Source organism: Mycobacterium sp. IDUB_3 (assembly GCF_055419585.1).
In genome coordinates, this window is sequence record NZ_JBVAXZ010000001.1 from 2,973,474 (window position 1) to 3,088,816 (window position 115,343).

General features: G+C 67.9%; 100 protein-coding genes, 1 tRNA gene and 1 pseudogene (2 of these 102 cut by a window edge). 57 read left to right on the plus strand and 45 right to left on the minus strand.

What is annotated here, in order from left to right; genetic code table 11:
- The 3 genes in view from lipE to ACZYVJ_RS13750 are tightly spaced (at most 37 nt apart) and all read left to right on the plus strand, a layout consistent with a single transcriptional unit that may run on beyond the window.
- Positions 1 to 1,146, plus strand: the 3' portion of a protein-coding gene (gene lipE / locus ACZYVJ_RS13740) for a lipase LipE (protein WP_463831492.1). Its footprint begins 93 nt before the window's first position; only the last 1,146 of its 1,239 coding nucleotides appear in the window; the start codon falls outside the window, past its left edge; it ends in the stop codon at positions 1,144 to 1,146.
- A gap of 29 nt (positions 1,147 to 1,175) precedes the next feature.
- Positions 1,176 to 1,364 (plus strand): hypothetical protein, encoded by a 189-nt coding sequence (locus ACZYVJ_RS13745; protein WP_007771958.1) that lies wholly within the window; start codon positions 1,176 to 1,178, stop codon positions 1,362 to 1,364.
- A gap of 37 nt (positions 1,365 to 1,401) precedes the next feature.
- Positions 1,402 to 2,523 (plus strand): Rv2629 family ribosome hibernation factor, encoded by a 1,122-nt coding sequence (locus ACZYVJ_RS13750; protein WP_463831494.1) that lies wholly within the window; start codon positions 1,402 to 1,404, stop codon positions 2,521 to 2,523.
- Between the two features lie 3 nt (positions 2,524 to 2,526).
- On the opposite strand, the gene ACZYVJ_RS13755 is transcribed toward ACZYVJ_RS13750, so the two are convergent.
- Positions 2,527 to 2,613 (minus strand) — tRNA-Ser (locus tag ACZYVJ_RS13755).
- Between the two features lie 37 nt (positions 2,614 to 2,650).
- On the opposite strand from ACZYVJ_RS13755, the gene ACZYVJ_RS13760 reads away from it, so the two are divergent.
- Positions 2,651 to 3,619, plus strand: a complete 969-nt coding sequence (locus ACZYVJ_RS13760) for an NAD(P)H-quinone oxidoreductase (protein WP_463831495.1) — start codon at positions 2,651 to 2,653, stop codon at positions 3,617 to 3,619.
- Here the strand turns inward: ACZYVJ_RS13760 and ACZYVJ_RS13765 are convergent.
- On the minus strand, positions 3,616 to 4,812 hold the full coding sequence (locus ACZYVJ_RS13765) for a cysteine desulfurase-like protein (protein WP_463831497.1): 1,197 nt from the start codon (positions 4,810 to 4,812) through the stop codon (positions 3,616 to 3,618). The two genes, ACZYVJ_RS13760 and ACZYVJ_RS13765, sit on opposite strands and share 4 nt — an antisense overlap.
- A 117-nt stretch (positions 4,813 to 4,929) precedes the next feature.
- On the opposite strand from ACZYVJ_RS13765, the gene ACZYVJ_RS13770 reads away from it, so the two are divergent.
- The 21 genes from ACZYVJ_RS13770 (at position 4,930) to ACZYVJ_RS13870 (ending at position 31,582) form a co-directional block, all read left to right on the plus strand.
- Positions 4,930 to 6,927 (plus strand): DUF6541 family protein, encoded by a 1,998-nt coding sequence (locus tag ACZYVJ_RS13770; RefSeq protein WP_463831498.1) that lies wholly within the window; start codon positions 4,930 to 4,932, stop codon positions 6,925 to 6,927.
- A gap of 78 nt (positions 6,928 to 7,005) precedes the next feature.
- Positions 7,006 to 7,458: a bacterial proteasome activator family protein gene (locus ACZYVJ_RS13775; protein ID WP_440342309.1), complete on the plus strand. Its 453-nt coding sequence runs from the start codon at positions 7,006 to 7,008 to the stop codon at positions 7,456 to 7,458.
- 19 nt (positions 7,459 to 7,477) lie between these two features.
- Entirely contained in the window at positions 7,478 to 8,317 is an 840-nt protein-coding gene (wzt, locus tag ACZYVJ_RS13780) for a galactan export ABC transporter ATP-binding subunit Wzt/RfbE (RefSeq protein ID WP_463831499.1), read from the plus strand.
- Complete coding sequence (glfT1, locus tag ACZYVJ_RS13785) at positions 8,310 to 9,242, plus strand: galactofuranosyltransferase GlfT1 (RefSeq protein WP_463831501.1); 933 nt, start codon at positions 8,310 to 8,312, stop codon at positions 9,240 to 9,242. The genes wzt and glfT1 overlap by 8 nt, the downstream gene beginning before the upstream one ends.
- Positions 9,239 to 10,069, plus strand: a complete 831-nt coding sequence (gene wzm / locus ACZYVJ_RS13790) for a galactan export ABC transporter permease subunit Wzm/RfbD (protein ID WP_463831502.1) — start codon at positions 9,239 to 9,241, stop codon at positions 10,067 to 10,069. Before glfT1 ends, wzm begins: the two co-directional genes overlap by 4 nt.
- Positions 10,070 to 10,168: 99 nt before the next feature.
- The gene (locus ACZYVJ_RS13795; protein ID WP_463831503.1) at positions 10,169 to 11,047 is read left to right on the plus strand and encodes a TauD/TfdA dioxygenase family protein; all 879 of its coding nucleotides are present in this window, start codon (positions 10,169 to 10,171) and stop codon (positions 11,045 to 11,047) included.
- Positions 11,048 to 11,150: 103 nt separating this feature from the next.
- Positions 11,151 to 11,630 (plus strand): GreA/GreB family elongation factor, encoded by a 480-nt coding sequence (locus ACZYVJ_RS13800; RefSeq protein ID WP_463831504.1) that lies wholly within the window; start codon positions 11,151 to 11,153, stop codon positions 11,628 to 11,630.
- A 43-nt stretch (positions 11,631 to 11,673) separates the two neighbouring features.
- Positions 11,674 to 12,108 carry a GtrA family protein gene (locus tag ACZYVJ_RS13805; RefSeq protein WP_463831505.1) on the plus strand — a complete coding sequence of 145 codons (435 nt, stop codon included), beginning with the start codon at positions 11,674 to 11,676 and terminating at the stop codon, positions 12,106 to 12,108.
- 91 nt (positions 12,109 to 12,199) lie between these two features.
- Entirely contained in the window at positions 12,200 to 13,591 is a 1,392-nt protein-coding gene (locus ACZYVJ_RS13810) for an FAD-binding oxidoreductase (RefSeq protein WP_463831506.1), read from the plus strand.
- Positions 13,592 to 14,356 carry a decaprenylphospho-beta-D-erythro-pentofuranosid-2-ulose 2-reductase gene (locus ACZYVJ_RS13815; RefSeq protein ID WP_463831507.1) on the plus strand — a complete coding sequence of 255 codons (765 nt, stop codon included), beginning with the start codon at positions 13,592 to 13,594 and terminating at the stop codon, positions 14,354 to 14,356.
- Positions 14,357 to 14,358: 2 nt separating this feature from the next.
- Positions 14,359 to 16,293, plus strand: a complete 1,935-nt coding sequence (locus tag ACZYVJ_RS13820; protein ID WP_463831508.1) for a galactan 5-O-arabinofuranosyltransferase — start codon at positions 14,359 to 14,361, stop codon at positions 16,291 to 16,293.
- A 6-nt stretch (positions 16,294 to 16,299) separates the two neighbouring features.
- Positions 16,300 to 19,563 carry an arabinosyltransferase domain-containing protein gene (locus tag ACZYVJ_RS13825; RefSeq protein WP_463831509.1) on the plus strand — a complete coding sequence of 1,088 codons (3,264 nt, stop codon included), beginning with the start codon at positions 16,300 to 16,302 and terminating at the stop codon, positions 19,561 to 19,563.
- Positions 19,564 to 19,670: 107 nt separating this feature from the next.
- Positions 19,671 to 19,994, plus strand: coding sequence for an ArsR/SmtB family transcription factor (locus ACZYVJ_RS13830; RefSeq protein ID WP_463831510.1), 324 nt, complete (start codon positions 19,671 to 19,673; stop codon positions 19,992 to 19,994).
- A complete protein-coding gene (locus ACZYVJ_RS13835; protein ID WP_463831511.1) occupies positions 19,991 to 20,476 on the plus strand; it encodes an SRPBCC family protein in 486 nt (161 codons plus the stop codon). The genes ACZYVJ_RS13830 and ACZYVJ_RS13835 overlap by 4 nt, the downstream gene beginning before the upstream one ends.
- Positions 20,473 to 21,096: a maleylpyruvate isomerase family mycothiol-dependent enzyme gene (locus ACZYVJ_RS13840; protein WP_463831512.1), complete on the plus strand. Its 624-nt coding sequence runs from the start codon at positions 20,473 to 20,475 to the stop codon at positions 21,094 to 21,096. Before ACZYVJ_RS13835 ends, ACZYVJ_RS13840 begins: the two co-directional genes overlap by 4 nt.
- A gap of 202 nt (positions 21,097 to 21,298) precedes the next feature.
- Entirely contained in the window at positions 21,299 to 24,625 is a 3,327-nt protein-coding gene (locus ACZYVJ_RS13845) for an arabinosyltransferase domain-containing protein (RefSeq protein ID WP_463831513.1), read from the plus strand.
- On the plus strand, positions 24,622 to 27,849 hold the full coding sequence (locus ACZYVJ_RS13850; RefSeq protein WP_463831514.1) for an arabinosyltransferase domain-containing protein: 3,228 nt from the start codon (positions 24,622 to 24,624) through the stop codon (positions 27,847 to 27,849). Before ACZYVJ_RS13845 ends, ACZYVJ_RS13850 begins: the two co-directional genes overlap by 4 nt.
- A 172-nt stretch (positions 27,850 to 28,021) precedes the next feature.
- Entirely contained in the window at positions 28,022 to 28,537 is a 516-nt protein-coding gene (locus ACZYVJ_RS13855; protein WP_463831515.1) for a hypothetical protein, read from the plus strand.
- 98 nt (positions 28,538 to 28,635) lie between these two features.
- Complete coding sequence (locus ACZYVJ_RS13860; protein ID WP_463831516.1) at positions 28,636 to 29,082, plus strand: FHA domain-containing protein; 447 nt, start codon at positions 28,636 to 28,638, stop codon at positions 29,080 to 29,082.
- A gap of 19 nt (positions 29,083 to 29,101) precedes the next feature.
- Complete coding sequence (locus tag ACZYVJ_RS13865; RefSeq protein WP_463831517.1) at positions 29,102 to 29,710, plus strand: Crp/Fnr family transcriptional regulator; 609 nt, start codon at positions 29,102 to 29,104, stop codon at positions 29,708 to 29,710.
- 84 nt (positions 29,711 to 29,794) lie between these two features.
- Positions 29,795 to 31,582 (plus strand): acyl-CoA dehydrogenase family protein, encoded by a 1,788-nt coding sequence (locus tag ACZYVJ_RS13870; protein WP_463831518.1) that lies wholly within the window; start codon positions 29,795 to 29,797, stop codon positions 31,580 to 31,582.
- Positions 31,583 to 31,632: 50 nt separating this feature from the next.
- Here the strand turns inward: ACZYVJ_RS13870 and ACZYVJ_RS13875 are convergent, their stop codons facing one another.
- From ACZYVJ_RS13875 to glf, 11 genes are all read right to left on the minus strand, one after another.
- Positions 31,633 to 33,207, minus strand: a complete 1,575-nt coding sequence (locus ACZYVJ_RS13875) for an acyl-CoA carboxylase subunit beta (RefSeq protein ID WP_463832987.1) — start codon at positions 33,205 to 33,207, stop codon at positions 31,633 to 31,635.
- A gap of 11 nt (positions 33,208 to 33,218) precedes the next feature.
- Positions 33,219 to 38,510 carry a polyketide synthase Pks13 gene (gene pks13, locus ACZYVJ_RS13880; RefSeq protein ID WP_463832988.1) on the minus strand — a complete coding sequence of 1,764 codons (5,292 nt, stop codon included), beginning with the start codon at positions 38,508 to 38,510 and terminating at the stop codon, positions 33,219 to 33,221.
- 85 nt (positions 38,511 to 38,595) lie between these two features.
- Positions 38,596 to 40,494, minus strand: coding sequence for a long-chain-fatty-acid--AMP ligase FadD32 (gene fadD32, locus ACZYVJ_RS13885; protein ID WP_463831520.1), 1,899 nt, complete (start codon positions 40,492 to 40,494; stop codon positions 38,596 to 38,598).
- A gap of 324 nt (positions 40,495 to 40,818) precedes the next feature.
- Complete coding sequence (gene culp6 / locus ACZYVJ_RS13890) at positions 40,819 to 41,829, minus strand: carboxylesterase Culp6 (protein WP_463831521.1); 1,011 nt, start codon at positions 41,827 to 41,829, stop codon at positions 40,819 to 40,821.
- Positions 41,830 to 41,949: 120 nt separating this feature from the next.
- Entirely contained in the window at positions 41,950 to 42,852 is a 903-nt protein-coding gene (locus ACZYVJ_RS13895; protein ID WP_463832989.1) for an esterase family protein, read from the minus strand.
- Between the two features lie 162 nt (positions 42,853 to 43,014).
- A complete protein-coding gene (ag85A, locus tag ACZYVJ_RS13900) occupies positions 43,015 to 44,058 on the minus strand; it encodes a diacylglycerol acyltransferase/mycolyltransferase Ag85A (RefSeq protein ID WP_463831522.1) in 1,044 nt (347 codons plus the stop codon).
- Between the two features lie 337 nt (positions 44,059 to 44,395).
- Positions 44,396 to 46,369 carry a terminal beta-(1->2)-arabinofuranosyltransferase gene (aftB, locus tag ACZYVJ_RS13905; protein ID WP_463831524.1) on the minus strand — a complete coding sequence of 658 codons (1,974 nt, stop codon included), beginning with the start codon at positions 46,367 to 46,369 and terminating at the stop codon, positions 44,396 to 44,398.
- Positions 46,356 to 47,264 (minus strand): decaprenyl-phosphate phosphoribosyltransferase, encoded by a 909-nt coding sequence (locus ACZYVJ_RS13910; RefSeq protein ID WP_463831525.1) that lies wholly within the window; start codon positions 47,262 to 47,264, stop codon positions 46,356 to 46,358. The genes aftB and ACZYVJ_RS13910 overlap by 14 nt, the downstream gene beginning before the upstream one ends.
- Positions 47,257 to 47,793 (minus strand): phosphatase PAP2 family protein, encoded by a 537-nt coding sequence (locus tag ACZYVJ_RS13915; RefSeq protein ID WP_463831526.1) that lies wholly within the window; start codon positions 47,791 to 47,793, stop codon positions 47,257 to 47,259. Before ACZYVJ_RS13915 ends, ACZYVJ_RS13910 begins: the two co-directional genes overlap by 8 nt.
- The gene (locus ACZYVJ_RS13920) at positions 47,786 to 49,672 is read right to left on the minus strand and encodes a glycosyltransferase (RefSeq protein WP_463831527.1); all 1,887 of its coding nucleotides are present in this window, start codon (positions 49,670 to 49,672) and stop codon (positions 47,786 to 47,788) included. The genes ACZYVJ_RS13915 and ACZYVJ_RS13920 overlap by 8 nt, the downstream gene beginning before the upstream one ends.
- Positions 49,669 to 50,880: a UDP-galactopyranose mutase gene (gene glf, locus ACZYVJ_RS13925; RefSeq protein ID WP_463831528.1), complete on the minus strand. Its 1,212-nt coding sequence runs from the start codon at positions 50,878 to 50,880 to the stop codon at positions 49,669 to 49,671. The genes ACZYVJ_RS13920 and glf overlap by 4 nt, the downstream gene beginning before the upstream one ends.
- A gap of 253 nt (positions 50,881 to 51,133) precedes the next feature.
- On the opposite strand from glf, the gene ACZYVJ_RS13930 reads away from it, so the two are divergent.
- Positions 51,134 to 52,192 (plus strand): PirG, encoded by a 1,059-nt coding sequence (locus ACZYVJ_RS13930; RefSeq protein WP_463831529.1) that lies wholly within the window; start codon positions 51,134 to 51,136, stop codon positions 52,190 to 52,192.
- Between the two features lie 129 nt (positions 52,193 to 52,321).
- Entirely contained in the window at positions 52,322 to 53,959 is a 1,638-nt protein-coding gene (locus ACZYVJ_RS13935; protein WP_463831530.1) for an N-acetylmuramoyl-L-alanine amidase, read from the plus strand.
- Between the two features lie 7 nt (positions 53,960 to 53,966).
- Here the strand turns inward: ACZYVJ_RS13935 and ACZYVJ_RS13940 are convergent, their stop codons facing one another.
- Genes ACZYVJ_RS13940 through ACZYVJ_RS13955 form a run of 4 tightly spaced genes read right to left on the minus strand, consistent with a single transcriptional unit; the run spans position 53,967 to position 57,146 of the window.
- Positions 53,967 to 54,782 carry an HAD family hydrolase gene (locus tag ACZYVJ_RS13940; protein WP_463831531.1) on the minus strand — a complete coding sequence of 272 codons (816 nt, stop codon included), beginning with the start codon at positions 54,780 to 54,782 and terminating at the stop codon, positions 53,967 to 53,969.
- 34 nt (positions 54,783 to 54,816) lie between these two features.
- Positions 54,817 to 55,602, minus strand: coding sequence for a lysophospholipid acyltransferase family protein (locus ACZYVJ_RS13945; RefSeq protein WP_463831533.1), 786 nt, complete (start codon positions 55,600 to 55,602; stop codon positions 54,817 to 54,819).
- Positions 55,603 to 55,616: 14 nt separating this feature from the next.
- Entirely contained in the window at positions 55,617 to 56,372 is a 756-nt protein-coding gene (locus tag ACZYVJ_RS13950; RefSeq protein ID WP_463831534.1) for a lysophospholipid acyltransferase family protein, read from the minus strand.
- A 6-nt stretch (positions 56,373 to 56,378) separates the two neighbouring features.
- Complete coding sequence (locus tag ACZYVJ_RS13955) at positions 56,379 to 57,146, minus strand: lysophospholipid acyltransferase family protein (protein WP_463831536.1); 768 nt, start codon at positions 57,144 to 57,146, stop codon at positions 56,379 to 56,381.
- Between the two features lie 200 nt (positions 57,147 to 57,346).
- Here ACZYVJ_RS13955 and ACZYVJ_RS13960 point away from each other — a divergent pair, with 200 nt between their 5' ends.
- Both ACZYVJ_RS13960 and ACZYVJ_RS13965 read left to right on the plus strand, forming a co-directional pair.
- Complete coding sequence (locus ACZYVJ_RS13960; RefSeq protein ID WP_463831537.1) at positions 57,347 to 58,897, plus strand: Rieske 2Fe-2S domain-containing protein; 1,551 nt, start codon at positions 57,347 to 57,349, stop codon at positions 58,895 to 58,897.
- Positions 58,894 to 59,226: a hypothetical protein gene (locus ACZYVJ_RS13965; protein ID WP_463831538.1), complete on the plus strand. Its 333-nt coding sequence runs from the start codon at positions 58,894 to 58,896 to the stop codon at positions 59,224 to 59,226. Before ACZYVJ_RS13960 ends, ACZYVJ_RS13965 begins: the two co-directional genes overlap by 4 nt.
- Before the next feature lie 52 nt (positions 59,227 to 59,278).
- Here the strand turns inward: ACZYVJ_RS13965 and ACZYVJ_RS13970 are convergent, their stop codons facing one another.
- Together ACZYVJ_RS13970 and ACZYVJ_RS13975 are read right to left on the minus strand one after the other, a co-directional pair.
- Positions 59,279 to 60,844 (minus strand): phytoene desaturase family protein, encoded by a 1,566-nt coding sequence (locus ACZYVJ_RS13970; protein WP_463831539.1) that lies wholly within the window; start codon positions 60,842 to 60,844, stop codon positions 59,279 to 59,281.
- A gap of 48 nt (positions 60,845 to 60,892) precedes the next feature.
- Positions 60,893 to 61,540 (minus strand): TetR/AcrR family transcriptional regulator, encoded by a 648-nt coding sequence (locus ACZYVJ_RS13975; RefSeq protein ID WP_463831540.1) that lies wholly within the window; start codon positions 61,538 to 61,540, stop codon positions 60,893 to 60,895.
- 87 nt (positions 61,541 to 61,627) lie between these two features.
- Here ACZYVJ_RS13975 and ACZYVJ_RS13980 point away from each other — a divergent pair, with 87 nt between their 5' ends.
- Positions 61,628 to 62,113, plus strand: a complete 486-nt coding sequence (locus ACZYVJ_RS13980; RefSeq protein WP_463831541.1) for a DUF2834 domain-containing protein — start codon at positions 61,628 to 61,630, stop codon at positions 62,111 to 62,113.
- On the opposite strand, the gene ACZYVJ_RS13985 is transcribed toward ACZYVJ_RS13980, so the two are convergent.
- On the minus strand, positions 62,110 to 62,682 hold the full coding sequence (locus tag ACZYVJ_RS13985) for a class I SAM-dependent methyltransferase (protein ID WP_463831542.1): 573 nt from the start codon (positions 62,680 to 62,682) through the stop codon (positions 62,110 to 62,112). The two genes, ACZYVJ_RS13980 and ACZYVJ_RS13985, sit on opposite strands and share 4 nt — an antisense overlap.
- A gap of 79 nt (positions 62,683 to 62,761) precedes the next feature.
- On the opposite strand from ACZYVJ_RS13985, the gene ACZYVJ_RS13990 reads away from it, so the two are divergent.
- The gene (locus ACZYVJ_RS13990; RefSeq protein ID WP_463831543.1) at positions 62,762 to 63,511 is read left to right on the plus strand and encodes an AraC family ligand binding domain-containing protein; all 750 of its coding nucleotides are present in this window, start codon (positions 62,762 to 62,764) and stop codon (positions 63,509 to 63,511) included.
- Here the strand turns inward: ACZYVJ_RS13990 and serS are convergent.
- Positions 63,508 to 64,776, minus strand: a complete 1,269-nt coding sequence (gene serS / locus ACZYVJ_RS13995) for a serine--tRNA ligase (RefSeq protein WP_463831544.1) — start codon at positions 64,774 to 64,776, stop codon at positions 63,508 to 63,510. The genes ACZYVJ_RS13990 and serS overlap by 4 nt on opposite strands.
- Before the next feature lie 112 nt (positions 64,777 to 64,888).
- Between serS and ACZYVJ_RS14000 the strand changes: the two genes are divergently transcribed.
- The 3 genes and pseudogenes from ACZYVJ_RS14000 (at position 64,889) to ACZYVJ_RS14010 (ending at position 66,917) form a co-directional block, all read left to right on the plus strand.
- Complete coding sequence (locus ACZYVJ_RS14000; protein ID WP_463831545.1) at positions 64,889 to 66,298, plus strand: septum formation family protein; 1,410 nt, start codon at positions 64,889 to 64,891, stop codon at positions 66,296 to 66,298.
- Positions 66,299 to 66,301: 3 nt separating this feature from the next.
- Positions 66,302 to 66,719: pseudogene (locus tag ACZYVJ_RS14005) on the plus strand (metallopeptidase family protein); the annotation flags it as partial.
- Between the two features lie 6 nt (positions 66,720 to 66,725).
- Positions 66,726 to 66,917, plus strand: a complete 192-nt coding sequence (locus tag ACZYVJ_RS14010) for a hypothetical protein (protein ID WP_463832990.1) — start codon at positions 66,726 to 66,728, stop codon at positions 66,915 to 66,917.
- Between the two features lie 8 nt (positions 66,918 to 66,925).
- Here ACZYVJ_RS14010 and ACZYVJ_RS14015 read toward each other — a convergent pair whose 3' ends face one another.
- Together ACZYVJ_RS14015 and pheA are read right to left on the minus strand one after the other, a co-directional pair.
- Positions 66,926 to 67,612, minus strand: coding sequence for a histidine phosphatase family protein (locus ACZYVJ_RS14015; protein ID WP_463831546.1), 687 nt, complete (start codon positions 67,610 to 67,612; stop codon positions 66,926 to 66,928).
- Positions 67,609 to 68,553, minus strand: a complete 945-nt coding sequence (gene pheA / locus ACZYVJ_RS14020; RefSeq protein WP_463831547.1) for a prephenate dehydratase — start codon at positions 68,551 to 68,553, stop codon at positions 67,609 to 67,611. Before pheA ends, ACZYVJ_RS14015 begins: the two co-directional genes overlap by 4 nt.
- Before the next feature lie 89 nt (positions 68,554 to 68,642).
- Here pheA and ACZYVJ_RS14025 point away from each other — a divergent pair, with 89 nt between their 5' ends.
- Together ACZYVJ_RS14025 and ACZYVJ_RS14030 are read left to right on the plus strand one after the other, a co-directional pair.
- Positions 68,643 to 69,437, plus strand: a complete 795-nt coding sequence (locus tag ACZYVJ_RS14025) for a DUF2470 domain-containing protein (RefSeq protein WP_463831548.1) — start codon at positions 68,643 to 68,645, stop codon at positions 69,435 to 69,437.
- A 135-nt stretch (positions 69,438 to 69,572) separates the two neighbouring features.
- Entirely contained in the window at positions 69,573 to 70,793 is a 1,221-nt protein-coding gene (locus ACZYVJ_RS14030; protein WP_463831550.1) for an LCP family protein, read from the plus strand.
- A gap of 11 nt (positions 70,794 to 70,804) precedes the next feature.
- Here ACZYVJ_RS14030 and ACZYVJ_RS14035 read toward each other — a convergent pair whose 3' ends face one another.
- Together ACZYVJ_RS14035 and ACZYVJ_RS14040 are read right to left on the minus strand one after the other, a co-directional pair.
- Positions 70,805 to 71,626: a glycerophosphodiester phosphodiesterase gene (locus tag ACZYVJ_RS14035; protein ID WP_463831551.1), complete on the minus strand. Its 822-nt coding sequence runs from the start codon at positions 71,624 to 71,626 to the stop codon at positions 70,805 to 70,807.
- Between the two features lie 4 nt (positions 71,627 to 71,630).
- Positions 71,631 to 72,677: a DUF4328 domain-containing protein gene (locus ACZYVJ_RS14040; protein ID WP_463831552.1), complete on the minus strand. Its 1,047-nt coding sequence runs from the start codon at positions 72,675 to 72,677 to the stop codon at positions 71,631 to 71,633.
- 455 nt (positions 72,678 to 73,132) lie between these two features.
- On the opposite strand from ACZYVJ_RS14040, the gene ACZYVJ_RS14045 reads away from it, so the two are divergent.
- From ACZYVJ_RS14045 to rraA, 10 genes are all read left to right on the plus strand, one after another.
- Positions 73,133 to 73,288 carry a hypothetical protein gene (locus ACZYVJ_RS14045; RefSeq protein WP_196772057.1) on the plus strand — a complete coding sequence of 52 codons (156 nt, stop codon included), beginning with the start codon at positions 73,133 to 73,135 and terminating at the stop codon, positions 73,286 to 73,288.
- 148 nt (positions 73,289 to 73,436) lie between these two features.
- Complete coding sequence (locus ACZYVJ_RS14050; RefSeq protein ID WP_463831553.1) at positions 73,437 to 74,060, plus strand: superoxide dismutase; 624 nt, start codon at positions 73,437 to 73,439, stop codon at positions 74,058 to 74,060.
- Between the two features lie 196 nt (positions 74,061 to 74,256).
- Positions 74,257 to 74,790, plus strand: coding sequence for a peptidase (locus ACZYVJ_RS14055; RefSeq protein ID WP_463831555.1), 534 nt, complete (start codon positions 74,257 to 74,259; stop codon positions 74,788 to 74,790).
- Between the two features lie 286 nt (positions 74,791 to 75,076).
- On the plus strand, positions 75,077 to 75,748 hold the full coding sequence (locus ACZYVJ_RS14060; RefSeq protein ID WP_463831556.1) for a TMEM165/GDT1 family protein: 672 nt from the start codon (positions 75,077 to 75,079) through the stop codon (positions 75,746 to 75,748).
- A gap of 414 nt (positions 75,749 to 76,162) precedes the next feature.
- A complete protein-coding gene (locus ACZYVJ_RS14065; RefSeq protein ID WP_007771864.1) occupies positions 76,163 to 76,561 on the plus strand; it encodes a hypothetical protein in 399 nt (132 codons plus the stop codon).
- 132 nt (positions 76,562 to 76,693) lie between these two features.
- Positions 76,694 to 77,350 carry a DUF6474 family protein gene (locus ACZYVJ_RS14070; protein ID WP_463831558.1) on the plus strand — a complete coding sequence of 219 codons (657 nt, stop codon included), beginning with the start codon at positions 76,694 to 76,696 and terminating at the stop codon, positions 77,348 to 77,350.
- 28 nt (positions 77,351 to 77,378) lie between these two features.
- Positions 77,379 to 78,047 carry a YcnI family copper-binding membrane protein gene (locus ACZYVJ_RS14075; protein WP_463831559.1) on the plus strand — a complete coding sequence of 223 codons (669 nt, stop codon included), beginning with the start codon at positions 77,379 to 77,381 and terminating at the stop codon, positions 78,045 to 78,047.
- Entirely contained in the window at positions 78,044 to 78,544 is a 501-nt protein-coding gene (locus tag ACZYVJ_RS14080; protein ID WP_463831560.1) for a copper resistance CopC family protein, read from the plus strand. The genes ACZYVJ_RS14075 and ACZYVJ_RS14080 overlap by 4 nt, the downstream gene beginning before the upstream one ends.
- Before the next feature lie 112 nt (positions 78,545 to 78,656).
- Positions 78,657 to 79,109 carry an Rv3852 family protein gene (locus ACZYVJ_RS14085; protein WP_463831561.1) on the plus strand — a complete coding sequence of 151 codons (453 nt, stop codon included), beginning with the start codon at positions 78,657 to 78,659 and terminating at the stop codon, positions 79,107 to 79,109.
- Between the two features lie 25 nt (positions 79,110 to 79,134).
- Positions 79,135 to 79,620 carry a ribonuclease E activity regulator RraA gene (gene rraA, locus ACZYVJ_RS14090; RefSeq protein ID WP_463831562.1) on the plus strand — a complete coding sequence of 162 codons (486 nt, stop codon included), beginning with the start codon at positions 79,135 to 79,137 and terminating at the stop codon, positions 79,618 to 79,620.
- 4 nt (positions 79,621 to 79,624) lie between these two features.
- On the opposite strand, the gene ACZYVJ_RS14095 is transcribed toward rraA, so the two are convergent.
- Complete coding sequence (locus ACZYVJ_RS14095) at positions 79,625 to 81,094, minus strand: flavin-containing monooxygenase (protein ID WP_463831563.1); 1,470 nt, start codon at positions 81,092 to 81,094, stop codon at positions 79,625 to 79,627.
- Positions 81,095 to 81,171: 77 nt separating this feature from the next.
- Here ACZYVJ_RS14095 and ACZYVJ_RS14100 point away from each other — a divergent pair, with 77 nt between their 5' ends.
- Positions 81,172 to 81,810, plus strand: a complete 639-nt coding sequence (locus ACZYVJ_RS14100; RefSeq protein ID WP_463831564.1) for a TetR/AcrR family transcriptional regulator — start codon at positions 81,172 to 81,174, stop codon at positions 81,808 to 81,810.
- A 30-nt stretch (positions 81,811 to 81,840) separates the two neighbouring features.
- Positions 81,841 to 83,055 (plus strand): DNA polymerase IV, encoded by a 1,215-nt coding sequence (gene dinB / locus ACZYVJ_RS14105; RefSeq protein ID WP_463831565.1) that lies wholly within the window; start codon positions 81,841 to 81,843, stop codon positions 83,053 to 83,055.
- On the opposite strand, the gene ACZYVJ_RS14110 is transcribed toward dinB, so the two are convergent.
- Both ACZYVJ_RS14110 and ACZYVJ_RS14115 read right to left on the minus strand, forming a co-directional pair.
- Positions 83,052 to 84,059, minus strand: a complete 1,008-nt coding sequence (locus ACZYVJ_RS14110) for a PHP domain-containing protein (RefSeq protein ID WP_463831566.1) — start codon at positions 84,057 to 84,059, stop codon at positions 83,052 to 83,054. The genes dinB and ACZYVJ_RS14110 overlap by 4 nt on opposite strands.
- A gap of 22 nt (positions 84,060 to 84,081) precedes the next feature.
- Entirely contained in the window at positions 84,082 to 84,522 is a 441-nt protein-coding gene (locus ACZYVJ_RS14115) for a hypothetical protein (protein ID WP_463831567.1), read from the minus strand.
- 51 nt (positions 84,523 to 84,573) lie between these two features.
- On the opposite strand from ACZYVJ_RS14115, the gene ACZYVJ_RS14120 reads away from it, so the two are divergent.
- Complete coding sequence (locus ACZYVJ_RS14120) at positions 84,574 to 85,416, plus strand: LLM class F420-dependent oxidoreductase (RefSeq protein WP_463831568.1); 843 nt, start codon at positions 84,574 to 84,576, stop codon at positions 85,414 to 85,416.
- Positions 85,417 to 85,820: 404 nt separating this feature from the next.
- Here the strand turns inward: ACZYVJ_RS14120 and ACZYVJ_RS14125 are convergent, their stop codons facing one another.
- Together ACZYVJ_RS14125 and gltB are read right to left on the minus strand one after the other, a co-directional pair.
- Positions 85,821 to 87,287, minus strand: coding sequence for a glutamate synthase subunit beta (locus ACZYVJ_RS14125; protein WP_463831569.1), 1,467 nt, complete (start codon positions 87,285 to 87,287; stop codon positions 85,821 to 85,823).
- Positions 87,280 to 91,863 carry a glutamate synthase large subunit gene (gene gltB, locus ACZYVJ_RS14130; protein WP_463831570.1) on the minus strand — a complete coding sequence of 1,528 codons (4,584 nt, stop codon included), beginning with the start codon at positions 91,861 to 91,863 and terminating at the stop codon, positions 87,280 to 87,282. Before gltB ends, ACZYVJ_RS14125 begins: the two co-directional genes overlap by 8 nt.
- A gap of 642 nt (positions 91,864 to 92,505) precedes the next feature.
- Between gltB and ACZYVJ_RS14135 the strand changes: the two genes are divergently transcribed.
- Positions 92,506 to 93,759 (plus strand): MinD/ParA family ATP-binding protein, encoded by a 1,254-nt coding sequence (locus tag ACZYVJ_RS14135; protein ID WP_463831572.1) that lies wholly within the window; start codon positions 92,506 to 92,508, stop codon positions 93,757 to 93,759.
- A 3-nt stretch (positions 93,760 to 93,762) separates the two neighbouring features.
- Here ACZYVJ_RS14135 and sigI read toward each other — a convergent pair whose 3' ends face one another.
- Positions 93,763 to 94,620 (minus strand): RNA polymerase sigma factor SigI, encoded by an 858-nt coding sequence (sigI, locus tag ACZYVJ_RS14140; protein ID WP_463831573.1) that lies wholly within the window; start codon positions 94,618 to 94,620, stop codon positions 93,763 to 93,765.
- Positions 94,621 to 94,731: 111 nt separating this feature from the next.
- On the opposite strand from sigI, the gene ACZYVJ_RS14145 reads away from it, so the two are divergent.
- Both ACZYVJ_RS14145 and ACZYVJ_RS14150 read left to right on the plus strand, forming a co-directional pair.
- Positions 94,732 to 95,583 carry an NAD(P)H-binding protein gene (locus tag ACZYVJ_RS14145; RefSeq protein WP_463831574.1) on the plus strand — a complete coding sequence of 284 codons (852 nt, stop codon included), beginning with the start codon at positions 94,732 to 94,734 and terminating at the stop codon, positions 95,581 to 95,583.
- 1 nt (position 95,584) lies between these two features.
- Positions 95,585 to 96,025, plus strand: coding sequence for a nitroreductase family deazaflavin-dependent oxidoreductase (locus tag ACZYVJ_RS14150; RefSeq protein WP_463831575.1), 441 nt, complete (start codon positions 95,585 to 95,587; stop codon positions 96,023 to 96,025).
- A 3-nt stretch (positions 96,026 to 96,028) separates the two neighbouring features.
- On the opposite strand, the gene eccA2 is transcribed toward ACZYVJ_RS14150, so the two are convergent.
- The 12 genes from eccA2 to ACZYVJ_RS14210 all read right to left on the minus strand — a co-directional run bounded on the left by eccA2 (position 96,029) and on the right by ACZYVJ_RS14210 (position 109,192).
- Positions 96,029 to 97,870 carry a type VII secretion system ESX-2 AAA family ATPase EccA2 gene (gene eccA2 / locus ACZYVJ_RS14155; RefSeq protein WP_463832991.1) on the minus strand — a complete coding sequence of 614 codons (1,842 nt, stop codon included), beginning with the start codon at positions 97,868 to 97,870 and terminating at the stop codon, positions 96,029 to 96,031.
- A 130-nt stretch (positions 97,871 to 98,000) separates the two neighbouring features.
- On the minus strand, positions 98,001 to 99,611 hold the full coding sequence (gene eccE / locus ACZYVJ_RS14160; RefSeq protein ID WP_463831576.1) for a type VII secretion protein EccE: 1,611 nt from the start codon (positions 99,609 to 99,611) through the stop codon (positions 98,001 to 98,003).
- Positions 99,608 to 101,272 carry a type VII secretion-associated serine protease mycosin gene (gene mycP / locus ACZYVJ_RS14165; RefSeq protein ID WP_463831578.1) on the minus strand — a complete coding sequence of 555 codons (1,665 nt, stop codon included), beginning with the start codon at positions 101,270 to 101,272 and terminating at the stop codon, positions 99,608 to 99,610. The genes eccE and mycP overlap by 4 nt, the downstream gene beginning before the upstream one ends.
- Complete coding sequence (gene eccD / locus ACZYVJ_RS14170) at positions 101,257 to 102,786, minus strand: type VII secretion integral membrane protein EccD (protein WP_463831579.1); 1,530 nt, start codon at positions 102,784 to 102,786, stop codon at positions 101,257 to 101,259. Before eccD ends, mycP begins: the two co-directional genes overlap by 16 nt.
- A complete protein-coding gene (locus ACZYVJ_RS14175; protein WP_463831580.1) occupies positions 102,783 to 103,808 on the minus strand; it encodes a MinD/ParA family ATP-binding protein in 1,026 nt (341 codons plus the stop codon). The genes eccD and ACZYVJ_RS14175 overlap by 4 nt, the downstream gene beginning before the upstream one ends.
- A 128-nt stretch (positions 103,809 to 103,936) precedes the next feature.
- Entirely contained in the window at positions 103,937 to 104,767 is an 831-nt protein-coding gene (locus tag ACZYVJ_RS14180; RefSeq protein WP_463831581.1) for an ESX secretion-associated protein EspG, read from the minus strand.
- A 115-nt stretch (positions 104,768 to 104,882) separates the two neighbouring features.
- Positions 104,883 to 105,170, minus strand: a complete 288-nt coding sequence (locus ACZYVJ_RS14185) for a WXG100 family type VII secretion target (RefSeq protein WP_007771836.1) — start codon at positions 105,168 to 105,170, stop codon at positions 104,883 to 104,885.
- 51 nt (positions 105,171 to 105,221) lie between these two features.
- Positions 105,222 to 105,536 carry a WXG100 family type VII secretion target gene (locus ACZYVJ_RS14190; RefSeq protein ID WP_064878596.1) on the minus strand — a complete coding sequence of 105 codons (315 nt, stop codon included), beginning with the start codon at positions 105,534 to 105,536 and terminating at the stop codon, positions 105,222 to 105,224.
- 97 nt (positions 105,537 to 105,633) lie between these two features.
- Positions 105,634 to 106,815: a PPE domain-containing protein gene (locus ACZYVJ_RS14195; protein WP_463831582.1), complete on the minus strand. Its 1,182-nt coding sequence runs from the start codon at positions 106,813 to 106,815 to the stop codon at positions 105,634 to 105,636.
- A 30-nt stretch (positions 106,816 to 106,845) separates the two neighbouring features.
- Positions 106,846 to 107,151 (minus strand): PE domain-containing protein, encoded by a 306-nt coding sequence (locus ACZYVJ_RS14200; protein ID WP_463831583.1) that lies wholly within the window; start codon positions 107,149 to 107,151, stop codon positions 106,846 to 106,848.
- A 248-nt stretch (positions 107,152 to 107,399) separates the two neighbouring features.
- Positions 107,400 to 107,798 (minus strand): VOC family protein, encoded by a 399-nt coding sequence (locus ACZYVJ_RS14205; protein WP_463831585.1) that lies wholly within the window; start codon positions 107,796 to 107,798, stop codon positions 107,400 to 107,402.
- A gap of 65 nt (positions 107,799 to 107,863) precedes the next feature.
- Positions 107,864 to 109,192 (minus strand): sensor histidine kinase, encoded by a 1,329-nt coding sequence (locus ACZYVJ_RS14210; RefSeq protein ID WP_463831587.1) that lies wholly within the window; start codon positions 109,190 to 109,192, stop codon positions 107,864 to 107,866.
- Positions 109,193 to 109,417: 225 nt separating this feature from the next.
- Between ACZYVJ_RS14210 and ACZYVJ_RS14215 the strand changes: the two genes are divergently transcribed.
- From ACZYVJ_RS14215 to ACZYVJ_RS14230, 4 genes are all read left to right on the plus strand, one after another.
- Positions 109,418 to 110,020 carry a TetR/AcrR family transcriptional regulator gene (locus tag ACZYVJ_RS14215; RefSeq protein WP_463831588.1) on the plus strand — a complete coding sequence of 201 codons (603 nt, stop codon included), beginning with the start codon at positions 109,418 to 109,420 and terminating at the stop codon, positions 110,018 to 110,020.
- Between the two features lie 27 nt (positions 110,021 to 110,047).
- On the plus strand, positions 110,048 to 111,259 hold the full coding sequence (locus ACZYVJ_RS14220) for an acyl-CoA dehydrogenase family protein (RefSeq protein WP_463831590.1): 1,212 nt from the start codon (positions 110,048 to 110,050) through the stop codon (positions 111,257 to 111,259).
- A 61-nt stretch (positions 111,260 to 111,320) separates the two neighbouring features.
- Positions 111,321 to 111,740 carry a DUF6636 domain-containing protein gene (locus tag ACZYVJ_RS14225; RefSeq protein ID WP_463831592.1) on the plus strand — a complete coding sequence of 140 codons (420 nt, stop codon included), beginning with the start codon at positions 111,321 to 111,323 and terminating at the stop codon, positions 111,738 to 111,740.
- 30 nt (positions 111,741 to 111,770) lie between these two features.
- A complete protein-coding gene (locus ACZYVJ_RS14230) occupies positions 111,771 to 112,988 on the plus strand; it encodes a GNAT family N-acetyltransferase (protein WP_463831593.1) in 1,218 nt (405 codons plus the stop codon).
- Between the two features lie 37 nt (positions 112,989 to 113,025).
- On the opposite strand, the gene ACZYVJ_RS14235 is transcribed toward ACZYVJ_RS14230, so the two are convergent.
- Entirely contained in the window at positions 113,026 to 114,003 is a 978-nt protein-coding gene (locus tag ACZYVJ_RS14235; RefSeq protein ID WP_463831594.1) for an alpha/beta fold hydrolase, read from the minus strand.
- A gap of 94 nt (positions 114,004 to 114,097) precedes the next feature.
- On the opposite strand from ACZYVJ_RS14235, the gene ACZYVJ_RS14240 reads away from it, so the two are divergent.
- On the plus strand, positions 114,098 to 114,736 hold the full coding sequence (locus ACZYVJ_RS14240; RefSeq protein ID WP_463831595.1) for a DUF998 domain-containing protein: 639 nt from the start codon (positions 114,098 to 114,100) through the stop codon (positions 114,734 to 114,736).
- Here ACZYVJ_RS14240 and ACZYVJ_RS14245 read toward each other — a convergent pair.
- Positions 114,681 to 115,343, minus strand: the 3' portion of a protein-coding gene (locus ACZYVJ_RS14245; RefSeq protein ID WP_463832992.1) for an ABC transporter permease. 39 nt of this gene lie beyond the right edge of the window; only the last 663 of its 702 coding nucleotides appear in the window; its start codon lies off the right edge, out of view — the gene reads right to left on this strand; the stop codon is at positions 114,681 to 114,683. The two genes, ACZYVJ_RS14240 and ACZYVJ_RS14245, sit on opposite strands and share 56 nt — an antisense overlap.

Genomic DNA, 115,343 nt, shown 5'->3' on the forward strand with positions numbered 1-115,343 from the left:
GCCGTCGACCGGATCTGGCAGGCCGCCCGGCATTGGTACAGCGCCGGCTTCCATCCCGCCATCCAGCTCTGCATCCGCCGGCACGGCCGCGTCGTACTGAACCGCGCGATCGGGCACGGCTGGGGCAACGCCCCGAGCGATCCGCCCGACGCGGAGAAGATCGCGGTCACGCCGGACACACCGTTCTGCGTGTACTCGGCGGCCAAGGGCATCGCGGCGACCGTGGTGCACATGCTCGTCGAGCGCGGCGTCTTCTCGCTCGACGACCGGGTGTGCGAATACCTCCCCACGTTCAGCAGTCACGGCAAGGACCGGATCACCATCCGGCACGTGATGACACACAGCGCGGGACTGCCCTTCCCCACCGGCCCAAGGCCGGACGTGACCCGCGCCGACGACCACGAATACGCGCAACAGAAGCTGGGCGAGTTGCGGCCCCTCTACCGTCCCGGGCTGATCCACATGTACCACGCGCTGACCTGGGGCCCCCTGGTCCGCGAGATCGTGTACGCGGCCACCGGCAAGGAGATTCGCGAGATCCTGGCCACCGAGATCCTCGACCCACTCGACTTCCGCTGGACCAACTTCGGCGTCGCGAAGGAGGACGTCCCGCTGGTCGCGCCGAGCCACGCCACCGGGCGGACGCTGCCGCCGGTGGTCGCCCAGATCTTCCGCAAGGCGATCGGCGGAACCGTGCACGAGATGATCCCGTACACCAACTCCCCGGCGTTCCTGACCACCATCATCCCGTCGTCCAACACGGTGTCGACCGCGCAGGAGATGTCGCGGTTCGCCGAGATATGGCGCCGCGGAGGCGAACTCGACGGCGTGCGGGTGATCAGTCCCGAGACCATGTACGGCGCGGTGACCGAATGCCGAAGGCTACGACCGGATTTCGCGGTCGGATTGCAACCGGCCCGCTGGGGCACCGGTTACATCCTGGGTACCAACAGGTGGGGCCCGTTCGGGCGCAACGCGCCGCACGCGTTCGGCAACCTGGGCCTGGTGAACATCGCGATCTGGGCCGACCCGGCGCGCGGACTGTCGGCCGGCGTGGTGAGCAGCGGCAAACCCGGACGGGATCCCGAAGCCCGCCGGTACACGGCCCTGCTGGACACGATCACCGCCGAAATTCCGACCGATTGATCGCGACGACAGTGGGAACACTGCCTGTCATGGCTACCTATCGAGTGCTCGACCCGAAGGGCGAGGTCGTCGCGACCAAGGACATCGAAAGCGCGGACGACGCACACGCATGGTTCGTCGACAACAAGGCCGACAACAGCGAGCTCGGCTGGCGCATGGAAGTCCAGCACGACGGCGAGTGGCATTTCTTCGACGACAGCGAGGGCGATCGAAGCTAGGTGTTTGTCCCCCGGCTCGTGGGGCAACCAACAAAGCATGGACTCGCAACGCTTCCGCAAACTGCTGGACGCACCGGGGCCGTTCGCTTCGGTGTATTTCGACGACTCACACGACACCCATGACGCCGAGGCGCGGCTCGAGCTGAAGTGGCGGGCGATCAAGGAGGAGCTGGAGCGACGGGGCGCCGGCGCGGCGGTCATCGGCCAGATCGAGGACGCGATCATGAATCTGCGCCCGCCGATCGGCCGCAGCGGGCGCGCGGTGATCGCGGGCGCCGACGGCGTGGCGATCAACGAGCACCTTGCCCGGCCCGCCGCCACCGACGTCGTTCGCGTCTCCGAATTACCCTATCTGGTACCGATTCTCGAGCAGAGCTTCGATCACCCGGACTACGTGCTGGCGGTCGTCGACCACAGCGGTGCCGACATCACCACCCACACCGGTGGGACGCTGCGCACCGAGACCGTCAACGGCGGCGGCTATCCCGTGCACAAATCCGCCGGCGCGGAGACCGCCGGCTACGGCGACCCCCAGTTGCGCACCGAGGAGGCCGGCCGCAAAAACGTGCGCGCCGTCGCCGACCGCGTCGCCGAGCTGGCCGACGACAAGGCGATCGAGGTGATCTTTGTGGTGGGTGAGGTGCGCTCGCGCTCCGATCTGCTCGCCGCACTGCCCGAACGCTTGCAGGAGCGTGCGGTGGCACTCGAGATCGGGGCACGGCACAGCGGTCACGACTTCGGCGAGATCGAACACGCCATCGAGGGCGAATTCGTCAAGCGCCAGCTGCGGACGATTGACAATGCGGCGCAGCGCTTTACCGCCGAGATCGGGCGGCAGTCCGGCCTGGCGGCCGAGGGACTCGGCGCGGTCTGCTCGGCGCTACGTCAGGGCGCGGTGGAGACACTGATCATCGGCGACATCGGCGATGCGACCGTCGTCGCGGACGAGGGTCTGACCACGATCGCGCCCGACGAGAACGTGCTGTCCGAGCAGGGCGCCGCTCCCGCCAAGACGCTGCGGGCCGACGAGGCGCTGCCGTTCTCGGCGATCTCGGTCGGCGCCGCCCTGGTGCGCACCGACGAGCGGATCTCCCCGGCCGACGGCGTGGGCGCGGTGCTGCGCTACGCGCCGACGCTGCATCAGAGCGTCGACCGGTAAGAGCGGTGGCGGAGGGATTTGAACCCCCGGACGGTTTTAGCCGTCTCTCGCTTTCAAGGCGAGTGCATTAGGCCGCTCTGCCACGCCACCGCTGATTAGGGTAGCCGGACTCGGTAGCGTGGCCGCCATGCGCGCCATCGTCGCCGAATCCTCCGATCAACTCTCTTGGCAGGAAGTGCCGGACGTTTCCGCCGGGCGGGGTGAGGTCCTGGTCAAAGTCGCCGCCGCGGGCGTGAACCGCGCCGACCTGTTGCAGGCCGCCGGTAAATATCCGCCGCCGCCGGGAGCGAGCGAGATCATCGGCATGGAAGTGTCCGGTGTCATCGCCGATACCGGCTCCGGTGTCGCGGATTGGTCTGTCGGACAAGAGGTTTGCGCGCTACTCGCCGGGGGTGGGTACGCGGAGTACGTCGCCGTTCCCGCCGGCCAGCTGCTGCCGATTCCCGATGGCGTCGATCTGGTGGACGCGGCCGGGTTGCCGGAAGTGGCCTGCACGGTGTGGTCGAACCTGGTCATGACGGCGCATCTCGCCAAGGGGCAGCTGCTGCTGATGCACGGCGGGGCCAGTGGCATCGGCAGCCATGCCGTCCAGGTCGCCCGGGCGCTTGGTGCGCGGGTGGCCGTCACCGCCGGGTCGGCGGAGAAGTTGGAGTTCTGCCGCGAGCTTGGCGCGGAGATCGCCATCAACTACCGCGACGAGGACTTCGTCGCGCGCCTGCAGGAGTTCGGCGGCGCCGACGTGATCTTCGACATCATGGGCGCCTCCTATCTGGACCGCAACATCGACGCCCTGGCTACCGACGGGCAGCTCGTAATCATCGGCATGCAGGGCGGCATCAAGGGCGAGCTCAATATCGGCAAGCTGCTCGCCAAGCGGGCCCGCGTCATCGGCACCACGCTGCGGGGCCGCCCGGTGAGCGGACCGAACAGCAAGAGCGAGGTCGTGCAGGCCGTGACGGCCAAGGTGTGGCCGATGATCGCCGAGGGCCGCGTCCGCCCCATCATCGGCGCCCGCCTGCCCATCCAGCAGGCCGGCGAGGCGCATCAACAGCTGACGTCGAGCAAGGTGACCGGAAAGATCGTCCTGACGGTCTAGCCCAGGGACGCCAGCGCGCGCACCAACTGATCGACTTCGGCCGTCGTCGAGTAGTGCGCCAGCCCGACGGTGACCGCGCCACCGACGTCGTTGACGCCCAATACGTCCAGCGCGCGGGAACTTTCGTTGGTGACGGCCAGAATCCCGTTGTCCGCCAACCGCTGCACGACCCGCTCGGCGGGCACGCCGTTCAAGGCGAAACTGACCACCGGGATCCGCACCTCCGGGCGGCCGATCACCATCACCAACGGCAGCGAGCGCAACGACACCATCAGGTAGTCGTAGATCCGGTTCAAATACGACGTGGCGGATTGCATCGAGACGGCCAGGCGTTCGCGCCGGGTGCCACGTGCGGATTCGTCGAGCGACGCCAGGTACTCGATGCTGGCCACCACCCCGGCGAGCAGACCGAACTGATGCGCACCGATCTCGAGGCGCGCAGGCCCGACGGCCTTGGGATCCGGCGAGATGGAACTGAACGAGTTGAGCAATGCCTGGTCGCGGAACACGATCGCCCCGATCGGGGGGCCGCCCCACGCCGCGGCGTTCACCGCCACCACGTCGGCGTCGGTTTCCTTCATGTCGAGCAGCCGGTAGGGCGCCGCGGCGGAATGGTCGACGACCGCCAGGCCGCCGACATCGTGCACCAGCTTGGTCATCGCCCGCAGGTCGGTGACCGTGCCCAGCGTCCCGGAGGCCGAGGCGACGGCGACCAGCCTGGTCGACTTCCCGATCAACCCCTCCCACTGCCACGTCGGGAGCTCTCCGGTCTCGATGTCGATCTCGGCCCACTTGACCTTGGCGCCGTACCGGTGCGCCGCGCGCAGCCACGGGGCGATGTTGGCCTCGTCGTCCAGGCGGCTGACGATGACCTCATAGCCCAGGCCGGCCCGCGACGACGACGCCTCGGCCAGCGCGGCCAGCAGGATCGCCCGGTCGGCGCCCAGCACCACACCCGCGGGTTCGACGTTGAACAGATCGGCCACCGCGGCCCGCGCCGCCTCCAGAACGGCGGCACTGCGTTGCGCGGACGGGTGTGCGCCCACGGTGGTGGGACCGGACCTGCGGAAGGCCGTCGACACCGTGGTCGCGACGGAATCGGGGACCAGCATCCCGCTCGGGGCGTCGAAGTGTACCCACCCGTCACCCAGGGACGGATGCAGTCCGCGCACCCGGGCGACGTCATATGCCATGTGGGCCACCTTAGAGCTTCCGCTTTTTTGCGAAACTGTGACGGTAGCGGGTGCCACAGACGTTCCGGCCAGTTGGTGGCTCCCGAGCCAGGGCACCCGGCCAGCCATACTAGTCGAGTGGGGCTCTGGTTCGGAACGCTCATTGCATTGTTCTTGCTGTTAGCGCCCGGGGCGATCATCGCACGCATCAGTCAGTTGTCTTGGCCGGTGGCTGTCGCGGTCGGCCCGGCGCTGACCTACGGCGTGGTCGCGCTGGCCATTATTCCGTTTGGTGCCATCGGAATTCCGTGGAACGGCTGGACGGCGCTGGCGGCGCTGGCCGTGGTGTGCGCGCTGATGATCGGGCTACAACTGCTGCTCGCCCGCTACCGCGACCGCGACGCCGAGGCCCGCGGGGTGAGCCGTTGGCCCGCCGTCACGGTGGCGGCGGGCGTGCTGTTGGGCTCCCTGCTCATCATGTGGGCCGCCTACCGCGGCCTGGCCGCCCATTGGCAGACCATCCCGAGCACCTGGGACGCCGTCTGGCATGCCAACGAGGTGCGTTACATCCTGGACACCGGCCAGGCGTCGTCGACGCACATGGGCGAGCTGCGCAACGTCGAGACGCATAAGACGCTGTACTACCCGTCGGTGTTCCATGCCCTGGTCGCGGTGTTCTGCCAGCTGACCGGGGCGGCGCCCACCACCGGCTACACGCTGAGTTCGGTCGCCGCATCGGTGTGGCTGTTCCCCACCAGCGCGGCGATGCTCACCTGGCATCTGCTGCGGCCGCGCACCACCGAATGGCGCTGCGCCGGGGCGGCGGCCACCGCGGCCGCGCTGTCGGCGTCGTTCACCGCGCTGCCTTATGTCGAGTTCGGCGTCGCCGCGATGCCCAACCTGGCGGCCTATGGGGTCGCAGTGCCTGCATTCGTCTTGATCACGTCCACGCTGCGACACCGTGACCGGATCCCGGCGGCCGTGCTGGCGTGGGTGGGCGTGATGTCCGTGCACATCACCGGCGGGGTGATCGTGCTGTTGTTCCTGGTGGCCTGGTGGCTCATGGACGCGCTGTGGCGCCCGGTGCGCGGCAGGCTGACCGATTTCGTCGCCCTGGCCTGCGTTGCGGTGTTCTCCGGACTGATCCTGCTGCCGCAGTTCATCAGCGTCCAGGGGCAGGAAGACATCATTGCCGGGCACTCCTTTCTGACCCACCTGAGCAAGAAGCGGGGACTGTTCGACATGGTCTTTCAGCACTCCCGGCATCTCAACGACTTTCCAGTGCAGTACGGGCTGATCGCGGTGACCGCCATCGGCGGGATCATTTTCCTGGTCAAGAAGATCTGGTGGCCGCTCGCCCTGTGGCTGGTGTTGGTGGTGGTGGGCGTCGACGCCGGAAACCCGCTCGGCGGTCCCGTCGGCGCGGTGGCCGGGATGTTCGGCGAGTTCTTCTACAAGGATCCGCGCCGGATCTCGGCCGCCATCACCCTGCTGCTGGAGCCGATGGCCGGCGTCGCACTGTTCGCGATCGTCGTGGGCGTTGTGGCCGGCGCCAGACGGGTCACCGGCCGTTTCAGACCGTCCCCCGCAAGCGGGAGGCGTCCGCAGCCCGCTCGGGCGTGGATCGCGGCCACTGCGGTCCTGCTGGTGGCGGCCACCGTGCTCACCGGGCGCCACTACCTCTATCGGCACCTGGTGTTGTTCGGCGACAAGTACGACTCGGTGATGATCGATCAGCGCGATCTGATGGCCATGGCGTACCTGGCCAAGCTGCCGGGCGCGCACGCGACGTTGATCGGCAACGCCAACACCGACGGCACCGCGTGGATGTACGCCGTCGCGGATCTGCATCCGTTGTGGACCCATTACGACTACCCGCAGCAGATGGGTCCGGGTCCCAACCGATACATCTTCTGGACCTCGGCCCGCAAGGGCGATTCCGACCCGCGGGTAGTCGAGGCGATCAAAGCGCTCAATATCCGGTACATCTACACCAGCTCGCCGACTGTCCGAGGGTTCGCCGTACCCGAAGGACTAGTGTCACTGGATAAGTCGAAGTCGTGGGCGTTGATCTACGACAATGGCGGTGCCCGAATTTATGAATGGCGCTCAAACGGCACGACGCCACACCCATAGTCCACGAAGGATGGTGAAGAGTTGAGTACCCGCAACGATGACGACGACGTCGAGATCATCGGCGGCGTCGACCCGCGGATGATGGCGCTGGCCGATGACGACGCCGACGAGCGTTCCCTGACCGACCTGGTTGAGCAGCCTGCCAAGGTGATGCGCATCGGGACCATGATCAAGCAACTGCTCGAGGAGGTGCGCGCCGCACCGCTGGACGACGCGAGCCGTAACCGGCTGCGCGAGATCCACGCGACCAGCATCCGGGAACTGGAAGAGGGCCTGGCGCCGGAGCTGCGTGAGGAACTGGACCGCCTCACCCTGCCGTTCAACGAGGACGCCGCGCCGTCGGACGCGGAGTTGCGCATCGCCCAGGCACAGTTGGTCGGCTGGCTCGAAGGACTGTTTCACGGTATTCAGACCGCCCTGTTCGCCCAGCAGATGGCCGCCCGCGCGCAGCTGGAAAAGATGCGCCAAGGCGCCCTCCCTCCGGGCATCGGCAAGCCGGGCGGCGCGCCCGGACACGGTCAGTACCTGTAGCGAACGTGAGTAGTTGACGGTGGCGGGTCCTCACATCGAGACGCACAACGCGTGGGTGGAATTTCCCATCTTCGATGCCAAGTCGCGCTCGCTGAAGAAGGCCTTCTTGGGCAAGGCCGGCGGCACCATCGGCCGCAACAGCTCCAACGTGGTGGTGGTCGAAGCGTTGCGCGACATCACCATGTCCCTCGAGCTTGGCGACCGGGTCGGACTGGTCGGCCACAACGGGGCGGGGAAATCGACTCTGCTGCGCCTACTTTCGGGCATCTACGAACCCACCCGGGGCTGGGCGACGGTCACCGGCCGGGTGGCGCCGGTCTTCGATCTCGGCGTCGGCATGGACCCGGAGATCTCCGGTTACGAGAACATCATCATTCGCGGCCTGTTCCTGGGCCAAACGCGAAAGCAGATGCTGTCCAAGGTCGATGAGATCGCCGAGTTCACCGAACTGGGCGACTACCTGTCGATGCCGCTGCGCACCTATTCCACCGGCATGCGGGTGCGGCTGGCGATGGGCGTGGTCACCAGCATCGACCCCGAGATCCTGCTGCTCGACGAGGGTATCGGCGCGGTGGACGCCGACTTCCTGAAGAAGGCGCAGTCGCGGTTGCAAAGCCTGGTGGAGCGCTCCGGAATCCTGGTGTTCGCCAGCCATTCCAACGAATTCCTGGCCCGGTTGTGCAAGACCGCGATGTGGATCGACCACGGCGTCATCCGCATGTCCGGCGGCATCGAAGACGTGGTGCGCGCCTACGAGGGGGAGGACGCGGCCCGGCACGTCCGCGAGGTGCTGGAAGAGAACCAGCAAGCGAATCGGGTCGAGACGCCCCTGGCCCAAAGAGCATCCGGGGATGAGTGAGACCGTCGTCGCCGTCGTCGTCACCCACCGGCGCCCCGACGAGCTGGCCAAGTCGCTGGATGTGCTGAGCACGCAGACCCGGCAGCCCGATCACCTCATCGTGGTGGACAACGATTTTTCCGGTGAAAGCACAGACTCCGGCCGGATCCGCGAACTGGTTGCCGGCCAACCGATCCCGACCACTTACCTGGGATCGCGCCGAAACCTCGGCGGCGCGGGAGGTTTCGCGCTGGGCATGCTGCACGCGTTGGCTCAGGGCGCCGACTGGGTGTGGCTGGCCGACGACGACGGGCGCCCGCAGGATTCCAACGTCCTGGCCACCCTGCTGTCCTGCGCCGAGAAGCACGGCCTGGCCGAGGTATCGCCGATGGTCTGCAACTCCGACGATCCGCAGCGGCTGGCGTTCCCGCTGCGACGCGGTCTGGTATGGCGCAGGCGCACAAGCGAATTGCGCACCGAGGCGGGTCAAGACCTGCTGCCCGGGATCGCTTCGCTGTTCAACGGTGCCCTGTTCCGGGCGGCCACCCTGGACGCGGTGGGCGTCCCGGATCTGCGGCTGTTCATCCGCGGCGACGAGGTGGAGATGCATCGCCGGCTGGTGCGATCCGGCCTGCCGTTCGGAACCTGTCTGGACACGATCTACTTGCACCCCTGCGGATCTGATGAATTCCGCCCGATTCTGGGTGGTCGCATGCACACCCAGTATCCCGACAACGACAGCAAGCGGTTCTACACCTACCGCAACCGCGGCTACCTGCTGTCGCAGCCCGGCCTGCGCAAGCTGCTGGTGCAGGAGTGGGTGCGGTTTGGCTGGTTCTTCCTGGTGACCCGTCGCGACCCGCGCGGCCTGCTGGAGTGGATCCGGTTGCGGCGCTTGGGACGTCGCGAGCAGTTCGGCAAGCACGATGCGGAAGGTTCCCAATGACGTTCCTCGACGCGGCGGCACAGTCGCGGACCTTCACCCGCGCCCGGGCCGATCTCGTCGACGGCTTCCGTCGCCGCGAGCTCTGGCTGCACCTGGGCTGGCAGGACATCAAGCAGCGCTACCGCCGCTCGGTGCTGGGGCCGTTCTGGATCACCATCGCGACCGGAACCACGGCCGTCGCGATGGGTGGGTTGTATTCCAAACTGTTCCATCTCGAGCTGTCGCTGCACCTGCCGTACGTGACGCTGGGGTTGATCATCTGGAACCTGATCAACGCCGCCATTCTGGAGGGCGCCGACGTCTTCGTCGCCAACGAGGGACTGATCAAGCAGCTGCCGACGCCGCTGAGCGTGCACGTCTACCGACTGGTGTGGCGGCAGATGATCCTGTTCGCGCACAACATCGTCATCTACGTCGTCATCGCGATGATCTTCCCCAAACCCTGGTCGTGGGCCGATCTTTCGGTGATCCCGGCGCTGGCGCTGATCGTGCTCAACTGCATATGGGTGTCGCTGTGTTTCGGCATCCTGGCGACCCGCTACCGCGACATCGGCCCGTTGCTTTTTTCGATCGTGCAGTTGCTGTTCTTCATGACGCCGATCATCTGGAACGACGACACGCTGCGACAGCAGGGCGCCGGCCGGTGGTCGAAGATCGTCGAACTCAACCCGCTGCTGCACTATCTCGATATCGTCCGCGCCCCGCTGCTCGGGTCGCATCAGGAACTGCGGCACTGGGCGGTGGTGCTGGTGTTGACGGCCATCGGCTGGCTGATGGCGGCGTTTGCGATGCGCCAATACCGCGCGCGGGTGCCCTACTGGGTGTAGCCCCCTGGCGGTTGCTCGACGCCCTGGCGGCTTGCTTGCCGGGGACCCGATTCGGGTGGACAGTCGTGCTCAGACCTCGAATGCGATGGAGGGCGCGCGATGGACATCGTGCCGTTGGGCCCTGGCTTTGCCGCGGAATTGCGCGGCGTGACCATCCACGAGGTTGCGGCGGCCGACGCCGCATACGCGGCGGTGCGCGCGGCCTTCGAGGAGCATTCTGTTCTGGTCTTTCGTGACCAGGACGTCACCGATGAGGCACAACTCGCCTTCACGCGCCGGTTCGGCCCACTCGAGGTCACCAAGGCGGGGTCGGTGGGCGCCGGCAGCAACCTGGTGGTCCTCAAGACCCTCGACGAGGAGGGCAAAGTGGTGCCGGAGGATCACCGGCTCACCCTGGAAAACAGGGCGAACCAACTGTGGCACACCGACAGTTCGTTCAAGCGGGTGCCGGCGCTCGCTTCGGTGCTGTCGTCGCGCATCGTTCCGCCACGGGGAGGCGAGACCGAGTACGTCTCGACGCGGCTTGCGTTCGAGCGTCTCGATCCGGCGCTGCAGCGGCAGTTGGAGAATTCCTTCGCCTGGCACGAATACGCCTTTTCGCGCGCCAAGATCGCGCCCGACCTGGTCGGCCCGGTTGAGCGGGCGGCGCTGCCGCCGCAATGTTGGCGTCTCGTTTGGCAGAACCCGGTCAATGGCCGCAAGGCGTTGTACATGGCCTCGCACACGTTCGCGATCGAGGGCATGGCGCGGGTAGCGGCGCAAGAGTTGCTAGCCGAGCTGACTCAGGCGGCGACCGTCCCCGGCGCGAGCTATCTGCACGCGTGGCGCGAGGGTGACGTGGTGATGTGGGACAACCGCGCGATCATGCACCGCGGCCGGCCGTGGCCGGCGCGGGAGCCGCGCCACATGGTGCGGAGCACGATTGCCGCGACGGCGTGGGACGGGCTCGACGCGATGCATGCGCCGACGCGCCAGTGACACGCCACTCCGACGGCCACGCCGCCGATGATGGTGGCGGGGCGCCTCATCGTGGTGTCACACTGGAACGCCATCTGAGCAACCGGGCGAAAGGTCCACCGACGTGAGCAAAAAGGCCCCATCAGCAGCGGACGCCGCGCGGAACAACCTCGAAGCGGAGCTGGACCGGCTACGGCAACGGCGTGAGCGGCTCGAGGCAGAGGTCAAGAACGACCGGGGCATGGTGGGCGATCACGGTGACGCGGCCGAGGCGATCCAGCGCGCCGACGAACTGGTGGTGCTCACCGACCGGATCAGCGAGCTGGACCGGCGCCTGCGGACCGGCCCGTCGGCAACCGACGCGTCGGAGACGCTGCCCGGCGGGACCGAGGTGACCCTGCGGTTCGCCGACGGTGAAGTGGTCACGATGCACGTGATCTCGATCGTCGAGGAGACACCCGTCGGCCGGGAGGCCGAGACGTTGACCGCGCGCAGCCCCCTGGCCCAGGCACTGGCCGGGCGCAAGCCCGGGGACATGGTCACCTACTCGACGCCGCAGGGCGAGAACCAGGTCGAGCTGATCTCGGTCAAGCTGCCCCGCTAACGCTTGCCGGGGAGCGCCCGCCGGCCCCGTTAGACTCCCCTCGATGGTTGCCCCGTTGCCCGATTCCGCATCAGAGGACGTGCGCCCGCACTTGAGCCTGACGACGCAGGTCACCCGATTCGTCGTCACCGGCGGCCTGGCGGGGATCGTGGACTTCGGGCTCTACCTGCTGCTGTGGAAGGTCGTGGGCGTCCAGGTCGACCTGTCCAAGGCCACCAGCTTCATCGTTGGCACCGTCACGGCGTACCTGATCAACCGCCGCTGGACCTTCCAGGCGTCTCCCAGCACCGCCCGGTTCGTCGCGGTCATGGTCCTCTATGCCGTCACGTTCGCCGTGCAGGTCGGGCTCAACCACGTGTGCCTGGCGCTTCTGCACTATCGCGGCTGGGCGCCGCTCGTCGCGTTCGTGATCGCGCAGGGCACCGCGACGGTGATCAACTTCGTCGTGCAGCGGGCCGTAATCTTCCGCATCCGCTGAGCCGCCATCGGCCCAGCCTGGATTGCCCGCCTCCTCAGCGGGACGCCTGCGTCCCGCATCGTCGCCGGAGCAGGCGGTACCCTCTTTGACGATGTCGAGCACCGATCCCCTGACCAAGCCCGTCCGGCTGACGGGCTTCGGGCGCACCGCGCCGTCGGTGGCCCAGGTGCTCTCCACCCGCGATCCCGAGGTGATCGCCAAGGCGGTGGCCCGGGTGGCCGACGCGGGCGATCCCAAGGGCCGGGGCGTGATCGCCCGCGGGCTGGGCCGCTCCTACGGGGACAACGCACAAAACGGCGGCGGCCTGGTGGTCGACATGACCGGGCTGAATCGCATCCACTCGATCAGCGCCGACACCCGGCTGGTCGACGTCGACGCCGGCGTCAGCCTGGACCAGTTGATGAAGGCGGCGCTGCCGTTCGGGCTGTGGGTTCCGGTGCTGCCGGGAACGCGACAGGTCACCGTTGGTGGCGCGATCGCCTGCGACATCCACGGCAAGAACCACCACAGCGCTGGGAGCTTCGGCAACCACGTCCGGTCGATGGACCTGCTCATGGCCGACTGCACCGTCCGCACCATCACCCCCGACGGCGACGACGCCGAGCTGTTCTGGGCCACCGTCGGCGGCAACGGCCTGACCGGGATCGTGCTGCGCGCCACCATCGCGATGACGCCGACGGAGACGGCGTACTTCATCGCCGACGGCGTTGCCACCCACGACCTCGATGAAACGGTCGCTGTTCACCTCGACGGCAGTGAGGCCAACTACACCTACTCCAGCGCGTGGTTCGACCTGATCAGTCCGCCGCCGAAGCTGGGCCGGGCCTCGGTCAGCCGAGGGAGCCTGGCGAAGCTCGATCAGCTGCCGAAGAAGCTGGCCAAGAATCCGTTGAAATTCGATGCGCCGCAGCTGTTGACGGTGCCGGACGTGTTCCCGGTCAGCGCGATGAACAAGCTGTCATTCATGGCGATCGGCGAGGTGTACTACCGGCTGGGCGGGACCTACAGCGGCAAGATTCAGAATCTGTCGCAGTTCTATCACATGCTCGACCTGGTCAGTGGCTGGAATAACGCTTACGGCCCAAGGGGTTTCGCGCAACACCAGTTCCTGGTTCCGCCCGACGCGATGAACGAGTTCAAGTCCATCATCCGCTGGATCCAGACCACCGGCCACTACTCGGCGCTGAACGTGTTCAAGCTTTTCGGGCCGGGCAACCGCGCACCGCTGAGTTTCCCGATGGCGGGCTGGAACGTCGCCATGGACTTCCCCAACAAGCCGGGGATCAACGAGTTCCTCAACGAACTCGACAGGCGCGTGCTGGAATTCGGCGGAAGGGTCTACACCGCCAAGGATTCCCGCGTGAGCGCCGAAACCTTCCACGCCATGTACCCGCGCATCGACGAATGGATCGCCGTGCGACGCAAGGTAGATCCGACAGGGGTGTTTGCCTCCGACATGGCCCGACGTTTGGAGCTGCTGTAAATGGTGCTCGATGCCGTAGGTAACCCGCAGACCATCCTGCTGCTCGGCGGTACCTCCGAGATCGGCCTGGCCATCTGCGAGCGCTACCTGCAGAACGCGCACGCGCGGATTGTGCTGGCCGCCATGCCCAGCGATCCCGGTCGCGACGCCGCGGTGGCGCAGATGCAGGCCGCCGGCGCGCGCTCGGTCGAGCTGATCGATTTCGAAGCCACCGACCCCGACACCCACCCGAAGATGATCGAGGCGGCGTTCGCCAACGGCGACGTCGACGTGGCCATCGTGGCGTTCGGCATCCTGGGGGATGCCGAGGAGCTGTGGCAGAACCAGCACAAGGCGGTCCAGGCCGTCGAAATCAACTACACCGCAGCGGTTTCGGTGGGCGTGCTGCTGGGCGAGAAGATGCGCTCTCAGGGCTTCGGCCAGATCATCGCGATGAGCTCGGCGGCCGGCGAGCGGGTGCGGCGGTCCAACTTCGTCTACGGCTCCACCAAGGCCGGACTGGACGGCTTCTACCTGGGTCTCGGAGAAGCGTTGCGCGAGTATGGGGTTCGCGTCCTGGTGATTCGGCCCGGCCAGGTGCGTACCCGGTTGAGTGCGCACGTCAAGGAAGCCCCGCTGACCGTCGACAAGGAGTACGTCGCCAACCTCGCGGTGACCGCGGCCGCCAAAGGTAAGGAATTGGTTTGGGCACCAGCAGCATTCCGCTATGTGATGATGGTGTTGCGACACGTCCCGCGCCCCATCTTCCGCAAGCTTCCCATCTGACCATGCGTAACGCGCTGGCCACCGTCGGCCAGATGGCTCTGGCGGTGCTGGTCGCGGTTGTCGTCGCGGTGGTCTCGCTGGTCGCGATCTCCCGGGTGCAGTGGCCGGCGTTCCCGTCCTCCAATCAACTGCACGCCCTGACTACCGTCGGGCAGGTGGGTTGCCTGGCCGGGCTGGTCGCCGTCGGCTGGGTGTGGCGGCGCTGCGCGCGCCCCCGCGGGCGCCTGCTGACCCAACTGGCCGGGCTGGTCTTCGTGTCCGCGTTCACCGTCGTGACGCTGGGCATGCCGCTGGGGGCGACCAGGCTGTACCTGTTCGGCATCTCGGTCGACCAGCAGTTCCGCACCGAATACCTGACCCGCCTGGCGGACAGCCCCGCCCTGCGCGACATGACCTATCTCGGGCTGCCGCCGTACTACCCGCCGGGTTGGTTCTGGATCGGCGGGCGCGCCGCGGCGCTCGGCGGGTCGCCGGCCTGGGAGGTATTCAAGCCGTGGGCCATCACCTCGATCACCATCGCCGTCGCGGTCGCGCTGGTGCTGTGGTGGCGGATGGTCCGGTTCGAATACGCGCTGATCGTCACCACCGCGACGGCCGCGGTGACGCTGGCCTACGGCTCTCCCGAGCCCTACTCGGCGATGATCACCGTGTTGTTGCCGCCGATGCTGGTGCTTACCTGGTCGGGTCTGCGCGCCGGTGACCGCCCAGACGCGCCCGGCCGTGCCGGCTGGGGCGCGGTGATCGCCGCCGGGCTGTTTTTGGGCTGGACGGCCACCTGGTACACGCTGTTGTTCGGGTTCAGCGCGTTCACCGTCGGGTTGATGGCCCTCTGGTTGGCCGGCGTGCGCTGGCAGCGCAACCGGAAGAGCGGCGGCGTCAAAGCCGCCCTCGATCCGCTGCGGCGGTTGGCCGTCATCGCCGGCATCGCCGTGGCGATCGCCTGCACCACCTGGTTGCCGTTCGTGTTGCGAGCGGTGCACAGACCGATCAGCAACTCCGGCAGCGCCATGCACTACCTGCCGGCCGACGGCGCCGAGTTGACCTTCCCGATGCTGCAGTTCACGCTGCTGGGCGTCGTCTGCCTGATCGGCACCCTGTGGCTGGTGTTGCGGGCCCGCTCGTCGGTGCGGGCGGGCGCCCTGGCCATCGGCGTGCTGGCGATCTATCTGTGGTCGCTGCTGTCGATGCTCACCACGCTGGCGCGCACCACCCTGTTGTCGTTCCGGCTGCAGCCGACGCTGAGTGTGCTGCTGGTCGCCGCAGGGGCGTTCGGCTTCCTCGAACTCGTCCAGGCGCTGACCGCCGCGGGCCGCGACCGCAGCTGGGGCCGCGGCTTGCAAAGATCGATAGCCCCGGTGGCCGGCGCCGTCGGCCTGGCCGCCGCCATCGCGTTCAGCCAGGACATCCCCGACGTGCTGCGGCCCGACCTCACCATCGCCTACACCGACACCGACGGTCACGGGCAGCGTGGCGACCGCCGGCCGCCCAGCGCCGAAAAGTTCTACGCCACCCTCGATCACGCCATTACGCAGGTGACCGGCAAGCCCCGCGACCAGACCGTCGTGATGACCGCCGACTACAGCTTCTTGTCCTTCTACCCCTACTGGGGGTTCCAGGGCCTCACCTCGCACTACGCCAACCCGCTCGCGCAATTCGACCTGCGGGCCGCCCAGATCAACAAGTGGTCCAACCTCAAGACCGCCGACGAGTTGGTCCACGCCCTGGACACCTGCCCCTGGCCCCCGCCGACGGTTTTCCTGATGCGCCGTGGCGCGGGAGGCAACTACACGCTGCGGCTGGCCGAGGACGTCTACCCCAACCAGCCCAACGTGCGGCGTTATACCGTCGAACTGCGCGGAGCCCTGTTCGACAATCCGCGTTTCGTGGTCCAAAGCGTCGGCCCATTTGTGCTGGCCATCCGCAAGCCCGGGACGTAACTGCTGATGAGCACCGACACCACGCCTCAAACGGCCGAAGAACTAGCATCTAGCTCCGTGCACGACACGGGAGCGAATCACCGGATCGCCCGGCTGGTTGCTTCCGTCGCCGGGTTGCTCGGAGTGCTGCTGGCGATCGCCACCCCGCTGCTCCCGGTCGACCAGACCACCGCCCAACTCAACTGGCCGCAGAACGGCACCTTCGGCAGCGTCGACGCGCCGCTGATCGGCTACGTCGCCACCGACTTGACCATCAGCGTCCCGTGCGAGGCCGCCGCCGGCCTGGCCGGACCGGGCAATGCGGGCAAGACGGTGTTGCTGTCTACGGTGCCCAAGCAGGCGCCGAAGGCCGTCGACCGGGGGCTGCTGATCGTGCGCGCCAACAACGACCTGGTCCTGGTGGTGCGCAACGTTCCGGTGGTGACCGCCCCGCTGAGCCAGGTGCTCAGCCCGGCCTGCCAGCGGCTGACCTTCACCGCGCACGCCGACCGCGTCACCGCCGAGTTCGTCGGCCTCACTCAGGGACCCAACGCCGAGCATCCCGGCTCGCCGCTGCGCGGCGAGAAGAGCGGCTACGATTTCCGGCCGCAGATCGTCGGCGTTTTCACCGACCTGAGCGGACCGGCGCCGTCCGGCCTGAACTTCTCGGCGACCATCGACACCCGCTACAGCAGCAGCCCCACCCCGCTGAAGATGGCCGCGATGATCCTCGGGCTGGTGCTCACGGCCGCCGCCCTGATCGCGCTGCACATCCTCGACACCGCCGACGGGACCCGGCACCGCCGCTTCCTGCCCGCCCGCTGGTGGTCGATCGGCGGGCTGGACGCCCTGGTGATCGGCGTGTTGGTGTGGTGGCATTTCGTCGGCGCCAACACCTCAGACGACGGCTACATCCTGACCATGGCGCGGGTGTCCGAGCACGCCGGCTACATGGCCAACTACTACAGGTGGCTCGGCACGCCCGAGGCGCCGTTCGGCTGGTACTACGACCTGCTGGCGCTGTGGGCCCACGTGAGCACCACCAGCGTCTGGATGCGGTTGCCCACCCTGGCGATGGCGCTGACGTGCTGGTGGGTGATCAGCCGTGAGGTCATGCCCCGGCTGGGCCATGCCGTCAAACAGAACCGGGCCGCGGCCTGGACAGCGGCGGGAATGTTCCTGGCCGTCTGGCTGCCGCTGGACAACGGGCTGCGTCCCGAGCCGATCATCGCCCTGGGCATCCTGCTCACCTGGTGCTCGGTGGAACGCGCCGTCGCCACCAGCCGGCTGCTGCCGGTGGCGATCGCCTGCATCATCGGTGCGCTGACCCTGTTCTCCGGGCCGACGGGCATCGCCTCGATCGGCGCGCTGCTGGTCGCGATCGGGCCGCTGCGGACCATCCTGCACCGCCGCTCCACCCGGTTCGGGGCGCTACCGCTGATCGCTCCCCTACTGGCCGCGGTCACCGTCACCACCATCCTGATCTTCCGCGACCAGACGCTGACCGGTGAGATCCAGGCCACCATGCTCAAACGCGCCGTGGGGCCCAGCCTCAGCTGGTTCGACGAACACCTCCGCTACGAGCGGCTGTTCATGGCCAGCCCCGACGGGTCGGTCGCCCGCCGCTTCGCCGTGCTGGCACTGGTCCTCGCGCTCGGGATCACGGTTGCGATGTCCTTGCGCAAGGGCCGGATTCCGGGCACGGCCACCGGGCCTAGCCGGCGCATCGTCGGGATCACCATCATCTCCTTCGTGGCGATGATGTTCACGCCCACCAAATGGACCCACCACTTCGGGGTGTTCGCCGGACTGGCCGGGCCGCTGGGTGCGTTGGCCGCGGTCGCGGTGACCTCCGTGGCGATGCGATCCCGTCGCAACCGCACCGTGTACGCCGCCGTGGTTCTGTTCCTGGTGGCGTTGTCGTTCGCCAGCGTCAACGGCTGGTGGTACGTCTCGAATTTCGGTGTGCCGTGGTCGAATGAGTTCCCGGCCTGGCACTACGCTTTCGCCACCGCGCTGCTCGGGTTGACCGTGGTGGTGCTGCTGCTGGCGGCGTGGTTCCACTTCGTCGCCTCGGACAACGGGCCACCCAAGACCCGCCTGGGCGCCCGGGCGGCCGGAATTGTTCAGTCCCCCTTGGCAATTGCGACCTGGATGCTGGTGGTTTTCGAGGTGGCGTCGCTGACCCTGGCGATGACCGACCAGTATCCGGCGTGGTCGGTCGGTCGCTCCAACCTGCAGGCTTTGACCGGGAAGTCGTGCGGGCTGGCCGAAGACGTGCTGGTGGAGCAGGACCCCAACGCGGGGATGCTGACGCCGGTAAACACGTCAGTGGCCGACGCCCTGGGTGCGGGTCTGTCGGAAGCCTTCACGCCCAACGGAATTCCCGCCGACGTGCGCGCCGACCCGGTGATGGAACGCCCGGGTGACCGCAGCTTCGTCAACGACGAGGAGAAGACGGGCAGCAACCAGGCCGGCACCGAGGGCGGCACCACCCCCGCGCCGGGGATCAACGGTTCGTCGGCCCAGCTGCCCTTCAACCTCGACCCCGCGCGCACACCGGTGCTGGGCAGCTGGCGCTCGGGCATCCAGGTGCCCGCACACCTGCGGTCCAGCTGGTACCGGCTGCCCGCCCGCGACAAGGCGGGGCCGCTGCTGGTGGTGAGTGCCGCCGGGCGCTTCGACCCCCGCGAGGTCCAGGTGCAGTGGGCCACCGACGACCAGGCGGCCGGCGGGCACCCCGGCGGCTCGTTCCAATTCGCGGATGTGGGCGCGTCGCCGGCCTGGCGCAACCTGCGCCTGCCGATGTCGGCAATTCCGAGCTCCGCCACCCAGATTCGGTTGATCGCCGACGACGAAGACCTGGCACCGCAGCACTGGATCGCACTGACCGCGCCGAGAACTCCGCAGCTACGCACGCTGCAGGACGTGGTGGGGTCGAAGGACCCGGTGTTTTTGGACTGGCTCGTCGGGCTGGCCTTCCCCTGCCAGCGCCCCTTCGGCCATCAGAACGGCGTCGACGAGACTCCGAGATGGCGCATCCTGCCTGACCGGTTCGGCGCCGAGGCCAACTCGCCGGTGATGGACAACAACGGCGGTGGCCCGCTGGGGGTCACCGAGTTGTTGGCCAAGGCGACCACCATGGCCACCTACCTCAAGGACGACTGGTCTCGCGATTGGGGCTCGCTGCAACGGCTGTCGCCCTATTACCCCGACGCCGTACCCGCCCAACTGCTGCTGGGGACGGCCACGCGCAGCGGCCTGTGGGGCCCCGCCCCGCTGAGACACTAAGGCGCACAGCACATCCCGCAAGCCCGGCGTTGCGCGGGTGCATCACGCACGCCCAGCTGGCCGACGACGCTTGAGATTCGTTATCGGTAAGTCTACGCTTACGGTTCGTGGTCACTTACCAAACGAGTGACGTCTGGTTGGCGCTGGCGGACGGGACGCGGCGGGCCATCGTGGAGCGACTCGCCCACGGCCCGTCGGCGGTCGGCGAGCTTGCCCGCGATCTGCCGGTCAGCAGGCCGGCGGTGTCCCAACACCTCAAGGTGCTCAAGTCCGCCGGGCTGGTGCGCGACCGCGCCGCGGGGACCCGTCGGGTCTATCAGCTCGACCCGACCGGTCTGCAGGCATTGCGCGCCGATCTCGACCGGTTCTGGACTCAGGCGCTGGCCGGCTATGCGCAGACCATCGACGAGATGAACGAAGGAGGAACATGACCCAGCGAATGCCCAACATCAACCACCACGTCGTCGTCAACGCCCCCATCGAGCGCGCGTTCGCCGTCTTTACCGAACAGTTCGGCGCATTCAAGCCGCGTGAGCACAATCTGTTGGCGGTCCCGATCGCCGAGACAGTGTTCGAACCCCAAGTGGGCGGCCATATTTACGACCGAGGCGTCGACGGCAGCGTGTGCCGATGGGCGCGAATCCTGGTCTACGAGCCGCCACAGCGCGTGATGTTCAGCTGGGACATCGGTCCGACCTGGCAGGTGGTAACCGACCCGGCCAAGACAAGCGAGGTCGAAGTGCGCTTCACCGCCGAATCCGACGAACGCACCCGAGTCGAATTGCAACACCGCCATCTGGACCGCCACGGGCCGGGCTGGGAGTCCGTCGCCGACGGGGTCGACGGCGATGCGGGTTGGCCGTTGTACCTGGGTCGCTATGCGGAGCTGTTCAGCGGCGGTGACCCGCGATGAGCTCCGACCTGATGACCATGGCTTGCGAGGAGCGGGCCGACCTCGCGGAATTCCTTGCCACCCTGAGGCCCCAAGACTGGGATGCGCCCACCCTCTGCACCCGTTGGAGCGTGAAAGACGTTGTCGCGCATGTGATCAGCTACGAGGAGCTGGGCGCGCTGGGGTTGCTGAAACGGTTCGCCAAAGGCTGGATCGTGCGGGCAAACCAGGTGGGTGTCGACGAATTCGCGGCTCTGACCCCGCACCAGCTGCTCGAATTCCTGCGCAGCCACCTCCAACCACGCGGACTGGCAGCAGGTTTCGGAGGGATGATCGCACTCGTCGACGGCACCATCCATCACCAGGACATCCGGCGCGCGCTCGACCGGCCGCGTGACGTCCCGCCCGATCGGCTCGCGCGAATCCTTCCCCTGGTGCCCGGCAATCCCCGCCTCGGCGCGGGACGCAGGATCCGCGGCCTGCGCCTGCGCGCAACCGATGTCGAGTGGACGCACGGCGACGGGCCCGAGGTGACCGGCCCCGGCGAGGCACTCCTGCTGGCGATGACGGGACGTCCGGCCGCCCTGGCCGACCTAGCCGGGCCCGGGGTTAGCACGCTGGCGGCCCGCGTCCGCGGATAGCGTTCGGTGGCCGGCGTCGCGCGCCGCGGCGCTGCGCGGCCCCGCGTCCTCATCGGACGATAGTGCCGGTCCGACTCTTCGCCGGGGCGCTGCGCGGCCCCGCGTCCTCATCGGACAACAGCAACGGTCCGACTCGTCCCCGGGGCGCTGCGCGGCCCCGCGTCCTCATCGGACAAAGCTGCGTCGCTTACGATCGAGCCTCGTGCCCCACGACGGTAAAGAGCGATCGCAGCGGATCCCCCGGTCGGTGGCCGCCATCGCGGGCATCGTGGGCCTGCTGCTGTGCCTTTCCGTTCCGCTGCTTCCGGTGAAGCAGACCACCGCGACGGTCCTCTGGCCGCAGGGCGACATCGACGGGCACGTCAGCCAGATCACCTCGCCCCTGGTGTCGGGGGCGCCCCGCGCGCTGGACATCTCCATTCCCTGCCCGGACATCGCCACCCTGCCCGCCGCCGGCGGCCTGGTGGTTTCGACCCTGCCGCCCGGCGGCATGGACGCCGGGAAGAACGGGCTGTTCGTGCGCGCCAACACGGACGTCGTCGTCGTCGCGTTCCGGGACACCGTGGCCGCGGTCGCACAACGCTCGGCCGTCGCCGCCGGGGCCTGCAGCGTGCTGCATGTCTGGGCCAACGCCGGCGCCACCGGCGCCGACTTCGTCGGCATCCCCGGCGCCACCGGGATGCTGTCGCCCGAGAAGAAGCCCCAGGTCGGTGGCGTCTTCACCGACATGAAGGTGCCCGCCGGGCCGGGGTTGTCGGCCCGCATCGACATCGACACCCGCTTCATCACCGCGCCCACCATCATCAAGGAAATCGTGATGGTCCTGGGCGCCCTGGCCGTGCTGACGGCCATCATCGCGCTCGCGGTGCTGGACCGCCGCAGCCGGGGCGGCAGCTTGATGCTCAACTGGCGCTCCCCGATCGCCTGGCTGTCCCGGTATCGCCCGGGCACGCCCCTGGCCAACTGGCGGCGGGTGGGAATCGCAACGTGGATCGCCGACGCGGGCGTGATCGCAACCCTGCTGCTGTGGCACGTCGTCGGCGCAACCTCGTCGGATGACGGCTATAACCTGACCATCGCGCGCGTCGCCCCCGGCGCCGGCTACATCGCCGACTACTACCGCTACTTCGGCGCCACGGACGCACCTTTCGACTGGTATCTCGGGTTGCTGGCAAAGATGGCCTCGGTGAGCACGGCCGGCGTGTGGATGCGGCTGCCCGCCACGGTGGCCGCGATCGGGTGCTGGCTGATCATCAGCCATTGGGTGTTGCGCCGGCTCGGGCCGGGCCGCGGCGGCCTGGCGGCCAACCGGGTGGCGGTCTTCACCGCGGGCGCGGTGTTCGTGGCGGCGTGGCTGCCGTTCAACAACGGCCTGCGGCCCGAACCGCTGATCGCGCTGGGCGTGCTGGTCACCTGGATGTTGGTGGAACGCGCGATCGCGCTGCGGCGCTTGGCGCCCGCGGCGGTGGCCATCATCGTGGCGCTGCTCAGCGCGACGCTGGCGCCGCAGGGCCTGATCGCCGTCGCCGCGCTGCTGACCGGGGCGCGGGCCGTCGCCCAGACGATTCGGCGCCGCCGGGCGACCGACGGCCTGCTGGCACCGCTGGCGGTGCTGGCGGCCTCGCTGTCGCTGATCCTGGTGGTGGTGTTCCGCGGCCAGACGCTGGCAACAGTCGGCGAATCGGCCCGCATCAAGTACAAAGTCGGCCCGACCATCGCCTGGTACCAGGACTGGCTGCGCTACTACTTCCTCACGGTGGAATCCAATCCCGACGGATCGATGGCGCGGCGATTCGCCGTGCTGATCCTGTTGCTGTGCATGTTCGGCATGCTGGTCACCCTGCTTCGCCGGGGCCGGATTCCGGGTGTGGCCAGCGGCCCGGCGTGGCGGTTGATCGGCACCACCGCGCTCGCCCTGCTGCTGTTGACGTTCACGCCGACGAAATGGGCGGTCCAGTTCGGCGCGTTCGCCGGGCTGGCCGGGGCGCTGGGTGCGGTCACCGCGTTCGCCCTGGCCCGGATCGGCCTACACAACCGCCGCAACCTGACGCTGTACGTGACGGCGCTGCTGTTCGTCGTGGCGGTGGCGACCTCGGGCGTCAACGGCTGGTTCTACGTCGGCAACTACGGGGTGCCGTGGTACGACATCCAGCCGGTCATCGCCAGCCACCCGGTGACGTCGATGTTCCTGGCGCTGTCGATCGCGACCGGCCTGCTGGCCGCCTGGCAGCACTTCCGGATGGACTACGCCGGGCACACCGAGGTCAAGGACAACCGGCGCAACCGGGTGCTCGCGTCGACCCCGCTGCTGGTGGTCGCGACCATCATGGTGGTCGGCGAAGTCGCCTCGCTGACCAAGGGGGCGGTGTTCCGCTACCCGCTCTACACCACCGGCAAGGCCAACGTCGCCGCGATCAGTTCGGGGCTGTCGCCCGCGAGCTGCGCCATGGCCGACGACGTGATGACCGAGCCCGACCCCAATGCGGGCATGCTGGCGCCGGCGCCCGGGCAGACCTTCGGCCCGGCCGGCCCGCTGGGCGGGGTCAACCCGGTCGGGTTCAAACCCGACGGCGTCGGCGACGACCTGAGGTCGTACCCGGTGGTCACCAAACCGGGCGTGGTGAACTCCGACGCGTCGCCGAATAAGCCCAACGCGGCCATGAGTGACTCCGCGGGCACGGCCGGCGGGAAGGGCCCCGTCGGGGTCAACGGGTCGAACATCGCGCTGCCGTTCGGACTCGACCCGGCCCGCACCCCGGTGATGGGCAGCTACGGCGAGAACACGCTGGCCGCCACCGCCACCTCGGCGTGGTACCAGCTGCCGCCGCGCACCGGCGACCGGCCGATCGTCGTGGTATCGGCATCCGGCGCCATCTGGTCCTATAAGGAGGACGGGACCTTCACCTACGGGCAGTCGCTGAAACTGCAGTGGGGTGTCACCCGCCCCGACGGCACCACCCAGCCGCTCGGTGAAGTCCAGCCCATCGACATCGGGCCCGAGCCGGCGTGGCGCAATCTGCGGTTCCCGCTGACCTGGGCGCCGCCGGAGGCGAACGTGGCGCGCATCGTCGCCTACGACCCGAACCTGAGCTCGGATCAGTGGTTCGCGTTCACCCCGCCGCGGGTGCCGGTGTTGCAGACCCTGCAGCACTTGATCGGATCGCAGACGCCCGTGCTGATGGACATCGCGACCGCCGCGAACTTCCCGTGCCAGCGGCCGTTCTCCGAACACCTTGGCGTGGCGGAACTTCCGCGGTACCGCATCTTGCCCGATCACAAGCAGACGGCGTCGTCGTCGAACGGGTGGCAGGCCAGCGAGACCGGTGGTCCGTTCCTGTTCCTGCAGACAATGCTGCGCACCTCGACGATCTCGACGTATCTGCGTGGCGACTGGTATCGCGACTGGGGATCCGTGGAGCAGTATTTCCGGTTGGTGCCGGCTGATCAGGCGCCGGACGCCGTAATCGAACAGGGTGTGATGACAGTGCACGGCTGGAGCCGGCAGGGACCGATTCGGGCACTGCCATGAGCGTCACGACCATCGACAGCCGCGAAGACCAGGCGGCGCCCGGCCAGAACGTGCGGGTGACCCGGTGGGTCGCGACGATCGCCGGGCTGATCGGTTTCATCCTGTCGATCGCGACGCCGCTGCTGCCCGTCGTGCAGACCACCGCGCAGCTGAACTGGCCGCAGAACGGCCAACTGAACAGCGTTACCGCGCCGCTGATTTCGCTGACACCGGTCGACGTGAACGTGACCGTGCCGTGCTCGGTGGTGCGCGCCCTGCCGCCCGAGGGCGGGGTGGTCCTCAGCACGGCGCCCAAGAAGGGCAAGGACGCCGCACTCAACGCGTTGTTCGTGGTCGTCAACGGCAAGCGCGTCGACGTCACCGACCGCAACGTGGTGATCGCCAGCGCGGTGCGGGATCAGGTCGCGTCTCCGCAATGTCAGCGCATCGAGATCACCTCGACCAAGGCGGGCGCCTTCGCCACCTTCGTCGGGCTGAATGATCCGGCGGGCAAACCGATCAGCGGCGGTTTCCCCGACCCGAACCTGCGGCCGCAGATCGTGGGGGTGTTCACCGACCTCAGCGGGCCGGCCCCGGCGGGTTTGAAGCTCTCGGCGACCATCGATACCCGGTTTTCCACCACTCCAACGACTTTGAAGCTGGCCGCGATGGTGCTGGCCATCGTGTCCACCATCGTGGCGCTGATCGCCTTGTGGCGGCTCGATCAGCTGGACGGTCACCGGATGCGTCGGCTCATTCCGGCGAACTGGCGCACGTTCACCCTGGCCGACGTCACGGTGATCTCCGCCTTCGTGCTGTGGCATGTGATCGGGGCGAACTCCTCGGACGACGGCTACATCCTGGGCATGGCCCGGGTCGCCGACCGCGCCGGCTACATGTCGAACTACTTCCGCTGGTTCGGTAGCCCGGAGGACCCCTTCGGCTGGTACTACAACCTGCTGGCGCTGATGACCCATGTCACCGACGCCAGCCTGTGGATGCGGTTGCCGGACTTGATCGCCGGGATCGTGTGCTGGCTGCTGCTCTCGCGTGAGGTGTTGCCCCGCCTCGGACCCGCGGTGGCCGCGAGCAAGGCGGCGAATTGGGCGGCGGGCATGGTGCTGTTGACGGCCTGGATGCCGTTCAACAACGGCCTGCGCCCCGAGCCGATCATCGCCGTCGGGTCGCTGATCACCTATGTGCTGATCGAGCGCTCGATGCGCTACAGTCGGCTGACTCCCGCGGCGCTGGCGGTCATCACCGCGGCGTTCACCCTCGGCGTCCAGCCGACCGGTTTGATCGCGGTGGCCGCGCTGGTCGCCGGTGGCCGCCCGATCCTGCGTATTCTGGTCCGCCGTCATCGCCTGGTCGGCACGTGGCCACTGGTGGCGCCGATGCTGGCGGCAGGCACGGTCATCCTGACCGTGGTATTCGCCGACCAGACGCTGTCAACGGTGTTGGAAGCCACCAGGATTCGCACCTCGATCGGCCCCAGCCAGGCCTGGTACACCGAGAACCTGCGCTACTACTACCTGATTCTGCCCACCGTCGACGGCTCGCTGTCGCGCCGCTTCGGGTTCCTGGTCGCCGCGCTGTGCCTCTTCACGGCGGTTTTTATCATGTTGCGGCGCAAGCGGGTTCCCGGTGTGGCGCGCGGCCCGGCCTGGCGGCTGATGGGTGTCATCTTCGGCACCATGTTCTTCCTGATGTTCACCCCGACCAAGTGGGTGCACCACTTCGGGCTGTTCGCCGCGGTGGGAGCGGCGATGGCCGCGCTGACGACTGTGCTGGTATCGCACGAGATCTTGCGCTGGTCACGCAACCGCATGGCATTCGTAGCGGCGCTGCTGTTCGTGCTGGCGCTGTGTTTCGCCACCACGAACGGCTGGTGGTATGTCTCGAGCTTCGGCGTGCCGTTCAACAGTGTGATGCCGAGGTTCCACGGAATCAGCGTCAGCACAGTCTTTTTCGCGCTGTTCGTGCTTTCCGTGCTGTACACGGCCTACCTGCACTTCGCGTCCCGGGACCGCGGCGAAGGACGGCTGGCGCGGGCGCTGACGGCCGCGCCCATCCCCATCGCTGCCGGCTTCATGGCGCTGGTGTTCATCGCGTCGATGGTGGCCGGCATCGTGCGTCAGTACCCCACCTACTCCAATGCCTGGGACAACCTGCGCGAATTCAGCGGAGGTTGCGGGCTGGCCGACGACATCCTCGTCGAGCCGGACAGCAATGCCGGCTTCATGGCCGCCCCACCCGGCGATTACGGCCCGCTGGGGCCGTTGGGTGGCGTCAACCCAACGGGATTCACGCCCAACGGCGTACCGGATCGCACCCTGGCCGAGTCGGTCAAGGAAACGTCGGTGCCGCAGCCCGGTACCGACTACGACTGGGATGCACCGCTGAAGCTGACGACGCCGGGCATCAACTCCTCGACGGTGCCGCTGCCGTACGGTCTCGATCCCGCGCGGGTTCCGATGGCCGGCAGCTACACCACCGGCGCGCAGCAGCAGAGCAGGTTGACCTCGGCGTGGTATCAGCTGCCGAAGCTCGACGACGGGCACCCGCTGGTGGTGGTCACGGCCGCGGGCACGATCGCCGGCAACAGCATCCTGCACGGCCACACCAACGGGCAGACCGTGGAGCTGGAATTCGGCAGGCCCGGTCCGGGCGGCGCGGTGCAGCCCGCCGGCCGGCTGGTGCCCTACGACCTGTACGGCGAGCAGCCGAAGGTGTGGCGAAACCTGCGCTTCGCCCGCTCCCAGATGCCCGCCGACACGGTCGCGGTGCGGGTGGTTGCCGAGGACCTGTCCCTGACACCGGATGACTGGATCGCGCTGACCCCGCCGCGGGTGCCGGAGCTGCGTTCGCTGCAGGAGTACATCGGTTCGAAGCGCCCGGTGCTGATGGACTGGGCGGTCGGGCTGGCGTTCCCATGCCAGCACCCGATGCTGCATTCCAACGGCGTCACCGAGATCCCGGAGTTCCGCATCACCCCGGACTACAACGCCAAGAAGCAGGACACCGACACCTGGCAGGACGGCGTCAACGGCGGACTGCTGGGCATCACCGACCTGCTGCTGCGGGCCCACGTCATGTCGACGTACCTGTCGCATGACTGGGGCCGCGACTGGGGATCGCTGCGCAAATTCGACACCATCGCCGACGCGCACCCCGCGCAGCTCGATCTGGGCACCGCCACCCGAACCGGATGGTGGTCGCCCGGACCGATCCGCATCAAGCCGTAGCGAGCGACAAAACACGGCGTTTGCAAATGGCTTTGCGCCGTCGTTATTCACCGGTGTAATAGTGCATTGAATTAACGGCACAGTAATTACTGGTCAAGGGTTTAGTTTCGCCATTTGCTGGTTAACACTAATTCCGCTGTGATCCATTTCACACGACGGAAAAGAGTGGCTTATGCACGCGCTGACACGCCTGGAAACCTGCACGGCCGTGGCCACGCTGCTGATCGCGCCGGCCACGAGTTTGGCCATCGGGACGGCCTCCGCCGAGGGCGGGGGCACGACGGTCGTTTTCGACAACTATCTGCGGCGATGCGATTTCAGCAAGATCAGCATCGCCCCCAAGGTGCCCAGCCCGATGCTCGGCACCGGTTCTGCCATCGTCCGGGCCAGCGGGTCCCGTGCCGTCGCCGAGGTCCATCTGGTCGACGCGCCCGAGCCGGGCATGCATTTCGATGTCGGCCTTATCGAAGAGCCCCGACCGTCCTCGTCGACCTGTGGGCCCGGGGACCCGGGAACCGCCTTTACCGGCATGGACCTCGACGGCGCGGGAATCGGAACGGCCACCGTTGCCGACACCATTCGGCCGGGCACCACCGGAGTGTGGGTGATTGTCGAGCGGGCGAACGCAAACTCGCAGAACCCGGCGGAGTTCTACACGTCCGAGTTCGTGGTGCCGGTGGGGTCCTAGCAACCGCCTTAGAAGAAACAGGGACTTCGGTCCCTATCTTGACGCTCACGTCAAATGCTGCGATGGAGGTACCCACGAGGACCTGGTGAAAGGGAGCGGTGTCGGCGTCATACGGGGAGACAAGCCAGCAACCAATCGTGCCGGACGATGCCACCGGCGACATCGGTTCGGTGCTGCGTGCCGACGTCCGCGACGAAATCGACACATCGTCGGCCGTCGCCGAAGCGGCGGCGACGCTGGCCCGCGGCTCGGCTATGCTCGTGGTGAAGCGGGGCCCCAACGTGGGGGCGAAGTTCCTGTTGAACGAGCCGGTGATGAACGCCGGGCGGCACCCCGCCAGCGACATCTTTCTCGACGACATCACGGTCAGCCGCAGGCATGCCGAATTCCGCAGCGAGAACGGCGAATTCCGCGTCGTCGATCTCGGCAGCCTCAATGGGACCTATCTCAACCGCAGCGCCGTCGACTCCGCGGCGCTGACCAACGGCGACGTGCTGCAGATCGGCAATTTTCGGCTGGTCTTCCTGACCGCCCAGACGGGCTGACACCGACGAGGGGATATGCGTGACCACTGCACCCGGCCACAATGCGGACCACATTCAGGTCCACACCTCCGAATTCAAGCCTGGCCAAACGATTTTCGTTCAGGGCGACCCCGGTGATCGCGTCTATCTGCTCGTCGAAGGCACGGTGAAGATCGACTTTCACGGCCCCGGCGGCCGCAGCAGCGCCCGGGCGATCGTCGGCCCCGCGGACTTCTTCGGCGAGCTGGCGGTGTTCGACCCCGGCCCGCGCGGGTGCACTGCCACGGCGATCACCGACGTGCGCGCGATGTGGATGGACCGCGCCACGCTGCGCGCGTGGATGGCGGAACAGCCCGCGATCGCCGAGCAGCTGCTGCGTGCGCTGACCCGGCGACTGCGGTACAGCGAACGGCAACTCGTCGAGATGGTTTCCAGCGATGTCACCGCGCGTGTCGCCAGCCAGCTGCTGGTGTTGGCCAAGCGTTTCGGCACCGCCGAGGGCGACGCGATGCGGCTAGCCCACGAACTCAACCAGGACGAGCTAGCCCAACTGGTCGGCGCCGACCGGGTTTCGGTGGATCCTGTTGGACGGCAAGACCGTTGTGATCGTCAAGCCCGAAGCGCTGGCTCGCCGCGCCGACGCCGGTGACAGCTCCGGGCCGGACCCGAATCGCCGCCGGCGCCCGCTACGCGCTACTGCCTGACGATCGACTCGGCGCGTAGCGTCTGACGCATGAGCGACTACGCCGTAGAGGCGGTGGACCGGCTGCCGTTTTCCACCGACGAGAAATCGCAGCGCTACGCGACGGAGAACTACCGCGGGGCCGTGGGGCTCAATTGGTACCTCACCGACCCCACGCTGCAGTTCACCATGGCCTACTACCTCAAGCCCGAGGAACTGAAGCTGGCCGAACGCCACCTGACGCGCATCGGTGAACTGATGGGCGGCCCGGTGGCGCAGTGGGCCGAAGAGACGGATCGCAATCCCCCACAGCTGCAGCGCTACGACCGGTGGGGCCACGACATCAGCGAGGTGGTGATGCCGAGCTCCTTCGCGCAGTCCAAGCGGGCAGTCCTGGACGCCCAGCAGGCGCTGCGAACCGAGGCCCGCGAGGCGAAGATCAGCTCGTCGTTCACCATGTTCGCGTCGAATTATCTGCTCAACCAAGCCGACATCGGCATGGGCTGCGCGCTGGGCACCGGCGGCGGCATGGTCCAGTCGCTGGTGTCCGCCTACGCGCCGCCCGACGTGGCCGAGCAGGTGCTGGCCAAATTCGCCTCCGGCGAGTGGGCCGGCGAGACAGCGCAGCTGCTGACCGAACGCACCGGCGGCTCCGATCTGGGCGCGCTGGAGACCACCGCTCGGCGCGCCGGTGACGCGTGGTTGTTGAACGGCTTCAAGTGGTTTGCGTCCAACTGCGCCGGGGAGGCGTTCGTCGTCTTGGCGAAACCCGAAGGCGCACCGGACTCTTCGCGCGGTGTGGCCAACTTCCTGGTGCTGCGCACCCGCCGCGACGGCTCGCGCAACGGGGTGCGGGTGCGGCGGCTTAAGGACAAGCTGGGCACCCGCTCGGTGGCCTCGGGTGAGGTCGAATTCGTCGATGCCGAAGCCTTTTTGCTGTCCGGCGAGCCCACCGACGCCGCCGCGGGGCCGTCCGACGGCAAGGGGCTGGGACGCATGATGGAGCTGACCAACGCCGCACGCCTGGGCATCGCCTTGTTCGCGCTCGGCAACGCGCGGCGCGCCCTGGTCGAATCGCTGTGTTATGCCAGGCAACGCCGGGCGTTCGGCGGCGCGCTGATCGACAAGCCGCTGATGCGGCGCAAACTCGCGGAGATGATCGTGGACGTCGAGGCCGCGCAGGCGCTGGTGTTCGACGGCACCGGCGCCACCAACCATCGTCAGCCGCGCAGCATGCGGCAGCGGATCGCCGTGCCGGTCACCAAGCTCAGGGTGTGCCGGCTGGGGATCACCGCGGCCTCGGATGCGATCGAAATCCATGGCGGCAACGGCTATATCGAGACCTGGCCGGTGGCGCGGCTGCTGCGCGACGCGCAGGTGAACACCATCTGGGAGGGCCCGGACAACATCCTGTGCCTGGATGTGCGGCGCGGGATCGAGCAGACTCGCGCGCACGAGACGCTGCTGGCACGAATGCGCGACGCGGTGTCGGTCGCCGACGACGGCGAAACCACCCGGCTGGTCGCCGGCCGGATCGAGGATCTCGACGCGGCGATCACCGCGTGGACCAAGCTGGACAGGGAGACGGCCGAGGCAAGGCTGTTCCCGCTGGCCCAGTTCATGGGTGACGTCTATGCCGGTGCGTTGCTCATCGAGCAGGCCGCCTGGGAGCGGGCCACCCGCGGCGCTGAGCGCAAGGCGCTTGTCGCGGGGCTCCACGCGCAGCGCTATCTCGCCGATCGCGGGGCGCTGCGCGGTATCGACGCCGACTCCGATGAGGCGCTGGAGCGCTTCGACGAACTGCTCGACGGCGCGTTCAGGCCCGGGACCGGTAGCTAAGGGATGCCAGGCCCGCACCCACGGTGCGGGCCTCGACCAGAAGCGGCGGACTAGATCGGGATGAGCCCGTGCTTACGCGCCGTGCGGAACCACAGTTGCTTCTCCCGCAGCAGCTTCATAGACTTGCGCAGCAGCAGCCGTGTCTCGTGCGGGTCGATGACCGCGTCGATGAAGCCCCGCTCGGCGGCGGTCCACGGGATCGCCATGTTGAGGTTGTAGCCCTCGATGAAGTCCTTCTTGATCTGCTGCGCCTCGGGCGTGGTGGGGTCGGGAAACCGCTTCATCAGCAACTGCGCGGCGCCCTCGGCGCCGATCACCGCGATGCGCGCGGTCGGCCAGGCGAAGTTGAAGTCGGCGGTCAGCTGCCTGGACCCCATCACGGCGTAGGCGCCGCCGTAGGACTTGCGCACCGTGATGGTCACCTTCGGCACGTCGGCCTCGACGACCGAGTACAGGAACCGGCCACCGCGCTTGATGATGCCGTTCTTCTCCTGCTCGGCGCCCGGCAGGAAGCCCGGTGTGTCGACCACGAACACCAGCGGGATGTTGAACGCGTCGCAGAACCGGATGAATCGTGCCGCCTTGTCGGAAGCCTCGTTGTCGATCGACCCCGACAGGTACATGGGCTGGTTGGCGATCACGCCGACCGGATGCCCGTCGACGCGGGCGAACCCGGTGATGATGGCAGGCCCGTGCTGGGCGGCCACGTCGAGGAAGTCGCCGTCGTCAAAGATCCGCAGCAGGATCTCGTGCATGTCGTAGGCCATGTTGTCCGAGTCCGGCACGATCGAGTCGAGCTCCAGATCGGTCGGGGTCGTCTCCGGCTCCAGACCGGGGTTGACGATCGGCGGCTCACTGACGGCGCTCGACGGCAGGAACGACAGGAAGTCACGCACGTACTGGAACGCGGCTTCCTCGGAGTCCACCACCTGGTGGATGTTGCCGTTGCGGGCCTGCGCGTCGGAGCCACCGAGCTCATCGAGCGTGACGTCTTCGCCGGTGACCTCCCGGATCACGTCCGGCCCGGTGACGAAGAAGTAGCCCTGGTCGCGCACCGACACCAGCAGGTCGTCCTGGATCGGTGAATACACCGCTCCCCCCGCGCATTTGCCGAAGATGAGGGAGATCTGCGGCACCAGCCCGGACAGCGCCTCGTGGCGGCGGCCCAGCTCGGCGTACCACGCCAGCGAAGTGACGGCGTCCTGAATCCGCGCGCCGCCCGAGTCCTGGATGCCCACGATCGGGCAGCCGACCATGGCGCACCACTCCATCAGCCTGGCCACCTTGCGGCCGAACATCTCGCCCACCGTGCCCTGGAACACCGTCTGGTCGTGGGAGAACACCCCGACCGGCCGGCCGTCGATCATGGCGTGCCCGGTGACGCAGCCGTCGCCATACAGCGCGTTCGGGTCATTCGGCGTCTTGGCCAGCGCGCCGGTCTCCAGGAAGGTGCCCGGATCGACCAGCGCGTGGATGCGGGCCCGCGCGCTCGGGATGCCCTTCTTGTCGCGCTTGGCGACGGCCTTCTCACCGCCGGGCTCTTTAGCCAGTTCCAGGCGAGCATAGAGCTCGGCCAGCTTCTCGGCGGTGGTGTGCTGGATGGGAGCTGCCCCCGAAGCTGGCACGGTCTCCGTCACTACTTGCCCACCTCACTCGTCTGACTGGTTTCGGCCTCCACCTTATTCAGCACGTCGGAGAGGTGAGCACCGACCTTGCCGATGATCGGTTCGTCGATGGCCTGGATGTGCTCGCCACCGATCGGCACCACCTCGAGCTCGGCCACGTACTCGCCCCAGCCGCCGTCGGGCTTGCGGACCGCATATCGCGGCTCGAACTCGATGACGTCGTCGTGGTAGCGATCGGCCATGTACAGGGTTACGTGGCCGTCGTACGGCTCGATCTGGACGGTCTCGAGCGCCCGGTTGTCCAGGTAGGACGTCCGCTGGTGCTCGACGATGCCACCCGGGATCTGCACCCCGCTCTGCTGGACGATGTCCAGCACGAACTTGACCTGCCCCTCATCGTCGAGCACTTCGAGCTGCTCGTAGGGGATCGCGGGAATCTCGACGTTGAAGGTCCGCTCGGCGAACTTCGCATACCGGTCCCAGCGCTTGCGGGTCTCCTCCTGCGTCTGGGGGATCTCCTCGCCGGCGCGCACCGTGTCGATCATCCCGACGAAGCGCACGTCTTCACCCGCGCGCTTCAACCCGATCGCGCAGGCGTACGCCAGCGCGCCGCCGAGCGACCACCCGGCCAGGATGAACGGCTTGCCCGCGTTCATCTCCAACAGCTTCGGCACGTACTGGGCGGCGCGTTCCTGAACGGTGCCCTCGACGCGCTCGAACCCGTACATCGGCGTGTCCGCGGGCAACCGGTTCAGCAGCGGCTCGTAGACCACGGTCGAACCGCCGGCGGGATGGAACACGAACACCGCGGGTTTCGAGCTGCCCTCGGGGCGCGCCCGCAGGGTGCGGACGAAATCGTCGATCAGCCCGGCCTCCAGGTACTGGCGCACCTTCTCGGCGAGCGCCTCGATGGTGTCCGACGTCAATACGTCCTCGGCGGTGATCGCGCCCTCGGCGCGCTCCGAAAGCCGCTGCGCCATCTTGGCCGCGGTGTCCTCGTCGAGCTTGGGCAGCGGGTTGAAGATGCCGCCAGGGGACTTGCCCGTGACGATCGCCCAGGTGGCGAAGGTGACCCGCTCGGCGGCATCACGTGGCGGCACATCGGAATTCAGCGCTTTGGACACCGCCTCCTGGCTGAGCGCCCCCGCGAGATCCGGCTTCGCACCATTGGTCGCCGTGCCCTTCGGGCCGGACGGATCCGTCGGCGGCGGTGGGATAGTCGCGTCCGGCGCCGGCGGGGCCGGCTGAGTCTCGGGCTCGGCCTGCGGGTCCGGTGCGGGTGCGGCGGCCGACGCCGGCGTTGCCCCGCTGAGCAACTGGGCCTGCTCTTTGGCGATCTCCTCGGGCGTCAGCGTCTTCTGGTGCTCGTGCAGCTGCTCGACCTCGTCGCGGTGCTCGATCGCGTACTCGATCAGCTTCTCGATGGCGTAGAGGTTGGCGTCGCGCACGGCCGTCAATTGGATTGGCGGCAGGTTGAAGTCGTATTCCACGCGGTTCTTGATCCGCACCGCCATCAGCGAGTCCAGGCCGAGCTCGATCAGCGGCACCTCCCACGGCAGGTCCTCGGGCTCGTAACCCATTGCCGCCGAGACGATCAGGCCCAGCCGCTCGCCGACGGTCTCGCCGGAATCCGGTGTCCACCGGCCCACGCTGGACGGCAGGTAGCGGTTGGTCAGGCTGTCCGACAGCGTCTCGGCGTCGGGCTCCTCGGCCGGCACCCCGGACGCAGAAGACGCCTCGACCGGGGCGGTCGCGGTCGGCGCCGCGATGGCCGCACCGGCACCCACCGCCGTCGGCAACGCGGCCACGCTCTGACCGGCCCGCGACACCAGCGCGTCGTAGACCAGCGTGAAGGACTCGTCGATGCGGGCGTGCACCTGCACCGCGGCACCACCCGGGTGCCGGGTCATCGTCGTCACCAGCCGGGCGCCCGCGCCGGGCACCGCGCGCTGCTCGGATGCCACCATCTGCGCATCCGAAAGCACCTGTGTTGCAGCGGATCTCACCAGCGCTGCCAGATCCGTCTCGCCGTTGCGCGGTGCGTACTCCCAGACGTGGCGCCCGTCCGGCAACGCGACGTGGGTCCCCGGCATGATCACCGAGCCGTCGCCGGAGAAGTGCACGTCCAGCCAGTGCTCTTTGCGCTTGAACCGGGTCGGCGGGATGTTCGCGTAGTCCTGGGGGCCCTGCGCGCGGCTGAACAGCGTGCGGATGTCCAGGTCGTGGCCGTGGACGTAGAGCTGGGCCATTGCCGAGATCATCGACTCGACGTCGTCCTGCTTGCGGGCCAGCGTCGGAATCAGTTGGGCGTCATGCAGACCCGCGGCGGCGGTGGTCAGGCCGATCTGCATCAGCGCCACCGGGTTGGGCGCGAGCTCCAGGAAGGTGGTGTGGCCGCTGTCGACGGCGTTGCGCACGCCGTGGGTGAAGTACACCGAGTGCCGCATTCCCTTGACCCAGTAGTCGACATCGTGCACCGGTTCACCGCCGGGCTTGATGTAAGTGCCCTCGTGCACCGTCGAGAAGATCCCGACCTTCGGGCTCAGCGGGTGAATCCCCTGCAGCTCGGCGGAGAACTCACCGAGCAGCGGGTCCATCTGCGACGTGTGCCCGGCGCCCTTGGTCTGCAGCTTGCGGGCGAAGCGGCCCTCGGCCTCGCAGCGGGCCACGATCGCGTCGATCTGCTCGGGCGGACCGCCGATCACGGTCTGACTGGGTGCGGCGTAGACGCACACCTCCAGGCCGGGGAAGTCGCCGAACACCGTCTTGAGCTCGTCGGCGGAGTACTCGACCAAAGCCATCAGCCGGATGTACTCGCCGAACAGCATCGCCTCGCCCTCGCCCATCAGGTGCGAGCGCGACGCGATCACGCGGGCCGCATCCGCCAGCGACAGGCCGCCGGCGAAGTACGCCGACGCGGGCTCGCCAAGCGACTGGCCAACCACCGCAGCGGGTTTGGCCCCGTGGTGCTTGAGCAACTCGCCCAGCGCGATCTGAATCGCGAAGATGACGACGTTGCTGGTCTCGATGCCGTAGTCCTGCGAGTCGTCCAGGATCAGCTCGAGCACCGAGTAGCCGCGCTCGTCCTGGATCAGCGCGTCGACCTTCTCGATCCACTCGGCGAAGACCTCGTTGCGCAGGTACAGGCTCTTGCCCATCTTGCGGTGCTGCGCACCGAAACCGGCCATCGCCCAGACCGGGCCGCTGGTCACCGGCCCGTCGGTGCTGAACACGCCTGCCCGCTGCTTGCCCTCGGCGATCGCCCGCAGGCCCTTGATGGCCTCTTCGTGGTCGTGGGCCAGCACCACCGCGCGCGAGCGGCCGTGGTTGCGCCGCGACAGCGACCGGCCGATCGATTCCAGCGACGAGGCCTGCCCCTCGGGGCTTTCCATCCAGTCCGCGAGCTCGGCGGCGGCGGACTTCTTGCGCGACGTCAAAAACGCCGACACCGCGAGCGGGATCAGCGGCTTGGTCGGCTCTGACTCCTCTTGTGCGGCAAGCTCTTCCAGCGCGATCTCTTTGAGGCGCAGCGCCTCGTCGGTGATGCCGGGAAGCTCGTACTCCGGCTCCTCGGCCTCGGAGGCGTCGGGGATGATGTTGCCGAAGTCGTCGAACCGCAGCGAGTGGCTTTCCAAGGTGGGCGCCTCGGCCGGTTCCTCGCCCGCATCCGCAGGCGCAATGACTTGAGCCTGCGGCTCGGCTTCGCGCTCGATCACGTCGCGGGGCAGCACCTCGCGCACCACCAGGTGCGCGTTGGCCCCACCGAAGCCGAAGCTGGACACCCCGGCCAGCGCGTAGCCCCCGTAGCGCGGCCAATCACTGGCGCTGTCAACGACTTTCAAGTGCATGCCGTCGAAGTCGATGTAGGGGCTGGGGCCGGCGAAGTTGATCGACGGCGGCAGCTTGTCGTGCTGCAACGCCAGCACCACCTTGGCCAGGCTCGCCGCGCCGGCGGCCGACTCCAGGTGTCCCACATTGGTTTTCACCGCACCCAGCAGCGCCGGGCGGTCGGCGGGGCGACCCCGCCCGACGATGCGGCCCAGCGCCTCGGCCTCGATCGGATCACCCAGGACGGTGCCGGTGCCGTGCGCCTCGACGTAGTCGACGGTGCGCGGATCGATGCCGGCGTCCTTGTAGGCCCGGCGCAGCACCTCGGCCTGGGCGTCCTGGTTGGGGGCGATCAGGCCGTTGGACCGGCCGTCGTGGTTGACCGCGCTGCCGGCGATGACGGCCAGGATCTGGTCGCCGTCGCGGCGGGCGTCGTCGACCCGCTTGAGCACGAACATGCCGCCACCCTCGGAGCGGGTGTAGCCGTCGGCGTCCGACGAGAACGACTTGATCCGGCCGTCGGGAGAAAGCACCTGACCGATCTCGTCGAAACCGAGCGTCACCAGCGGCGTGAGCAGCGCGTTGACGCCGCCGGCGAGCGCGACGTCGCATTCACCGTTGCGCAGCGCCTGCACCGCCTGGTGCGTCGCCACCAGCGAGCTCGAGCAGGCGGTGTCCAGCGCCACCGACGGACCGCGGAAGTCGTAGAAGTAGGACACCCGGTTGGCGATGATCGAACTGGCCGTCCCGGTGATCGCGTAGGGGTGCGCGACGGTCGGGTCGGACACCGCCAGGAATTGATAGTCGTTGTTGGAGAAGCCGACGTACACGCCGACCGCTTCGCCGCGCAGGCTCGACGCCGGGATCCGGGCGTGCTCGAGCGCCTCCCAGGTGAGCTCCAGCGCCATCCGCTGCTGCGGGTCGATGTTGTCGGCCTCGGTCTTGGCGACCGCGAAGAACTCCGAGTCGAAGCCCTTGATGTCCTTCAGGTAGCCGCCCCGGGTGCGGGCGGTGCTGACGCGCTGGGCGATGCGCGGCTCCTCGAGGAATTCCGACCAGCGGCCCTCGGGCAGGTCGGTGATCGCGTCGCGGCCCTCCATCAGCGCCGCCCACGTCTCGTCCGGGGAGTTCATGTCGCCGGGCAACCGGGTGGCCAGGCCCACGATCGCGATGTCGACGCGCTCGGCCGGGCCGGTGCGAGTCCAGTCGGCGCCGTCCAGCTCGTCGTCGGACACCTCGGGCTCACCCTCGATGATGCGGGTGGCCAGCGACTCGATGGTCGGGTGCTGGAAGGCGACCGCGACCGACAGGGTGACACCGGTCATGTCCTCGATGTCGGCGGCCATCGCCACGGCGTCGCGCGACGCCAGACCCAGCTCGACCATCGGCACCGACTCGTCGATGTCGTCGGGTGATTTCCCGACGGCCCGGCCGACCCAGTTGCGCAGCCACTGGCGCATCTCGGGGACGGTCATGTCGCTCTTCTTGGCGGGCACCTCCCCGTCAGGGCCCGGGGTGTGGTTTTCGGGGTGCTCAGTGTCAGCCATGGTCCTCAGGGATTCAGTCAGTGGAGCTGGCGAAGGCCGTCGGGGAACCGACGCCGCTTCGCAGACTGCCGTCGAGATAGGCCGCGCGGCAGGCGCGGTGCCCGATCTTTCCGCTGGAGGTACGCGGGATCGTTCCCGACTGCACCAGCAGCAGGTCGCGGACCGTGACGCCGTGGCGCACGGCGATCGCGGCCCGGATGTCGTCGGCGATCGGCTGGTAGTCCAGCTTGTGCGAGCCGGCGGCGCGCTCGGCGACGATCACCAGCTGCTCGGAGCCGTCGTCGGGGTCGTACTTGATGCCGGCGTGCGGGTTGTCGAACACTTCCTTCGGCAGCTGGTTGGCCGGCACCGAGAAGGCGGCCACGTAACCGGTGCGCAGCGCCTTGCTGGCTTCCTGCGCCGAGTACTCGAGGTCCTGCGGGTAGTGGTTGCGGCCGTCGATGATGACCAGGTCCTTGATCCGGCCCGCGATGTAGAGGTGACCGTTGTGGTAGGTGCCGTAGTCGCCGGTCTTGACCCACATGCCGTCGTCGGGGGCACCCTCGGCGTGGGACTGGCTGATCCGCGACTTGAGGATGTTGCGGAAGACGTCGTTGGTCTCCTCTTCCTTGCCCCAGTAGCCGATGCCCAGGTTGTTACCGTGCAGCCAGATCTCGCCGATCTGACCGTCGGGCAGCTCGCTGGCGGTCTCCGGGTCGACGATGACGGCCCACTCGTCCACGCCGATGATGCCGGCGGAAACCTGCGGAACGGCCTTCAGCGAATCGGCGGGCACCTCGACGAAGCGCTGCTTGTTCAGCTCGTCACGGTCGACGTGGATGACGGTGGGAGCCTGGTCCATCGGCGTGGTCGAGACGAACAGCGTCGCCTCGGCCAGTCCGTAGGACGGCTTGATCGCGGTCTCGCGCAGACCGTAGGGCGAGAACGCGTCGTAGAACTTGCGCATCGACGCCGGGGACACCGGCTCGCTGCCGTTCAGGATCGCCTTGACGTTGCTCAGGTCCAGCGGCGGCTCGCCGTCCTTGGGCACCCCGCGCACGGCGGCGTGCTCGAACGCGAAGTTCGGCGCGACGGTGATGACCTCGCAGTCCGGGGCGTCCTCGGGCTTGCGCGCCATCTCGCGGATCCACCGGCCGGGCCGGCGGACGAAGGCGGCCGGGGTCATGAAGGTGAAGTTGTGACCGATCACCGGCGACAGCAGCGCGGTGATCAGCCCCATGTCGTGGAAGAACGGCAGCCAGGACAGGCCGCGGTCGGCCTCCTTGCCTTCCAGGCCGTTGAGGACCTGCAGCACATTGGTGGGCAGGTTCAGGTGGGTGATCGCCACGCCCGTCGGGGTGCGGGTGGAGCCGGAGGTGTACTGCAGGTAGGCGATGGTGTTCTCGTCGGCCTCCGGCGGCTCCCAGGTCGATGCGACCTCGTTGGGCACCGCGTCGACGGCGATGACGCGGGGGCGCTCCTTGGCCGACCGGGCGCGGATGAACTTGCGGACGCCCTCGGCGGCCTCGGTGGTGGTCAGGATCGTCGACGGGGTGCAGTCGTCGAGCACGGCGTGCAGGCGGCCGACGTGGCCCGGCTCGCTCGGGTCGAACAGCGGCACCGCGATCCGGCCGGCGTACAGCGCGCCGAAGAGCGCGACGAGGTAGTTCAGGTTCTGCGGGCAGAGCACGGCGATGCGGTCCTCGGGCTGCGTCACCTGCTGCAGCCGGGCGCCCACAGCGCGGTTGCGGGCGCTGAACTCCGACCAGGAGATGTCACAGGCGACGCCGTCGCGCTCGGTGGAGAAGTCCAGGAACCGATAGGCGAGCTTGTCGCCACGAACCTTCGCCCACTTCTCAACGTGCTTGACCAAGTTCGTGTTGTCCGGGAACTTGATCTTTCCATTCACGATGAACGGGTTGTGGTACACCATGCCGCTCTCCTGTCGCACCTGTTTTCGGTCGGCTCCGCCGACGCCTTGTTCTAGGTCGGCTCCGCCGACGGCTTCGTTCTTCAAGCCGGCTCGGCCGACGGTTACATGTCTACGCGCACGCCGGACCTCGCACCGCACCCGCTCGGGGAAGCCGGTGATGTGCCAGCCCCAGCCGGCATCGACCCCGACCGGGTGTGCGAAAAAGGTCCGATAGCTCTTAAATTCCTCTTAATGTTACGGGGCTGCCTACGGCAGACCAAATCACAAGGTACCGCTGATCGCCATCGGCAACCGCCACCTGACGCTTGTGTCCCACCGACCCGGTCATCCGTGTTTCGGTTGTGGCGCATCTGCGATCAGACCGTGAGCCCAGTTGAGCGTCCAGTCGGTCGCGGGTGCCCCGTCGATGCTCCAGCACTGCGTCGTGGCGTACAGCGCGTGCACCGGCTGACCCGCGCCGCCGGCCAACGTGTTCAGCGTGGCCGGCAGGTTGGCGATGCTGAACGCCTCCTCCGGAGCGGCGCAGATCAGGTCGCCCGGCGCGCAGATCTCATTGGTCTTGCCGTTGAGGTCGCCGAAGCCGCCGGGGCGCGGGCCGGTCATGGTCAGACCCATCCCGGACAGGATGGGCACCTCGTGCAACGTGACCTCGGCGCCCTGCCCCGGTGGGTTGGGTCCGACGTCGTTACCGACCCCCATCTGGCGACGACCGTCGGCGATCAAAGTCACACCCAGCACCAAGTCGTCGTCGACGGGTCCGCGGCCGTTGCCGATATCGCTGGCGATGTCGCCCACGATCACCGCGCCCTGCGAGAAGCCCATCAGCACGTAACTGGTCAGCGGGCACTTGGTGTTCATGTCGGTCATCGCCTGCACCGTCGCGCGGGTGCCCTCCGCCCGGCTGGCGTTGTAGGACATCTGCGTGTCGCCGCTCAGCGGATTGTGGAACTGCGCGGTGTACGGGGTGGTGTACGACTGCACCCGCGACGACGGGAACTGTTGGGTGAGGGTCGCGGTCACCTTGTGCAGCAGCGCGTTGGGGAATTGGAGGGGATTGGCGGGGTCGTCTTGCACGGCCGACTCCCAGGTCCCGGGAACGTTGACCAGCAACACGTCCGGGCACGACGCGTCCTGAGAGGCGGGTCGCGGCTTGTGCGGGTGTGTGGCCGTCGACGACGGGGGCAGCACCCCGGGCGGCACCGCGCTGGGCTCCGACTGGTGGCCGCGCAGCAAGGTCACCGCGGCCAGGATGGCCAGGAACACGACGACGGCGACCGACAGTGCGGCGATCCACGCGAGGGTGCGTTGGCGCTTACGCCGCGCGCTTGTAGCCATGTTCTCCTGCCAGCAGAGTCGGTGGATCGCAGCTACGCGGTCCTCCCGACCCCTGCTGCACCCCCTACACGGTACCGGCTCGGCCGAGCGGGCTAACCGGGCAGCGCAGCCGGCCCGCCGCTAGCGGATGGCGCCGACGATGTCGCCCGACATCGCCCCGAGCTGCCCCGACCACGAACCCCAGCCGTTGTCGCCGCCGCCGGGGAAGTCGAAGTGGCCGTTGTGTCCGCCGTTGCTGCGGTACTGCTGATAGAACTCCCGCGAACTGCCCATCGCCGCGCCGGCCTGCCCGATCATCGCGGCGTCGTCGCCGCCCATGTTCGTCGGGCTGTAGACCCAGACGCGGGTGTTGTTCTGCGCCAGCAGCGAGGCGTGCACGTACGGGTCGTGCCACTTCCACCGGCCCAGCTGCGGGGCTCCCCACATGCCGTTGCCGTCGACGCCGCCGAACTGCTGCAGGCCGGCCAGGATCGCGCCGTTGTAGCTGGTACTCGACGGGTAGAGGAACCCGGACAGCGATCCGGCGAAGCCGAAGCGGTCGGGGTGGAAGGCGGCCAGCGCCATCGCGCCGTAGCCACCCTGTGAGGCACCCACGGCGGCGTGGCCGCCGGGCGCCAGGCCCTTGTTGGCGGCCAGCCAGTCGGGCAGCTCGCTGGACAGGAAGGTGTCCCACTGCTTGCTGCCGTCCTGCTCCCAGTTGGTGTACATGCTCCACGCGCCGCCGGCCGGGGCCACCACCGAGACGCCCTTGCCGCCGAGCGTGTTCATCGCGTTACCGGCGGTGACCCAGTTGCTCACGTCCGGGGCCGCGTTGAAGGCGTCGAGCAGGTAGACCGCGTGCGGACCACCGGCCATGAAGGCCACCGGGATGTCGCGGCCCATCGCCGCCGACGGAACCATCAGGCTTTCGTAGCCCGCCGCCCTGGCTTTGCCGACGGTTGCGGCGGTCTGCAGCGCGAAGGCCAACCCGACGGCCAGCACGGCTACGCAGAACACCCGGAAAAGCGCCGACATACCCCGCACGACCGTCATGTCCACCCTCCATCGTGTAGTCGCTGAAAGCACATTAGCCAGGGCCCTAGTTCCCCCGCGCGCCGGGTAGTGAAACACGTCACACAGGCCGCAAACGACTAGCGGCGGAAACCCCGAAGGGTTCCCGCCGCTGGTCTTACTGCTTGGCGTGTTTTAGGTGCCCTGGCCGTTACCGGCGTTGGTGGCGGGGGCCGTGGCCGGACCCGCACCCGGGGTGGCGCCCAGCGTCGACTGCAGGTCAGGCAGCATGGCGTGCACCTGCGCGCCCCAGTAGGGCCAGTCGTGAGTGCCGTTGGCGTCGAAGTTCCAGACCGCGTTGTGGCCACCGGCCCCGTTGTAGGCGTCCTGGAACTTCAGGTTGCTGGTCCGCACGAAGCCCTCGAGGAACTTCGCCGGCAGGTTGTCCCCACCCAGGTCGGAGGGCTTGCCGTTACCGCAGTACACCCAGATGCGGGTGTTGTTGCCGACCAGCTTGCCGACCTGAAGCGACGGGTCGTTGCGGGCCCACGCCGGGTCCTCCTTCGGACCCCACATGTCGGCCGTCTTGTAGCCACCGGCGTCACCCATGGCGAGACCGATCAGCGACGGGCCCATGCCCTGCGACGGGTCCAGCAGCGCCGACAGCGAGCCGGCGTAAACGAACTGCTGCGGGTGGTAGGCGGCAAGGATCAGCGCCGACGAACCAGCCATCGACAGGCCGACCACGGCGCTCCCGGTCGGCTTCACCTGCTTCTGCGACGAGAGATACTCGGGCAGCTCGCTGGTCAGGAAGGTCTCCCACTTGTAGGTGACGCAGCCGGCCTTACCGCAGGCGGGCTTGTACCAGTCGGAGTAGAAGCTGGACTGGCCACCGACGGGCAGGACCGTCGAGATGCCCGACTGGTTGTACCACTCGAACACCGGGGTGTTGATGTCCCAGCCGTTGAAGTCGTCCTGTGCGCGCATACCGTCGAGCAGGTACAACGCAGGCGAGTTGGCGCCACCGCTCTGGAACTGAACCTTGATGTCGCGGCCCATTGCGGCGGACGGAACCTGCAGGTACTCCACCGGCAGACCCGGGCGCGAGAAGGCCCCGGCGGTCGCCGAGCCTCCGACGGCGCCAATCAGGCCCGAGAGCAGCGCCGCACCAGCGGCCGCCACAACGAGCCGGCGCGGCATACCCGCCACGGCGCCGCGCAATCTGTCGACAAGCGTCATCCTTGCTTCCTCATCCTTCTTGTAGCCCTCGGCGCATTTCACCGACCAGCCACTTTCTTGATTGGGTCGAACTGCCTGCGCGCAGGCGCGGCAGTGCTCGTGTAGTCAACCACACGTTGTGCCATTCGGTCGCATCGAGGCACGGTGGCCAACAGGCGAGCGACCCTCCTACCCAGCGCATTTCAATTCAAACATGTGTCTAAAAGGCGCCGTTTTCAGGTGTGCCTGCCGGTCATTGCAAGCTGGTGAGAGGCCAAATGTGATGTTGCTGCCATTTTTTCGTGACCCACGCGCTGTGATTTGTTCGGCATTTGCCGAAATTTCTTCTGCGCGACGCTTACTCGCGCGGTGGGGGCGGTGCCTCCGGGGGCATCGGCAGCCCACACCGGGCCAGCTCGTAGCGCGGCACCCGGTCGATCCGGTACCCAGTGAACTGGAAGGAATTCACCAGGTTGGACAAAAATCGGTGCGGGGTCATCGGCGCGCGCACCGAGCTGAGCACCGCCTTCGTCTCGGGGCATTGCAGCGCCGCGACGGCCTCCGCGACCCACTGCGCATCGAGATAGCCGGGTATTCCGGGGGGCACCTTCACCCAGGGGCCGTCGGCGATCACCCAGTCCGGAAAGAGGTTCTTGTCGTGCCCGATGCGGCCGTGTTTGAGCCGTTCGGTGTGTTGCGCAAGCGGATTCGCCAAACCGATCTGATCGATCACCCGGACATCGAGCCCGACGTTCATGCCGACCATGCCGAGGTTGGTGAAAAACACTGCATGCTGGGGTTTTTGCGCGGCCTTGTCCCCCGGCGCCGGCTGGGCCTGCGGCACCAGGTCCCACTGGATGTAATTGCCCGACGGCAGCAGCAGCGCGCCTCCGGGGGTGTTGTTGAGGGCGGTCAGGATGGCCGCCATCCGCGGGTAGCCCAGGTAGTCCGCGGCGGTCAGCGGATGCGCGTTGCCGGTGGCCTGGGAGTAGAAGCGGCGTTCGTCGACGATTCCGGAGTAGGTGACGTGGGTGGCGTCGTCGCCCATCCCGGCTGAATTCGCCGCCCAGAGTGCCCACCCTGCCAACCCCAGCCACAACGCCCCGGCCGCGCCGGCGACCCAGTTACCCGTCTCCCGCGAATAGTCCTGGCCGTCGGGGATGGCGATCGGGATGACGGCGACCGGAGCCAGCAGGCAGAACAGCGGGGCCAGCAGCACCCGGGCGTGCATGAAGTCGCCGCCTTGCCGCACCCAGTAGAGCGCCTGCAACAGCCCGCTGATCAGCACCCACGCCACCACCGCCGGCGGGCTGTGCACGGCGCGGGCCACCCGCCCGTAGTTGGGCGCCAGCGCGGGGCGCAGGAACGACGGCCGGCGGCGGGCCACGAACAGCAGCACTCCCAGCGGCACCAGGAGCACCAGCGGGATCCACACCGCATACGGCCCGTCGAAGTTGGAGAGGTAGATCATGCCCTGGGACCACTTGTCCCCGGCCGCGTCCTTGGCCAGGGCGGTGCCCGGTACCAGCAGGCCGTAGTAGCCCATCCGGAAGATCTCGTAGGCGACCGGCAGGAGACCCCCGGCCACCACGATCAGCACCCGACGACGCCAGGTGCGGGCCGCGACCAGCATCATGATCAGCGCCAGCCCGCCCATGAGCGCCAGCTCCGGCCGGACTAGCACACTGAACCCGGCGACGAACGCCAGCAGGCCGGCGAACACATTGTTATCGGTGCGGTTGCGCACCGGCTGCGCCCAGCAGACCATCATCCACCACAGCAGCCCGAGATAGGCCAGCGCCAACCCGCTTTCCAGCCCGGAGGTGGCGAAGTCCCGTGCCGGCGGCAGCGCGATGTAGATCAGGGCGCCGGCGGGCAACATGATGGCCCTGCGGCCTCGCAAGCTCGGGGCGTACAGCCGCGCGGCGCCCAGCATCAGTAGCGCCACCCCCACCACCGAGAGCACCAGCGCGAGCGCGAGCGCCACGTACTCCATGCGCAGGGGGCCGCCGACCCAGCTGCCGACATACATCAGGTAGGTCCAGGCCGTGGAGGTGTTGGCCTCCACCCGTTCGCCCTGGTTGAACACCGGTCCGTTGCCGGCGAGCAGGTTGCGCACGGTGCGCAGCACGATCAGCCCGTCGTCGGCGATCCACCGCCGCTGCCAACTCCCCCAGCCGAACAGGATGGCGACCAACGCCACGCTGATCCAGAGGCTGACCCGCACCATCGTGGTGTACGGAAACACCGGCCAGCCGGGCCGCCTGATCATCGGCCGGCTGCGCATCATGCGCGCTTTGAGAGCCTGCAGTTCGGGGCTAACCGAAGGCAACGGCGGCTCCGATTGTCGCGATCCACGCCAGGAACAGCAGCTGCAGCACCCGGTCCCGCAGCGCGATGTCTTCGGGTTCGCCGGCCAGCCCGCCGTCCACGTCGACCGCGTAGCGCAGGATCGCGATGGTGAACGGCACCAGCGACACCGCGTACCACGACCCCGAGTGGTGGTCGCGCTCGAACGCCCACAGGCCGTAGCAAATCACCACCGCCGTCGCCGACATCGTCCAGACGAAACGCAGATATGTGCTGGTGTAGCTCTCGAGCGATTTGCGGATCTTGGCGCCGGTGCGCTCGGCGACCTGCAGCTCGGCGTAGCGCTTGCCCGCCACCATGAACAGCGACGCGAACGCGGCCGACAACAGGAACCACTGGGACAGCGGGATTTCGGTGGCCACACCGCCGGCGATGGCGCGCAGCAGATACGCCGACGACACGATGCAGATGTCAAGCACCGCTTGGTGTTTGAGGCCGAAGCAGTACGCCAGCTGCATGGCGAGGTAGATGGCAATCACCAGCGCCAGGTTCGGCGTCACCACCCACGCGATGCCCAGCGATGCCGCACCCAGCAGCACCGCCAGGAAGTAGGCCAGCCACTCGGGCACCACGCCCGCCGCGATCGGGCGGAACCTCTTGGTGGGGTGTTCGCGATCGGCCTCGACGTCGCGGACATCGTTGACCAGATACACCGACGAGGCCGCCAGGCTGAACACCACGAACGCCAAACCCACCTGGGTGAGCATCTGCGCGTAGTCATACCGAATGCCGCTGCCCAGCCCGGCCACCGGCGCGGCCAGCACCAGTACATTCTTCACCCACTGCCGGGGCCGGATCGCCTTGACCACCCCTGTGATCAGGTTGCCCGGCGGCCGGGTCACGACGTCCTCACTCATCCAGCCACACCTCTCGTGCACGGCGCGCGATCGCCGCGACGACGGCACCCAGGGCGATGCCGAACGCCACATCGCTGGGGTAGTGCACGCCCAGCAGCATCCGCGACAACGCCATCGGGGGCACCAGGACCGCGGGTAGCGGCAGACCCGTGGTCCGGCCCATCAGAATCGCCGCGGCGGTGGTCGAAGTGGCATGTGCCGACGGGAAACTCAGTTGGCTGGGGGTGCCGACGTTGACCGCGACGGCGGGATCATGCGGCCGCTCGCGGCGCACGATCCGCTTGACGATGACGGCCGTGGCGTGTGCGGCGAACGCCCCGGCCCCGGCCACCAGCCAGTCCCAGCGCCGCTTCGGGGACAGCACCGCTCCGAGCGTGGCGACGGCCACCCAGCCGATGCTGTGCTCGCCGAAGTGCGACAGCGCGCGCGCCACCGGCAGCGCCCCAGGGCGATCACTCAGCGCCGCCTGGACGGCGACCAGCGCGGCCACCTCGCCGCGGGGCGCCTCTGCAGCGGCGGCCTCATGCATGTTCTGCAGCGGGCAGCAACGCCGTCTCCCACTTCTGCTTGCTGGACAACACGGGCAGCGCGTCGCGATACACCCGGCGCATCTCGTCGAACCGGCTGAGCAGCCGGCGCTGACGGCGCACCGATGCGAACAACAGCGAGAACATCTTTCGCCGATCCCGCTGCCGGTAGACCACGCCGCAACCGTCGGCCGTGGTGACCGTCACGCCGTCGACAGTGCACAGCCGGAACCAGCGCGCATCCTGGGTCGGCACGTTGAACTCGGGCCGGGTGTGGGATTCGGTGTCGGCCTTGGTCATGTTGTGCAGGATGCCGCGGGCCAGCCGGTAGCTGATCGACACCGGGTTCACCGGCGGCTTCATCGCCTTGGTCTTGTTCCGTGGCGCCGGCAGCTCGCTGGCCGCCGGCAGCACGACGGCGTCCGGGTATTCCTTGCGCAGCCGATGCACTTCCGGCAGACCGGATTCCAGGATCGAGAAGATGTGCTCCGGCCCGGCGAGGAAGTCGTCGATGGCCCGGTTCTGAATCGCGACCGTCGAATACTCAAGGCAGGCAAGGTGTTTCAGTGTCGCCTTGAGGTGGCTGCGGACCAGGCCGGTGATGTCGCCGTCCCAGTGCAGTGCTGCCACCACCAACCGGTTGCGCAGGTGGAAGTACGCCTGCCAGTCGATGGCGTCGTCCTTGTCGCTCCAGGCCATGTGCCAGATCGCGGCGCCGGGCAGTGTGACCGTCGGATAGCCGTGCTCGCCGGCGCGCAGGCCGTATTCGGCGTCGTCCCATTTGATGAACAGCGGCAGCGGTTGGCCCAGTTCCTCGGCGACCTGCCGCGGGATCATGCACGTCCACCAGCCGTTGAAGTCGACGTCGATGCGCCGGTGCAGCAGTGCGCTGCGATCGCTCTTGTCGTTCAACGGAAACTCGGCGAAGTTGTGGTCGTACTCGGCGTGCGGCGCGGCGGTCCACATGAAGTTCGCCTGGTTGACGACCTCGCCCATGATGTGCAGGTGCGACGGCTCCTGCAGGTTGAGCATCTGCCCGCCGATGAGCGTCGGCTTCTTGGCGAAGCGGTTGAGCGCGAGCACCCGCAGGATCGTGTCCGGCTCGATGCGGATGTCGTCGTCCATGAACAGGATCTGTTGGCAGTCGGTGTTTTTCAGCGCTTCGTACATCACCCGGCTGTAGCCACCGGAGCCACCGAGGTTGGGCTGGTCGTGGATGGACAGCCGGCTGCCCAATCCCGCGGCCGCAGCCGCGAAGTCCGGGTGGTCGCGCACCTTGCGCACGCCCTGGTCCGGCACGATGACCGCACCGATCACCTTGTCCACCAACGGATCCGCGGTGAGGTCGGCGAGCGCGTTGACGCAGTCGGCGGGGCGGTTGAACGTGGGGATGCCGACGGCGATGTTGGCCGTGCCCGGCGCGGGCTCGGTGGCGTACCAGCCGCCGCTGATGAGGTTGACCGCGGTGTCGGTGGTGATGTCGAACCAGATCCAGCCGCCGTCCTCGAACGGCTTGAGCGGTACCTCGATCTCGACGACGGCCGGCTGCTCGTCGGTGCCGACGAATTGGCGGCCCTCCACCGAGATTCGCACCCCGGTGGCCTTGGTCCGGTACACGTCGACGCGCCCGGTTCCGGTCAGCTCGACCCGCAGCGCCACCGACTGACAGATGGACCAGCGGCGCCAGTAGCTGGCCGGGAAGGCGTTGAAGTAGGTCGCGAACGACACCTCGGACTCTTTGCCGATCTCCAGCGACGTGCGGCTGGTGGCGTGGGCACGCCGGGCGTTGGTCGTCGACTCCTCGAGATACAGCTTGCGCACGTCGAGCGGCTCGCCGGGACGCGGCAGGATGATCCGGGACAGCAGGCTCACGGCAGTCACTTACGCGCGCCTTCCTCTTTGTTCTGGGCTTCTGACAGGGATGCGCCGTCCCGCAGGTGCGGCGCGAGCACGTTGTCGTACATGTTCAGGGCGCTGGCGATGGCCATGTGCATATCCAGGTATTGGTAGGTACCCAGCCGGCCGCCGAACAGTACCTTCGACGACGCGGTCTCGGACTTCGCCCTGGCTCGATAGGCGGCCAGCAGGGCGCGGTCGGCTTCCGTGTTGATCGGATAGTAGGGCTCGTCGTCGTCCTCGGCGAAGCGCGAGTACTCCCGCATGATCACGGTCTTGTCGGCGGGATAGTCGCGCTCGGTGTGGAAGTGACGGAACTCGTGGATGCGGGTGTAGGGCACGTCGGGGTCGTTGTAGTTCATCACCGGAGTGCCCTGAAAGTCCCCGATGGGCAGCACTTCCAGCTCGAAATCGAGGGTGCGCCAGCCCAGCCGGCCCTCGGCGTAGTCGAAGTAGCGGTCGAGCGGCCCGGTGTAGACGACGGGCGCGTCGGGGCTGCCCGCCCGCAGTTGGTCGCGCACGTCGAACCAGTCCGTGTCCAGCCTGACCTCGATGCGATCGTCGGCGGCCATGTTGCGCAGCCAGGCGGTGTAGCCGTCGACGGGCAGGCCCTCGTAGGTGTCGCTGAAGTAGCGGTTGTCGAAGGTGTAGCGCACCGGCAGCCGGGTGATGTTGGCGGCCGGCAGTTCCTTGGGGTCGGTCTGCCACTGCTTGGCCGTGTATCCCTTGACGAAGGCCTCGTAGAGCGGCCGCCCTATCAGCGAGATCGCCTTCTCCTCGAGGTTCTGCGCGTCGGCCGTGTCGATCTCGGCGGCCTGCTCGGCGATGAGCTTGCGGGCTTCGTCCGGGGTGAAGTACTTGCCGAAGAACTGCGACACCAGGCCCAGGCCCATCGGGAACTGGTAGGCCTGCCCGTTGTGCATGGCGAAGACGCGGTGCCGGTAGTCGGTGAAGTCGGTGAACTGCCGCACGTAGTCCCAGACCCTCTTGTTGGAGGTGTGGAACAGGTGGGCACCGTACTTGTGCACCTCGATGCCGGTGTGCGGCTCGGCTTCTGAGTAGGCGTTGCCACCGATGTGCGGTCGGCGGTCCACGACGAGGACGCGCTTCCCGAGCTGGGTAGCCACGCGCTCGGCAATGGTCAGTCCGAAGAATCCAGAGCCGACGACGAAAAGATCGAAACGAGCGGTCATCGGTTGCTTAGGGTATCCGACCGCGTGGCCCTAACCCATTTGGCGAGGCCATGCAGCGGCGTTGACCCTGTGAAGACGGCCGTTGGGGCGCCCGGGCTCCGCGATCACAGTCGGGGTCGCAATTGCCTCACGATTCAATATCACCACTCTAGTAACAGCTTCACCACTCGTACCATCGACCTTGTGTGAATCCCACCAGTCAAAAGCGGTGGGACGCGCCGACACAACACATAGTCAGATAGAGGAGACTTCCGTGCCGAACCGACGCCGACGCAAGCTCTCAACAGCCATGAGCGCGGTTGCCGCCCTGGCAGTGGCGAGTCCTTGCGCGTACTTCCTTGTCTACGAATCGACTGCCGGCAACAAGGCGCCCGAGCACCACGAGTTCAAGCAGGCCGCGGTGATGAGCGACCTGCCCGGCGAGCTGATGGGCGCGCTGTCGCAGGGCCTGTCGCAATTCGGGATCAACATGCCGCCGATACCCGCATTGAACGGGGGCGCGACCGGCTCGCCGGGTCTCGCCAGCCCCGGCCTGGGCACTCCGGGCCTCGGAACCCCCGGGCTGGGGACGACGGGCCTGACCAATCCGGGCGTGACCAGTCCCGGCCTCACCAGTCCCGGCTTGACCAGTCCCGGCTTGACCAGTCCCGGCTTGACGAGCCCGGGCCTGACGAGCCCCGGGATGGCGCCCATGACGCCCGGGCTCACTGCGCCCGGCGCGTTGCCGACCACCCCCGGTGGCGGTGTCGCGACCCCGGGCGCGGGGCTCAATCCGGCGCTGTCGAACCCCGGGCTGACCAGCCCGGCTGGGGTCACACCCGGCCTGGGCGGCCCGGCGATGTCGCCGAGCGAGGTGCCGATCGACTCCGGGGCCGGGTTGGACCCGGGCGCCGGTGGCACCTACCCGATCCTGGGCGACCCGTCGACCTTCGGTAACGCTTCGCCGATCGGCGGCGGCGGTACCGGCCTGGGCGGCGGTTCGGGCACCGGTGGTGCCAGTGGCGGTCTGGTCAACGACGTGATGCAAGCCGCCAACCAGCTGGGTGCCGGCCAGGCGATCGACCTGCTCAAGGGCCTGGTCATGCCGGCCATCACGCAGGGCATGCACGGCGGCGCCGGTGCCGCGGGCGCCCTGCCGGGTGCGGCCGGTGCCCTGCCCGGCGCCGCGGGTGCCCTGCCGGGTGTCGCAGGTGCCCTGCCTGGTGCCGCGGGTGCCCTCCCGGGTGCCGCGGGCGCTCTTCCCGCCGCCGCGGGTGCGGCCGGTGCGTTGCCGGCGGCCGCCGGCGCGGTACCGGCACTGCCCCCGGTCTAGTCCTTTACAAACCCTCCACAAGACGGCACCGCAGAATCATCTGCGGTGCCGTCGATTTTCTGCAGATTCAGCGGCGCGCAATTCGTGTCGTCCCATAGATAACATTAGAATCACACGTAACATCAGCTGGTGTCCCGCAGTCGTGCGCCAACGATGCTGCTCACCGCGATGGCGGCGACCGTCGTCCTCGTCTCGTGGGTGGCGGACACGACACGTGATCGCGGCACCGCAGGCCCGCGGCCCTCGCGCGGCACCCAACTCGTCGAGCAGCCGCTGGTCGGGCTGGGCGCGGGCGTCACGGTTCGCGAGATCAGTCAGGCCACCCCGTTTTCTCTGGTCGCCCTGACGGGCGACCTGGCCGGCACGTCCACCCGCGTGCGCGCGAAGCGCCCCGACGGCTCGTGGGGGACCTGGTATCAGACCGAGTACGAAACCGCAGCGCCCGACGGGGCAGCCCTGACCGGGTCCCTCGAAGGACCGCGCGGCACCGATCCGCTGTTCGTCGGCACCACCACGACTGTCCAGATCGCGGTCACCCGTCCACTCGACGCGGCGGTGACGCAGCCGCCGCCTTCTCCGCCGAGCGTGCAGACCGACCTGGGCTACAAGCCGGCATCCAGGGAACAGCCCTTCGGACAGAACATCTCGGCCGTCCTCATCTCCCCACCGCAAGCGCCGGCGGAAACGCATTGGACGCCACCGGCCGGGGTCTTGATGCCCGGCCAGGCCCCGCCCATCATCAGCCGCGCGCAATGGGGGGCCGACGAGTCGCTGCGCTGCGGTACCCCGCAGTACGACAACGGGATTCGCGCGGCGGTCGTGCACCACACCGCGGGCAGCAACGACTATTCGCCGCTGGAATCGGCCGGCATCGTCAAGGCCATCTACACCTACCACAGCAAGACGCTGGGCTGGTGCGACATCGCCTACAACGCGCTGGTCGACAAGTACGGCCAGGTATTCGAGGGCAGCGCAGGCGGACTCACCAAGGCGGTCGAGGCCTTCCACACCGGCGGATTCAACCGCAACACCTGGGGTGTGGCGATGATCGGCAACTTCGACGACGTGCCCCCCACGCCGATCCAGCTCAGGACCATGGGCCGGCTGCTCGGCTGGCGGCTCGGGCTGGACAGCGTCGACCCCAAGGGCACGGTGCAACTGGAGTCGGCGGGCAGCCACTACACCACCTTTCCGGCCGGCTCCATCGCGACGCTGCCGACCATTTTCACCCACCGTGACGTCGGGAACACCGATTGCCCGGGCAACGCCGCCTACGCGCTGATGGACGAAATTCGTGATATCGCATCACATGTCAACGATCCGCCGGAGGAACTGCTCAAGGCGTTGCAGGGCGGTGCGATCTATGACCACTGGCAGGCGATCGGCGGGATGAGCAGCGTGCTCGGCTCGCCGACCTCCCCGGAGGACGGCGCGGAGGGCGACGCCCGCTTCGTCACGTTCGCCCGGGGCGCGATGTACTGGTCACCCGAGACCGGCGCCCAGCCGGTCACCGGCGCCATCTACGACGCCTGGGGCTCGGAGAGCTACGAGCGCGGCCCGCTCGGCCTGCCGACCAGCGCGGAAATCCAAGAGCCGCTGCAGATTACGCAGAACTTTCAGCACGGCACGCTGAACTACGAGCGGCTGACCGGCAACGTCTCGGAGGTCGTGGACGGGATCACGGTTCCGCTGACCACCGAATCCCCAAGCGGCCCAACGGTGCCGGCCGAACACTTCTCGCTGCCGTCGCACCCGACGCCGACGTGATCGCCCGCTAGAGCCACCAGCGTTCCAGCACCCGGCCCACCCCGTCGTCATTGTTCGCGCTGGTGACCTCGTCGGCGGCGGCCTGCACGTCCGGATGGGCATTGCCCATCGCCACGCCGTGGCCCGCCCAGCGCAGCATCGGCAGGTCGTTGGGCATGTCGCCGAACGCCACCACCTCCTCGGGGGCGATCTCCAGCGGCCGGGCGATCTCGTCGATGCCGGTAGCCTTGCTGGTGCCCAGCGGCACGATCTCGATCAGGCCGTTGTTGGTGGAGTAGGTGATGTCGCCCTCGATGCCGACGTGCTTGGCCAGTTCGGCCGCCATGTCGGCGCTGCGGGCTCCGGATCGGCGAATGAGCAGCTTGATGGCCGGGGCGCTGAGCAGATCCTGGATCGACACCTCGGTGTTGTCCGGGTTCAGCCAGGCATGCTCGTAGCCCGGCGAGCTGACGAACTGCGGCGTCGCCGTGTCATGGGCGCTTTCGCCGATGCGCTCGACGGCCAGGCCCGCGCCGGGTATGACGCGGGTCGCCAGCTCGGCCAGCTCGGCCAGGGTGTCGACGGCCAGCGTGCGGGTCGAAATCACCCGGTCGGTCGCGGCGTCATAGATGACGGCACCGTTGGCGCACACCGAGACTGGCGCGAAACCCAGCGCATCGACGACGGGCCGGATCCAGCGCGGCGGACGGCCGGTCGCCACCACGAACTGCGCACCGGCCGCCACCGCGGCGCGGATCGCGTCGCGGGTGCGCGGAGAGACCTTTTCGTCGTCGTCGAACAGGGTGCCGTCGACGTCGCAGGCGATGAGCGCCGGCAGGGTCATCGGAACCGCCCGCCCCGGCGGCCGGCCGGACCGCTCAATGCCGCCCGCTCTGGCTCTGGCCGGGTCGCGTCACGCCGTCGGTTCCGTACCTCTGCATCCGCTCCTGCAACTCCGACAACCGGATGGCCCGGGAATCCTCCTGGGTGGGCGCGCTGCCGCCCAGCCGCCGCGGTACCCAGTATTCGTCTTTCGGGTGCGGATATTCCTCCTGCACCCGATACAGCAGGTCGTTCATCGCCGAACGCAACAGCAGGTTGAGTTCCTCGGGCGTGCCCCGCGGGGGCAACGGCTGCCCGGCCGCCACGGTGATCGGAACCTTGTTGCGGAACACCTTTTTCGGATGGTCCTTGGGCCAGATCCGGTGCGCGCCCCACACCACGATCGGGACGATCGGCACCTGGGCGTCCAGCGCCATGCGCGCCGCCCCGGTCTTGAACTCGCGCAGTTCGAAACTGCGGCTGATGGTGGCTTCGGGGTGCATCCCGATCAGCTCACCCTCGCGCATGCGTTGCACGGCCACATCGAGGGCGTCGTGTCCGGACCTGCGGTCCACCGGGATCAGCCGGGCATGATTGATGACGTAGTTGACGGCCTTCACGTCGGCCATCTCGGCCTTGATCATGAAGTATGCGCGTCGCTTGCGCTCCCGGACGGCCATCAGCGTCGGGAGCCAGTCGAGGTAGCTCGTGTGGTTCTGGGCCAGCAGGGCGCCGCCGCGCGACGGGATGTTCTGAAGACCGTGATAGGTGAACTTGGTCCCCTGCATCGCGACCATCGGCGGAACGATCCACTCCGCCAACCGGTAGAACCCCTCGGGCATGTCTTCTCCTTCGCCTACTGCGACGGGCGTTCGGGCCTTTTGGCCGAGCGGGCCGCCGCCTCGGTGGCCTCTATGCGGGCGGCGTCCGCCGGCGTTGGCGCTCCGCCGCCCAGCCGGTGCGGCATCCAATACGCCCCGGGCTCGCCCGGGTAGTGCTGTTGCGCCCGGTGCAGCAGGGTGGTCATCGAGTCGCGCAGGGCAGCGTCGGTCTGCGCGATGTCTTCGCGCGCCCGTATCGGCGCGCCTACCTGCACAGTAATGGGTATTTTGGCGCGGCCCACATTCCGCGGGTGATCCTTGGTCCAGATTCGCTGCGCTCCCCAGACGATCACCGGCACGATCGGGACGTCGGCTTCGATGGCCATCCGGGCCGCGCCGGTCTTGAACTCCTTGAGTTCGAAGCTGCGGCTGATCGTGGCTTCTGGATACACCCCGACCAGCTCACCTTCGCGCAACCGCTGCACCGCGACCGCATAGGCATCCGCCCCGGCGCCGCGATCCACCGGGATGGTCCGGGTGTGCTTGATCAGGAAATTGACCGGCTTGACCTGCTGCATCTCGGCTTTGATCATGAACCTCAGGCGACGTCCCCGGCGATGTACGGCAAGCGCGGCGGGCAGGAAGTCGACATAGCTGGTGTGGTTGATCGCCACCACGGCGCCGCCCCGCTCGGGGACCTGCTCCTCACCCCGGTAGGTGATTTTGGTGCCGGTGGCCTTGACCGCCAGTTGAGCCAGGAGCTCCAAAGCGCGGAAGGTCGGCTCCACCATCGATCACTACTCCGACGCCCCTGCGGACCGGCCCCGGCGAGCCGCCCGGGCGGCCGTCTCCTCGGCCTCCAGCTGGGCCGCTTCCGCCAGCGACGGAGCGCCTCCGCCCAACCGGTGGGGCACCCAGAACTCGCCGGCCGGGTGCGGCCCGTAGATCTCCTGCGCGCGCTCCAGCAGATGCTGCATGCGCGAATGCAGCAGGCCCTTCAGTTCCTCGACGCCCAGTGTGGGCTCGATCGGTTCGCCAACCAGCACCGTGATCGGAACCTTAGGTCGCCACAGCTTCTTCGGGTGGTCCTTGGTCCAGATCCGCTGGGCACCCCAGACGATGTGCGGAACGATCGGCACCCCGGCCTCGACGGCCATGCGCACGGCCCCCGATTTGAATTCCTTGATCTCGAAGCTGCGGCTGATCGTGGCTTCGGGGTAGACGCCGACCAACTCGCCGTCCTTCAAGTGCCGGACGGCGGCCTCGAAGGAGGCGGCGCCGTCTTGGCGATTCACCGAAATGTGCCGCAGGCTGCGCATGATCGGCCCGGTGATCTTGTGGTCGAAAACCTCCTGCTTGGCCATGAACCGCACCTTGCGGCCCAGGCCCTGCTTGTAGGCCGGCAGTCCCGCGAAGGTGAAGTCCAGGTAGCCGGTGTGATTGATCGCAATCACCGCACCGCCGGTTTTGGGTAGGTTCTCCACCCCTGTGATGGTGATTTTCAGACCTTGGACACGCCACACCAGGCGGGCGAGCTGAATGACAGTCCCGTAAACCGGTTCCACAGCACTTCAGCCTAATGCTCCCGGCCCGGCGCCGCCCTAACAGCCGGAAATCCCAGGTGGACGGACCGGGTGCGGGTGCGCCGTCACGGGACGTCGATGGCAGGCCGATGGTGTCGGCTCGCGCTAAGCTCGGGGGCTGAAAAGCCGTCATCCCCGGCCGGGGCCGCAGCAGCCTTTGCACCGGCCCCAGGAAGGTATCAGTGCAGGTCACCAGCGTCGGCCACGCCGGGTTTCTGATCCAGACCCAAGCGGGCAGCATCCTTTGCGACCCGTGGGTCAATCCCGCCTACTTCGCGTCGTGGTTCCCGTTCCCGGACAACAGCACGCTGGACTGGGACGACTTGGGTGACTGCGACTACCTCTATGTGTCGCACCTGCACAAGGACCACTTCGACGCGAAGAATCTGGTCGAGCACGTCAACAAGGACGCGGTGGTGTTGCTGCCGGATTTCCCGGTGCCCGATCTGCGAAACGAGTTGGAGAAGCTAGGTTTTCACCGGTTCTTCGAGACCAGCAACTCGGTCAAGCACCGGATCAGCGGTCCGAGGGGCGAGCTCGACGTCATGATCATCGCCCTGCGGGCGCCGGCCGACGGCCCGATCGGTGATTCGGCCCTGTTGGTTTCCGACGGCGCGACAACGGTTTTCAACATGAATGACGCCCGGCCCGTGGACCTGGACGTGCTGGCGTCGGAGTTCGGGCACATCGACGTGCACATGCTGCAGTACTCGGGCGCCATCTGGTACCCGATGGTCTACGACATGCCGGCCCGCGCCAAGGAGTCCTTCGGCGTCCAGAAGCGGCAACGGCAGATGGACCGCGCCCGCCAGTACCTCGCCCAGGTCGGGGCGACGTGGGTGGTCCCGTCCGCGGGGCCGCCCTGCTTCCTGGACCCCGAGCTGCGCGATCTCAACGACGACCACGCGGATCCGGCCAACATCTTCCCCGACCAGATGGTGTTCCTGGACCAGATGCGCAGACACGGCAACGACGGCGGGCTGCTGATGATCCCCGGGTCGACCGCCGACTTCACCGGCTCCACCCTGAATTCGCTGACCCATCCGCTGCCCACGGACGAGGTCGAGGCCATCTTCACCACCGGCAAAGCCGACTACATCGCCGATTACGCCGCACGGATGGCACCGGTCGTCGCCGCGCAGCGGGCCAGCTGGGCGCCGGCCACCGGGGAGCCGCTGCTGGAACCGCTGCGCGCCCTGTTCGAGCCGATCATGTCGCAAAGCGACGAGATCTGCGACGGGATCGGCTATCCCGTCGAGCTGGTGCTCGGACCTGAGACGGTGATCCTGGACTTCCCGAAACGAGCTGTGCGGGAACGCATTCCGGATGAGAAGGTTCGCTACGGCTTCGCGATTGCACCGGAGTTGGTCCGCACCGTGCTGCGCGATGGTGAGCCGGACTGGGTCAACACCATCTTCCTGTCGACCCGGTTCAGGGCCTGGCGAGTCGGCGGCTACAACGAGTACCTCTACACGTTCTTCAAGTGCCTGACCGACGAAAGGATCGCCTACGCCGACGGCTGGTTCGCCGAGACCCACGATGACTCGGCGTCGGTCACGCTGGACGGCTGGGAGATTCAGCGCCGCTGCCCGCACCTCAAGGCCGATCTGTCGAAATTCGGTGTGGTCGAGGGGAACACGTTGACCTGCAACCTGCATGGATGGCAGTGGCGCCTCGATGACGGGCGCTGCCTGACCGCGAAGGGCCACCAACTGCGGAGTTCGCGGGCGTGAACGACTCCTACGACGACGGCCTGGTCCAGCTGGACCGTGCGGCGATCACGTTGCGCCGCTACCACTTTCCATCGGGCACGTCGAAAGTGATTGCACTCGACGCGATCCGAGACTACAAAGCCGAAGACCTGGGGCTGTTCACCCAGCGGTTCCGGATATGGGGCAGCTCGGACTTTCGCCGCTGGCTCCCACTGGACATCGGCAGGCCCTTCAAGTCGAAGCTGATCACCCTCGACGTGCCGGGCACGCGCCCCTCTCCCGCGTTCACCCCGGCCCGTCCCGACGAGTTCACCGCCCTGCTGGACGAACTGCTCCGCCGGCCCGGCTAGGACGCGCGCGACGGCGCGAATGGCCGGCCGCCGCGCCGGCCGTTGGCCACCCCTACCCCGCCTCGCGGTCGGCGAGCGCTTGGCGCGCCGCGTTGTAGCCGGGGATGAAGGTGATCCCCGGGCCGCCGTGGCAGCCCGCGCTGCCCAGATACAGGCCCTCGATCGGGATCGGCTGGCCGAGGAACCCGCGCGGGCCGGGCCGGTTGGGCCCGATCTGGTTGGCGTTCAACAGCCCGTGGCAGTAGTCGCCGCCCGGGGCACCGAACATCACGCTCATGTGCTTGGGCGTGAACGTGGTGTGCCGGATGATGCTGCGTTCGAAATTCGGGGCGAGCCGGGTGATCTTGTCGATCACCCGCTGGCCCATCTCGACCTTGGCCTGCCCGTAATCCATCTCGCCCTCGATCGGGAAGAACAGCGCGAACGCCGATGCGGCGTGCTTTCCCTCCGGGGCCAGGTCCGGGTCGTTCTGCGACGGGATCTGCAACACGACCGTCGGGTCGGCCGGAACGATTCCGCGCCGCGCGTCCTCCCATTGCTGCTGGACTTCCTCCGGCGTGCAGAACAGGCCGATCGAGGCCTGCATGGCCGGCTCGTTGAGGGCCTCGTAGGGCGCGGTGAAAACGGGCGCCTCCTCGAGAGCGAAGTGCATCTGCAGGTAGCTGCCGCGGTGGTCGATGCGCGCATAGCGTTCCCGGATGTCGGCGGGCAGCGCGCCGTGTTCGATCATCTCGTTGAGCGTGACGTCCGGGGCGATGCCCGAGACCACGATCGGGGCGCTCAACGTCTCGCCCGCCTCGGTGCGCACCCCGGTCACCCGTCCTTCGGCGACCAGGATCTCGGTCACCTTGGTGCGCAACCGAAGTTCGCCGCCGTGGTTTTGCAGCACGTCGCACAGGTGCGAGGTGAGCGCGCCGATGCCACCGCGCAACTTCTTCATCTGCATGGTGTCGCCGTCGGGCACGCCGAGGCCGAAGGCGAGCGCAGCGGCGCTACCGGGCGTGGACGGCCCCCGGTAGAGCGTGTTGACGGCCAGCACGGTCATCGAGCCGCGGATCGCGCCGAACTTCTCGCGGTCCGGCAGGTAGCGGTCCAACACGTCGGTGACCGAGCCGAACAGCATGTCGTCGATCGCCGAGCGTTCGAATTCGTTTGTCGCACAGGCATACATCTCATCGATGCTCTTGGGTGGCGTGCCGGCTTCGAACCGGCCCAGCGCCCGCGTGGGCCCCTGACTCCAGGCCATCAGCCCCGCCATGCCGTTGACGGCGTCCGCGCCGTGCACCTCGTTGAGATGGGTGAACAGCTTGATGGGGTCGCTGTACTGCACCAGCGGATCGTCGCCGACGCCGCGCACCGCCACCGACATCACGTCCAGGTCGATCGTCGGCAGGGTGTCCAGGCCCAGCTCGTCGACCACCACCTGGGACGTCGGGAATTGCACCGAGCCGGCGATCTCGAACTGGTACCCGTCGAAAAGCTCGACGGTGGAAGCCATGCCGCCCGCGTAGAGCTTGGGATCCAGGCACACCGTCCGCAGACCGGCCTTCTGCAGCAGCACGGCCGCGGTCAGCCCGTTGTGGCCCGCGCCGATAACTATCGCGTCGTAATCAGTCATGTCCTGCCCTCCGGAATGGAGGCTCGCACGACGCCAAAGTTTTGTCAATTATGACGAAACTTCACGGGCGGTCGCCGTGACCCAGGAGTCGGTGATCCCCGCCCGAAGCGACTCCAGCGCCGCGTGACACAGCCGCGCGAGTTCGCCCAGCGACCGCTCGTCGCTCTCCATCCAGACCTCCATCGCGCCGAACACCGCGGCAGCAATGCATCTGGCGGTGACGGCGGTCCGCACCCGTTGGTCCGCCGTCGGATCCGCGGCTCCGTTGGCCCCGCGACTGCGCCGTTGCAGCTGCGCGCCAATGGCGTCGGCGAAGTCGGCCTGGACCTCCCGGATGTGGCGGACGATGCGGCCGGGGTCCAGCTCGTCTTGCCGCAGGGCGGCGATCTTGGTGACGGCGTCGACGTCATAAGGGAACGAGAAGATGGCCGCCTGCACCGAGTCGATGATGGGCTCTTCGGCCGGCCTGGCGTCCAGGGCGGAGCGAAACCAGTGCAGCCCGGTGTAGTCGGCGAACAGCAGATCGTGCTTAGAGCTGAAGTGGCGATAGAACGTCCGCAGCGACACCCCGGCGTCGGCGGCGATCTGCTCGGCCGACGTGTCTTCCACCCCCTGGGCCAGGAATCGCACCAGCGCGGCCTGCCGCAACGCTTCGCGAGTGCGCTCGCTGCGCGCCGTCTGCGCGGGCCTGACCATGGGAAGAAGGTACCAAGCCGGTGGAGTTGCCAGTGCGCTTCTTGTGTCAATATTGACAAAACTTTGCGGCGGGGGTGAGACTGCCCCATGGTCTCGCTACTCACTCACGCGGTACTCGGCCTGGCGGTCATCAGCTGGATCGTGATGGCCAACAGAGGAGTTTTCGCCCGGCCGGCCAACGGCCCGCTCTTTTCGCCAATGGAAGTCGTGTACTACGTCGTCGGCATCGCGTCGGTCGCCCTCGGCTGGTATTTCAACGTCACCTACGTGCAGGAGTACGCGCACGGATCCACCAACCCGCTCTGGGGTGAACACGGCAGCTGGCTCGAATACATCAAGCTGATGTTCACCAACCCGGCCGCCAGCTCGGCCAGCCAGGACTACACGATCGCCAATGTTGTTTTGCTGCCGATCTTTACGATCGTGGACGGCTACCGCCGCGGTCTGCGCCACCCATGGCTGTACTTCGTGTCCAGCTTGTTCACCAGCTTCGCATTCGCGTTCGCGTTCTACTTCGCGACCATGGAACGCCAGCGCCGGCACGAACGCGACCGCGCGACGGTCAACGCCTAGCCGACGGGCTTGGTGGCCCGCCACTTCTGCCGGCCGCCCTTGACGTCGGTGTGGACGTCGGTGAATCCCGCGGCTCGGAGCCGCCCGGGGAGGTCGCTCGGTGCGATCGGGTTGTAGGTGTCCGCGAGGTGAATCAGCCGGAACGCCAGCGACGGGACGCCGTCGCTGCCGGCGAAGGCCCCTCCGGGTTGCAGTACCCGGAACGCCTCGGCGAACAGGCGGTCCTGCAACTCCGGGCGGGGAACGTGGTGCAGCATCGTGAAGCACACCACCGAGGTGAAATGGTCTGCGGGCAAACCGGTTTCGCCGCCGTCGCCGTGGATGATGCGCGCCCGGTCACCATATAGGCGCTGCAGGCGATCGGCCATCACGGCATCCACTTCGACTGCGGTGAGCGACGCGGTGCGGTCAAGCAGGGCCCGCAGCGTCGCCCCGTATCCGGGGCCGATTTCCAGAGTGCGCGTGCCCAATTCGACCTCCCGCAGCGCCCAGGGCAACAGCTGATCGGCCACCGCCTTCTCCCAGCCCGCTGAGCTGCACCGGCGGCGGTGCAGGAGATTCATCGCCATCGGGATCCCGCCTTTCTGTAGGTCACCCCGAACGCTATTCGACCACCCGGCCTGCGGGCTTCCGATATCCTGCCTAGATATGTCGGAATTCAGCCACCACGGCCCGGCGACATCGTCGCAGACGTTGCCGTCGGGAGCGCAGATCGAACGGCACCGACATCCCCTGCACCAGATCGTCTATCCGTCGTCGGGCGCGGTCTCGGTGACCACCCCGGCGGGAACCTGGATCACGCCGGCGAATCGTGCCATCTGGATACCGGCGGGTTGCTGGCACGAACACAAGTTCCACGGCACCACGCAGTTTCACGGCGTTGCGCTGGACCCCGACCGATATCGCCGCGGCCCCGCGGCGCCCGCCGTGTTGGCGGTCAATCCATTCATGCGCGAGCTGATCATCGTGTGTTCGCAAACCGATGGCACCGACACCGACGAGCATCACCGGATGCTGGCCGTGCTGCACGATCAGTTGCAGGCGACCAGCGTCGCGGAGCCGCTGTGGATTCCCACCCCCGTCGACAGCCGGCTGCGTCAAGCTTGCGCGTTGATCGCCGACAACCTGCGAGAGTCGTTGACGCTGCAGCAGATCGGCGACCGGATCGGCGTCGGCCAGCGCACGCTGAGCCGCCTGTTCAGCGACGAGTTGGCCATGACGTTCCCGCAATGGCGCACCCAGCTTCGGCTGCAACACGCCCTGGTGCTGCTCGCCGAGCGGCGCGATGTCACGTCGGTGGCGGCCGAATGTGGTTGGGCCACAGCGAGTGCCTTCATCGACAGCTACCGGCGAGCGTTCGGGCACACCCCCGGCCAGCTGGCCGGCAAGACCCGCTAGCCAATGGTGGTGGGGGGCTCCAGCACTTCGGCGCCGACGAACGGCACCAGCGCCTCGGGCACCCGCACGCTGCCGTCGGGCTGCTGGTGGTTCTCCAGGATCGCCACCAGCCACCGCGTGGTGCCCAGCGTGCCGTTCAGCGTCGCGGCGGTCTGCGGTTTGCCCGCCTCGTCGCGATACCGGGTGGCCAGCCGGCGGGCCTGGAACGTGGTGCAGTTCGACGTCGACGTGAGCTCGCGATAGGCGCCCTGCGTGGGAACCCAAGCCTCACAATCGAACTTGCGCGCGGCCGACGAGCCAAGATCGCCCGCCGCGACATCGATCACCCGGTACGGCACCTCGATGCGGGCCAGCATCTCACGCTGCCAGCCCAGCAGCCGCTGGTGTTCGGCCTCGGCGTCGGCGGGCGTGCAGTAGACGAAGCCCTCGACCTTGTCGAACTGATGCACCCGGATGATGCCGCGGGTGTCCTTGCCGTAGCTGCCGGCCTCGCGGCGGAAGCACGACGACCATCCCGCGTATCGCAGCGGCCCGCCGGACAGGTCCAGGATTTCGTCGGAGTGGTAGCCGGCCAGCGGCACCTCCGAGGTGCCCACCAGGTACAGATCGTCGGCCTCCACACGGTAGACCTCGTCGGCGTGGGCGCCCAGGAATCCGGTGCCGGCCATCACCTCCGGGCGCACCAACACCGGCGGGATCATCGGGATGAAACCGTTCTCGACGGCCAGGCGCAACGCCAGCTGCAACAGGCCCAGCTGGAGCAGCGCACCCTTGCCGGTCAGGAAGTAGAACCGCGACCCGGACACCTTGGCCCCGCGCTGCATGTCGATGAGCCCGAGCGATTCCCCGAGCTCCAGGTGGTCCTTCGGGTTGTCGATCGCCGCCGGCTCGCCGACCACGTCCAGCACGGCGAAGTCGTCCTCCCCACCGGCGGGCACACCGTCGATGACGACGTTGGAGATCGCCATGTGCGCCGCGGTGAACGCCGTCTCCGCGTCGGCCTGGGCAGTCTCGGCGGCCTTCACCTGCGCGGCCAACTCCTTGGCGCGCGCCAACAACGCCGGGCGCCCGTCGGGGGACGCGGCGCCGACGCTCTTGCTGGCGGCCTTCTGCTCGGCGCGCAGAGAGTCGGCCGACGTAATCGCGGCCCGGCGGGCGGCGTCGGCGGTCAGCAGGGCATCTACCAGCGTCGGGTCCTCGCCACGAGCGAGTTGGGAGCGGCGCACGACGTCGGGGTCATCCCGGAGCTGCTTCAGGTCGATCACGGCCCTGAGACTACTTTCACCGCTTCCGGCCGGCTGGCGGAGCATCCACCCCGGCTCACCGCAGGACTCACATCAGTAACTTTTGTCACGCGTCTCAGGTGCTGCTGTCAGAATGGAGCGGATGTCGCAAGCGCCCGAGAAGGAACGTTCGGAAGCCCGGGAACGCCGGGCCGTCGAGTCGTCCGTCGCCTCGACCGATGAGTCGTCCGGTCAGCAGCCGTCCGCCTTCGGCTGGCCGCGCAGCCTGCAGGCCCGGGCGACCCGGCGCGCGCTACTGCTGACCGCACTGGGCGGCCTGTTGATCGCCGGGCTGGTCACCGCGATCCCGATCGGTGGTACCGGGTCGGGGCGGTTCCTCGACAGCAGCCCGGTGCGCAGCACCGGCACCAAGAGCGACGCCGCCTTCAACCGGGCCTCGCCCGGCGAGTGCCTGATGTGGCCGGACACCACCCCGGAATCGGCCAAGATCGTCAACTGCGGCGACGACCACAAGTTCGAGGTCGCCGAATCCATTGACATGCGAACCTTCCCTGGCTCGGAGTACGGGCCCAACGCCGCGCCCCCGACGCCCGCGCGCATCCAGCAAATCACCCAAGAGCAGTGCGAGGCCGCCGTGCGCACCTACCTCGGCCCCAAGTTCGATCCGAACAGCAAGTTCACCGTCAGCCTGCTGTGGCCCGGCGACCGCGCCTGGCGCCAAAGCGGCGACCGTCGCATGCTGTGCGGCCTGCAACTGCCCGGTATGAACAACCAGCAGCAGCCGTTCAAGGGCAAGGTCGCCGACGTCGACCAGTCCAAGGTGTGGCCGGCGGGCACGTGCCTGGGTATCGACCCGGCGACCAACCAGCCGACCGATGCGCCGGTCTACTGCGCGGCGCCGCACGCGATGGAGGTCACCGGCACGGTCAACCTGGCCGAGAAGTTCCCCGGCGCCCTGCCCGCCGAACCCGACCAGGACGGCTTCATCAAGGACTCCTGCACCAAGATGACCGACGCGTACCTGGCGCCGGTCAAGCTGCGCACCACCACCTTGACGCTGATCTACCCGACGGTGCCGCTGGCCAGTTGGACGGCGGGTAGCCGTGAGGTGGCCTGCAGCATCGGCGCGACGCTGGGCAACGGCGGCTGGGCCACCCTGCTGAACAGCGCCAAGGGTCAGCTGCTGATCAACGGCCAACCGCCGGTGGCGCCGCCCGACATTCCCGAAGAGCGGCTCACCATGCCGCCGATTCCCCTGCAGGTCCCGGCGCAGGCGCCGTCGAGCCAGTCGGGCTCGGGTGCCGGCTCCGGCTCGGCCCCGGAGATCCCGCCGAACAACCAGCACCTGCCCGGGCAGCAGCCCGCTCAGCAACCCCAGCAGGCGCCGCAGCAAGCACCCGCCCAACAGGCGCCGCCGCCGGCGGATAACGGTGCACCGCCGGCCAATCCGGCGCCCGAGGCGCCTGCTCCTCCGCCCCCGCCACCGCCACCGGCGAACCCCGCCCCTGAGGCACCGCCCGCCGAGCCCCCGCCGGGAGGCTAGCGGGTGTCCGTGCGGATGGATCCGCAGCGCTTCGACCAACTGGTCTCCGACGCCCTCGACCTGATCCCGCCCGAGCTGGCGGCCGCCATGGACAACGTCGTCGTGCTGGTCGAGGGCCGCCATCCCGAGGACGCCGAACTTCTCGGGCTGTACGAGGGGGTGGCTCTGACCGAACGCGACTCCGACTACTTCGGCTCGTTGCCGGATGCCATCACCATCTACCGCGACGCGCTGCTGGACGTGTGCGAATCCGACGACGAGGTCGTCGAGGAGGTGGCCGTCACCGTGATCCATGAGATCGCTCACCACTTCGGCATCGACGACGACCGGCTGCACGAGCTGGGCTGGGCCTGACGACCTCGCACGCCCGCCGGATTCCGGGCGCGGCATCCCGGATTTGTCCGCGCCGGGTGCTATGAACTCAACTATGAGCATTGACTGCCGCGACTGCCGGGCAGGCTTAGATCACTGTCACGGCACCATCATTCGCCACGCGCTGCACCGTTCGGAATGCACGGAGCCGGACTGCTTCACTCCTGAGTTGTTGCCGCACGCCTTCGTCATCGACTGCGACACCGTCGGCTGCGCATGCACCGAGGTGATCGCGCTGGCCGTCTGACCGACAGGTCAGCCCATCGGATCGGCGCTTGACCGCACCGCGTCCGCGACTGGGGTCGCCTCTTCCTGCGGGTAGAACGGCGGCGTCAAGGTTCCCCAGCGCACGCAGCTCCACCGCCCGTCGGTGATCGGGGTCAACGCCACCGATTGGGCATTGTCCAGGTGGTTGTCCAGCGCGAACTCGGCTTCCACGCCGGCCAGCACCGCGGCGGCCAGCCGGATCGCGGCGCCGTGACTGACGAGAACGATGTCGCCGTGGAAGTCGTGGTCGTCGAGATAGCGCAAGCGCAGGTCGGTGAGCACCGGGACGTACCGGTCCAGCACGTCGTTGCCGGTTTCGCCACCGGGAAGCGCGACATCGAGTTCGCCGCGGTGCCAACGCTCGTAGATCGCGTTGAACTCGGCGACCGCGTCGTCGTCGTTGCGGTTTTCCAGCCGCCCTACCTGAACCTCGTGGACGCCGGCCACCTCGATGGGCGGCACCTCGACCTGACCCCCGATCACGGCGGCGGTCTGCAGGGCGCGGGTGGCGACCGAGTGCGCGAGCATCGCCGGCCGCCCCGACCCCTGGGCGAACGCGCGGGCCTGGTCCCGGCCCAACGGGGTCAGCTCCGCCCCAGGCGGGCGCGTGTCGAGCCGACGCTCGACGTTTCCGAATGACTGGCCGTGTCGCACCAGGATCAATCGACCGCTCACCCCGGCGACCCCCCCTCGCCGGGCCTGCCGTCGCGCAGCTGCGCCAGCCAGCGCGCGCCCTCGTCTGCCGACGGCGGTAACGCCCCGGCGGGTGAGCCGGTGGGCCAGGACCCCAGGTATCGCACATCACCACAACGACGGTGCAGCGCTCTGAGTGCCTCGGCGACGGCATCGTCGTCGATGTGGCCCACACAGTCGGCGAAAAACCGGTAGGTGCCGAGTCCGGTTCGGGTCGGCCGGGATTCGATGCGGGTCAGGTCGATGCCACGGACCCCGAATTCGGCGAGCGCGGCCAGCAGCGCCCCGGGCGCGTTGTCGATGCGCAGCACCACCGAGGTGCGGTCGGCTCCGGTGCGGGCCGGCGGTGGCCCCGGCCGGCCGACCAGAAGGAAACGGGTGCGGGCGTTGGATTCGTCGACGACACCCTCGGCCAGGGTGTCCAGCCCCCAGCGAGTGGCGGCCAGCGGCGAGGTCACCGCGGCGTCGGCGTGTCCCTCGGCCACCTGCTGGGCGGCGTCGGCGTTGGAGTACGCGGGCCGCAGCTTGGCGTCGGCCAGATTGGCGGCCACCCACTGCCGCACCTGGGCCGCCGCCACACCGAAGGCCGCCAGCGTCCGCACGTCCGCCGCGCTGCGGCCGGGTTTGACGACGATGCTGAACGCGACGTCCAGCGTGGTTTCGGCGAACACCTGCAGGGGTGATCCGATGGCCAGGCTGTCCAGGGTGGGCGTCACCGAACCGTCGATCGAATTCTCGATAGGGACGCAGGCGTAGTCGGCGGCGCCATCGCGCACGGCGTCCAGCGCCGCGGAAGTGCTGTCGACCGGCGAGGGTTCGACTCCACCCGGACCCTGCCCGGGCACCAGGCCGGCGGCGGTGATCTGTCGCAGCGCCGCCTCGGTGAATGTCCCCTCCGGACCGAGGTAAGCGATGCGGGCCACGTCCCAACCCTAGCGGCGTGCAGGCCAGAAAACCCTTGCGACGCCACCACGAGTGAGTTAACTTAGGCTTACCTAATCAAAGGATGAGAATGGTGTTACCGTTGAGCTGCCCCGCCCCGACCACCGCCGAGCGGATTCGCAGTGCCTGTGTCCGCGCCAGCGGCGCGCTGCTGGCCATCGAGCATGACGACCCCGTCCCCACCCCCGTGCATCACCTGATGGACGACGGATCCGTCGCGCTGGCGGTCCCCGTCGAACGGGCACGCGAGCTCGCACGCCCCATCTCCGGGTGCCAGGCGCTGCTGGAGCTGACCGACTACGCGCCGCTTCCGCTGCGCGAACCGGTCCGTTCGCTGGTCTGGGTGCGCGGACACCTCCAGGAGGTGCACCCGAGCGAGATCCTCGACACGCTCGACCTGATCGCCGCCGAATGCCCGAATCCGGCGCTGCTGAGCGTCGACACCCCGCGCTGTGCGCCGACCGACGGCGAGGAACCGCGCTTCACGTTGTTGCGGCTCGAGATCGCCTCGGTGGTCGTCACCGACGCCACCGGCGCGGAGCCGGTCAGCGTGGGCGATCTGCTGGACGCCCGGCCCGATCCGTTCTGTGCGCTCGAGTCGAGCCTGCTGTGGCACCTGGACACCGCCCACAGCGATGTCCTGGCGCGGCTGGTGTCCAGGCTTCCCGCGCCCCTGCGGCGCGGCCACGTGCGACCGCTGGGCCTCGACCGCTACGGCGTCCGGTTCCGCGTCGAGGGCGATGACCGCGATCACGACGTCCGGTTGCCGTTCCATAAACCGGTCGACGACATGACCGGTCTGAGCCAGGCCATCCGGGTGCTGATGGGATGCCCGTTCATCAACGGACTTCGCGCACGCGGCTAGCCCTGCGACGATGCAGCCCGCATAGCGGGGTGAGGAGGAGTAGGGCAATTCGGCTAGCCCTGCGACGATGCAGCCCGCATAGCGGGGATCGCGCCTTACCGGCGCCTCGGGGCGCCGGGCACGTACGTTAACCAGGTGAACGGCGACCGCTCACCGCAACGCCGGTGGCCTCCCGGGGGGAGCCCGCCCGCACAGCCGCGCCCCGGGCAGGCGCGCCCCGAGCCACCGCAGGTGATCCGCCGCCCCCCGGCCGGTCCGCCGCCATCGCCGACCGCGGAGACCCAGCCGATGTACCAATCAACGCCGCCGCGCGCCGCCGCTGCGCCCCGGGTAACGCCGCCCCGGGTAACGCCGCCCCGACCGCAGGCACCGCGCGCGGCCCGGAGGCGGCGCGGGCTCCACTGGTTCCGCACGGTGGTGTCGGTCCTGCTGGTGGGCCTCCTGCTGATCGGCGCGGGCATCGTCGCAGGGGCGGTCTGGTTCGACAACAAACTACATCGCGAGCAGGTACTCGCCGACTACGCCGACCGCCCCGCAGCCGGCCGGGGCACCAACTGGCTGATCGTCGGGTCGGACAGCCGGCAGGCGCTCAGCGCCGAGCAGCAGCAGGATCTGGCGACCGGCGGCGACATCGGTAACGGCCGTACCGACACGATCCTGCTGGTTCACGTGCCGGGTGTCGGGGCCGGAGTGCCGACGACCATGGTGTCGATACCGCGCGATTCCTATGTGCCGATCCCGGGTCACGGCAAGGACAAAATCAACGCCGCATTCGCGATGGGCGGCGCGCAACTGCTGGTCCAGACGGTGGAGCAGGCCACCGGGCTGCGCCTCGACCATTACGCCGAGATCGGGTTCGGCGGGTTCGCCGCGCTGGTGGACGCCCTCGGCGGGGTGACCGTGTGCCCGAAGACGGCTTTCAGCGACCCGTTGGCCGGCATCGAGCTGCCAGCGGGCTGCCAGACCCTCAACGGCCGCAACGCGCTCGGCTACGTCAGGTCCCGCGACACCCCGCGGGCGGATCTGGACCGGATGGTCAATCAACGGCAGTTCGTGGCGGCGCTGCTGCATCGAGCCGGCAGTCCCGCGGTCTGGCTCAATCCGTGGCGCTGGTTTTCGGTGCCGCGCGCGGCCGCCGACGCCCTGACCGTCGACCGGGGTGACCACGCCTGGGATCTGGCCCGGCTCGGCTGGGCACTACACGGGTCGACGACCGCAATGACCGTCCCGATCGGCCAGTTCACCAGCGGTGACGCCGGGTCGGTGGTGGTGTGGAATCACGATGAGGCCGCGCGGTTGTTCGAGTCGTTGGCGTCCGACGCGCCCCTACCCCCGGCCACATCGGACGAGGAGTAATAGGGGACGCCCTAACCCCCGCCCTGGCGCGCGCGGTTGTCCAGCCACGCCTTGGTACGGCCCGGATGGTGCGTGGCAAGCCAGGCCACCCCGACATCCCGACAGAAATCGATGTCTTCGTAGTCGTCGACGTTCCAGCAGTAGACCGCCCTGCCCTGGGCGATGGCGCGGTCGGCCAGTTGGGGATATTCCTTCAGCGTCGTCAGCGAGGGTCCGACGGCGGTGGCGCCGATCGCCGTCGGCGCGCCGCTGGTCAGGTAGCGCGCGGTCTTGCCGAGCAGCACCGTGGGCAGCAGCGGCGCGGCCCGCCGGATCCGCCAGACGGCGGACGCCGAGAACGACATCACCACCGCGCGGGAGCGGTCCGCCGAGGCGGGCGCGGCAATCCCGAACCTATGCAGCGCCGCGAGCAGCTTGGTTTCCACCAGCGAGCCGTACCGGACCGGATGCTTGGTTTCGATGAACAGCTTCACCGGCCGACGCCAATCCAGCACCAGCGACACCAGCGCGTCCAGCGTCAACAAACTGGTGTCGCCGTGGGCGCCGTCTTCTCGCCAGCTGTCGTGCCACGCCCCGTACTCGAGCTCCCGCAATTCGGCGAGCGTCATCGTGCTGACCAGGCCGGCCCCGGTCGAGGTCCGGTCCAGCCGGCGGTCGTGCACGCACACCAGATGCCCGTCGCGAGTCAGGCGGACATCGCATTCCACGCCGTCGGCGCCTTCTTTCAGCGCAAGGTCATAGGCGGCCAGCGTGTGCTCGGGCCGCGCGGCTGACGCGCCGCGGTGGGCGACGACATAAGGATGCCCGGCGAGCACCTCGTCGGCCCACGTCATACCCCTATGCTGCCGGTTCCTGCCCCTTCAACTCAACCGGGGCGGCCGACGCCGGGGCCGCGGGGCCGCCGTCGGGAACCGCGACCCAGCGGTGCGCGGGCCGGGCGACGGGTTTGCGGTGGAATCCCTCGAAGACCCGGGTGGCGGCGGCCAGCGTGGCGGCCGCGAACAGATACGCGAAGACCATCAGGACGGTGTTGTTGGCGATGCCCTGGGCGTCGGTGGCGAAGCTGGTCACGATGGCCGCGATGGACACGGCGTAGCTGCACACCCACGCACCCCACCACTGCAGGATTGCGCCACGCAACCGGGCGTAGTGCTCTTCGAGCAGCGCCAGCTCGATCACGTACACCGGGGCCCACAGCAGGTTGGCCAGCGGCACCACGCAGCCGGCCCACAGTGCCCGCGCGGAGCGCTGCTCGGGCAGACCATGATGGGCGAACACGGCGGCGCGGCGCGCCATCATCCAGCGGATCAGCTGCACGCCGGAGGCGATCACCGCGGCACCCGCGCCCACGCTCGCCAGCACGCCGAGCCAGTCGGCCCCGATGGCCACCCATGTGTTCAGCAAGGTGTTCCGGTTGATCACCAGCAGCACATACCGCACCACGTAGACCAGGGCGGCGATGCTGAGCACCAGCACGCTGACGAAGGACGTGGTGCGGACGATCTGCGCCGGCGGTCCAGGCTGCGCTGGTGCTTCCGCGGCCGCGGGCGCCTGCGCGACGCGGTCGGCCAAGCCCCAGCGCGGTATGACGGTGTAGCGAGGTGTGGGTCCGAGGGGACGGCGGCCGCGTCGCGGCGGCGGCGCGGCGCCGGGCCGCACCGCTATCCAGCGGTAGCCAGGGGGCAGTCGCGGCGGCGTGCGCTGCCACCCCGGCGTCGCCGAGGGGCGAGCCTGCGTCCGGGCGCCGGTCGCACCCCAGCGCGGGTCAGCCGGCGGCGCGTCCGGCGCGGGCGCCATCAGGGCTCCGCGGCAGCGCGGACACCATTCTCGTTGTCGGTCACGCACGTTCCAGCGCGTGCCGCACTGGGAGCACACCTGGATCACCGGACCAGACTAACGCCGTCCCGGCGCGGGCCGAGGGACACCGGTCAGGGGCCGCGATCGGCGATCGTGCGAGGGGGTCGGCAACCGACTCAAGCGCCAACGACTATCCACAGTTTCCACAGGTTTATCCACATACACCCAGTGGGTATAGAACGCATCACTACAGCCTCTGGCGGCTGACCGTGGTGTCACTGTGGATAACACCCCGGGATTACAGGCATCCCATCGACAGCCCGAAACCAGCGTTGAGCGAAATCGATTGTCTTGCGCAAGCACGCTTCGACCGTGCGCGCACCGACGAGCCGCATCAGGTTTCAAGCCGTCGCCGCCATTGCCAACCCGCAGCTCAGCGCATTATTTCTCAAGCTCGTCACAAAGCGCTATGATCGCGTTCGCGAAAAGTGTTTGTGACTCACCTCACTGACGCGAGGTGACCGGGGGGTGAAAGGCGATTGATGGCCACGCATTCGTTCGGTCCGGGTTCACCGGCCCCGTCGAAGTCGTATTGCGGCTCGCCGGCGTGGAATCACAGCTACAGCATCGCCGCGCTGCGCGCAGGGCTCATCGCCCTGGCGTTGCTCGCGGTACTCGCGGTCATCGTCTTGTCTTGAAAGGCCGCTGGGCGGGCATTCGCGTTCCGGCTCACAAGGGTCGTTCTTGCGGAGCGCGCGGTCATGGAGCAGGGTTGATAACGGCTGGCCGCCGTGAGGCGGCCCCGCGCGACTGAGCGTCAAGACGATAATCGAAGAAAGGAATGCCGTGGCTGAATACACCCTGCCCGACTTGGACTGGGACTATGCAGCGTTGGAACCGCACATCTCGGGGCAGATCAACGAGATCCACCACAGTAAGCACCACGCCACGTACGTCAAAGGCGTGAACGACGCTCTGTCCAAGCTCGAAGAGGCCCGCGCCAACGAGGACCACGCTGCGATCTTCCTGAACGAAAAGAACCTCGCCTTCCACCTGGGCGGCCACGTCAACCACTCGATCTGGTGGAAGAACCTGTCGCCGGACGGCGGCGACAAGCCGACCGGCGAACTGGCCGCGGCGATCGACGACGCATTCGGATCCTTCGACCGATTCCGCGCGCAGTTCAGCGCGGCCGCCAACGGCCTGCAGGGATCGGGCTGGGCGGTCTTGGGCTACGACACCCTCGGCAGCCGGTTGCTGACCTTCCAGCTCTACGACCAGCAGGCCAACGTTCCGCTCGGCATCATCCCCTTGCTGCAGGTCGACATGTGGGAGCACGCCTTCTACCTGCAGTACAAGAACGTGAAGGCGGATTATGTCAAGGCGTTCTGGAACGTCGTCAACTGGGCGGACGTGCAGAAGCGGTACGCCGCCGCGACGTCGAAAGCCCAGGGGCTGATTTTCGGCTGACTTTCATTTCGATCGGCAGGGGCGTCGCGCGGTTGCGCGGCGCCCCCGTCGTTTGTCTGACCCTTTGATCGATCACGTGACAACGTTTGCGCCACCGACCGTGTCGTGTTGCACGGCGCCTAAACCGCAGGCATGCTTAGTTATTCGGACTTACCAGTGTGGTTATTCCAGGCGGAGGCGTCGCGCGGAGGTCGAAATGGAAGCAGGGGCGGATCGGCCCATCGGGGTTTCCCCGTTCCATTCTCGTGGTGCGTTGAAAGGGTTCGTGATCTCCGGGCGCTGGCCCGATTCGACCAAAGAATGGGCCCAGCTGCTCATGGTAGCGGTCAGGATCGCGTCCCTGCCCGGATTGCTCTCCACCACAACGGTCTTCGGAGCCCGCGAGGAGTTGCCGGACGAGCCCGAGCCGGGCACGGTCGGCCTGGTGCTGGCCGAGGGCACGGTTTTCGGTGAATCAGCCATTCAGCCGGGTTATTTCGCAGAACACCAGCCGCCGGCATTACTCATGTTGCACCCACCCTCGGAAACAACGCCGTCACTGCCGGAATGCAACGGGGCGGCATCGGGATGCGTATTGCTGCCCGGATTGCCCTATCTCGGACTCGAGCATCGGGCGGCGTGGGTGGAAGCCGAAGCCGACGGCACCATTACCTCGATGGTGAGCCGCGTAGGCGTCGACCCGATCAGCCACCCCGACACGGCGATACTGGCAATGCTGCTGGCCGCATAAGCGAAATGCCCGAAGGCACTTCGGGACTCGGATGCCAGAAATACGGCTGGCCGAACTCCGCTGCCCTGCTGGCGGACGCCGAATGGTCCCATTAACCTGGGATCGTTAGCGAAGGGGAGTAGCCCCCAATCGTCGAGTCGACATACTGGCGCACAGCCCGGCCGGCGAATCGGTTCACCCGGTGGGCGAGACCTTCGACCGGAGTTCGACGACTTCCGCGGTCGCCGACGACGCGTCGAAAGGTCACCCGACATGCTCGCCGCCACCCTGTTGACCGACCCTGGGAGTGGTGTTCGTCGCCGAACTCGGCGACAGATCCCAGCTGATCACCATGACCTACGCGCTGCGCTACCGGTGGTGGGTGGTGCTGACCGGGGTGGCGCTCGCCGCGTTCACGGTGCACGGGGTTTCGGTGACAATCGGTCACTTCCTGGGGGCTGCCCTGCCGGCGCGGCCTCTGGCCTTCGCATCGGCCCTTGCCTTCCTCGCATTCGCGGTGTGGGCCTGGCGGGAGGGCGCGGCCACCGACGAGGCGGTGTCGCAGCCGCGCGAACCGCGATTCGCCTTCCTCACCGTCGTGTCGTCGTTCGCGCTCGCCGAGATGAGCGACAAGACCGCCCTGGCGACGGTGACGTTGGCCAGCCACCACGACTGGGTCGGTGTGTGGATCGGCTCGACGCTGGGCATGGTGCTGGCCGACGGCTTGGCGATCGGCGCGGGACGGCTGCTGCATAGGCGCCTTCCGGAAAAACTGCTGCACGTCGCGGCCAGTCTGCTGTTCCTGACGTTCGGGTTGTGGATGCTGTTCGACAGCGCTCTGGGCTGGCGCTGGGTCGCCGTCGCCGCGACGGTCGCCGTGGCGGTGACCGTTGCCGCAATCGCGGTCGCGCAGACGCGGCGGCGCCGCAGAACCGTCACGGCAAATCGGCGGCGGACCACCGCAAACCGGCTAAGTTAACGACGCCTCGACAGCGGGTGTCCGGGAGTCGTCTGCCCGGCAGCGGGGCGGTCAGCGGCCCCGCTTTCGCACTCGGCAGCAAAGGGTGTGCTACATCGGCCCGGCTCGCCGACCCGTTGCGGTGCGATTTCCCAGCACAGCCCGGCATATTATCGTCCCCGTCAGCACGCTATCCGCCCGCCACTTCGGAACGGATGTCCAATTCTGCGGATAACCTGTGAGTTTCATTGATTTAGTGGACACCCCAGCGAATCAGTTAGACGCTCGTCAAGTGGGGAGGTGGCGGGCGTCAGCTATGCCGGTCGGGAATCCCCTGGGGTTTGCACCTGGTTACGGTCACCAAGCCTCGCTACCATGATCAGCAAATACACCTAGGTAATAGTTCACTTCTACAGCCCAGTGGAGGTCATATCAATGAGCACGACGTTCGCTGCTCGCCTGAACCGCCTGTTCGACACGGTGTATCCCCCCGGACGCGGGCCGCACACCTCCGCGGAAGTGATCGCGGCGCTCAAGGCGGAGGGCATAACGATGTCGGCTCCCTACCTCTCCCAGCTGCGTTCCGGCAATCGCACCAATCCGTCGACGGCGACCATGGCCGCCCTGGCCAACTTCTTCCGGATCAAGTCGGCCTACTTCACCGACGACGAGTACTACGAGAAGCTCGACAAGGAACTTTCGTGGCTGGCCACGACGCGCGACGACAACGTCCGCCGCATCGCGGTCCGCACGGCCGAGCTGTCCCCCGAGGCGCAGCGTGAGGTCATGGAGCGGGTCAACGAGTTGCGCAGGGCCGAGCACTTAGACGCCTGACGTCTGCGCCCGGCACCGGCCGCCGGGCCTGCCCTGGAGGGCTGCCGCCCGCGCTATCCGATTAGGGTTGGCTCAGCGGATCGCGCAACCGCGAGAGCGATAGTCCACGAGATGACCGGGAGGCGGCCGGGAATGGGCCTGTTCCGCAAGCGAAAGAGCCGCGCGACGCGTCGCGCTGAAGCCCGTGCAATCAAGGCCCGCGCGAAGCTCGAGGCCAAACTGGCCGCGAAAAACGAGGTCCGCCGCGCCAAATCCGCCCAACGGGCGGAGGACAAGGCGCTACGCGCGCAGATCAAGGCCCAACGCGATAGCGACCGCAACGCACTGAAAGTCGCTGAGGCCGAACTCAAAGCCGCGCGGGAGGGCAAGATCTTCTCACCGACACGAATCCGCCGGGTATTGACGGTGTCTCGGCTGCTGGCGCCGATCCTCACCCCGCTCATCTACCGGGCCGCCGTCGCCGCCCGCGCGCTGATCGATCAGCGTCGGGCCGATCAGCTCGGCATTCCGCTGGCCCAGATCGGCCGGTTCTCCGGTCATGGCGCCCAGCTGTCGGCCCGCATCGCCGGGGCGGAGAAGTCGCTGCGGACGGTTCAGGACAAGAAGCCCAAGGACGCCGAGACCAAGCAGTTTGTCGCCGCCATCGCCGAACGGCTCACCGATCTGTCGGCGGCGATCACCGCCGCGGAGAACATGCCGGCCGCGCGGCGCCGCGCCGCCCACGCCGCGATCTCGTCGCAGCTCGACGGGATCGAGGCCGACCTGATGGCCCGTCTCGGCCTGAGCTGATCACCCGCACGGAAGGCGGCGCCCCCGCATGGCAATCACCAGCAGGTGGATCTCGCGCACCCTGATCGCATTCACCGCAGCCCTCGCCCTCTATCTCGGATCGGCGGCCCAGACCCCCGCCGCCTGGGCGCACGTGCACGCCAGCAGCGACAACGCGGTGCGCGGGGCCATGGCGATCGTCACGTTCCAGGTGCCCAACGAATCGAACACCGGGGCGCTCACCACCGCGCTGACCATCACACTTCCCAACGTCGCATCGGCGCGCACTGAAAGCCTGCCGGGCTGGACGGCCAAGCTCGACAGGGACGCCGCGTCCGGCACCGTGCATTCGGTGACGTGGACGGCCAACCTCACCGGCGGGATCGGGCCAGATCAATTCGGGCTGTTCCGGCTGTCGGTGAAGCTGCCCGACACCGATGCCGTCAGCTTCCCGGCCGCGCAGACCTACGCCGACGGAACCGTCGTGAAATGGGACCAGCCGCCGCTGCCCGACGGGAGCGAGCCGGAGCACCCGGTGCCCATGCTCACCCTCGCCACCGGCCCCACGGGCCCGCACCAACACCACGCGTCACCCGAGTCCGCGCCCGCCGCCGCACGATCGAATGCGGCCGACAACGCCGCCCGGCTGCTCGGCGGCGCGGCCCTGGTGATCGCCGCTGCCGGCGTCGCGATCGCACTGATCCGCCGACGGACATGAGGCGCCTGGCGCTCGGCGTGTGCGTCGGCGTCATGTTCGTGATCGCCACACTCACCGCGCCGGTCGCGGGCGCGCACGCCACCCGCGTCTCCTGCGATCCCGCGGCCGATGCGGTGCTCGCGGCCGGGCCGCAGCGGGTGAGCGCCACCTTCAACGAGCAGTTGCAAACCACGTTCGCGGCCATGACGGTGGTGGGGCCCGACGGCAACGTGTGGTCCGCCGGAGAGCCCACGGTGCAGGGCGCGGTGGTCGGCATCGCCCTGCGTGCACTCGGGCCGGCCGGGACGTACACGGTGAACTACCGGGTGACGTCCGCCGACGGCCACGTGGTGTCCGGAGCATGGTCGTTTCGGCTGACGGTGCCCGGCACCGGCACGCCCGGTCCCCCCGCGGCCGGCCCGGACGGCGGCGGCGCGCTCCCGATCTGGCCGTTCGTGGCGGTCGCGGTGGCCCTCGTGGTCGGCGGCGGGTGGTGGGCGGCGCGGCGGAGGCGGTGAGAGCGGGGGCCGGCGACCGGTGCCGGAGGCGCCGCAACGCGTCCTGGCATGATGGGACTTTGAACCCACTGAGCTAGGGAAAGACGACAGAGGAAGCTCGAGGAGCGGCCGCATGGCAGACCCGCAGGACCCAACCAACAGCGCACCCGACGGCGCCGGCATCCCGCCGGAGAGTAAGCCGCTCGCCAAGGCGGCGAAAAAGACCGCAAAAGCGCCGGCCAAAAAGGCACCTGCGAAAAAGGCGCCCGCCAAAAAGGCGCCGGCCAAGAAGGCAGCCGCCAAGAAGGTGCCGGCAAAGAACGCCGAACCCGCGCCCCCGAAACCACCCGAGCAACCGGCAGCGAAACCGCTCGACTTGCAGCAGCGGGCAGAAAGCAACGGCGACCTGACCGCCGCCGCCAAAGATGCTGCTGCACAGGCGAAGTCCACCGTGGAGGCCGCCAACAACCCCGTCTCTCCGGCGGTCCCCGGCGCGGCGGTGGGCCAATCCCCCGTGCCGCTGATCGTCGCCCTGGCCGTCAGCCTGCTGGCCATCCTGCTCATCCGCCAGCTGCGTCGCCGCTGAGCGGCACGCGTCTAACGTGTCAGACGTGACGGTGTCTTTCCGGCCGACGGCCGACCTCGTAGACAGCATCGGTCCCGACGTACGCAGCTGCGACGTCCAGTTCCGCCAGTTGGGCGGGCGGGCCGAATTCGCCGGGCCGATCAGCACCGTGCGGTGCTTTCAGGACAACGCGCTGCTGAAATCGGTGCTCTCGGAACCGGGCGGCGGTGGGGTCCTGGTCATCGACGGCGACGGCTCGCTGCACACCGCGCTGGTCGGCGACGTCATCGCCGAGCTGGCCCGGTCCAACGGCTGGGCGGGGCTCATAGTCAACGGTGCGGTGCGCGACTCGGCCACCTTGCGCGGCATGGACATCGGCATCAAGGCGTTGGGCACCAATCCCCGCAAGAGCACCAAGACGGGCGCCGGCGAGCGCGACGTCGAGGTCACCCTGGGCGGGGTGACGTTCGTGCCGGGCGAGATCGCCTACAGCGACGACGACGGGATCGTCGTCGCCGCCGCAGGCCAGTGATCCGCTAAACCGCCACCGGGGCAGGCTTTTTCGCGAACTTCAACCCTTCGTCGTCGACCTTGCCGCGCCGGATCGTGCGCATGTCGACGAAGTAGTTCTGCTTGAGCCGCCACGGCGCCCGCGATCCCGACTTGGGCAGCAGGTGCATCGACCGCCGGAAGTAGCCGGGGGTGAAGTCCATGAAAGGCAGCTCATCGACGTCGTTGCCCGGATGCTGCGGCTCGACGAAGTCAAAACCGTTGGAGTCCATGTGGTTCAGCAATCGGCACACGAACTCGGAGACCAGGTCAGCCTTCAGCGTCCAGGAAGCATTGGTGTAGCCGAAGGTAATCGCGAAGTTCGGCACGCCGGAGAACATCAGGCCCTTGTAGGTCATCAGCGAGGTCAGGTCGATGTCCTCACCGTTGCGGGTCGGCTTCACGCCGCCGATCAGCTGCATGTTCAAACCCGTTGCGGTGACGATGATGTCGGCGGCCAGTTCCTCACCCGAGGTGAGCTTGATGCCGGTCTCGGTGAACCGGTCGATGGTGTCGGTGACCACGTCGGCCTTGCCGTGCCGGATGGTCCGGAAGAAGTCGCCGTCGGGGGCCAGGCACAACCGCTCGTCCCAGACGTTGTAGCGCGGGCCGAAGTGCTTTTCGACGTCGTAGCCCTCGGGCAGGCGCCGCTGCGCCATCGTCATCAACGTCTTGCGCATGTAGCCCGGGGCCTTGCGGGACAGCTGGTACTGGAAAGTGCTGAACGCGATGGCTTTCCAGCGATTGGCCATGTGCGCCAGACGCTCGGGCAGCAGGCGGTTGGCCTTCTCGGCGAAGGGATCGACTCCCGGCAACGAGCCGATGTAGGTCGGCGAGCGCTGCAGCATCGTCACGTGACCCGCGCCCGAGTTCACCAGCGCCGGAATCAGGGTGATCGCGGTGGCGCCGGATCCGATGACGACGATCCGCTTGCCCGCGTAGTCAAGGTCCTCGGGCCAGTGCTGCGGGTGGACGATGGTTCCGCCGAAGTCGTCGGAGCCCGGGAAGGTCGGCGAGAACCCCTCGTCGTAGTTGTAATAGCCGGTGCAGGCGAACAGGAACGAACACGTGATCTCGCTCTGCTGCCCGTCGCTCTCGACCGTCACGGTCCAGCGGTTGTCGGTGTCCGACCAGTCGGCGGCCACCACCCGGTGCCGGTACCGGATTTTCGGTTCGATCTTGTTCTCGATCGCGGTCTCCTTGATGTAGGCCTTGATCGAGGCCCCGTCGGCGATCGACTTCGCCGAACGCCAGGGCTTGAACCGGAAGCCCAGGGTGAACATGTCCGAGTCCGACCGGATGCCCGGGTACTTGAACAGGTCCCAGGTGCCGCCCAGGTCGGCGCGGCGTTCGAGGATTGCGTAGCTCTTTGTCGGGCAGCGTTCCTGCAGGTGCCAGGCCGCGCTCACGCCGGAGATACCGGCGCCCACGATGAGGACGTCAAGGTGCTCAGTCATGAACGCCACGCTATCAACACGGTGTTGAACTAGTCAACACGGTGTCGAAACTTTCGACAACATGTAAAGTAGCGGCCGTGACTACCGCCGGTTCCGCCCGCACCCACCACGGCCGGCGCTCCGCGCGCCCGTCCGGCGACGACCGCGAACTGGCCATCCTGTCCACCGCCGAGCAGCTGCTGCGCGAACGCCCGCTCGCGGACATCTCCGTCGACGACCTGGCCAAGGGCGCCGGCCTGTCCCGGCCGACGTTCTACTTTTATTTCCCGTCCAAGGACGCGGTGCTGCTCACCCTCTTCGAGCGCGTGATCATGGAGGCAGACTCCGCGCTGGAGACCATGGTCACCAACCCGCCCGCCGACCTGAAAGCGTTGTGGCGCATCGGGATCAACGTGTTCGTCGAGACCTTCGGAGCGCATCGCGCGGTGTCATTGGCCGCCGACGCCGCGCGCAGCAACAAGGATGTCGACGACCTGTGGTCGCGCTTCATGCAGAAATGGGTCGACCACATCACCACCGTGATCGAAGCCGAGCGCGCCCGCGGCGCGGCGCCGGTGACGCTGCCGGCCCACCACCTGTCCGCGGCGCTGAACCTGCTCAACGAAAAGGTCATGCTCAGCTCGTTCGCCGACGCGCGACCGTCGGTGCCCAGCGAGCAACTGCTCGACACGCTGGTGCACATCTGGGTCAGCAGCGTCTACGGCGACGCCTGCTGACAGCGGCTTGTCGGCACTCTGTGCGAACATATGTTCGTGCGGTGCGATGCGTCCATCCTGCACGCGGACCTCGACTCCTTCTACGCGTCCGTCGAACAGCGCGACGACCCGACCCTGCGTGGCCGCCCGGTGATCGTGGGCGGCGGTGTGGTGCTGGCCGCGAGCTACGAGGCCAAGGCTTTCGGCGTGCGCACCGCCATGGGCGGGTCCCAGGCCCGGCGGCTGTGCCCGCAGGCCGTCGTGGTGCCTCCGCGGATGAGCGCCTATTCGCGCGCCAGTGACGCCGTCTTCGAGGTGTTCCGGGATTGCTCCCCGATCGTCGAGGCGCTGTCGGTGGACGAGGCCTTCCTCGATGTCGGCGGACTGCGCCGGGTCAGCGGCACGCCGGTCGCGATCGCCGAGCGCCTGCGGGCGGACGTGCGTGACCGCGTCGGGCTGCCGATCACCGTCGGCGTCGCCCGCACGAAGTTCCTCGCTAAGGTCGCCAGCCAGGAGGCCAAGCCGGACGGGCTGCTGCTGGTGCCGCCCGATCAGGAGCTGACCTTCTTGCGGCCGCTGCCGGTGCGCCGGCTCTGGGGCGTGGGCGCGGTGACCGCCGAGAAGCTGCGCGCGCACGGCATCGTCACCGTCGCCGACGTCGCCGAGCTCAGCGAATCGGCACTGGGCTCCATGGTGGGCGGTGCGATGGGCCGCCAGCTGTACGCGCTGTCCCGCAATATCGACCGCCGGCGGGTGACCACCGCCGTACGTCGCCGATCCGTCGGCGCGCAGCGGGCTCTGGGCCGCGCCGGAAACACCATGTCGCCCAACGAGATCGATGCCGTGGTGGTCAACCTGATCGACCGCATCACCGGCCGCATGCGCGCCGCCGGGCGCACCGGTCGCACGGTGGTGCTGCGGCTGCGCTTCGCCGACTTCACCCGCGCGACCCGGTCGCACACGCTGCCGTGGGCCACCTCGTCCACCGCGCCCCTGCTGGCCGCCGCGCGCCGGCTGGTCGCGGACGCGGCGCCGCTCATCGCGCAGCGCGGCCTGACGTTGGTCGGCTTCGCGGTGTCGGGCATCGACCGCAGCGGCTCCCAGCAGCTGATGCTGCCTTTCGGAGAGCCGAAGCATCGCGCTCCGGGCGATGCCATCGACGCGGCCATCGACCGGGTGCGCCGCCGCTACGGCAAGGCGGCGCTCACGCCCGCGGTGCTGCTGGGCCGCGACCCGGGCTTCGAAATGCCGCACCTGCCGGACTAATTGGCGCCGGTCCACTCCAGCAGCCGCTCGGCCGGCCAGGTGTTCACGATCCGGTCGACGGGAACGCCCGCATCCAACGCGCGCTGGGCGCCGTAACCGAGGAAATCCAGCTGGCCGGGCGCGTGGGCGTCGGTATCGATGGTGAACACGCACCCGATCTCCAGCGCCAGGTTCAGCAGCCGGGTCGGCGGATCGCGGCGCTCGGGCCGGGAGTTGATCTCCACCGCGGTGCCGTGATCGCGGCACGCGGTGAACACCGCCTCGGCGTCGAACTTGGATTCCGGCCTGATCCCGCGATTCCCCGACACCAGCCGGCCGGTGCAGTGACCCAGCACATCAGCGTGCGGATTGGCCACCGCGCGCAGCATGCGCCGGGTCATCGCCGGGGCGTCCATCGACAGCTTGGAATGAACGCTGGCCACCACCACGTCGAGGCGCTCCAGCAACTCGGGTTCCTGATCAAGGCTGCCGTCGTCGAGGATGTCGACCTCGATCCCGGTCAGGATGCGCATCGGCGCGAACTTCTCCCGCAGGCCGTCGATCACGTCGAGCTGTTTGCGCAACCGCTCCGGCGAGAGGCCGTTGGCGATGGTCAGCCGTGGCGAGTGGTCGGTCAGCGCGCAGTACTCGTGCCCCAGCGCCGCGGCGGACGCCATCATCTCCTCGATCGGCGCCGAGCCGTCGGACCAGTTGGAGTGCAGATGCAGGTCGCCGCGCAACGCGGAACGGATGTCGCCGCCACCGAGATCCTCGGCGCTGGACCGGAGTTCGACCAGCAGGTCGGGTTCGCGGCCGGACCACGCCTGATCGATGACCTTGGCCGTCTTGGGACCGATGCCCGGCAGCGACTGCCAGCTGTTGGCCTGGCCGTGCCGCTCCCGGGTCGCCTGGTCGAGCCCCTCGATGATGTCGGCCGCGTTACGATACGCCATCACGCGCCTAGGGTCGTGGCGGCTCCGGTCCTTGAAGTAGGCGATCTGCCGTAACGCCGCTACCGGATCCATGGCTCCAGTGTGCCCGCCCCTATCACCACAGCTGGGCGGCCACGAACCCGGCGAGCAGCACACTGAAGCCGCCGATCTCCCCGGCGATCAGCAACGCCATCGCGACCGCGGTTCGCCCGTCGGCGTTTTCGAACTGGTTGACGGTGTCGCGTCGTGCCCCGTGGCTGATGTAGGCCAGGATGGCCGCCACGAAAAAGAACACGACCACTCCCGCGGCCGTCAGGTTCACCCAGACCGGCCAGGCGCTCAGCTGCACGAAGACTGCGAGCAGCAGCGTCGCGAACGAATACAGCAGCGCCGCCCGGTGGGCGATGTCGACGTAGGGATGCGCAAGGTGATTCTCGGACGTCATCATCTCGCGGTATTTCCACACGCCCAGAATCAGCGCCAGCAGGAATATCAGGCCCGCCGCCAGCAGGGTGATCTTGGTGTCGATTCCCAGGGAACAACAAAGACAAGTCATGGCGCGGTCAAGTTTAGTTGCCCTTCATAAACACCGACTAACGTCGGTGGCATGCGATTCGCGTTCAAGACTTCTCCGCAAAACACCACCTGGGCACAGATGCTGGCCGTCTGGCAAGCGGCCGATGACATCGAGGTCTACGAGTCCGGGTGGACCTTCGACCACTTCTATCCGATCTTCTCCGACAGCAGCGGCCCCTGCCTGGAGGGCTGGACGACGTTGACCGCGCTCGCGCAGGCCACCAAACGGCTGCGGGTGGGCACGCTGGTGACCGGGATCCACTACCGCCATCCCGCGGTGCTGGCCAACATGGCGGCCGCCGTCGACATCATTTCGAACGGACGGCTCGAACTGGGGATCGGCGCCGGCTGGAACGAAGAGGAATCCGGCGCCTACGGCATCGAGTTGGGCAGCATCAAGGAACGCTTCGACCGCTTCGAGGAGGCGTGCGAGGTACTGACCAGCCTGCTCAGCCAGGAGACCACCGACTTCGACGGCAAGTTCTACCAGCTCAAAGGCGCCCGCAACGAGCCCAAGGGTCCGCAGCGACCGCACCCACCGATCTGCATCGGCGGCAGTGGGGAGAAGCGCACCCTACGGATCACCGCCCGCTACGCCCAGCACTGGAATTTCGTGGGTGGTCCGCCCGACGTTTTCGCCCGCAAGCGTGACGTGCTGGCCTCGCACTGCGCGGACATCGGCCGCGACCCCAAGGAGATCACGCTCTCGGCCCACCTGCGGCTGGAGCCGGACCTCGATTACGGGAAGGTCATCGCCGACGCCGCGGGGCTGGCCGCCGAAGGATTGGATCTGGGCATCGTCTACCTGCCGCCGCCGCACGACCCGGCTGTGCTGGAGCCGCTCGCCGAGGCGATCCGCGACTCGGGTCTATAGGAGCGGTGAGGCCGCTTTCCCGGACGCATGGCGGGTCGCCCGGCGAAAATCTCGCCGGCCGCATTCTGAGCAAACCCCCCGTACGCCGGTCAGGGCGTCGGCCGAGCGGTCACGCACCGAAGAGCAGCAAGTCCTGAGCGGTCACCAGACGCTCGTGCTTAGCCGGAAACTCGCGACTCTTCACCGGGTGACGCAACCATGACCAGGCGATTCGCCCCATCCGTGACCGAGGTAATGGGTGAATATGCACAAGAATTTCTCCTGCGATCGGTCCGTTCAACCGGGAAACCGGTGTGACCCCCATGTGAGCGGGCTCACAACGGGTTATTAGACACCCACCACCTGGCAAACAGTGGGAGGCTCGCCGAGCGAAGTCGGCCGTGTTTCTGGTGTGACTGGTGTTACTACTGGAGCGGCACGGCGGTGGGCTTGACCGGCGCAGGGAGCGCGGTCGACCCCATCAGAAATCGGTCCGCCGCAGCCGCTGCGGCCCTGCCCTCAGCTATCGCCCAGACGATCAGCGACTGGCCACGCCCCATGTCACCGGCGACGAAGACGCCCGGCACCGAGGTGTCGAAGTCGGCGCCGCGGGCGACGTTGCCCCGCTCGGTGAGCTTCACCTCAAGGTCGGTGAGCAGGCCCTCCTTCTCGGGCCCGACGAATCCCATCGCCAGCAACACCAGGTCGACCTCGAGTTCGAACTCGGATCCCTCGAGCTTGACGAACTTGCCGTCCTGCATGGCCACCTCGTGCGCCTTGAGCGCCGTCACATGACCGTCTTCGCCGACGAACTCCTCGGTGTTGACCGAGAACACCCGCTCGCCGCCCTCTTCGTGCGCCGAGGACACCCGGTACATCAGCGGGTAGGTCGGCCACGGGGTGGACGGGGCGCGGGTTTCCGGCGGGCGCGGCATGATCTCGAACTGGTGGATGATCGCCGCACCCTGGCGATGCGCGGTACCCAGGCAGTCGGCCCCGGTGTCGCCGCCACCGATGATGACGACCTTCTTGTCCTTGGCGGTGATCGGCGGCTCGCCGTCGGGGCCCAGCACGTCGTCGCCCTCCTGCACGCGGTTGCCCCACGGCAGGTATTCCATCGCTTGGTGGATGCCGTCCAGTTCGCGGCCGGGGACGGGCAGATCACGTCCCGCGGTGGCACCGCCGGCCAGCACCACGGCGTCGAAATCGGCGCGCAGTTGCTCGGCGGTGATGTCGACTCCGACGTTGACCCCCACCCGGAATTCGGTTCCCTCGGCCCGCATTTGGTCCAGCCGGCGGTCGAGGACACGCTTTTCCATCTTGAATTCCGGGATGCCGTAGCGCAGCAGTCCACCGATGCGATCGGCCCGCTCGAACACCGTGACGGTGTGGCCGGCGCGCGTCAACTGCTGAGCGGCGGCCAGCCCCGCCGGCCCGGAACCGACCACGGCGACCTTTTTCCCGGTCTTCGTGTCCGGCGGCAACGGCCGCACCCAGCCCTCGTCGAAAGCCTTGTCGATGATCTCCAGCTCGATCTGCTTGATCGTCACCGGATCCTGGTTGATGCCGAGCACACAGGCCGGCTCGCAGGGAGCGGGGCACAGGCGCCCGGTGAAGTCCGGGAAGTTGTTGGTGGCGTGCAGTCGCTCGATGGCGTCGCGCCACCGATCCCTGCGCACCAGGTCGTTCCACTCCGGAATCAAGTTGCCCAACGGGCAACCGTTGTGGCAGAAGGGAATACCGCAGTCCATGCAGCGGGTCGCCTGCTCGCGCAAGGTCTCGTTGTCGAATTCTTCGTAGACCTCATGCCAGTCGCGCAGCCGAATCGGGACGGGCCGACGCTTCGGCAGTTCCCGATGCGTGTATTTCAGGAAGCCGCTCGGATCAGCCATGCGCGGCCGCCATGATCGCCTTGTCGACATCCGCGCCGTCGCGTTCCGCTTCGGCGATGGCCTGCAACACCCGCTTGTAGTCCCGCGGCATCACCTTGGCGAAGTGCCGCTGGTGTTGCGTCCAGTCACCCAGAATCCGCTGGCCGACAGCGGAATCGGTGGCATCAACGTGTGCCTGAATCATGCCGTGCAACCACTCGTAGTCATCTTTATCCAAGCTCTCGAGCTCGACCATCTCCGCGTTGAGATTGCCTGGGAATTCGCCCTGCGGATCGTAAATGTAGGCCACGCCGCCGGACATGCCCGCCGCGAAGTTACGGCCGGTGCGGCCCAGGACGACAACCTTGCCGCCGGTCATGTACTCGCAGCCGTGGTCGCCGACGCCCTCGACGACGGCGTGTGCCCCGGAGTTACGGACCGCGAATCGCTCACCGACGACGCCGCGCAGGTACGCCTCACCGCTGGTCGCGCCGAACAGGATCACGTTGCCGCCGATGATGTTGTCCTCGGCGACGTAGTCCTGGGGGGCGTCGTCCGACGGCCGAACCACGATCCGTCCACCGGACAGGCCCTTGCCGACGTAGTCGTTGGCGTCGCCGTAGACGCGCAGCGTGATGCCCCGCGGCACGAAAGCGCCGAAGCTGTTGCCGGCCGACCCGTCGAAGGTGATGTCGATGGTTCCGTCCGGCAATCCTTGTCCGCCATAGGCTTTGGTGACCTCGTGGCCGAGCATGGTGCCCACCGTGCGGTTGACGTTGCTGATGGTCGTGGAGAACCGCACCGGCTTTCCGGAGTCCAGCGCCTCGCGACTCATCACGATCAACTGCTGGTCCAGCGCCTTGTCCAGGCCGTGGTCCTGGCGCGAGCTGCAGTACAGGTCCTGGTTCATGAACGCCGATTCCGGCTCGTGCAGAACCGGGGCCAGATCCAGCCGGTGTGCCTTCCAGTGGGCCCGCGCCAGCGTCATGTCCAAGGACTTCACCTGGCCCACGGCCTCGTTGAGCGTGCGGAATCCCAACTGCGCCATGTATTCGCGGACCTCTTCGGCGATGAACATGAAGAAGTTCTCGACGAACTCGGGCTTGCCGGTGAAGCGTTCGCGCAGCACCGGGTTCTGGGTGGCCACGCCGACGGGGCAGGTGTCCAGGTGGCAGACCCGCATCATGATGCAGCCGGAGACCACCAGCGGCGCGGTGGCGAAGCCGAATTCCTCGGCGCCCAGCAGCGCCGCGATCATCACGTCGCGCCCCGTCTTGAGCTGACCATCGACCTGGACCACGATCCGGTCGCGTAATCCGTTCAGCAGCAACGTCTGCTGCGTCTCGGCCAGCCCCAGCTCCCACGGGGCCCCGGCGTGCTTCATCGAAGTCAGCGGCGTCGCACCGGTCCCGCCGTCGTGCCCGGAGATCAGCACCACGTCGGCGTGGGCCTTGGACACCCCCGCGGCCACCGTGCCGACGCCGTTCTCGGAGACCAGCTTCACGTGCACCCGCGCGGACGGGTTGGCGTTCTTCAGGTCGTGGATCAGCTGCGCCAGATCCTCGATGGAATAGATGTCGTGGTGCGGCGGCGGCGAGATCAGGCCGACACCGGGGGTGGAGTGGCGAACCTCGGCGACCCACGGGTACACCTTGTGCCCCGGAAGCTGGCCGCCCTCACCGGGTTTCGCACCTTGGGCCATCTTGATCTGGATGTCGGTGCAGTTCGTCAGGTAGTGCGACGTGACGCCGAATCGCCCGGAGGCGACCTGCTTGATCGAGCTGCGCCGCCAATCGCCGTTCGGATCGCGGTCGAACCGCTTGACGTCTTCGCCGCCCTCACCGCAGTTGGACCGGCCGCCCAGCCGGTTCATCGCGATGGCCAGCGTCTCGTGCGCCTCGGCGGAGATCGAGCCATAGCTCATCGCCCCGGTCGAGAACCGCTTGACGATCTCGCTGGCGGGCTCGACTTCGTCCAGGGGGACCGGGGTGTTGATTCCGGCCCGGAACTTGAGCAGGCCGCGCAGCGACGCCATCCGCTCACTCTGGTCGTCGACCAGGCGGGTGTAGTCCTTGAACACCTTGTACTGGCCGGTGCGCGTGGCGTGCTGCAGCTTGAAGACGGTCTCGGGGTTGAACAGGTGGTACTCGCCCTCGCGGCGCCACTGGTATTCCCCGCCGACCTCGAGCTCACGGTGGGCCCGCTCGTCCGGGCGATCCAGGTAGGCCAGCGCGTGCCGCGCGGCGACGTCGGCGGCGATGTCGTCCAGGGTGATGCCGCCGATCGGGCAGCTCAAGCCGGTGAAGTACTCGCTGAGCACGTCCTCGGAAATGCCGACCGCCTGGAACAACTGGGCGCCGGTGTAGGACGCCACCGTCGAAATGCCCATCTTGGACATGACTTTCAGCACACCCTTACCGGCGGCTTTGATGTAGTTGTTCAGCGCCGTCTTGCGGTCGATGCCTTCGATCACGCCGCGATCCAGCATGTCCTCGATGGATTCGAAAGCCATGTACGGGTTGATCGCCGCGGCACCGAAGCCGACCAGCGCGGCCATGTGGTGGACCTCGCGGGCGTCACCGGTTTCCACCACCAGCCCGACGTGGGTCCGGGTCCGGTCGCGCACCAGATGGTGGTGCACCCCCGCCACCGCGAGCAGCGACGGGATGGGCGCCATCTTCTCGTCGGATTCGCGGTCGGACAGGATGATCACACGCGCGCCGTCAGCGATCGCCGCCGACGCCTGCGCGCGCACCTCCTCAAGCGCGGCAGCCAGGCCGGCGCCGCCCTCAGCTACCGGGTAAAGGCAGCGAATCACCTTGGAACGCATGCCATGCGGTCGACCATTGACCTCGGCATCCGGGTCGAGGTTGACCAGCTTCGCCAGCTCGCGGTTACGCAGAATCGGCTGCGACAGCGCGATCTGGTGACACGAGCGCTCGGTCGGCGTCAGCAGGTCGCGCTCGCCACCGGTGGTGCCCTGCAGACTGGTCACCACCTCCTCGCGGATGGCGTCCAGCGGCGGGTTGGTCACCTGCGCGAAGAGCTGCTGGAAGTAGTCGTACAGCATCCGGGGCCGCTGCGAGAGCACGGCGACCGGGGTGTCGGTACCCATCGACCCGATCGGCTCGGCGCCGCTGCGCACCATCGGCGCCACCAAGAGGTTGAGCTCCTCATAGCTGTAGCCGAATATCTGCTGGCGCTTGACCAGTCGGTCGTGGGGCATCCGCTTGTAGTTGCCCTGCGGCAGGTCGTCGAGCGGCACCAGGTTCCTGTCCAGCCACTCCTGGTAGGGGTGCTCGGCGGCAAGTTCCGCCTTGATCTCCTCGTCGGCGACGATGCGGCCCTGCGCGGTGTCCACCAGGAACATGCGGCCGGGCTGCAACCGCATCCGGCGGACCACCTTGGCCGGGTCCAGATCCAGCACACCGGCCTCGGAGGCCATGACCACCAGGCCGTCCTCGGTGACCCAGATTCGCGAGGGGCGCAAGCCATTACGGTCGAGCACGGCGCCGATGATGGTTCCGTCGGAGAACGTGATCGACGCGGGGCCGTCCCACGGCTCCATCAACGAAGCGTGGTACTGGTAGAACGCCCGGCGCGCGGGGTCCATCGACTCGTTGCGTTCCCAGGCCTCGGGGATCATCATCAGCACGGCGTGGGCCAGGCTGCGCCCGCCCAGGTGGAGCAGTTCGAGCGCCTCATCGAAGCGCGCGGTGTCGGACGCCCCCGGCGTACAGATCGGGAACAACTTCTCGACGTCGGCTTCCGCTCCGAAAACGTCGGTCTTGATCAAAGCCTCGCGGGCCCTCATCCAGTTCTCGTTGCCGGTGACGGTGTTGATCTCACCGTTGTGTGCGACGCGGCGGAACGGATGCGCCAGCGGCCACGACGGGAAAGTGTTGGTGGAGAACCGCGAGTGCACAATACCCAGCGCGCTGGTCAACCGATCGTCTTGCAGGTCAAGGTAAAACGCCTTGAGCTGAGGCGTGGTCAGCATCCCCTTGTAGACGAACGTCTGACCGGAAAGGCTTGGGAAATATACGGTTTCGCGGCCGGGACCGTCCTGGCCCGGACCCTTGGTACCCAGCTCGTGCTCGGCGCGCTTACGCACCACGTAGGCGCGGCGCTCGAGCGTCATACCGGATGCGCCCGCCATGAACACCTGGCGGAAGGTCGGCATCGCGTCGCGGGACAACGCGCCCAGCGACGAGTCGTCGATGGGCACGTTGCGCCAGCCCAGCACCGTCAGGCCCTCGGCTTCGGCGATCTTCTCCACCGCGGCACACGCCGTCGCCGCGTCCTTGGACGACTGCGGCAGGAACGCGATGCCGGTGGCATAGCTGCCCTCCGGCGGCAGCTCGAAGTCCACGACCTCGCGCAGGAAGGCGTCCGGGACCTGAAGCATGATGCCGGCACCGTCACCGCTGCGAGGCTCGGCGCCCTGGGCACCCCGGTGTTCGAGGTTCAGCAGCGCAGTGATTGCCTTGTCCACAATGTCGCGGCTACGACGGCCGTGCATATCGACGACCATGGCAACCCCGCACGCGTCGTGCTCGAACGCGGGGTTGTATAACCCGACGCGCTTGGGCGTCATATGCACCTGACCCTTCACCTGAACGTTCTGCGCGGCCGTTAGCAGCGGCCCCGCCGAGGTCGCACCCGAAGGTTGCGGGCTAAAACCCCGTCGGTCTTGTCTCGATGGGCTGTGCCCCAGGCGGAGGTGATCCTGTTAGGGACGTCCGTGCAGCTCTGAACGGTGGCCTGGAACCGGTCTCGACAAGTCGTAAAACGATATGACAATACCCGCCTGACATGCCAACTTCGCCAAGTCTAACTGCCAGCTGGCAGCGTCGTAAATTTCGCTGCTGCCGTTGATCCGCAATTCTGCCAGCCCCCCGTCCGGGGCCGCGAATTCTTTCCATAGCTGCGCGTATTCCAGGGATTCCAATTCCCGTCCCGCCCTGCGCAGAGAGTTTGCTGACGTGCGGTTCGAGTGGGTTGCCGAGGTTGCTGGACGCGGATACGAGCGTGCTCAGCGCTCAGCCAGGGGCATCGCCGCTGCGTGTTGCCGCGCGGTGCCGAGTTTGCAGGGTCGCGCCGGGGGCGCGGCAGGAGATACTGGACGGGAATTGGTCACACCCGGCGTCGCAGGTTGGACCGTGGCGGTTATCACGTAATACGTTCGTCGCGGCCGGCCCATCGGCGCGACGAACGCAGCCCGGCACGCGAGGAGCCCATGAACGAGCGCGACGAATTCCTGCGGGACCGTCTGCAGCCCGGGCGGCCCAGCACCCCGGGACCACGCCCGTCCGGCCCCACCCCGCAACAGTCCCGGCCCGCCCCCCCGGAGCCCCAGCCCGCCACGTCCCCGGCGGCGCAGCGACCCGCTCCCCCGCGTCCGCCGTCGGCTGCTCCTGCGCACCCACCAGCCCGGCCGGCTGCGCCGGCGCAGGGCTGGACGCCGCCCACCCAGACGGTTCCGGCCGCCCCGCCTTTGTTTCGGCCGCCGCCCCAGCAGCCCGGCCAAGCCGCTCCTCCTGCGACGCCGCAGGCGCCCCACACCGGTCTCCCCAAGGGGGACGAGTTACCGGACCGCGGTTGGCGACGGGTCGTGCGGCTGGCCACCTTCGGCCTGATCAACCCGGGCCCGTCGCCCACCCAGCAGCAGGAGGCCCAGTTCGAGGCGGCCATCCGGACCCGCCTGTACGGCAACCGCAAGGTCGGCGTGCTGGGCAAGGGCGGCGTGGGAAAGACGTCGGTGGCGGCGAGCGTGGGCTCGCTGTTCGCCGGACTCCGCAAGCAGGACCACGTCGTGGCGATCGACGCCGACACCGCCTTCGGCCGGCTCAGCAGTCGCATCGATCCGGCCTCGACGGGCTCGTTCTGGGAGCTCACCGCCGACAAGAACCTGCGATCGTTCGACGACGTGGTGGCGCGGCTGGGCCGTAATGCCGCGGGCCTGCACGTGCTCGCCGGCGAACCCGCATCGGGCCCGCGCCGGGTGCTCGATCCGGCGATTTACCGGGAGGCCGCGCTGCGGCTGGACCGCCATTTCACGATCTCGGTCGTCGACTGCGGCTCGACGATGGACTCGCCGCTCACCCAGGAAGTCCTGCGCGACCTCGACGCGCTGATCGTGGTGTCCTCGCCCTGGGCCGACGGCGCGTCCGCCGCCGCGCGGACCATGGAGTGGCTGGCCGACCAGGGCTTGGACACGCTGCTGCGGCACAGCATCGTGGTGCTCAACGATTCCGACGGGCACGCCGACAAGCGCACCCGGGCACTGCTGGCTCGCGAGTTCACCGATCACGGCCGGCCGGTCATCGAAGTGCCCTACGACCCCCACCTGCGGCCCGGCGGCGTCATCGACGTGAGCCACGAGATGGCCCCGGCCACGCGCCGCAAATTCCTCGAAGTCACCGCGACCATCGCCGGCTACTTCGCGGCGCGTCCCGACGGCGCGAAAGAACAGCGCCCGACGGACAAGTGAGGGCTAGGCGCGCGCCGAGGGGTCGGCGATCGCCTCGATCTTCATCACCCGGGAGTCGCGGATCGTCAGCACGATGACGGCGAACAGGCGGCGCTCGCTGAAGGCCAGCAGTACCGGTCCCCCGACCGGACCGCTGACCAGGGTCACGTCCGGCCACAGGTAGCGCAACAGGTTGGTGGCCACCGCATCCGGCCCGTGGTTGATCTGGGGTGGCGGGGCCGGATCCGCCAGGATCGTGCCCACGCCCCACACCGTCGGATCCAGGACGGCGGCCAGTGCCTGAAGGTCACCGTTGGCGCACGCGGCGATGAACTTTTCGGTCACCAACTGGTGCTCGGTGGGGGCGACGTCGGCCAGCTTCGGTTGCGCGGCTTCGAATTTGGACCGTGCGCGGCGCGCCAGCTGACGGCAGGTGCCGACCGGGCGGCCCACCGTCTGCGAAATCGACTCGAAGGGGACGCCGAATACGTCGTGCAGCACGAAGGCGACGCGTTCACCGGGACTGAGCCTGCGCAAGACTTCCAGCAGCGCGGTGCGGATCTCGTCATCGAGGGTGACCCGGTCGGCCGGGTCGGCGCGGCGCGGCGCGGGTTGGTCCTCGATGTCGCCCGCGCGCTCGTACCGGGCGCGCGCCGAGCGCACCTGGTCGAGGCAGAGGCGGCTCGCCACCACCGTCAGCCAGCCGCGGGTGTCCTCGATCTCGCCGACGTCGGCGCGCGAGAGTCGCAGAAAGGCTTCCTGCGCAATGTCTTCCGCCTCGCCGACGTCACCCAGCATCTGGTAGGCGAGGTTGACCAGGTACGGACGGTGCCGACGCCAGGCCTCGCTGACCTGATCGCTGGCTGACGACGGCTGGTTCATAACTCTTCGACGATCTGCTGGGGCAAAAAGTTACACATTCTGCGATGTAACTTTCCCACCTTTTGCCCCGTCGTTTCAGCAGTGCAAGAAGTTCACGGAAGGAACCCCCTTATGACCATCGTCGTCACGGGCGCGACCGGCAACGTCGGGCGTCCACTCGTCACCGAGCTGCTCGCCGCGGGTGCCCGCGTTCGGGCCGTCACCCGGCAATCGGCGCCGGCCGGCTTTCCCCCGCAGGTCGAGGTGTTCGGTTCGGCCACCGACGCGCTGCCCGGCGCCTCCGCGGTGTTCCTGAACTCGCGCGCGCTGGGCGGCCACTTGGAAGACGTGGTGGCGCAATGCGCGCGGGACGGCGTCACCAAGCTGGTCGCGCTGTCGGCGATCAATGCCGACGACGACGTCACCCGGCAACCGTCCCGGTTTCGCGGGGACCGCAACAGGGAGGTCGAACGCCTCGCGGTCGACTCCGGTCTGGCCTGGGTGAGCCTGCGGCCCACGGTGTTCGCCACGAACTTCGCCGGCATGTGGTCCGCGCAGATCCGCGCCGGCGATGTGGTCGCCGGGCCATACGCCGCCGCATCGACGGCGCCCATCGTCGAAGCAGACATCTCGGCCGTTGCGGCCCACGCGCTGCTCACCGATGAACTTGTCGGACAGCGGATCCCGCTGACCGGTCCCCGGTCGTTCACCAACTCGGAACTGGTCGAGGTCATCGGCGGTGTCCTGGGCCGACCGCTCCAGTATCGCGAGATCCCCGCCGATGCCGTGCGACAACGGTTTGTCGACATCGGGTTCGGGCCCGGCTTCGCCGACGCCTACATCCGCATGCTCGCCGAGACGCTCGACGGCCCCGCCCTGGTGACCGATGACGTGGAGAAGATCCTCGGCCGTCCGCCAGTTCCGTTCGCGCACTGGGTTTCCGAACACCGGCGCATGTTCGACAACGAGAAAGTAGGAATCTGAGATGACCGATCCGCGCCCCCCGCGCTACCTCAAGCCGATGAACAAGTTCATGATGGCTGTCCAACGACTCGGCATTCCGACCGGGCCCGCCATGGTGCTCACCGTGCCCGGCCGCAAGTCGGGTCAACCACGCAGCACCCCGATGACCCCCTTTGATTTCCGGGGCGGCCTTTATGTGGTGGCCGGCTATCCCGGTGCCGACTGGGCGGCCAACGCCCGGGCCGCGGGCACCGGCACTCTCAGCCGGGGCCGACGATCACGGCGCGTCCGGATCGTCGAACTATCAGCCACAGACGCCCGGCCGGTACTGCGGGCGTTCCCCACCGAAGTTCCGGTCGGGGTGGCGTTCGCGAAGCGCTCGGGGATGGTGCGCGATGGAACGGCTGACGAATTCGAGGCACTGGCGGGGCGGCTCGCCGTCTTCCGCTTCGATCCGGCGTAACCGTTACCAGACGATGGCCGCCATGTCGCGGTTGTCTGAACACACGCTGCGCACCGCGGCCTGAAGGTCGGCCGCGGTGATGATCTGCAGGTCCTCAACGGTCACCGGTTGGCCCGCGCGCTTTTGTGCGACCACCCGCGTGTCACGGAAGCCCTCGGCACGCTCGACGACGTTGCGCGCGAACCTACCGTTCTGCATCGCGTCGATGCCGTGGCGCCCGCCGGGAGTGGTGTAGTTGCGGATGGTCGTCGCCGCGTCCAGGAACGTTTCGCGGGCGCCATCGTCAAGCAGGCTGGCGCGCGGCGTGGCGTAGCGGTGCGCGATCTCGACGATCTCTGCCGGCGAATAGGACTCGAACCGCAGCTTGCGGTTGAACCGGCCGGCCAAACCCGGGTTCACCGTGAGGAACGCATCCACCTGGTCTTCGTAGCCCGCCCCGATGAAACAGAAATCGAATCGGTGGGCTTCCAACGCAACCAGGAGCTGATTGACGGCCTCCATGCCGATCATGTCGGGCGTGCCATCCTGGTGGCGCTCGATCAGCGAATAGAACTCGTCCATGAAAATGATTCGCCCGAGCGACTTTTCGATCAGCTCGTTGGTCTTGGGCCCGGACTCGCCGATGAAATGGCCGCAGAAATCCGAACGGCGCACCTCCCGAATCTCGGGGTGCCGCACGATTCCCATGCCGGCATAGATCTTGCCCAGGGCCTCGGCGGTGGTCGTCTTACCGGTACCGGGCGGGCCGACCAGAAGCATGTGGTTGGTCTGGCCCTCCACGGGCAGGCCATGCTCGAGCCGCATCGTTCGCACTTCGAGCTGATCTTCCAGCGCCGCGACCGCTTCCTTGACGGCGGCCAGTCCCACCTGTTTGGCCAACAGCTTTCGCCCCTCGGCCAACAGCTCGGCGCGCCGACCGGCGGCGGCGTCGTCATCGAGTTCGTCGCGGCTCTTGGCCGACGCTGCGTCCCACCGGTCGGTACGGCTCTCGATGGTTTCCTCGTCGGTAACGACCAGGTGCAGGTTCGGGTCGGCCAAGGCCTCCTTGGCCGCCTCGGTCAGAACCCCGTTGATGGTGGCCTTGGAAAGCCAGACCTGGGCCTTGTCCTCCTCACGCAGCTGCCGGTGCACCATCCCCCGCACATAGGCCAGATCGGCGACCAGGAGCGGTATGTCGGCGGGACCGATCGATGCCGTCAGCACGTCGGCGTCGAACCGCGAAGACGACTGGGTGTGCCCGACCACGTCGACGCGGTCCAGCCAGTCCAGGGCGACCCGGCCCTGGCCGAGGTGGGCCGCGGCGTGAGCGGCCAGCGCGCAAATCGACGCTGTCACAGCCGACATGACGATGGCGTGCGCGGGCAACTCCTCGGCCGCGGCCAATAGCACGTCACCCCAGCGTTGCGTGCGGTACATCAAAAACGTCCGGGCCAACTGGTGCCACTGGTAGTTGGTCCATGAGTCCAACAGGTCACGGTTGGCCAGCAGCTTGTCGGCCTCGGCGTATTCGCCGGCGATCGTCAACGCGGAGGCCAACGCCAGCCCGACCTGTGAGGCGTCGGTGACGGTGATGCCGATGTAGGGACCCAGCTGGATCTCGGCGGCCAGTGTCTGCCCGATGCGCGTGGTCTCGCGGTGCAGCCATTCGCTGGTGGCGTAAAGCTGTCGCAACGAGGCCAGGTCATTGTCACCGCACGCGATGCGCCCCAGCCACGCGTCGGCCATCGACTTGTCGGCGTCGGTGGCGGCAACGAACTCGGGCAACGCCGCCGCCCGGCCCTGACTGCTCTTGATCGCCATGGCACGGTCGAAATGCCTTCGGGCGGTTTGTAAATCACCCATCATGTCCCCCATCCCGAGCACCGTGGACGCGGTCGCCGGAGTTGCGGGCGGCCGCCTCCGGCCGAGTCGAGCAGTCGCCGCAACCGCTACGTGCGCTCATCACACTGTGCCTCAAACTCGCTCTACCGACCTGCTAGGTGCCCACCGACATGCTTACCGGCTCAAGACTGACGTAGCGGTTCTCGGCACGGAACATGTCCATCTCGACAAGCCAATTCTCTCCTGCTGCACTGACATTCACCACTGACGGGCCGATCTGCTCGATGATCACCTCGAAGCCGTGCCGTTGTCCCTCGGAGAGCCGGGCCCCCGCGGGTGCGACGGTGATCACCGTGGCCGGGCGCGGAGTGGGCGAGATCGCGGCCTCGACACCTCCGCTTTCGGCGGCCCCGAAGCTGTTGCCCCGTCGCGCAACGTACTCGACCACGCTCACGGTGGTCCGTGGTGCGGGACGCGAGCTGCTCAGGACGCTGATCTCCGGCATCCGGACGCTGACCCAGCGTGACATGTCACGGGTGTGCACGCAGACCCGTTCGCCGGCACCTGCGGTGCGGATCACGATCCGCTTGGCTATCGGGTCGTCCGCCGCGACGAACACGCGCGACAACTCACCGGCATCGGTGACCGGCATCAGCAGCCGGTCGCCGTTGCTGAGTTTGCCGATCAACACACCCGAAGGCCCGATCTCGGTGATCAGTTCTGGCGGCAGCGGGCTGCGCCGAATGCCCCGCAGGTGCGGAAGCGGACCGCACATGTTCGCGGCCGCCGCGGCCGCCTGCTCGCCGTTGAGCCGGCGCAGGATCACGCTGGGCGGGGTCGGCGCGGGCGTCGGGGTGCGCACGGTGATGGTCGCGGTACATTCGGCGTTCGGGTAGACCGTCACGTTCTGAATGACCTCGTCGGCGCGCAACGTCCACGCCTGCGAGAGGTTGCGCGACGTGATCGCCTCGGCCGGGTACGCGTAGGTGGTCATCCAACCCGCTTCTCCGCGGATGGCTTTCCATCTCTGCGCGCTTCCCGACACCGCGTCCCACCCGAGCCGGCGGTCGACCTCGACAAGGTCGGTGGCGGTGGCCACCTTTGCCCGCAGTCCTTGGCAGCGCAACAATCCCGCGATGCGTTGTGCGACCGAAATAGCTGCCGCGCCAACGGTCGTGCGCCAGAACAGGGCTTGGGCGTTGTCGATCACCGCCAACCGCATGATCAGCCACGTCTCACGCCTGCCCGCATAGGGCGGCGTTCCAATCTCCGAGTCGTACACCCGGGGAAAGTCCCCGATGGTGCCGTGCCGTGACCCGATGGTGACCACGCTGATCGAATCGAGCTGCAGGCCCAGGGCCTGGTGCAGCATCGGCACCAATTCGACGATGTCGAGCACGTTTTCGGTCTCGACGGTCACCGAACCGGTCACCATGGTCGCGCGGTGTCCCCGGCCGAGCAACTGCACCGCGACCACGGCGACGCCGTCTTGCACGCGGACACCGCCCCCGGATCGGTTGTTGGCCACGGTGATCGGGGCGGTCCAGTCGATCGGGCGCCGGCCGCGCCGCCACAAAACGGCCCACGACCACGCCGGCTGGCCCCACCAGCGCACGAAGACCAGCGCGATCCCCACCACCACGGCGACGGCCGCGCCGATGTACCCGCCCACGAGCCAGCTGACCAGTGCGAGGAGGCACACGACCCAGACGCCGACCACCCGACGGTTGCTGCCGCGGGTGAACCCGGTGAGGTCGGGCCTCATCGAGCCCTCCGCAATCGGGCCGCGATCGCGGACACGAGCACACCGGCGGCCACGATCCCCAGGAATCCGATGGCGATGTTGCGTGCCCGGTGGTCGGGCGGCGGGGGCGGCGGGGCCGGGGTGATGACCCGGCTCTGCGCGCCGGGGGGCATCCGGTCGCCCGGTGGGATGTTGAACGTCAGCGCTGCGACCGGGTCGACCAACCCGTACCCGACCTTGTTGTCAACGCCCGCAGGCGGATTGTGCGCTGACTGCACGATCCGGTTGATCACCTGATGCGCGCTGAGATCCGGGAATTTCGCCCGCACCAACGCCGCGACGCCGCTGACGTAGGCCGCCGAAAAACTGGTTCCCCAGAACGGCATGTTCTTCTCGCCCGGCCGCGACGGCGGGTAGGCGTTGACCGGGCCGCCGCCCTGGGGCGACAGGCCCATGATGTGGGTGCCCGGCGCGGCCACACCAACCCACGGTCCCGACATGCTCTTGTCGAGCGGGGCGCCGCTGGCGTCGACGGCACCCACCGACAGGACGTAATCGGAAAACCACGAGGGCGCCGAGACGATCTTGACCTGATGCCAGTCCCGAGGATCCGACGGGTCCAACGGGTCATAGGTCGGGTTGTTGTTACACCCGGCCTCGCCATCGTTACCCGCGGCCGCGACGACCACCGCGTCCTTCGCGGTGGACGCGTACCACAGCGCCGCCCCCAGCGCTCGCTGATCGGCCGGCGACGCGGCGGGCAGGCACGAGGTGACCGAAATGTTGATCACCTTCGCCCCCATGTTCGCGGCGTGAACCACCGCGCGCGCAACCGAATTCAGCGTCCCTGCCTTCACCTTCTCATCGGAGTAGGGATCTCCCGGCGGCGGGTTGACCGGCTCGAAGGCTCGTGACGACTGCCGGATAGAGATGATGGTCGCGTGCGGGGCGACCCCCACCACCCCATCGGGCACTCCGGGGGGAAGCGGCGGCACGGCGGGTTCGTCCTCGGTCTGCGGATCCGCCGGCCCGTTCGACGCGGCCGTGGCGCCCCCACCTTCCGGCGGCGGCGGGGGCGGGGGCGGCGGTGGCGGCGGCAGGACCTGGGTGATGGTCACCGGCGGCGGCGGAGGCGGGGGAGCCACCGGCGGTGGAACTTCGACCGGCGGGGGCGCAGCCCCGGCGACCGGCGGCGGACCGGCCGGCGGAGGGAACGCCGGAGTAGCGGGCATCGGCCGCGGCATCGGCAAAATCCCTTGCGGCGCAGCGCCGATGATCGAGCTGACGATCGTGCCGTGGGCGTCGCAATCCGACAGGCCGTCCTCGCCCATGATGTAATCCCCACCGGGCACCACGGGTAGCCGCGGGTTCGGCGAGACCCCGGTGTCGATGACCGCCACGGGCACGCCGTTGCCGGTGCTGTATTGCCACGCCTTGGTGATGTTCAGCAGGTTGAAACCCGGCGCCATCTGCGCGACATCGGGGTTTCTCACGGTGATCGGGGTCGAGCAGCTGTTGGCGCGGCGCATCGGCTGGTCGGGTCGTGGCGGCCCGTCCGGCGGCACCATTCCCGGATCCACGGTGGGTGGTGTGATGGCAAGTGCGGCAGGGATGTTGGCTGATAGCGCGACCAGGGCGACGGCGGCGGTCACCGCCGCGGCCCTTCTCAGTGGCGAATCCACGTGAAGAGCCCTCCCAAGGCCGCCGCCGCCGGCAACAAGACGATGAACGCGAGCACTTCCACCCATTCCACGGTCAACCGGATGAATGGCCGAAACCTCATGGCCGGCACCAAAAGTGCTGCGGCCAAACCCAACGCGGCGAAGGTCGTCACCGCCACCACGGGCCACATCAGCCCGGTGATGGCGTCTTTCGGCGCGGCGACGGCGTATTTGACCACCCCCGCGCATACCGCGCCGGATGCCCCGCACACGAGCGCGATGGCCTGATATTTGGCCGCGAACCCGCGGCCCTGGGTGAGGAAGATGCCCACCACGAGCCCGGCGACCACCAGCGCCAGCCACGCCCACTGGCGTCCCGGCGTCAACACTCCCCACACCGCGGCGGGCAGCACGATCGACACCCCGACGCACAGGCCTACCTGAACCGCGTTGACCAAGCGGGCCGAGGCGGCGATCGCGGCGCCGCGGGCGGTGATGTCGGTCAATTCGTTGTCTTCGTCCTCGGATTCGTCCTCGCTGACCGGAGACACCGTGTCGACGGGCATTCCCTCACGCCGCGCGAACAGATCACGGCCGGTGATCGATCCGAAATGCGGCGGTCTGACCCGCGCCACCCATAACGCGATCAGGGGGGCCATCCGGACCAGGACGAGCAATCCGACCAACACGCAGACCGCCAGCACCTGGGCCGAAGCCGGCCGAAACATGCGGATTGCGGCGACGGCGGCCAGGATCCCGGAGACGGTCACCACCGCGGTGACCACGGCTGTCTGCCAACGGTTTCGCGCGGTCACCCCGATGGCGATGGCGCCCAGGATCACCACGACGGCGCCGATGAGCCCATGCGCCGCACCCAGTACACCGGGGGGCGCGCAGGCACCGGCGGCAGCGAGCGACAACACCGCCAGCCAGGCGAACCCGCTGAACAGGTCGCGCCGCTCGCGCCATCCGCTCCGCACCACCAGCGTCGCGACCAGCAGCAGGGCGCCGACGGCGCCCGACACCGCCGCCGGAATGGGGCCGTCGGTGAAGGTCCGTGCCCGCAGGGTCAGGGCCACCACGACCCCGACGGCCATCGCGATCACCGCGAGCGCGGTGTGCGCGGCCGTCAATGGTGTCACCGGCGCAAACATCCGATCGCCACCGTCGCGGCCCAGCCACTTGCCCATGGCCGCCAACCCCGTTGACAGCGACTCGTATTGCGGTTCGAACGACTCACCGTCGACCCGGGGCACCAGCACCAGGGTGTCGCCGTCCTGGACGCCCAGCTCGTCGAGGCTTTTGTTGATATCGAGCCGAACGCCGTTGATCTTGTGGAGTTCGTAGCTGCCGGCGGGCAGTGCGATGCCGTCAAAGCCTTTGCGCTTCAGGTCGGCATCGAACAACTCGACCATTCCCTCGAAGAATCCCTCCATCGGAATTCCGGCGGGGAATACCTGCGAACACAGGTGCTTCTCGTAAGAAATGTTGACCGCACAACGTGCCGGGAAGGCGACCTTATGCGGCGTTGTCACGGCACCGACCGCTCGGCGTCAGGAATGTATTTGTCCGCCAACCCGGCGGTGATTTCGAAGAGGCGCAATCGCGACTTCTTATTCAGCTCGTGAACCGTGTCGATGATGCCACCTTTGGCGAGGTGCGGATCAAACGGCAGCACTTCGACGGTCGCCCCGACCTTGGTGAACCGCTCGGTCAGGTAAGCCAACGCATCCTTGTCGGTGATCTGGTCGGTGTGATTGACAATAACGGTGCTGCGCGAGACCAATTCGTGGTAACCCTGCGACCGCAGGTAATCCACCGCCCGCAGCACCGGCCGCGACCGGTCCGCGGTGATGCCGGAGACGAACACCAGGGTGTCGGTGTTCTCCAACACCGGCTTCATCACTTCGTGTTCGAGGTCCGGAGAGGTGTCGACGATCATCACCGTGTGGGTGCGCCGCAGCCGCGACAGCACCCCGGAAAACATCGCGGGCACCAACGGTCTGGGCTGGTCGGAGGTCCGGTTTCCGGCCAAGACATCAAGACCAATGACGTTCTGGCCCAGATGTTCTCGAATATCCGCGTAGCCCTGCACATCGGTGTCGTTGATGATGGCGGTGTAGTCCCCGGGCGGGGATTCGTCGATGCGGTCGGCCAGAGTCCCGAAGCCTGGGACGGCATCGATCGCAATAACGTTCTGCGGACGGCATTCGCGGAACACACCCCCGAGGCAGGCGACGAGGGTCGTGACGCCAACGCCGCCCTTGCCGGAGACGACTGTGATGACGTATTGCCGCCGAATATGCCGGCGGATGCGATTCTGCAAATCCCGGTAGTGGCGCTCACGGGGCGACTCACCGAGATTTATTTTGTGAAACGAGATGGAGTAAATGAATTTCCGCCAGCCGGACCCCGGTGGAATTTTTCGCGGCGCGGCCAGATCGGTAATACGCATCGTATCGGATACCGAATCCGGGAAGTTGCTGCCCACCGACGGATCCCCCCGTCTGAGCGCTCCTTCGTCCGACATATTCGGGTCATTCCAAGGGCTCGTCACGACGAGATGCTAACACGGTTGGCGATACCGCGTTTACCCGTTCAGAAACCTTTCAAGTACGACAGGCGTTGCTATTCCAAGACTTTGGTTATCTAAGTTAGTTTCATCGGTACGCTTCGCGCACAACCTCACACCACTCGCCGATACGAGTGCCACTCGTCGCCGGCGGGCAGCCGGCGGATGAGCCGTTGAATCGCTCCGCCGATGTCCGTGCGCGAGCCGGGCGAGAGGATCTGGTACTGACGCTGCCCGGAGGTGACGCTCTCGATGCAGATCCGGCCGCCGGGGGTGTCGACGATCGACACCGTCGAATCGCCGACGGCGACCCGCGCCAATTCGTCCGGTCCGACACCGGCCTGCAGCCCGACGATGTTCGCGTGCGCAGACCGTGCGGGATCGGCGGCCGTCAGGACCATCTGCAACTGGTCGGCGTCGAGGCGCTGTTCGAGCAGGAACGAGCGCAGGCTTGCGGTGTCGCGCACCGAGTTCAGCAATTGCTCGGTATCCAGCGTCACCGGCTTCAGCGGCGCCGCCTCGGCCACGCCGCACAGCCGCTCGATCTGACCGACCAGGAGGTCGCTCGCCGACGCCTCGTTGCCGGCCGTGCCGGCGGGATACAACCGCACCATGTCGCCGTGGCGTTCCAACACCACCCACCACGTCGCGAAACGGCAAATCGAGGCACGGGACGGCTCGCGACCGGGAACCCCCATCATCACCAGGAGCCCCAGGTCTCGCCGCAACAGGACCGTCAGCCACTCGCGGATCATCGGGTCGACGTTGCCGGCCTCATCGAGCGCACCGGCGGCCACCAACTCGGCGGCGGCCGGATGGCTCCTCGCGCGCTCCGGGGTGTCCAGTCGCGGCAGCATCGGCCGCAGTCCCAGCTCAGGGCAGGTTTGCTCCACCCCGGTGACCGCCTGCAACACCCATAAGCCATCGACCGTCGTTGTCAGCATGTCGCCTCGACCTCACTCAGTGGGCCCCCGAACGGTGAATGAGAGACCAAAGGTGGGGCACATACGCTCGGCGCATCTGCCCCACCCTCGCTTGCCTTGGTGTGCTTGAGCGGACTCAGAACAGACCGGCGATGTGCTGGTCCGTGCTCAGCGCATTGTCCAGCACGTGGGAGGTGGTCACCCCGTGCTGGCGGATGGTGTCGATGAGACCCTGCAGCCCGGACAGCATCTGCGCCTGCGCCTCGAAGAAGCCCGATGCGCCGTGGCCGGCGAAGAATTCCTGCAGGGCGTGCGTGCGGTTGGAGGTGTCGTCGAAAATCGACTGCAACTGGCCGGCGCGGGAGGCGACGTCGGTGGCGAAGTCGGCTACAGCCCCCGGGTTATAAGTGATCGGGTCGGACATTATGAAGTTCCTTTCAAAAGACCATTAATGGAATTGCGGGTGAGTGGGGGGTTAGGAGCCGTGGCCGCCGAATAGCGCGGTGAAGGCGTGCGAAGAATCCGCCTCGTGGCCTTCCATCAGTGCCGCCGCCTTCGTAAGGCCTTCGGCAAGCCGTGTGCCGCCGGTCAAGACTTTATTCAAGTCGTTTTGAACCTCGATGGCCGTCGCGTGCGACGCGGTCACGGCCGAGCCGGACCAGGTGGACGGATTCATCACGTTTTCCTGATTCGCGACGTATCCCTGGCCGATCCCGATCGCGTGCTCCATATTTGCCTGGATAGCGTTAGAAGCGTCGCGAAGCATTTGCGGTGTTACTTTGATTGTCACGGAATTCTCCTTCTCCGGTGGGCCGCCCCCCGTGAGGGCATGAAGCGAAGTGTATGGCGGCTATTTGGACCTGTCGATTCACCTTTCACCAGTGGCTTCACACTCGAGCGTCGACGACCCGCACGGTCGCGGGCTGGTCGGCTTTGTCACGGGAGCCACGGTCGCCTCCCGCCCCGTGCCCCACGGGCATTCCGCCCATCGGGGCACCGCCCATCGTCGTGGTCTGCGGTCGCATGGCCTCGGCGCCTAACGCCCCGGCCGGCCGCAGCCCCACCGGCCGGCCACCGGTGGCGGGCTCGAAGGCGCTGACCGGACGGGTGAAACTGGTTGCGGGCATGCCCGCGCCGCCGAGCGACGCGCCCCCGCCTGCCCCGGCCTCCGCTGCGGAAAGCCCGGTGGTGGCCGAGACCGCCGAGACGGCCGGCGTCGCCCCGCCCATGCCCATGGCGCCCGGATTGGCGAACATGCCCATCAGCGGCTGCATCATCTGCATCGGAGCCTGCATCATCTGCATGGGGGCCTGCATCACCTGCGGGACCGCCCCCATCAGTTGCTGTGCGGGCTGCATGAACGAGCCGGCCTGGCTCATGAAGTCCTGTCCTCCCGAGGCCGCCTGGCCGGCTCCCTGCGTCCCCGCCTGCGCGCCCTGCATGGCGGCGCGCATCCCGTCACCGGCCCCTTCGTCGGCCGCCGACTCGCCGATCGCCGCCGCAGCCTGCGCGGGCGCCGCCGGCGACGCACCCATGGTCGCTATCGGCGGGGGGATCGTCAGGCTTTGCGCCAACGCCGTCAGGATCGTTCCGTAGCTGGCGCCGACCGCGGAGTTGTTCGGCCACATCGACCCGAAGTACTCGAGCTCCAGTGACGTGATGCGTGGCGTCAGCGCGCCGAGGACCAGCGGGTTGATGCCATAATCGGCGGCGGTCTCGGTGCGGTTCCCGATACACTCGGGCGCGGGACGCATTGAGCCATAGGCCATTTGATACGCCGAGACCGCGGTCGAGACCACCGCCGGCTTGACATCGACCCAGCCGGCCAACCCGTGCAGCGACGCGTTCAGTGCGGTCGCGTTTGCCGCCGAGGCCAACGAACCCGAGCCCGTCCAGCTCGCCGACGTCGCGACGGTGTTGATCGTTGAGGCGATGCTGGAGCCGTGATGGGTGGCCGCCAAGGCGGTCCAGGCGGCCTGGTTCGCCAGATGAGTGATGACACCGGCCCCCGCCTTGAGCAGCAGGTCGTTTTCCTCAGGCGTACGCGCAGCCCACCCCGGATCGGCCATGCGTACTTCCCCCTTTTAGGTCGCTAGGTCCTAAGCCCCGATGGCCATCGTCAGGCTTCGCATCAGCTCGGTGACGACGTATGTGCTGGAGGCGATGCTCTGCGTGCCGGCGAACAGGCCTCGCTGGGCGGCGTGCTCGGACACTACGCCCAGGTAGCTACCGCCGCAGGCGTTCAGCGCCGCGGCGAACATGGCCGAGTCGGGGTCGCCGCCCATGGGCAGCACACCCAGCAGGACGGGTGCGGCCGCAGAAGCCGCCGCCTGGGTCTCCGCGCTGATCGCCGACTCGGCGCTCGCCGATGCCAGAACCGTTTCTGGCCCCACTGACACAACCATGATTCCCTCCGAACGCTCAACCCAAATCCACGTGCTTGGGGCCTCAGTGTAATGCGGTTTCGCTGATCTTGTATTCACTACGGTTTCGGTCGCGCTTAAGGCCCGGAATTCAGTTAAGTAAAGCTGGCCCACACGCGAAAGCATTGCATTCCCAGAGGGAGTCGTCGATAACCTCAGTCGCCACTCAAGACCCGACAGTCACAAATGCACCGCGGTTACCTGATGCGCACCGCGTCATGACCGTTTATCTAGTCCCGGTCGTGATGGCATACGGCTTCGAGTTTGATGCCGAACGGGTCGTACCAAAAGGTGGCGTAATAATGGCCGGGATATTGCGGGAAATGGTGCGGGGGGTGGATGACGGTGCCTCCGATCCGGACGACGTGATCGTGCACGGCGCGCACCGACGACCTCCGCCGCACAATGAATGCCAGATGCTGCAGCCCGGCTTGCTGCGACGAGTACTCATGCGGCTCAATCGCCGGATAGAAGAACAAGTAGGTGCCCGGCTTCTTTTCAGCAGGCCGATAGGAAAACTCGTCGTCGGCATGAAAGAACGGCTCAAAGTCGACAAGGGGCATCAGCGCGTCGTAATACCGTTTTGCGGCTGACAAATCGGGCACGTCGATGCCGAGGTGGCCGAGCATGGCTCATTGTCCAATATCGGGCGCGTGGTGCGCACGGCGGTGGGCCCGGCCTCGGCGGCGAGCCGTTACGCCGGGCCACGCCCATCGCCGGCCAGCCGCAACAGCAGCCGGGTGCCGCCGAGCGGGCTGGTCTGCAATGCCGCTGTGCCCCCGTGTAATTCGGCCTGCTGGGCGACCAGCGCCAGGCCTAATCCCGATCCCGACCGTGAGGCCGTCGAACCGCGGGCGAAGCGTTCGAAGACCGTCGCGCGTTCGGATTCCGGGACCCCGGCGCCATCGTCGTCGATCGCGATCTCCACACCCTCACCGGAGCTGCCGACGGTGAGCAGGATCTTGCCGGCGTTGCCGTGCTTGACGGCGTTGGCGATGGCGTTGTCGATGACCAGTCGCAGACCCGTGGGCAGCCCGATCATCAGCACCGTCGGCGAGGGCACCAGCGACACCTCAACGTCGGGGTAGACGCGTAGCGCGTCGTGAGCGGCACGATCCAACAGCTCGGTGATGTCGAACGGGACGAAATCGTCGACTGTGGTCAGTTCGCCCTGGGCCAACCGCTCCAGCGCGGTCAGGGTGGCCTCGATGCGGCTCTGGGTGCGGATGACGTCGCCGATCACCTCGTGGCGCTGCTCGGGCGGCAGGTCCAGGGTGGACAGCACCTCCAGGTTGGTGCGCATCGCGGTCAGCGGCGTGCGCAGCTCGTGGGAGGCGACCGCGGCGAAGTCACGGGCCGACTCGAGCGCGGCCTTGGTGCGCTGCTGCTCCTTGCCGATGCGGGCCAGCATTCCCTCTACCGCTTCGGCGATCTCCACGGCCTCACGGACGCCGCGCACCTGGACCTCGTCGGGACTGGATTGCGCATTGATCGCACGGGCCTGCTGCGCCAGCAAGAGGAACGGATTGACCATGATCAGCGAGATCACCCAGCCCACGACGACGGTGCCACCGATCACGCTGGCGCAGATCAATAGCACCCGCAGGTGCAATTCGTTGATCCGATGCTGGGCCTCGGCCAACGGTGCGGCCAGCGCGATCGAGGCGGGGCCTGCGGTGAAGGTACGGACGCGGTACTGCACCCCGTTGATGGTGGTGTTGGCGTAGCCGTCGGGAAGCTGGGGCAACACGATGCTGCTGGGCACCGACACCGTCACCCCGCCGATGCGCGCGGTCCGCACCAGGTTGCCGTCCGGCGCGGGCCGGTCCGGACTCGTGTGCTCCGCGTTGTTGAGCAGGCTGCTGATGTCGCCCAGGCTGCTGACCGAATCGAGCCGCCGATCGAGCTGGCTGTACTGATCGTTGGTAACGCCCACCCATACCCAGGTGCCCAGTAGGACGACCAGGGTCATCACCGATATGGCGGCGACGATGACGATGGTGCGCAGTGACAGCACACGCATCGGCAGCTGTACACGCGGTAGGACGCGAATGTCAGGCTCCTTCGGACGACCGCCGGTCCTTATCGACCAACCCGAATACAACCCTCACAGCCGTACCGGTCCGGCGCGCACAGGCGCAGTGGCGTTTCGCAAGAATTTAACGCTAGCCGCCGTGCCACCTCCTCCCTCACGTGCCAAAACCGGGACCATTTGGGCTTGACCAGGGTGAGTGAGTACTCTCTCACCATGCTCGCCTCGGCACGCGACCGGCTGCTCTCCGCGGCCCTGCGGCTCTTCGCCGCCAAGGGCTACGCGGCGACGTCGGTGGCCGACATCCAGCGGGAGTCCGGGCTGGCGCCCGGCTCGGGCGCGCTCTACAAGCACTTCGGCTCCAAGCGCGAGCTACTCGAGGCGGCGGTCGCACACCGGATCGACAGCATCGTGGCCGCGCGAGAGCAATACGACGCGGGGCAACCGGGCAGCGTTGAGCGGGCGGTGCGCATCGCCGGGCAGCTGATCTGGAGCAACCTCAAACAGAGCGAGGATCTGCTCAAGGTCATGCTGCGCGAACCCGCCGAGCTCGGGGATCTCGATGAGAAGACGTGGCAGGTGATCACCGACAACGCCTACCAACGCTTCGCCGACGAACTGGCCGCGTCGAATCGGTCCGGCCGCACCAGCATTCCCGATCCCGAAGCGGCCGCGGCCGTCGCGATCGGGTCGCTGTCCTACGCGGCGACGCTGCAAGCGCTGACCGGTCGCCTGCCCGGCAACACCGATGAAGAACGGTACTTCGAGGCATGGGTCAACCAGACGGTCAGCGTCCTCGACCAGTACAGAAACCGTTAATTAGCAACCTATTTCAGGAGCACAGCTGTGACATTCTCCATGCAACTGTCTGACGACGTGATCGAGGTGCGCGATTGGGTGCACAAGTTCGCGGCCGACGTCATCCGTCCGGCCGCGGCCGAATGGGACGAACGCGAGGAAACTCCGTGGCCGGTGATCCAGGAGGCGGCAAAGGTCGGCCTGTACTCCCCCGACTTCTTCGCGCAGCAGGCCGCCGAAGAGACCGGGCTGGGGATGCTGACCGCGTTCGAGGAGATGTTCTGGGGTGACGCCGGCATCGCGCTGTCCATCATGGGGACCGGCCTGGCCGCAGCGGCGTTGGCGGGCAACGGGACTCCCGAACAACTGGGACGCTGGCTTCCCGAGATGTTCGGTACGCCCGACGAACCCAAGCTGGGCGCCTTCTGCTCATCGGAGCCCGACGCGGGTTCTGACGTCGGCGGCATCCGCACCCGGGCGCGCTACGACGAGGCGGCCGGTGAGTGGGTGCTCAACGGCACCAAGACCTGGGCCACCAACGGCGGCATTGCCAACGTGCACATCGTGGTGGCCTCGGTCTATCCGGAGCTCGGTACCCGCGGCCAGGCCAGCTTCGTCATCGGGCCGGACACCAAAGGTCTGGCGCAGGGCCAGAAGTTCAAGAAGCACGGGATCCGCGCGTCGCACACCGCCGAGGTGGTCCTCGACAACGTCCGCCTGGCCGAGGACGCCATCCTCGGCGGCCGGGAGAAATTCGAGGCACGGATCGCCCGGGTCAAGTCGGGTGCCTCCACGGGCGGCCAGGCGGCGATGAAGACGTTCGAGCGCACCCGGCCCACGGTCGGAGCGATGGCCGTCGGCGTCGCACGGGCCGCCTACGAGTACGCGCTCGAATACGCCTGCCAGCGTGAGCAATTCGGCCGCAAAATCGGTGAGTTTCAGGCGGTGGCGTTCAAGCTCGCGGACATGAAGAGCCGTGTCGACGCGGCCCGCCTGCTGGTGTGGCGGGCCGGCTGGATGGCGCGCAACAACCAGAACTTCGACTCGGCCGAGGGTTCGATGGCCAAGCTGGTCGCGAGTGAGGCGGCGGTCTACGTCACCGACGAGGCCATCCAGATCCTGGGCGGCAACGGCTACACCCGCGACTACCCCGTGGAGCGCATGCACCGTGACGCGAAGATCTTCACGATCTTCGAGGGCACCAGCGAGATCCAGCGGTTGGTGATATCGCGGGCGGTGACCGGCCTGCCCATCCGTTAGCAGGGGTGCAAGTCCCCGGCGTCTGATAGCTTCTGCGGCACACCCACCGTTAGGGGCTGATGTGAAGCGTGCGGTCATCGCGGCACTCGGAGTCGTCACCGTCGGCTGTTGGGTGGGGGCGCCCCGGGCGATCGCGGACAACCCGGCCTGCACGGCGTCGGTGTGCGCCTTCCTGTCGCCGTCGCGCAACATCAGTTGCGAGGTCGACTACCAGCGGGATCCCGGCATCCCGGACGAGGCCTATTGCCAGACCCGCGAGCCGCCCGCATCCGTGCGCCTGACCGCGACCGGCGCGGTCACGAACTGCGCGGGTGTTTCGTGTCTGGGCAACGCGGGGATCGGCACGCCGGTCCTGGCCTACGGCCAGAGCGCCGCAGTCGGTCCATTCAGCTGCGCGTCCAAGGCCGACGGTGTTACCTGCACGGTGTCCTCGGGCCATGGGTTCACGATTTCCGACGCGGGGATCACACCCATCGGGTGACCCCGTGCGGCGGCGCGACATGATGACCGGATGACCATCGAGATCCGGGTTCTCGACACCGAGGACGACCTCGTCGCCGCGGCGAGATTGTTTCGCACCGCGATGGTGGGCCTGCCGCCCATCTCGAACCTGCCGCCCGGCCAGATCACCAAGCTGCTCGACCCCGGTCGCACCATCGGCGCATTCATCGACGGAGAACTCGCCGGCACCGCGGACGCCGTGACGAGCAATCTGACCCTTCCCGGCGGGGCCACCGTGAGCCACGCCGCCGTGACACATATCGGGGTGCTGCCGTCGCACACCCGACGGGGCGTCGCAACCGAGCTGATCCGTCACCAGCTCCACGACATCGCCGAGCGCGGTGAGGTGGTCGCGTCGTTGCGGGCGTCGGAGGCCACCATCTATGAGCGATACGGCTACGGGGTGGCGAGTTGCGCCCAGAGCGTGCAGATTACGAGCGCGCGGGCGGCGTTTCGCCCCGAGGTCGGCTCAGGCGGTCCGGTGCGGTTGCTCGACGCCGCCGAGGTCTGGGAGATCTTGCCCCGTGTCTATGACGCCCATCGGCCGTCCCGTCCCGGAACCATCGCGCGCCCGCGGATGTGGTGGGACAGCGCACGGCGTCGCACCGAATCCTCGCCGGGCGCTTGGTATGTCGCTGTTCATGGCGAACCGGGCGCCGAGTCGGGGTTCGCCCGGTACCGGCCCGTCAACACCGAGAATTGGTTCGTCAGCGACCAGCGCGCCATCGTGGTCGAGGATTTCTTCGCACCGACCGCGGACGCCTATCTGGGGTTGCTGCGATTCCTGCTCGGCCTGGATCTCGTTCACCGAGTGATGTTTTGGATGCTACCCATCGACGACGCGCTGCCCTGGCTGTTCGCTGATCGCCGGGCGGCTAAGGTCACCGCGGTACACGACGAAACGTGGCTGAGGGTCATCGATGCGCCGCAGGCGCTGGCGGCACGCTCCTACGTCGGCGGCGGGGTTGTCACCATCGCGGTGAACGACCCACTGCTGCCGAGTAATTCAGCGAGCTTCACGATCACCGGCGACGGCGCCGAACCGACGACCCGCCGCGCCGACGTCCGCGTGGGGATAGAGGGGCTGGGGGCCGCACTGCTCGGCGGCACGCGCTGGCGCAGTCTCGCCGCCGCCGGGCTGGCCCGGGCTGACGATCCAGTCGCGCTCGACGTGGCCGATCAGCTGTTCGCGGTGCCCGAAGCGCCGCACGCCGGAACGTTCTTTTGACGGCGCTGACCCGCGCCGCGTCGCACGCCGTGACGGGTCAGCGGTTCGGCTCCGACCGCTTTATCGCCAGACGCACGCCGGCCACCACCAAATCGGGCTGGTGGATCTGGACGAAGTGGTCGCTGCCGGTCGCGATCAGGTGCGGTGTTTGCGGCCGCAACGCGATGAGATCCAGCGAGGCATCTCGCCACACCTGCTCGAGCTTGGCGCCCTGCTCGGGCGAGACGGTGCCGGGAATCGCGAACGGTTCCGTTCTGGTCAGCACGACGGTGGGAACGGGCGGAAAAGCCGGGGCGGCGTTGACCTGGGCGACACTCTTCTCGATGTCGATCTCCTCGAACGAGGGCGCATTCGCAAACTGAGGCAGCGGCTGGTCCAACGCCTCGCGATAGGTCGGCCAGTCCGCCCCCAGCAGGCCCGGTATTTCGACCGGAAAGGCATCGACGAACGCCAGCGCGCGCACCTGGTCGGGATAGGTCTGGGCATACAGCCGGATGAACAGACCGCCCAGCGAGTGCCCGACCAGGACGTACGGACCAGGAAGATGGGCGGCGGCGAGTAACGCATGCAGATCCTGGACGGCGTCCTGCGCGGTGCGTGGCATCGCGACCGGCGAACTGCGGTCGGTGATGCTGGGCGGATCGGGATAACGCAGGGTGCCGGGCCGGTCGTAGGCGCACACGCGGTGGTCGGCGGCCAGGGCCGGCAGCACGGCCGGGCCCGTCGCCGGCGTGGCGGCATCGGAGTGACTCCACGGATCCGATGAGTTGTGATAGCCGGACTCCAAAATGACTGTGGGTCCGCCCTTTCCGTGGCACTCGAGATACAGGTGCCGGCCGTTGCCAATCTCGATCGGACCCGCGAATACACCGCCCGACGACGGTGCACCGCGATTGGGCGCGCCGCATCCGAGGAGCGCGACCAGCAGCGCGGCGGTCAGCAGGCAGCAACGCACACCCGCGGCCGGGCGCAACGATTGCGCCGCGCTTTTCCCGACGTCCCGCACTGCACGCATCGCGTTATTGTGCGGGTAAGCCGGCCCCACGTGAAAGCATGGCCACCAAATGGAGCATCACAATTTGGCCGGTGCGCGAGGAGCAACCCTTTGGGTGGTGGCCGCCGTGAGCTACCTGGTCCTCGAGGCGGTCGCCGCTGCGGCCTTCGAACCGGCCTACAGCTATGCACGCAACTACATCAGCGATCTCGGGCTTCCCAGCGGCACGCTGGTGCACGGCCATCCGATCTACTCGCCCCGCGCGTACTTGATGCATGCGGCGTTCTGCGTGCAGGGCATCCTGTTCCTTCTCGGGGCATCGGTGATGGTCGGGGCTCCCGACAATCGAAGGACGCGCGTCTTTTTGGGCATCGTCGCAGCGAATGCGGTGGGCAACGTCGTGATCGGGACCGTGCACAGCGGCACGGCGCACGTCGCCGGCGCCGTGCTGGCGATCGTCGGGGGTAACGCCGCCATCTTGACGGGACCCGGGGCCATCGGGCTGCTTGCCGGCCGTCGCCGATATCGCCTGGCATCCAAAGCCATTGGGGGCCTTGGCCTGTTGTGCTTGTCCATGCTGATGATCAATTCGGCGACGACGACGACGTTCCTGCTGCCCGACGGCGCGTGGGAACGCGGGAGCGTGTACTCGATCACCGTCTGGCAGTTGCTCACCGCCGCTTGTCTGCTGACGCGGACTAGCTGCGTCGCCGCGCGATCCGGGTCTCCACAGCGCCCAGGACCCCGTCGGTGAGCTTGCCCAAGCCGGCCAACAGCACGATGGCCAGCAGCATCACGTCGGTGCGGCCGGTGTTTTGACTATCGATGAGCAGGAACCCGAGTCCCTTCGACGACGCGATCAGCTCGGCCGCCACCACGAAAAGCCACGCGTTCGCCAGGCCCAGCCGCAGGCCGTTGACCAGTTCGGGCGCGGCGGCAGGCAGCATCACCGTCGTCAACAGCGAGGCGCCGTGCCGTCCGTAGGCTCGTCCGACCTCGAGCAGGTGGGGGTCGATGTGGGCGAGTGCCGATGCCGTCGTCGTATAGACCGGGAAAAACGCGCCGATGCCCACCAACAGAATCTTCGGCGTCTCGTCGATGCCAAACCATAAGAGCAGCAACGGCACCCACGCCAAAGACGGTACGGTGCGTAACGCCGCGAGGGTCGGCGCCAGCAGCCTGCGCACCGTGACCGACAGCCCGACCAGTGAGCCCAGCGCGAGCGCGACCCCGGCGCCGGCCAAGTAGCCGATCAACACCCGAGAACCACTGGCTTTCAGGTGAATCCACAGTTCGCCGTGCCGAAGCAGGCCGCCCAGTGCCGACACCACGTCGCCGGGAGGCGGTAACTGGCTGGGGGC

Excerpts from the sequence above, each read along its gene's own strand:
- ACZYVJ_RS14010 (WP_463832990.1), top strand. The coding sequence starts at position 66,726 with ATGAGCATTGACTGCCGCGACTGCCGGGCAGGCTTAGATCACTGTCAC.
- ACZYVJ_RS13765 (WP_463831497.1), bottom strand. The coding sequence starts at position 4,812 with ATGGCATATGACGTCGCCCGGGTGCGCGGACTGCATCCGTCCCTGGGT.
- ACZYVJ_RS13870 (WP_463831518.1), top strand. The coding sequence starts at position 29,795 with ATGAGCGACTACGCCGTAGAGGCGGTGGACCGGCTGCCGTTTTCCACC.
- ACZYVJ_RS14085 (WP_463831561.1), top strand. The coding sequence starts at position 78,657 with ATGGCAGACCCGCAGGACCCAACCAACAGCGCACCCGACGGCGCCGGC.
- ACZYVJ_RS13750 (WP_463831494.1), top strand. The coding sequence starts at position 1,402 with ATGGACTCGCAACGCTTCCGCAAACTGCTGGACGCACCGGGGCCGTTC.
- pks13 (WP_463832988.1), bottom strand. The coding sequence starts at position 38,510 with ATGACCGTCCCCGAGATGCGCCAGTGGCTGCGCAACTGGGTCGGCCGG.
- ACZYVJ_RS14135 (WP_463831572.1), top strand. The coding sequence starts at position 92,506 with ATGAACGAGCGCGACGAATTCCTGCGGGACCGTCTGCAGCCCGGGCGG.
- ACZYVJ_RS13950 (WP_463831534.1), bottom strand. The coding sequence starts at position 56,372 with ATGGTGGAGCCGACCTTCCGCGCTTTGGAGCTCCTGGCTCAACTGGCG.
- ACZYVJ_RS13745 (WP_007771958.1), top strand. The coding sequence starts at position 1,176 with ATGGCTACCTATCGAGTGCTCGACCCGAAGGGCGAGGTCGTCGCGACC.
- ACZYVJ_RS13855 (WP_463831515.1), top strand. The coding sequence starts at position 28,022 with ATGCACGCGCTGACACGCCTGGAAACCTGCACGGCCGTGGCCACGCTG.
- ACZYVJ_RS14235 (WP_463831594.1), bottom strand. The coding sequence starts at position 114,003 with ATGCGTGCAGTGCGGGACGTCGGGAAAAGCGCGGCGCAATCGTTGCGC.
- ACZYVJ_RS13945 (WP_463831533.1), bottom strand. The coding sequence starts at position 55,602 with ATGCCCGAGGGGTTCTACCGGTTGGCGGAGTGGATCGTTCCGCCGATG.
- ACZYVJ_RS13850 (WP_463831514.1), top strand. The coding sequence starts at position 24,622 with ATGAGCGTCACGACCATCGACAGCCGCGAAGACCAGGCGGCGCCCGGC.
- ACZYVJ_RS14055 (WP_463831555.1), top strand. The coding sequence starts at position 74,257 with ATGGAAGCAGGGGCGGATCGGCCCATCGGGGTTTCCCCGTTCCATTCT.
- ACZYVJ_RS14205 (WP_463831585.1), bottom strand. The coding sequence starts at position 107,798 with ATGCTCGGCCACCTCGGCATCGACGTGCCCGATTTGTCAGCCGCAAAA.
- ACZYVJ_RS13910 (WP_463831525.1), bottom strand. The coding sequence starts at position 47,264 with ATGAGTGAGGACGTCGTGACCCGGCCGCCGGGCAACCTGATCACAGGG.
- ACZYVJ_RS14025 (WP_463831548.1), top strand. The coding sequence starts at position 68,643 with ATGGTGTTACCGTTGAGCTGCCCCGCCCCGACCACCGCCGAGCGGATT.
- ACZYVJ_RS13990 (WP_463831543.1), top strand. The coding sequence starts at position 62,762 with ATGTCGGAATTCAGCCACCACGGCCCGGCGACATCGTCGCAGACGTTG.
- ACZYVJ_RS14110 (WP_463831566.1), bottom strand. The coding sequence starts at position 84,059 with ATGGATCCGGTAGCGGCGTTACGGCAGATCGCCTACTTCAAGGACCGG.
- ACZYVJ_RS14150 (WP_463831575.1), top strand. The coding sequence starts at position 95,585 with ATGACCGATCCGCGCCCCCCGCGCTACCTCAAGCCGATGAACAAGTTC.
- ACZYVJ_RS14200 (WP_463831583.1), bottom strand. The coding sequence starts at position 107,151 with ATGGTTGTGTCAGTGGGGCCAGAAACGGTTCTGGCATCGGCGAGCGCC.
- ACZYVJ_RS13985 (WP_463831542.1), bottom strand. The coding sequence starts at position 62,682 with ATGGCGATGAATCTCCTGCACCGCCGCCGGTGCAGCTCAGCGGGCTGG.
- ACZYVJ_RS13820 (WP_463831508.1), top strand. The coding sequence starts at position 14,359 with ATGCGTAACGCGCTGGCCACCGTCGGCCAGATGGCTCTGGCGGTGCTG.
- eccE (WP_463831576.1), bottom strand. The coding sequence starts at position 99,611 with ATGAGGCCCGACCTCACCGGGTTCACCCGCGGCAGCAACCGTCGGGTG.
- wzm (WP_463831502.1), top strand. The coding sequence starts at position 9,239 with ATGACGTTCCTCGACGCGGCGGCACAGTCGCGGACCTTCACCCGCGCC.
- ACZYVJ_RS14230 (WP_463831593.1), top strand. The coding sequence starts at position 111,771 with ATGACCATCGAGATCCGGGTTCTCGACACCGAGGACGACCTCGTCGCC.
- ACZYVJ_RS14035 (WP_463831551.1), bottom strand. The coding sequence starts at position 71,626 with ATGACGTGGGCCGACGAGGTGCTCGCCGGGCATCCTTATGTCGTCGCC.
- sigI (WP_463831573.1), bottom strand. The coding sequence starts at position 94,620 with ATGAACCAGCCGTCGTCAGCCAGCGATCAGGTCAGCGAGGCCTGGCGT.
- ACZYVJ_RS13795 (WP_463831503.1), top strand. The coding sequence starts at position 10,169 with ATGGACATCGTGCCGTTGGGCCCTGGCTTTGCCGCGGAATTGCGCGGC.
- ACZYVJ_RS14215 (WP_463831588.1), top strand. The coding sequence starts at position 109,418 with ATGCTCGCCTCGGCACGCGACCGGCTGCTCTCCGCGGCCCTGCGGCTC.
- ACZYVJ_RS14095 (WP_463831563.1), bottom strand. The coding sequence starts at position 81,094 with ATGACTGAGCACCTTGACGTCCTCATCGTGGGCGCCGGTATCTCCGGC.
- ACZYVJ_RS14000 (WP_463831545.1), top strand. The coding sequence starts at position 64,889 with ATGGAGCGGATGTCGCAAGCGCCCGAGAAGGAACGTTCGGAAGCCCGG.
- ACZYVJ_RS14080 (WP_463831560.1), top strand. The coding sequence starts at position 78,044 with ATGAGGCGCCTGGCGCTCGGCGTGTGCGTCGGCGTCATGTTCGTGATC.
- ACZYVJ_RS14180 (WP_463831581.1), bottom strand. The coding sequence starts at position 104,767 with ATGCTGACAACGACGGTCGATGGCTTATGGGTGTTGCAGGCGGTCACC.
- ACZYVJ_RS14125 (WP_463831569.1), bottom strand. The coding sequence starts at position 87,287 with ATGGCTGATCCGAGCGGCTTCCTGAAATACACGCATCGGGAACTGCCG.
- glfT1 (WP_463831501.1), top strand. The coding sequence starts at position 8,310 with ATGAGTGAGACCGTCGTCGCCGTCGTCGTCACCCACCGGCGCCCCGAC.
- culp6 (WP_463831521.1), bottom strand. The coding sequence starts at position 41,829 with ATGGCTACAAGCGCGCGGCGTAAGCGCCAACGCACCCTCGCGTGGATC.
- ACZYVJ_RS13815 (WP_463831507.1), top strand. The coding sequence starts at position 13,592 with ATGGTGCTCGATGCCGTAGGTAACCCGCAGACCATCCTGCTGCTCGGC.
- ACZYVJ_RS13940 (WP_463831531.1), bottom strand. The coding sequence starts at position 54,782 with ATGACCCTGCCGGCGCTCATCGCCTGCGACGTCGACGGCACCCTGTTC.
- ACZYVJ_RS13810 (WP_463831506.1), top strand. The coding sequence starts at position 12,200 with ATGTCGAGCACCGATCCCCTGACCAAGCCCGTCCGGCTGACGGGCTTC.
- ACZYVJ_RS14065 (WP_007771864.1), top strand. The coding sequence starts at position 76,163 with ATGAGCACGACGTTCGCTGCTCGCCTGAACCGCCTGTTCGACACGGTG.
- ACZYVJ_RS13825 (WP_463831509.1), top strand. The coding sequence starts at position 16,300 with ATGAGCACCGACACCACGCCTCAAACGGCCGAAGAACTAGCATCTAGC.
- glf (WP_463831528.1), bottom strand. The coding sequence starts at position 50,880 with ATGACCGCTCGTTTCGATCTTTTCGTCGTCGGCTCTGGATTCTTCGGA.
- ACZYVJ_RS14115 (WP_463831567.1), bottom strand. The coding sequence starts at position 84,522 with ATGACTTGTCTTTGTTGTTCCCTGGGAATCGACACCAAGATCACCCTG.
- ACZYVJ_RS13970 (WP_463831539.1), bottom strand. The coding sequence starts at position 60,844 with ATGACTGATTACGACGCGATAGTTATCGGCGCGGGCCACAACGGGCTG.
- ACZYVJ_RS13775 (WP_440342309.1), top strand. The coding sequence starts at position 7,006 with ATGATGGCGCTGGCCGATGACGACGCCGACGAGCGTTCCCTGACCGAC.
- ACZYVJ_RS13980 (WP_463831541.1), top strand. The coding sequence starts at position 61,628 with ATGGTCTCGCTACTCACTCACGCGGTACTCGGCCTGGCGGTCATCAGC.
- ACZYVJ_RS14075 (WP_463831559.1), top strand. The coding sequence starts at position 77,379 with ATGGCAATCACCAGCAGGTGGATCTCGCGCACCCTGATCGCATTCACC.
- ACZYVJ_RS13915 (WP_463831526.1), bottom strand. The coding sequence starts at position 47,793 with ATGCATGAGGCCGCCGCTGCAGAGGCGCCCCGCGGCGAGGTGGCCGCG.
- ACZYVJ_RS14145 (WP_463831574.1), top strand. The coding sequence starts at position 94,732 with ATGACCATCGTCGTCACGGGCGCGACCGGCAACGTCGGGCGTCCACTC.
- ag85A (WP_463831522.1), bottom strand. The coding sequence starts at position 44,058 with ATGACGCTTGTCGACAGATTGCGCGGCGCCGTGGCGGGTATGCCGCGC.
- ACZYVJ_RS14210 (WP_463831587.1), bottom strand. The coding sequence starts at position 109,192 with ATGCGTGTGCTGTCACTGCGCACCATCGTCATCGTCGCCGCCATATCG.
- ACZYVJ_RS14120 (WP_463831568.1), top strand. The coding sequence starts at position 84,574 with ATGCGATTCGCGTTCAAGACTTCTCCGCAAAACACCACCTGGGCACAG.
- ACZYVJ_RS14070 (WP_463831558.1), top strand. The coding sequence starts at position 76,694 with ATGGGCCTGTTCCGCAAGCGAAAGAGCCGCGCGACGCGTCGCGCTGAA.
- eccA2 (WP_463832991.1), bottom strand. The coding sequence starts at position 97,870 with ATGATGGGTGATTTACAAACCGCCCGAAGGCATTTCGACCGTGCCATG.
- ACZYVJ_RS13840 (WP_463831512.1), top strand. The coding sequence starts at position 20,473 with ATGAGCTCCGACCTGATGACCATGGCTTGCGAGGAGCGGGCCGACCTC.
- ACZYVJ_RS14045 (WP_196772057.1), top strand. The coding sequence starts at position 73,133 with ATGGCCACGCATTCGTTCGGTCCGGGTTCACCGGCCCCGTCGAAGTCG.
- gltB (WP_463831570.1), bottom strand. The coding sequence starts at position 91,863 with ATGACGCCCAAGCGCGTCGGGTTATACAACCCCGCGTTCGAGCACGAC.
- ACZYVJ_RS14195 (WP_463831582.1), bottom strand. The coding sequence starts at position 106,815 with ATGGCCGATCCGGGGTGGGCTGCGCGTACGCCTGAGGAAAACGACCTG.
- ACZYVJ_RS13760 (WP_463831495.1), top strand. The coding sequence starts at position 2,651 with ATGCGCGCCATCGTCGCCGAATCCTCCGATCAACTCTCTTGGCAGGAA.
- ACZYVJ_RS14185 (WP_007771836.1), bottom strand. The coding sequence starts at position 105,170 with ATGTCCGACCCGATCACTTATAACCCGGGGGCTGTAGCCGACTTCGCC.
- fadD32 (WP_463831520.1), bottom strand. The coding sequence starts at position 40,494 with ATGGTGTACCACAACCCGTTCATCGTGAATGGAAAGATCAAGTTCCCG.
- dinB (WP_463831565.1), top strand. The coding sequence starts at position 81,841 with ATGTTCGTGCGGTGCGATGCGTCCATCCTGCACGCGGACCTCGACTCC.
- ACZYVJ_RS13975 (WP_463831540.1), bottom strand. The coding sequence starts at position 61,540 with ATGGTCAGGCCCGCGCAGACGGCGCGCAGCGAGCGCACTCGCGAAGCG.
- ACZYVJ_RS13835 (WP_463831511.1), top strand. The coding sequence starts at position 19,991 with ATGACCCAGCGAATGCCCAACATCAACCACCACGTCGTCGTCAACGCC.
- ACZYVJ_RS13805 (WP_463831505.1), top strand. The coding sequence starts at position 11,674 with ATGGTTGCCCCGTTGCCCGATTCCGCATCAGAGGACGTGCGCCCGCAC.